Annotated in this window: 117 protein-coding genes (1 of these 117 only partly in view); 42 read left to right on the top strand and 75 right to left on the bottom strand. The window is 72.5% G+C overall.

Annotation, left to right across the window (positions count from 1 at the left end):
• The 6 genes from VFC33_04235 to VFC33_04210 all read right to left on the bottom strand — a co-directional run.
• Window positions 1-362 carry the 5' end (the start) of a M3 family oligoendopeptidase gene (locus tag VFC33_04235; protein ID HZR12438.1) on the bottom strand. 1,450 nt of this gene lie to the left of the window's left edge, so only the first 362 of its 1,812 coding nucleotides appear in the window; it begins with the start codon at window positions 360-362; its stop codon lies beyond the left edge, outside the window.
• Between the two features lie 4 nt (window positions 363-366).
• Window positions 367-2,748: a UvrD-helicase domain-containing protein gene (locus tag VFC33_04230; protein HZR12437.1), complete on the bottom strand. Its 2,382-nt coding sequence runs from the start codon at window positions 2,746-2,748 to the stop codon at window positions 367-369.
• A gap of 206 nt (window positions 2,749-2,954) precedes the next feature.
• Window positions 2,955-3,509: a TIGR03086 family metal-binding protein gene (locus VFC33_04225; protein HZR12436.1), complete on the bottom strand. Its 555-nt coding sequence runs from the start codon at window positions 3,507-3,509 to the stop codon at window positions 2,955-2,957.
• A 3-nt stretch (window positions 3,510-3,512) separates the two neighbouring features.
• The gene (locus tag VFC33_04220) at window positions 3,513-3,773 is read right to left on the bottom strand and encodes a hypothetical protein (GenBank protein HZR12435.1); all 261 of its coding nucleotides are present in this window, start codon (window positions 3,771-3,773) and stop codon (window positions 3,513-3,515) included.
• A gap of 37 nt (window positions 3,774-3,810) precedes the next feature.
• Window positions 3,811-7,329 carry a BTAD domain-containing putative transcriptional regulator gene (locus tag VFC33_04215; protein HZR12434.1) on the bottom strand — a complete coding sequence of 1,173 codons (3,519 nt, stop codon included), beginning with the start codon at window positions 7,327-7,329 and terminating at the stop codon, window positions 3,811-3,813.
• Window positions 7,330-7,471: 142 nt separating this feature from the next.
• Complete coding sequence (locus tag VFC33_04210; protein HZR12433.1) at window positions 7,472-7,816, bottom strand: hypothetical protein; 345 nt, start codon at window positions 7,814-7,816, stop codon at window positions 7,472-7,474.
• 130 nt (window positions 7,817-7,946) lie between these two features.
• Between VFC33_04210 and VFC33_04205 the strand changes: the two genes are divergently transcribed.
• Window positions 7,947-8,234, top strand: coding sequence for a hypothetical protein (locus VFC33_04205; GenBank protein ID HZR12432.1), 288 nt, complete (start codon window positions 7,947-7,949; stop codon window positions 8,232-8,234).
• Between the two features lie 86 nt (window positions 8,235-8,320).
• Here the strand turns inward: VFC33_04205 and VFC33_04200 are convergent, their stop codons facing one another.
• The 3 genes from VFC33_04200 to VFC33_04190 all read right to left on the bottom strand — a co-directional run bounded on the left by VFC33_04200 (window position 8,321) and on the right by VFC33_04190 (window position 10,777).
• Complete coding sequence (locus VFC33_04200; protein HZR12431.1) at window positions 8,321-8,938, bottom strand: histidine phosphatase family protein; 618 nt, start codon at window positions 8,936-8,938, stop codon at window positions 8,321-8,323.
• Between the two features lie 77 nt (window positions 8,939-9,015).
• Window positions 9,016-9,492: a hypothetical protein gene (locus tag VFC33_04195; GenBank protein HZR12430.1), complete on the bottom strand. Its 477-nt coding sequence runs from the start codon at window positions 9,490-9,492 to the stop codon at window positions 9,016-9,018.
• A 52-nt stretch (window positions 9,493-9,544) separates the two neighbouring features.
• Complete coding sequence (locus VFC33_04190) at window positions 9,545-10,777, bottom strand: cytochrome P450 (GenBank protein HZR12429.1); 1,233 nt, start codon at window positions 10,775-10,777, stop codon at window positions 9,545-9,547.
• A gap of 27 nt (window positions 10,778-10,804) precedes the next feature.
• Between VFC33_04190 and VFC33_04185 the strand changes: the two genes are divergently transcribed.
• Entirely contained in the window at window positions 10,805-11,176 is a 372-nt protein-coding gene (locus VFC33_04185) for an NYN domain-containing protein (protein ID HZR12428.1), read from the top strand.
• A gap of 56 nt (window positions 11,177-11,232) precedes the next feature.
• Here the strand turns inward: VFC33_04185 and ettA are convergent, their stop codons facing one another.
• Window positions 11,233-12,915, bottom strand: coding sequence for an energy-dependent translational throttle protein EttA (ettA, locus tag VFC33_04180; GenBank protein ID HZR12427.1), 1,683 nt, complete (start codon window positions 12,913-12,915; stop codon window positions 11,233-11,235).
• A gap of 94 nt (window positions 12,916-13,009) precedes the next feature.
• Here ettA and VFC33_04175 point away from each other — a divergent pair, with 94 nt between their 5' ends.
• Window positions 13,010-13,471 (top strand): PPOX class F420-dependent oxidoreductase, encoded by a 462-nt coding sequence (locus VFC33_04175; GenBank protein ID HZR12426.1) that lies wholly within the window; start codon window positions 13,010-13,012, stop codon window positions 13,469-13,471.
• 39 nt (window positions 13,472-13,510) lie between these two features.
• Here VFC33_04175 and VFC33_04170 read toward each other — a convergent pair whose 3' ends face one another.
• Together VFC33_04170 and VFC33_04165 are read right to left on the bottom strand one after the other, a co-directional pair.
• Window positions 13,511-14,023, bottom strand: a complete 513-nt coding sequence (locus VFC33_04170; protein ID HZR12425.1) for a methylated-DNA--[protein]-cysteine S-methyltransferase — start codon at window positions 14,021-14,023, stop codon at window positions 13,511-13,513.
• A complete protein-coding gene (locus VFC33_04165; protein HZR12424.1) occupies window positions 14,020-15,444 on the bottom strand; it encodes a DNA-3-methyladenine glycosylase 2 family protein in 1,425 nt (474 codons plus the stop codon). The genes VFC33_04170 and VFC33_04165 overlap by 4 nt, the downstream gene beginning before the upstream one ends.
• Window positions 15,445-15,578: 134 nt before the next feature.
• Here VFC33_04165 and VFC33_04160 point away from each other — a divergent pair, with 134 nt between their 5' ends.
• Window positions 15,579-16,655, top strand: coding sequence for a Zn-dependent alcohol dehydrogenase (locus VFC33_04160; protein ID HZR12423.1), 1,077 nt, complete (start codon window positions 15,579-15,581; stop codon window positions 16,653-16,655).
• 65 nt (window positions 16,656-16,720) lie between these two features.
• Here VFC33_04160 and VFC33_04155 read toward each other — a convergent pair whose 3' ends face one another.
• Window positions 16,721-17,446, bottom strand: a complete 726-nt coding sequence (locus VFC33_04155) for a PIG-L deacetylase family protein (GenBank protein HZR12422.1) — start codon at window positions 17,444-17,446, stop codon at window positions 16,721-16,723.
• A complete protein-coding gene (locus VFC33_04150) occupies window positions 17,443-18,882 on the bottom strand; it encodes an amidase (protein ID HZR12421.1) in 1,440 nt (479 codons plus the stop codon). The genes VFC33_04155 and VFC33_04150 overlap by 4 nt, the downstream gene beginning before the upstream one ends.
• Before the next feature lie 99 nt (window positions 18,883-18,981).
• Between VFC33_04150 and VFC33_04145 the strand changes: the two genes are divergently transcribed.
• Together VFC33_04145 and VFC33_04140 are read left to right on the top strand one after the other, a co-directional pair.
• A complete protein-coding gene (locus VFC33_04145; protein HZR12420.1) occupies window positions 18,982-19,830 on the top strand; it encodes a DUF3097 family protein in 849 nt (282 codons plus the stop codon).
• 64 nt (window positions 19,831-19,894) lie between these two features.
• Complete coding sequence (locus VFC33_04140) at window positions 19,895-20,857, top strand: S16 family serine protease (GenBank protein HZR12419.1); 963 nt, start codon at window positions 19,895-19,897, stop codon at window positions 20,855-20,857.
• Window positions 20,858-20,864: 7 nt separating this feature from the next.
• On the opposite strand, the gene VFC33_04135 is transcribed toward VFC33_04140, so the two are convergent.
• Entirely contained in the window at window positions 20,865-21,338 is a 474-nt protein-coding gene (locus VFC33_04135; protein ID HZR12418.1) for a hypothetical protein, read from the bottom strand.
• Window positions 21,339-21,504: 166 nt separating this feature from the next.
• On the opposite strand from VFC33_04135, the gene VFC33_04130 reads away from it, so the two are divergent.
• Both VFC33_04130 and VFC33_04125 read left to right on the top strand, forming a co-directional pair.
• On the top strand, window positions 21,505-22,332 hold the full coding sequence (locus VFC33_04130) for a hypothetical protein (GenBank protein HZR12417.1): 828 nt from the start codon (window positions 21,505-21,507) through the stop codon (window positions 22,330-22,332).
• Between the two features lie 2 nt (window positions 22,333-22,334).
• Window positions 22,335-22,829 (top strand): hypothetical protein, encoded by a 495-nt coding sequence (locus tag VFC33_04125; protein HZR12416.1) that lies wholly within the window; start codon window positions 22,335-22,337, stop codon window positions 22,827-22,829.
• A 13-nt stretch (window positions 22,830-22,842) separates the two neighbouring features.
• Here the strand turns inward: VFC33_04125 and VFC33_04120 are convergent, their stop codons facing one another.
• On the bottom strand, window positions 22,843-24,804 hold the full coding sequence (locus VFC33_04120; protein ID HZR12415.1) for an AarF/UbiB family protein: 1,962 nt from the start codon (window positions 24,802-24,804) through the stop codon (window positions 22,843-22,845).
• A gap of 122 nt (window positions 24,805-24,926) precedes the next feature.
• Here VFC33_04120 and VFC33_04115 point away from each other — a divergent pair, with 122 nt between their 5' ends.
• Complete coding sequence (locus tag VFC33_04115; protein ID HZR12414.1) at window positions 24,927-26,072, top strand: RDD family protein; 1,146 nt, start codon at window positions 24,927-24,929, stop codon at window positions 26,070-26,072.
• On the opposite strand, the gene VFC33_04110 is transcribed toward VFC33_04115, so the two are convergent.
• Complete coding sequence (locus VFC33_04110) at window positions 26,021-27,175, bottom strand: amidohydrolase family protein (protein HZR12413.1); 1,155 nt, start codon at window positions 27,173-27,175, stop codon at window positions 26,021-26,023. The genes VFC33_04115 and VFC33_04110 overlap by 52 nt on opposite strands.
• A 418-nt stretch (window positions 27,176-27,593) precedes the next feature.
• Here VFC33_04110 and VFC33_04105 point away from each other — a divergent pair, with 418 nt between their 5' ends.
• Window positions 27,594-28,181, top strand: coding sequence for a DUF308 domain-containing protein (locus VFC33_04105; protein HZR12412.1), 588 nt, complete (start codon window positions 27,594-27,596; stop codon window positions 28,179-28,181).
• A gap of 9 nt (window positions 28,182-28,190) precedes the next feature.
• Here VFC33_04105 and VFC33_04100 read toward each other — a convergent pair whose 3' ends face one another.
• From VFC33_04100 to VFC33_04085, 4 genes are all read right to left on the bottom strand, one after another.
• Window positions 28,191-29,093: a YbhN family protein gene (locus VFC33_04100; protein HZR12411.1), complete on the bottom strand. Its 903-nt coding sequence runs from the start codon at window positions 29,091-29,093 to the stop codon at window positions 28,191-28,193.
• Window positions 29,094-29,224: 131 nt separating this feature from the next.
• Window positions 29,225-29,848 carry a peptide-methionine (S)-S-oxide reductase MsrA gene (msrA, locus tag VFC33_04095; protein HZR12410.1) on the bottom strand — a complete coding sequence of 208 codons (624 nt, stop codon included), beginning with the start codon at window positions 29,846-29,848 and terminating at the stop codon, window positions 29,225-29,227.
• Between the two features lie 83 nt (window positions 29,849-29,931).
• Entirely contained in the window at window positions 29,932-30,600 is a 669-nt protein-coding gene (locus VFC33_04090; protein HZR12409.1) for a hypothetical protein, read from the bottom strand.
• A 41-nt stretch (window positions 30,601-30,641) separates the two neighbouring features.
• A complete protein-coding gene (locus tag VFC33_04085) occupies window positions 30,642-31,058 on the bottom strand; it encodes a DUF6027 family protein (GenBank protein ID HZR12408.1) in 417 nt (138 codons plus the stop codon).
• A 127-nt stretch (window positions 31,059-31,185) separates the two neighbouring features.
• On the opposite strand from VFC33_04085, the gene VFC33_04080 reads away from it, so the two are divergent.
• The 5 genes from VFC33_04080 to VFC33_04060 are packed head-to-tail and all read left to right on the top strand — an operon-like array spanning window position 31,186 to window position 36,586.
• Complete coding sequence (locus tag VFC33_04080; GenBank protein HZR12407.1) at window positions 31,186-32,445, top strand: sensor histidine kinase; 1,260 nt, start codon at window positions 31,186-31,188, stop codon at window positions 32,443-32,445.
• A complete protein-coding gene (locus VFC33_04075; protein HZR12406.1) occupies window positions 32,433-33,086 on the top strand; it encodes a response regulator transcription factor in 654 nt (217 codons plus the stop codon). The genes VFC33_04080 and VFC33_04075 overlap by 13 nt, the downstream gene beginning before the upstream one ends.
• Window positions 33,083-33,847 carry a DUF4097 family beta strand repeat-containing protein gene (locus VFC33_04070; GenBank protein HZR12405.1) on the top strand — a complete coding sequence of 255 codons (765 nt, stop codon included), beginning with the start codon at window positions 33,083-33,085 and terminating at the stop codon, window positions 33,845-33,847. Before VFC33_04075 ends, VFC33_04070 begins: the two co-directional genes overlap by 4 nt.
• Before the next feature lie 55 nt (window positions 33,848-33,902).
• On the top strand, window positions 33,903-34,394 hold the full coding sequence (locus VFC33_04065; GenBank protein HZR12404.1) for a MarR family transcriptional regulator: 492 nt from the start codon (window positions 33,903-33,905) through the stop codon (window positions 34,392-34,394).
• Window positions 34,394-36,586, top strand: coding sequence for an MMPL family transporter (locus VFC33_04060; GenBank protein HZR12403.1), 2,193 nt, complete (start codon window positions 34,394-34,396; stop codon window positions 36,584-36,586). The genes VFC33_04065 and VFC33_04060 overlap by 1 nt, the downstream gene beginning before the upstream one ends.
• 88 nt (window positions 36,587-36,674) lie before the next feature.
• On the opposite strand, the gene VFC33_04055 is transcribed toward VFC33_04060, so the two are convergent.
• The 6 genes from VFC33_04055 to VFC33_04030 form a co-directional block, all read right to left on the bottom strand.
• Window positions 36,675-38,216, bottom strand: coding sequence for an AMP-binding protein (locus VFC33_04055; protein HZR12402.1), 1,542 nt, complete (start codon window positions 38,214-38,216; stop codon window positions 36,675-36,677).
• A gap of 64 nt (window positions 38,217-38,280) precedes the next feature.
• A complete protein-coding gene (locus tag VFC33_04050) occupies window positions 38,281-39,639 on the bottom strand; it encodes an LCP family protein (GenBank protein HZR12401.1) in 1,359 nt (452 codons plus the stop codon).
• 78 nt (window positions 39,640-39,717) lie between these two features.
• Window positions 39,718-40,641, bottom strand: a complete 924-nt coding sequence (locus VFC33_04045; GenBank protein ID HZR12400.1) for a DMT family transporter — start codon at window positions 40,639-40,641, stop codon at window positions 39,718-39,720.
• A gap of 44 nt (window positions 40,642-40,685) precedes the next feature.
• Window positions 40,686-41,720 (bottom strand): glycosyltransferase, encoded by a 1,035-nt coding sequence (locus VFC33_04040; GenBank protein ID HZR12399.1) that lies wholly within the window; start codon window positions 41,718-41,720, stop codon window positions 40,686-40,688.
• Window positions 41,721-41,766: 46 nt separating this feature from the next.
• Window positions 41,767-42,981, bottom strand: a complete 1,215-nt coding sequence (locus tag VFC33_04035; protein HZR12398.1) for an ABC transporter ATP-binding protein — start codon at window positions 42,979-42,981, stop codon at window positions 41,767-41,769.
• Between the two features lie 5 nt (window positions 42,982-42,986).
• Entirely contained in the window at window positions 42,987-43,850 is an 864-nt protein-coding gene (locus VFC33_04030) for an ABC transporter permease (GenBank protein HZR12397.1), read from the bottom strand.
• 46 nt (window positions 43,851-43,896) lie between these two features.
• Between VFC33_04030 and VFC33_04025 the strand changes: the two genes are divergently transcribed.
• Genes VFC33_04025 through VFC33_04015 form a run of 3 tightly spaced genes read left to right on the top strand, consistent with a single transcriptional unit; the run spans window position 43,897 to window position 47,159 of the window.
• Complete coding sequence (locus tag VFC33_04025; GenBank protein HZR12396.1) at window positions 43,897-45,090, top strand: glycosyltransferase; 1,194 nt, start codon at window positions 43,897-43,899, stop codon at window positions 45,088-45,090.
• A complete protein-coding gene (locus VFC33_04020) occupies window positions 45,081-46,469 on the top strand; it encodes a glycosyltransferase family 4 protein (protein ID HZR12395.1) in 1,389 nt (462 codons plus the stop codon). Before VFC33_04025 ends, VFC33_04020 begins: the two co-directional genes overlap by 10 nt.
• A gap of 9 nt (window positions 46,470-46,478) precedes the next feature.
• A complete protein-coding gene (locus VFC33_04015) occupies window positions 46,479-47,159 on the top strand; it encodes a polysaccharide deacetylase family protein (GenBank protein HZR12394.1) in 681 nt (226 codons plus the stop codon).
• Here the strand turns inward: VFC33_04015 and VFC33_04010 are convergent.
• Window positions 47,140-47,793, bottom strand: coding sequence for a class I SAM-dependent methyltransferase (locus VFC33_04010; GenBank protein HZR12393.1), 654 nt, complete (start codon window positions 47,791-47,793; stop codon window positions 47,140-47,142). The genes VFC33_04015 and VFC33_04010 overlap by 20 nt on opposite strands.
• Window positions 47,794-47,815: 22 nt before the next feature.
• Between VFC33_04010 and VFC33_04005 the strand changes: the two genes are divergently transcribed.
• Complete coding sequence (locus tag VFC33_04005; protein ID HZR12392.1) at window positions 47,816-48,808, top strand: glycosyltransferase; 993 nt, start codon at window positions 47,816-47,818, stop codon at window positions 48,806-48,808.
• On the opposite strand, the gene VFC33_04000 is transcribed toward VFC33_04005, so the two are convergent.
• Window positions 48,766-49,725, bottom strand: coding sequence for a glycosyltransferase (locus VFC33_04000; GenBank protein HZR12391.1), 960 nt, complete (start codon window positions 49,723-49,725; stop codon window positions 48,766-48,768). The genes VFC33_04005 and VFC33_04000 overlap by 43 nt on opposite strands.
• A 45-nt stretch (window positions 49,726-49,770) precedes the next feature.
• On the opposite strand from VFC33_04000, the gene VFC33_03995 reads away from it, so the two are divergent.
• Both VFC33_03995 and VFC33_03990 read left to right on the top strand, forming a co-directional pair.
• Window positions 49,771-50,247, top strand: a complete 477-nt coding sequence (locus VFC33_03995; GenBank protein HZR12390.1) for a MauE/DoxX family redox-associated membrane protein — start codon at window positions 49,771-49,773, stop codon at window positions 50,245-50,247.
• A 43-nt stretch (window positions 50,248-50,290) separates the two neighbouring features.
• The gene (locus VFC33_03990) at window positions 50,291-52,669 is read left to right on the top strand and encodes a penicillin acylase family protein (protein HZR12389.1); all 2,379 of its coding nucleotides are present in this window, start codon (window positions 50,291-50,293) and stop codon (window positions 52,667-52,669) included.
• A 71-nt stretch (window positions 52,670-52,740) separates the two neighbouring features.
• On the opposite strand, the gene VFC33_03985 is transcribed toward VFC33_03990, so the two are convergent.
• The 3 genes from VFC33_03985 to VFC33_03975 form a co-directional block, all read right to left on the bottom strand.
• Window positions 52,741-53,694 (bottom strand): pirin family protein, encoded by a 954-nt coding sequence (locus tag VFC33_03985; protein HZR12388.1) that lies wholly within the window; start codon window positions 53,692-53,694, stop codon window positions 52,741-52,743.
• A 24-nt stretch (window positions 53,695-53,718) separates the two neighbouring features.
• A complete protein-coding gene (locus VFC33_03980) occupies window positions 53,719-54,333 on the bottom strand; it encodes a DUF2231 domain-containing protein (GenBank protein HZR12387.1) in 615 nt (204 codons plus the stop codon).
• A gap of 77 nt (window positions 54,334-54,410) precedes the next feature.
• Window positions 54,411-54,800 carry a phosphomannose isomerase type II C-terminal cupin domain gene (locus VFC33_03975; protein ID HZR12386.1) on the bottom strand — a complete coding sequence of 130 codons (390 nt, stop codon included), beginning with the start codon at window positions 54,798-54,800 and terminating at the stop codon, window positions 54,411-54,413.
• A gap of 48 nt (window positions 54,801-54,848) precedes the next feature.
• Between VFC33_03975 and VFC33_03970 the strand changes: the two genes are divergently transcribed.
• Window positions 54,849-56,060 carry a cytochrome P450 gene (locus VFC33_03970; protein HZR12385.1) on the top strand — a complete coding sequence of 404 codons (1,212 nt, stop codon included), beginning with the start codon at window positions 54,849-54,851 and terminating at the stop codon, window positions 56,058-56,060.
• Window positions 56,060-57,898: a DUF2207 domain-containing protein gene (locus VFC33_03965; GenBank protein ID HZR12384.1), complete on the top strand. Its 1,839-nt coding sequence runs from the start codon at window positions 56,060-56,062 to the stop codon at window positions 57,896-57,898. The genes VFC33_03970 and VFC33_03965 overlap by 1 nt, the downstream gene beginning before the upstream one ends.
• 51 nt (window positions 57,899-57,949) lie before the next feature.
• Here VFC33_03965 and VFC33_03960 read toward each other — a convergent pair whose 3' ends face one another.
• The 17 genes from VFC33_03960 to VFC33_03880 all read right to left on the bottom strand — a co-directional run bounded on the left by VFC33_03960 (window position 57,950) and on the right by VFC33_03880 (window position 73,295).
• Window positions 57,950-58,129 carry a hypothetical protein gene (locus VFC33_03960; protein HZR12383.1) on the bottom strand — a complete coding sequence of 60 codons (180 nt, stop codon included), beginning with the start codon at window positions 58,127-58,129 and terminating at the stop codon, window positions 57,950-57,952.
• Window positions 58,126-58,818 (bottom strand): DUF3618 domain-containing protein, encoded by a 693-nt coding sequence (locus tag VFC33_03955; protein HZR12382.1) that lies wholly within the window; start codon window positions 58,816-58,818, stop codon window positions 58,126-58,128. Before VFC33_03955 ends, VFC33_03960 begins: the two co-directional genes overlap by 4 nt.
• Window positions 58,794-59,183, bottom strand: coding sequence for a phage holin family protein (locus tag VFC33_03950; protein ID HZR12381.1), 390 nt, complete (start codon window positions 59,181-59,183; stop codon window positions 58,794-58,796). The genes VFC33_03955 and VFC33_03950 overlap by 25 nt, the downstream gene beginning before the upstream one ends.
• A gap of 26 nt (window positions 59,184-59,209) precedes the next feature.
• Window positions 59,210-59,905 carry a hypothetical protein gene (locus VFC33_03945; protein ID HZR12380.1) on the bottom strand — a complete coding sequence of 232 codons (696 nt, stop codon included), beginning with the start codon at window positions 59,903-59,905 and terminating at the stop codon, window positions 59,210-59,212.
• Between the two features lie 125 nt (window positions 59,906-60,030).
• Window positions 60,031-61,140, bottom strand: coding sequence for a hypothetical protein (locus tag VFC33_03940; protein HZR12379.1), 1,110 nt, complete (start codon window positions 61,138-61,140; stop codon window positions 60,031-60,033).
• A gap of 12 nt (window positions 61,141-61,152) precedes the next feature.
• On the bottom strand, window positions 61,153-62,028 hold the full coding sequence (locus VFC33_03935; protein HZR12378.1) for a TIGR03619 family F420-dependent LLM class oxidoreductase: 876 nt from the start codon (window positions 62,026-62,028) through the stop codon (window positions 61,153-61,155).
• 98 nt (window positions 62,029-62,126) lie between these two features.
• Complete coding sequence (locus VFC33_03930; GenBank protein ID HZR12377.1) at window positions 62,127-63,488, bottom strand: ABC transporter substrate-binding protein; 1,362 nt, start codon at window positions 63,486-63,488, stop codon at window positions 62,127-62,129.
• A 111-nt stretch (window positions 63,489-63,599) separates the two neighbouring features.
• Window positions 63,600-64,067 (bottom strand): hypothetical protein, encoded by a 468-nt coding sequence (locus VFC33_03925; protein HZR12376.1) that lies wholly within the window; start codon window positions 64,065-64,067, stop codon window positions 63,600-63,602.
• A gap of 17 nt (window positions 64,068-64,084) precedes the next feature.
• Window positions 64,085-65,218, bottom strand: a complete 1,134-nt coding sequence (locus VFC33_03920; protein ID HZR12375.1) for an amidohydrolase family protein — start codon at window positions 65,216-65,218, stop codon at window positions 64,085-64,087.
• Window positions 65,219-65,231: 13 nt separating this feature from the next.
• Entirely contained in the window at window positions 65,232-66,416 is a 1,185-nt protein-coding gene (locus VFC33_03915) for a CoA transferase (GenBank protein ID HZR12374.1), read from the bottom strand.
• Window positions 66,417-66,429: 13 nt separating this feature from the next.
• A complete protein-coding gene (locus tag VFC33_03910; protein HZR12373.1) occupies window positions 66,430-67,308 on the bottom strand; it encodes an LLM class flavin-dependent oxidoreductase in 879 nt (292 codons plus the stop codon).
• Window positions 67,309-67,338: 30 nt separating this feature from the next.
• Entirely contained in the window at window positions 67,339-68,553 is a 1,215-nt protein-coding gene (locus tag VFC33_03905) for a cytochrome P450 (GenBank protein ID HZR12372.1), read from the bottom strand.
• Window positions 68,554-68,560: 7 nt separating this feature from the next.
• Window positions 68,561-69,412 carry an SDR family NAD(P)-dependent oxidoreductase gene (locus VFC33_03900; protein HZR12371.1) on the bottom strand — a complete coding sequence of 284 codons (852 nt, stop codon included), beginning with the start codon at window positions 69,410-69,412 and terminating at the stop codon, window positions 68,561-68,563.
• 79 nt (window positions 69,413-69,491) lie between these two features.
• On the bottom strand, window positions 69,492-70,691 hold the full coding sequence (locus tag VFC33_03895; protein ID HZR12370.1) for an amidohydrolase family protein: 1,200 nt from the start codon (window positions 70,689-70,691) through the stop codon (window positions 69,492-69,494).
• On the bottom strand, window positions 70,688-71,896 hold the full coding sequence (locus VFC33_03890; protein ID HZR12369.1) for a DegT/DnrJ/EryC1/StrS family aminotransferase: 1,209 nt from the start codon (window positions 71,894-71,896) through the stop codon (window positions 70,688-70,690). Before VFC33_03890 ends, VFC33_03895 begins: the two co-directional genes overlap by 4 nt.
• Window positions 71,896-72,768 carry an amidohydrolase family protein gene (locus VFC33_03885; GenBank protein ID HZR12368.1) on the bottom strand — a complete coding sequence of 291 codons (873 nt, stop codon included), beginning with the start codon at window positions 72,766-72,768 and terminating at the stop codon, window positions 71,896-71,898. The genes VFC33_03890 and VFC33_03885 overlap by 1 nt, the downstream gene beginning before the upstream one ends.
• 17 nt (window positions 72,769-72,785) lie before the next feature.
• Window positions 72,786-73,295, bottom strand: coding sequence for a MarR family transcriptional regulator (locus tag VFC33_03880; protein HZR12367.1), 510 nt, complete (start codon window positions 73,293-73,295; stop codon window positions 72,786-72,788).
• 72 nt (window positions 73,296-73,367) lie between these two features.
• On the opposite strand from VFC33_03880, the gene VFC33_03875 reads away from it, so the two are divergent.
• Complete coding sequence (locus tag VFC33_03875) at window positions 73,368-74,111, top strand: class I SAM-dependent methyltransferase (GenBank protein HZR12366.1); 744 nt, start codon at window positions 73,368-73,370, stop codon at window positions 74,109-74,111.
• A gap of 18 nt (window positions 74,112-74,129) precedes the next feature.
• On the opposite strand, the gene VFC33_03870 is transcribed toward VFC33_03875, so the two are convergent.
• The 4 genes from VFC33_03870 to VFC33_03855 are packed head-to-tail and all read right to left on the bottom strand — an operon-like array spanning window position 74,130 to window position 78,288.
• On the bottom strand, window positions 74,130-74,699 hold the full coding sequence (locus VFC33_03870) for a heme-binding beta-barrel domain-containing protein (GenBank protein ID HZR12365.1): 570 nt from the start codon (window positions 74,697-74,699) through the stop codon (window positions 74,130-74,132).
• Between the two features lie 3 nt (window positions 74,700-74,702).
• Window positions 74,703-76,010: an aromatic ring-hydroxylating dioxygenase subunit alpha gene (locus VFC33_03865; protein HZR12364.1), complete on the bottom strand. Its 1,308-nt coding sequence runs from the start codon at window positions 76,008-76,010 to the stop codon at window positions 74,703-74,705.
• A gap of 44 nt (window positions 76,011-76,054) precedes the next feature.
• The gene (locus VFC33_03860) at window positions 76,055-76,570 is read right to left on the bottom strand and encodes a nuclear transport factor 2 family protein (GenBank protein ID HZR12363.1); all 516 of its coding nucleotides are present in this window, start codon (window positions 76,568-76,570) and stop codon (window positions 76,055-76,057) included.
• Window positions 76,567-78,288, bottom strand: a complete 1,722-nt coding sequence (locus VFC33_03855; protein HZR12362.1) for an amidohydrolase family protein — start codon at window positions 78,286-78,288, stop codon at window positions 76,567-76,569. Before VFC33_03855 ends, VFC33_03860 begins: the two co-directional genes overlap by 4 nt.
• A 148-nt stretch (window positions 78,289-78,436) precedes the next feature.
• On the opposite strand from VFC33_03855, the gene VFC33_03850 reads away from it, so the two are divergent.
• Together VFC33_03850 and VFC33_03845 are read left to right on the top strand one after the other, a co-directional pair.
• Complete coding sequence (locus VFC33_03850) at window positions 78,437-79,294, top strand: helix-turn-helix domain-containing protein (GenBank protein HZR12361.1); 858 nt, start codon at window positions 78,437-78,439, stop codon at window positions 79,292-79,294.
• A 34-nt stretch (window positions 79,295-79,328) separates the two neighbouring features.
• Entirely contained in the window at window positions 79,329-79,814 is a 486-nt protein-coding gene (locus VFC33_03845) for a hypothetical protein (protein HZR12360.1), read from the top strand.
• On the opposite strand, the gene VFC33_03840 is transcribed toward VFC33_03845, so the two are convergent.
• On the bottom strand, window positions 79,803-80,561 hold the full coding sequence (locus tag VFC33_03840) for an enoyl-CoA hydratase-related protein (protein ID HZR12359.1): 759 nt from the start codon (window positions 80,559-80,561) through the stop codon (window positions 79,803-79,805). The genes VFC33_03845 and VFC33_03840 overlap by 12 nt on opposite strands.
• Window positions 80,558-81,535: an LLM class flavin-dependent oxidoreductase gene (locus VFC33_03835; protein ID HZR12358.1), complete on the bottom strand. Its 978-nt coding sequence runs from the start codon at window positions 81,533-81,535 to the stop codon at window positions 80,558-80,560. The genes VFC33_03840 and VFC33_03835 overlap by 4 nt, the downstream gene beginning before the upstream one ends.
• Window positions 81,536-81,925: 390 nt before the next feature.
• Here VFC33_03835 and VFC33_03830 point away from each other — a divergent pair, with 390 nt between their 5' ends.
• Both VFC33_03830 and VFC33_03825 read left to right on the top strand, forming a co-directional pair.
• Window positions 81,926-82,750 carry a hypothetical protein gene (locus tag VFC33_03830; GenBank protein ID HZR12357.1) on the top strand — a complete coding sequence of 275 codons (825 nt, stop codon included), beginning with the start codon at window positions 81,926-81,928 and terminating at the stop codon, window positions 82,748-82,750.
• Between the two features lie 80 nt (window positions 82,751-82,830).
• Complete coding sequence (locus tag VFC33_03825) at window positions 82,831-84,054, top strand: amidohydrolase family protein (protein ID HZR12356.1); 1,224 nt, start codon at window positions 82,831-82,833, stop codon at window positions 84,052-84,054.
• A 62-nt stretch (window positions 84,055-84,116) separates the two neighbouring features.
• Here VFC33_03825 and VFC33_03820 read toward each other — a convergent pair whose 3' ends face one another.
• Together VFC33_03820 and VFC33_03815 are read right to left on the bottom strand one after the other, a co-directional pair.
• On the bottom strand, window positions 84,117-85,370 hold the full coding sequence (locus VFC33_03820) for an amidohydrolase family protein (GenBank protein HZR12355.1): 1,254 nt from the start codon (window positions 85,368-85,370) through the stop codon (window positions 84,117-84,119).
• 21 nt (window positions 85,371-85,391) lie between these two features.
• Window positions 85,392-86,174 (bottom strand): acetoacetate decarboxylase family protein, encoded by a 783-nt coding sequence (locus VFC33_03815; protein ID HZR12354.1) that lies wholly within the window; start codon window positions 86,172-86,174, stop codon window positions 85,392-85,394.
• 67 nt (window positions 86,175-86,241) lie between these two features.
• Between VFC33_03815 and VFC33_03810 the strand changes: the two genes are divergently transcribed.
• Window positions 86,242-86,904, top strand: coding sequence for a TetR family transcriptional regulator (locus tag VFC33_03810; GenBank protein ID HZR12353.1), 663 nt, complete (start codon window positions 86,242-86,244; stop codon window positions 86,902-86,904).
• A 1-nt stretch (window position 86,905) separates the two neighbouring features.
• On the opposite strand, the gene VFC33_03805 is transcribed toward VFC33_03810, so the two are convergent.
• Window positions 86,906-87,928, bottom strand: a complete 1,023-nt coding sequence (locus tag VFC33_03805) for a winged helix DNA-binding domain-containing protein (GenBank protein ID HZR12352.1) — start codon at window positions 87,926-87,928, stop codon at window positions 86,906-86,908.
• Window positions 87,929-87,999: 71 nt separating this feature from the next.
• Here VFC33_03805 and VFC33_03800 point away from each other — a divergent pair, with 71 nt between their 5' ends.
• The 3 genes from VFC33_03800 to VFC33_03790 all read left to right on the top strand — a co-directional run bounded on the left by VFC33_03800 (window position 88,000) and on the right by VFC33_03790 (window position 91,567).
• Window positions 88,000-88,323, top strand: coding sequence for a metalloregulator ArsR/SmtB family transcription factor (locus VFC33_03800; GenBank protein HZR12351.1), 324 nt, complete (start codon window positions 88,000-88,002; stop codon window positions 88,321-88,323).
• Entirely contained in the window at window positions 88,320-88,778 is a 459-nt protein-coding gene (locus VFC33_03795; GenBank protein HZR12350.1) for an SRPBCC family protein, read from the top strand. The genes VFC33_03800 and VFC33_03795 overlap by 4 nt, the downstream gene beginning before the upstream one ends.
• Window positions 88,779-88,909: 131 nt before the next feature.
• The gene (locus VFC33_03790) at window positions 88,910-91,567 is read left to right on the top strand and encodes an ATP-dependent DNA helicase UvrD2 (GenBank protein ID HZR12349.1); all 2,658 of its coding nucleotides are present in this window, start codon (window positions 88,910-88,912) and stop codon (window positions 91,565-91,567) included.
• An 8-nt stretch (window positions 91,568-91,575) separates the two neighbouring features.
• On the opposite strand, the gene VFC33_03785 is transcribed toward VFC33_03790, so the two are convergent.
• A complete protein-coding gene (locus VFC33_03785) occupies window positions 91,576-91,980 on the bottom strand; it encodes a PPOX class F420-dependent oxidoreductase (protein HZR12348.1) in 405 nt (134 codons plus the stop codon).
• 48 nt (window positions 91,981-92,028) lie between these two features.
• Window positions 92,029-92,541, bottom strand: a complete 513-nt coding sequence (locus VFC33_03780; GenBank protein ID HZR12347.1) for a DUF664 domain-containing protein — start codon at window positions 92,539-92,541, stop codon at window positions 92,029-92,031.
• A gap of 32 nt (window positions 92,542-92,573) precedes the next feature.
• Between VFC33_03780 and VFC33_03775 the strand changes: the two genes are divergently transcribed.
• Window positions 92,574-93,443, top strand: coding sequence for an NAD(P)-dependent oxidoreductase (locus tag VFC33_03775; protein ID HZR12346.1), 870 nt, complete (start codon window positions 92,574-92,576; stop codon window positions 93,441-93,443).
• Between the two features lie 15 nt (window positions 93,444-93,458).
• Here the strand turns inward: VFC33_03775 and VFC33_03770 are convergent, their stop codons facing one another.
• From VFC33_03770 to VFC33_03755, 4 genes are all read right to left on the bottom strand, one after another.
• Window positions 93,459-94,349, bottom strand: a complete 891-nt coding sequence (locus tag VFC33_03770) for a hypothetical protein (protein HZR12345.1) — start codon at window positions 94,347-94,349, stop codon at window positions 93,459-93,461.
• 1 nt (window position 94,350) lies between these two features.
• Window positions 94,351-95,223, bottom strand: coding sequence for an LLM class F420-dependent oxidoreductase (locus tag VFC33_03765; protein HZR12344.1), 873 nt, complete (start codon window positions 95,221-95,223; stop codon window positions 94,351-94,353).
• Window positions 95,224-95,278: 55 nt separating this feature from the next.
• On the bottom strand, window positions 95,279-96,730 hold the full coding sequence (locus VFC33_03760; GenBank protein HZR12343.1) for a cellulase family glycosylhydrolase: 1,452 nt from the start codon (window positions 96,728-96,730) through the stop codon (window positions 95,279-95,281).
• Window positions 96,731-96,808: 78 nt separating this feature from the next.
• Window positions 96,809-97,534: a hemerythrin domain-containing protein gene (locus VFC33_03755; protein HZR12342.1), complete on the bottom strand. Its 726-nt coding sequence runs from the start codon at window positions 97,532-97,534 to the stop codon at window positions 96,809-96,811.
• A 169-nt stretch (window positions 97,535-97,703) separates the two neighbouring features.
• Here VFC33_03755 and VFC33_03750 point away from each other — a divergent pair, with 169 nt between their 5' ends.
• Genes VFC33_03750 through VFC33_03740 form a run of 3 tightly spaced genes read left to right on the top strand, consistent with a single transcriptional unit; the run spans window position 97,704 to window position 99,561 of the window.
• The gene (locus VFC33_03750; GenBank protein HZR12341.1) at window positions 97,704-98,174 is read left to right on the top strand and encodes a pyridoxamine 5'-phosphate oxidase family protein; all 471 of its coding nucleotides are present in this window, start codon (window positions 97,704-97,706) and stop codon (window positions 98,172-98,174) included.
• Window positions 98,171-98,587 carry a pyridoxamine 5'-phosphate oxidase family protein gene (locus VFC33_03745; GenBank protein ID HZR12340.1) on the top strand — a complete coding sequence of 139 codons (417 nt, stop codon included), beginning with the start codon at window positions 98,171-98,173 and terminating at the stop codon, window positions 98,585-98,587. Before VFC33_03750 ends, VFC33_03745 begins: the two co-directional genes overlap by 4 nt.
• Window positions 98,584-99,561, top strand: a complete 978-nt coding sequence (locus VFC33_03740) for a GAF domain-containing protein (GenBank protein ID HZR12339.1) — start codon at window positions 98,584-98,586, stop codon at window positions 99,559-99,561. Before VFC33_03745 ends, VFC33_03740 begins: the two co-directional genes overlap by 4 nt.
• A 13-nt stretch (window positions 99,562-99,574) precedes the next feature.
• On the opposite strand, the gene VFC33_03735 is transcribed toward VFC33_03740, so the two are convergent.
• Together VFC33_03735 and VFC33_03730 are read right to left on the bottom strand one after the other, a co-directional pair.
• A complete protein-coding gene (locus tag VFC33_03735; GenBank protein ID HZR12338.1) occupies window positions 99,575-99,808 on the bottom strand; it encodes a hypothetical protein in 234 nt (77 codons plus the stop codon).
• A gap of 97 nt (window positions 99,809-99,905) precedes the next feature.
• Complete coding sequence (locus VFC33_03730; protein ID HZR12337.1) at window positions 99,906-100,706, bottom strand: enoyl-CoA hydratase/isomerase family protein; 801 nt, start codon at window positions 100,704-100,706, stop codon at window positions 99,906-99,908.
• A gap of 71 nt (window positions 100,707-100,777) precedes the next feature.
• Between VFC33_03730 and VFC33_03725 the strand changes: the two genes are divergently transcribed.
• Both VFC33_03725 and VFC33_03720 read left to right on the top strand, forming a co-directional pair.
• Complete coding sequence (locus VFC33_03725; protein ID HZR12336.1) at window positions 100,778-101,218, top strand: hypothetical protein; 441 nt, start codon at window positions 100,778-100,780, stop codon at window positions 101,216-101,218.
• Window positions 101,215-101,976, top strand: coding sequence for a class I SAM-dependent methyltransferase (locus tag VFC33_03720; protein HZR12335.1), 762 nt, complete (start codon window positions 101,215-101,217; stop codon window positions 101,974-101,976). Before VFC33_03725 ends, VFC33_03720 begins: the two co-directional genes overlap by 4 nt.
• A 9-nt stretch (window positions 101,977-101,985) precedes the next feature.
• Here VFC33_03720 and VFC33_03715 read toward each other — a convergent pair whose 3' ends face one another.
• Both VFC33_03715 and VFC33_03710 read right to left on the bottom strand, forming a co-directional pair.
• Window positions 101,986-102,474, bottom strand: coding sequence for an SRPBCC family protein (locus tag VFC33_03715; GenBank protein ID HZR12334.1), 489 nt, complete (start codon window positions 102,472-102,474; stop codon window positions 101,986-101,988).
• Window positions 102,475-102,483: 9 nt separating this feature from the next.
• On the bottom strand, window positions 102,484-104,046 hold the full coding sequence (locus tag VFC33_03710) for an amidohydrolase (protein ID HZR12333.1): 1,563 nt from the start codon (window positions 104,044-104,046) through the stop codon (window positions 102,484-102,486).
• 98 nt (window positions 104,047-104,144) lie between these two features.
• Here VFC33_03710 and VFC33_03705 point away from each other — a divergent pair, with 98 nt between their 5' ends.
• A complete protein-coding gene (locus VFC33_03705; protein HZR12332.1) occupies window positions 104,145-104,387 on the top strand; it encodes a hypothetical protein in 243 nt (80 codons plus the stop codon).
• 13 nt (window positions 104,388-104,400) lie between these two features.
• Here VFC33_03705 and VFC33_03700 read toward each other — a convergent pair whose 3' ends face one another.
• Window positions 104,401-106,353: an NAD(P)/FAD-dependent oxidoreductase gene (locus tag VFC33_03700; protein ID HZR12331.1), complete on the bottom strand. Its 1,953-nt coding sequence runs from the start codon at window positions 106,351-106,353 to the stop codon at window positions 104,401-104,403.
• A gap of 12 nt (window positions 106,354-106,365) precedes the next feature.
• Window positions 106,366-107,394 (bottom strand): zinc-binding dehydrogenase, encoded by a 1,029-nt coding sequence (locus VFC33_03695; GenBank protein ID HZR12330.1) that lies wholly within the window; start codon window positions 107,392-107,394, stop codon window positions 106,366-106,368.
• A 100-nt stretch (window positions 107,395-107,494) separates the two neighbouring features.
• On the opposite strand from VFC33_03695, the gene VFC33_03690 reads away from it, so the two are divergent.
• A complete protein-coding gene (locus tag VFC33_03690) occupies window positions 107,495-107,866 on the top strand; it encodes a PPOX class F420-dependent oxidoreductase (protein ID HZR12329.1) in 372 nt (123 codons plus the stop codon).
• 65 nt (window positions 107,867-107,931) lie between these two features.
• Window positions 107,932-108,318 (top strand): cupin domain-containing protein, encoded by a 387-nt coding sequence (locus tag VFC33_03685; GenBank protein HZR12328.1) that lies wholly within the window; start codon window positions 107,932-107,934, stop codon window positions 108,316-108,318.
• A gap of 16 nt (window positions 108,319-108,334) precedes the next feature.
• Here VFC33_03685 and VFC33_03680 read toward each other — a convergent pair whose 3' ends face one another.
• The 5 genes from VFC33_03680 to VFC33_03660 all read right to left on the bottom strand — a co-directional run bounded on the left by VFC33_03680 (window position 108,335) and on the right by VFC33_03660 (window position 111,411).
• A complete protein-coding gene (locus VFC33_03680; protein HZR12327.1) occupies window positions 108,335-109,033 on the bottom strand; it encodes a DUF4386 family protein in 699 nt (232 codons plus the stop codon).
• Window positions 109,034-109,100: 67 nt separating this feature from the next.
• Window positions 109,101-109,442: a PadR family transcriptional regulator gene (locus tag VFC33_03675; GenBank protein ID HZR12326.1), complete on the bottom strand. Its 342-nt coding sequence runs from the start codon at window positions 109,440-109,442 to the stop codon at window positions 109,101-109,103.
• Window positions 109,443-109,459: 17 nt separating this feature from the next.
• Window positions 109,460-109,831 carry a VOC family protein gene (locus VFC33_03670; GenBank protein HZR12325.1) on the bottom strand — a complete coding sequence of 124 codons (372 nt, stop codon included), beginning with the start codon at window positions 109,829-109,831 and terminating at the stop codon, window positions 109,460-109,462.
• A 97-nt stretch (window positions 109,832-109,928) separates the two neighbouring features.
• Complete coding sequence (locus tag VFC33_03665; protein HZR12324.1) at window positions 109,929-110,666, bottom strand: hypothetical protein; 738 nt, start codon at window positions 110,664-110,666, stop codon at window positions 109,929-109,931.
• Window positions 110,659-111,411 carry a class I SAM-dependent methyltransferase gene (locus tag VFC33_03660; GenBank protein HZR12323.1) on the bottom strand — a complete coding sequence of 251 codons (753 nt, stop codon included), beginning with the start codon at window positions 111,409-111,411 and terminating at the stop codon, window positions 110,659-110,661. Before VFC33_03660 ends, VFC33_03665 begins: the two co-directional genes overlap by 8 nt.
• Window positions 111,412-111,448: 37 nt before the next feature.
• Here VFC33_03660 and VFC33_03655 point away from each other — a divergent pair.
• A partial coding sequence (locus tag VFC33_03655; protein ID HZR12322.1) for a geranylgeranyl reductase family protein occupies window positions 111,449-112,626 on the top strand: 1,178 nt, incomplete at its 3' end.

Below are 112,626 nucleotides of genomic sequence, written 5' to 3'. Positions count from 1 at the left end.
GCCCACTCGAGCTCGAGGAAGAGCAGCTCGTTGCCGATCGCGGTGGCGCGCTCCTCGACGTGCTGCAACAGCGCGCCGCGCTCGGCGTCCGTCGTGTCGACCGCGAAGCGCAGCCCCGCGTACGAGCCGACTCGCTCGATGCGCTCCTGCACGAACGCGACCTCGTGCATGAGCTCCGCGAGCTCGTCGGCCTCGAGCGCGGCGACGCGACCGCGATAGCGCGTCAGCTCGGACGCCGCGCGCGCGGCGTCGTCGAGGAGCGCGTCGACGCCGTCCGTCCCCCGCCCTTCGAGCAGCGGCTCGAGATCCCACGCGACGTCGGAGGCGAGCAGGTCGGGCGAGGGAGACTGGGCAACCGCCATGCGCTCAGCCTACCGGGGCGGTCTCCAGCGCCTCGGGGAGCGGGTCGGCGTGCACGATCGCCAGGTCGCGCGTCGCGCGCGTCAGCGTGACGTAGAGCAGGCGCAACCCGGCCGGATCGGGTGTGACGAGGCGCGCGGGCTCGACGACGACGACGTGGTCGAACTCGAGGCCCTTCGCGTCGACGGCGTCGAGCACCGCGACGGGCGCGTCGATCGCCTCGGCACGGTCCGCGACCGCGCCGACGTCGGCGAGCGCGCTCGTGATCGCGCCGTGCACGTCGCGCGGCGCGACGACGGCCGTCGTGCCGCCATTCGCGACGGCCTCGCGCGCGACCGCGGCCGTCTCTCGTGCGAGCGCGCCGGGCTCGGCGCGGTCGACCGCGACGAACCTCGGATGCGTGCCCGTCGAGCGGACCGCGCGCGGCGGAGCGATGCCCGGTGACGCGACCGCGAGCACGCGGTTGGCGACGGTCATGAGCTCGGCGGGTGTCCGGTAGTTGACGTCGAGCGTGACGACGCGGGCCCGGCCCGGGCGCGAGACGACGCGGACGATCTCGTCCCAGCTCCCCGCCGCGCCGGCGCGGCTCGACTGGCCGAAGTCGCCGACGAGCGTCATCGACCGCGACGGGCAGCGGCGGGCGAGCATCCGCCACTCCATCGGCGTCAGGTCCTGCGCCTCGTCGACGAGGACGTGCCCGAACGTGCGCGGCTCGTCGCCCGCGGTGCCGTTGCGCGGGGCGGGGTCGGCGAACCGCTCCGCGAGGGACGCCGCGGTCGTGTAGCCGCCGAGGCCGAGCCCGTCGACGACACGGGTCGCGGTGTCGACCGAGTCCGCGCTCGGCCCGCGCCGGCGCGCGCGACGGGGGCGGGCCGCCTCGACCGGGCCGAGGAGCGCGTCGGCCTCGTCGACGAGCGCGACATCGGAGTCCGTCCACGCGACGTCGGTGACGCGGTGCGCACGCGGCCGGTGCAGCCCGACCTGCTCGTCGCGCTCGAGCACGCCGTCGGCCGCGGAGCGGATCAGCGCGGTGAAGCTGAACAGGTCGTGGACCAGCTCCGCGCCGCTCAGGACGGGCCACATCCGCTCGATCGCCTCGCGTACCTCGGGTCGCTGTCGCAGCCGCGCGCGCAGCTCGCGCTCCCAGTCCTCGGGCGGCGGCTCCCCGCGTGACAGCGCGCCGGCCACGGTCGGGTCGAGCGACACGTCGGGCTCGTCGAGCGGGAGACGGCCGGCCTCGGCGTCGTCCGTCGTGAGACGGTCGCGGTACGTGCGGACGAGCGCGCGGCGGTACCGGCCGACGAGGTGGTCGAGCAGCAGCCCGAGCACGAACGGACGCCGCGCGTTGTGCGACCCGCGGCGCCGCCGGGCGCGCTCGACGATCCCGCGCGTGTCGCGACGGGTGATCCGGATGCGCAGCCCGTCGACCGCGACGACGATGTCGCGCGGCAGCCCGCGCTCACGGTCCGCGACCGCGCGCGCGATCACGGTCGCCATGCGCACGTCGCCCTTGACGCGCGCGACGGCAGGTGGATCAGTCCGTTGCACGCGCAGACCGGGCTTCAGCGCGCGGATCGTCGACAGCTGGGCGTCCTCCTCGCCAAGCGACGGGAGGACCTGGTCGATGTAGCGGAGGAACACCGCGTTCGGTCCGACGAACAGCACGCCGTCGCCGGACAGCCGGCGGCGGTACGTGTACAGCAGGTACGCGGCGCGGTGCAGCGCGACCGCGGTCTTGCCGGTGCCGGGCCCTCCGGCCACGACGAGGACGCCGTCGAGGTCGCTGCGGATCGCCTCGTCCTGCTCGGCCTGGATCGTGGCGACGATGTCGTGCATCCGCCCGGTGCGTGCGCGTTCGAGCGCCGCGAGCAGCGCACCCTCCCCGACGATCGTCAGCCCCGCATCCTCACCCGCGTCGGCGTCGAAGACCCGGTCGTCGAGGCCGACCAGGCGGCGCCCGCCGCGCGTGATGAAGTGACGGCGGCGGACCACCCCCATCGGGTGCACCGCCGTCGCCCGGTAGAAGGGCTCGGCGACGGGCGCGCGCCAATCGACGACGAGCGGCCGGTGGTCGTCGTCGTCCACCGAGACGCGCCCGATGTAGTAGCGGCCGTCGGTCGGGCCGGCGCCGTCGGCCGCCTGGGGGGTGAGGTCGAGACGGCCGAAGCACAGCGGGGCGTCGCCGATGTCGAGCGCCGCGAGCCGGCGCTGGGTCGTCTCGACGGCGATGTCGCGCTCCAGCCGGGCCTGGTGCGTCCCACCCCGCCGGACCTCCGAGTACGCGTCGGCGACCCGGACCGCGGATCGGCGCATGTCGTCGAGGCGGGCGTAGGCGGCGTCGAGCACGCGCTGCTCGGCCGCCAGCTCGGCGTCGGGGACCTCGGGCAAGCGGACTCCGGATCGTCGGTGCACGCCCGACCGCCCTGCGCGCGGGGGTCGTTCGGGCGCGAATCGGGGAACGGGGACCGACGATCTTAGGCGAGCGACTGCGAGGCGGGAATCCCGCCTCGCAGCGAGCCGGGGCCCGAGCGGCCCGCCGCCGGAGGCGCCGAGAGCGGAAAGCAAGGCGAGCGGCGAGCGGCGAGCGCGGCGCTTCAGGGGCGGCGGCCGAGCAGGCCCATCAGGCGGTCGGAGACCGAGGCCGACGCGAGGACCGGCACCTCGGGGCCGAACGCGCCGTGGGCGCGGAACTCGTCGAGCGGGATCGACCGGCCCCAGTCGTAGACCATCTGCGCGATCGGTTCGTCGATCGTCAGGTCGAGCCCGCATGCCGTCGCGACGTCCCAGTTGTGGACGACGACCTCTTCGAGGTTGATCAGCGCGGCGAAGTCCGCGGGGAACGTGCCGAACGGGTACGTCCGGTCGCCGTCGAACGCGCCGGGCTGGCGCCAGCTGGCGAGGTTCTCCTTCGCAGCGGCGGCCACGGCCAGGCCCGGGTCGTCGCCGAGGACGTCGCCGGCGTCCTCGCCGGCCTCCCGCCCCTGGTTCACGAGCGTGAACATCCACGTCGCGCCGAGGAGGTGGTTCAACGTCGCGCGGACGTCCCACCCGGCACACGGGGACGGAGCACGGAGTCCGGTCTCATCGAGGTCCGCAACGAGCTTCGCGGTCTGGTCGTACGACCGTTCGAGAGCGAGCACGATGTCCATCCGTCAGCCCTCCACGAAGACTTGGATGGTCTCCGGACGCACGCCGTCGTACTTCATCGCGTCCGCGGCGCCCTCGGCCTGGAGCGCCTTCTCGAAGCTGTCGAGATCGGGGCACTCGACGATCAGACCGACGCGCTCGGGCGCGTCCCGATCGACGAACGTGCGCACGGAGAAGCCCATCGGGCCGAAGAACTCCGCGCGCTTCGGGGATGCGAGCCAGTGTTGGACGTCGTCGACCTCGTGGATGATCAGCAGTGTCGTCATGCGGGCATCGTGCGCTGCGGCGCGCGTCACCCGCGCGTCAGGCCCGTGTCGCCGTCTCGAGCCTGTCGATCGGGCCGATCCAGCTACGAAACCCGCGCGCGCGGCAGAGGTCGCCCGCCTCGGCGAGCCAGCCGTGTCCCTCCCCATCGAGCGTGCCGACGCGCCGGTACCGCGCCTGCGCGAGCGCGTAGAGCGTGGTGGCGCGGTGATACGTCCACCCGAACGCGGTTGCCGTCGCCAGCGCCGAATGGAGATGGTCGTCGGCCTCGTCGTGCCGGCCGAGCAGCGACGCGAGCTTGCCCGCGTACGCGGCGACGGGGCCTTGGCTGGTCACGCCGTTGAAGGCGACGTCACCCGCGAACGGCGCGATGACGGGCAGCAGCCTCGCGGCTGCGTCGACGTCCTCGAGCTCGATGGCGAGGACCGCGTAGCCGATCACCGAGGTCGTCCACATGTTGTCGACGGGGAGGTCCGCGAAGCGGTCGGCCATGCCGGTTCGCAAGATCCGGCGTGCTTCCTCGGTACGCCCGACGGCCTCGCAGATGATCCCGTACGCGACGCGGAACGGGACGACGCCGGGATTGTCACGTGCGGCCTGCTCGACGACCGGGAACAGCTCGTCGTGCTTGCCGGCGAACGTGCCGATCACGAAGAACTGTCCGGCGAACAGCGTGAACGCGTCGGGCGCGGCGATCTCGACGCCGAGGTCCAGGTTGCGCGCGGCGAGCGTCTCGGCCTCGGCGAGACGGCCGCTCATCGTCGCCTCGAACGTGTCGTAGAGGCCGGCGATCCACCGGAGTCGCGGCTCGCCGACGGTTCGCGCAGTCGACCGCACCCGGGCCAGGCTGTGCGCGGCGACGACGGGATCGGCGGATTCAACCGCCACGTTGTACGCCGCGACGTGCGCGCCGAACTGCAGTCGCGGATCTCCCGACGCTTCCGCCGCCGTCACCGCCCGCGCGGCGATGTCGCGGCGGAGCGCGCCACTCCCCGGCCCCCACAACGCCATCAGCACCGCGGGTGCGACGTGCGCGACGAGCGCCGGGTCGCCGCTCGCGTCGGCGAGTGCCCATGCCTCGTGACCCAGCGCGATCCGTCGCGCGGCGGCCGGCGTGTACACGAGACATTGCGCCAACAGGGCGAGCAGGCGCGTCCTGGTGGCCTCGTCGCGCGGATCGGCCGCCGCCACCGCCGCTTCGACGATCGCCAGGTGCTCCGGCGCACCGCTCGCCATGCGCGCGAAGCCGCGATCGGCCGCCAGCGCGGCGCGGACGAGCGCGTCGCGGTCGCCGCTGCGCCGCGCGAGCTCCGCGCCGCGTTCGAGCGTCGCGAACGCGTCGGGCTCGCCCGCGCGGTGTTGGGCGTCGCCGAGGCGAACCAGGAGATCGGCGCGCTCGGTGTCCGATCGATGCAGCGCGACCGCGGCGTCGAGCGCGACCCCGTAGTGCCGGGCGGCCTCGCTCGGCGCGAGGTGTGCGAGCGCGTGGTCTCCCGCGAGGACCGACCACTGCAACGCGTCGGCCGTCAGACCCGCGAGGGCGCAGTGCCGCGCGAGCTGGACGACCACGTCCGGAGCGACGGGCTCGACGTCCTTCACGAGCACCCGCGCGGCCCGCTCGTGCAGACGCGTACGGCTCGCGGCGCCGATGTCGGAGTACAGCGCGTTGGCGACGAGCGCGTGCACGAACCGCATGGCGCGCCGGACGGCGCGGACGTCGACGAGGATTCCCGCGAGTGCCGCGGCGTTCAGCGACGCGACGACGCTCCGCTCGTCGAGGTCGACCATGTCGACGAGCACGTCCTCGCGGAACTCGACGCCCAGGACGGACGCGGCCGCGAGCACCGTGGCGACGTCTTCGCCGAGCGCGTGCACGCGGCTCCAGACGACCTCGCGCAGGCTGGGCGGCACGCTGTCGGCCGTCACGATGCGCTGCCAGTCGCGCAGAGCAGCGTCGTCCGCGCGTTCGTCGCTGCCGAGCTCCATCCAGTGCCGCACGAGCTGTGACGCGTAGAGCGGATTGCCCGCGGTGTCCTCGCGGAGCTTCCCGGTGACCCGTCGCAGCTCGGCATCGGGCGCCGCGCGTGTCGCGGCGACGACGAGCTCGGCGAGCTCGGCCTCGTCGAGCCCGCTCAGCTCGATGGCGCGCACACCACCGCGCTCGACGTCGGCGAGCGCGGATCGGACGTCTTCGGGGGCGGCCTCGCCGCGATCGCGCCGTGTCAGCGCGAGCACGACCGGGGAGTCGGCGAGCGCGCCGGCGAGGTGACGGAGCAGGAGCAGGGCGGTGGCCTCGGCCCACTGCAGGTCGTCGATCATCAGCACCACCGGGCGGCGGGCGGCGACCCGGCGCACGAGGTCGGCGGCCGCATCGAAGGCCAGGAAGCGCTGCGTGACGTCGTCCGACGCGGTCGGGGCCGGTGCCGTCCCGACCCGCGCCAGCAGCCTCGGGCAGATGTGCGCCAGCTCGCCGCCGCAGCGCGCCACGTGCTCCGCGAGCAGGTCCGCAGGCGCGTGGTCGACGCACGCGCCGAGCAGCGTCCGGAACGGCTCCAGGGGCACACCGGCCTCGTCGCAGCGTCCGTACAGGACCGTCGCCGTGCCCGACGACGTCACCGACCACGCGAACTCGGCCAGCAACGTCGTCTTGCCGATCCCGGCCTCGCCTCCGACGACGACCGTGCGCAGACCGCTCGACGCCGCGGCCTCGAGCTCGGCGTGCAACGCGGCGTGCTCCGCCGCCCGGCCGACGAAGGCGACCCGGTGCGCGAGCGCGCCCGGCAACGGGATGTCGACGACCGCGGGCACGGCAGGCGCGTCAGGCGCGTCGGGTTCCGAGTCGATGCCGTCCCAGCCCGTCGCGACCCGCCGCTCGATCCGGACGACGTCGGGCGACGGCTCGGTGCCGACCTCCTCGACGAGCAGCGTCCGGTACACCTGGAAGGCCCGCAGCGCGTCCGCCTGGCGACCCGCGAGCGCGTGCGCGCGGATCAACAACCCGCGTGATCGATCGCGATACGGGTGCAGCGCGATCTGCCGCTCGAGCGACGCGACCGCGTCAGCCGCCCGGTGCGCCGCGATGAGCTCCTCCGCGTAGTCGTCGACAGCGCCAGCGTGGATCTCGGTCACGCGCGCGATCTCACCGCGCGCCCACTCCTCGCCCGCGAACTCCTCGAGCACGGGCCCACCCCACGACGCGAGCGCGTGCTCGAGTGCAACGAGTCGCGGGTTCGTCTCGCTGGCGGCCGTCACCGCGTCGCAGAACCCGGTGGCGTCGACGTCACACGCGAGCGAGTACCCGGTGCTCGTCGTCACGAGGACGTCCGAGCCGATCACGCCTCGGAGCCGCGCGACCGTCGTCCGCAGCGCGCCGGGCGAGACCATCAGGACGTCGGCGAGCCACTCGGCGCGCAGCCGCCGTGGAGCGTGGAGCGCCAGGAGCGCGAGCAGCCGCCGTTGACTCGCGCTGGGGACGTCGACGGTCGAGCCGTCGGACCTGACGGCGCTCACCCCGCCGAGGACGCGCACGCACGCGACCGGCGGTCGGGGGCCGCTCATGCGCGCGCGTCGTCGAGAACGAACCCCATGCCCGCCTGCCTGCTCCCGTGGCCTGCCCGCCGCCGCGCCCTGTCGAGCGACGCGGGACTCTAACCGGGCTGCGGGCGGGCGGCTCGGGGTCGGGATGTGACGGCGCCGGGCGTCAGCGTTCGAAGTCGAGGATCTGCTCCGGCGGCGGGAAACCGTCCTCCAGCGCGATCCCGTGCACGTCGCGCACGCGGTCACGGAACCAACGATCGAACGGATCGTCGGACGTTCCGAGCGTCTTGAACGCGGCGTCGAGATCGTCGGCTTCCATGTAGATCACCGCGACGTCGCCCGTCGGTGTGCTCTGGTGCCAGACGCGCTCGCGCGTGATGCCCGCGCGCGTGCGCGACCTCACGTACTCGGCGTGCCGGTCGCCACCGTGCGCGCACGACGCGATCGCGGCACGGTCGTCCTCGGTCTTGCCGGGAAGTATCGGTGCGACGAACCCAACGGACGGCATATGCGCCTCCTCTCGTGTGTTTCGGGGAGGCTGACGACCCACGCGCGTCACCCGCGCATCAGGTACGGGTGACGCGCGGGTGACGCGGCCGGGTCGGCACGCTCGACCGACACGACCGAAAGGACCCGACATGCCGTACGGAATCGTGCATCACTTCCCGGGTGGGACGAAGGAGAACTACGAGGCGTCGCTGCGCGCCGTGCATCCCGCCGACGGCAGCCTGCCCGACGGGCAGATCTTCCACGCGGCCGGCCCGTCCGAGGGCGGCTGGACGATCCTGGCCGTCCACGAGACGCAGGCGAGCTGGGAGCGCTTCCGCGACGACGTCCTGATGCCGCGGCTGCAGGCGGGCATCGAGGGCGGCTTCCCGACTCCGCCCCAGGAGATCGCCGTCGACATCTTCACCATCAGGCCCTGAGGCGCGGGTCTGGCACCCGGCCGCCATGTCCATGGTCGCACTCGCTGCGGGCGGGGATACCCCGCCCGCAGACGCTCGCCGCTCCGTCAGATCTGGTTGGGGACCGTGACGGTGACGTCGTCGCCGCCGGCCAGCAGGAGGGCCTCGCCCACCACAACGGTCGACGCGTCGCGGCGCACGTGCACGGCACGGCCGCCGAGGTTGGCGAGCGGCGGTCCCGTCGTCCCCAAGTGGCGCTCGACGGTCCGCACGACACCGCCGTGGGTGACGACGAGCACGCGCCCGCGCTCGTGGCGCGCCGCGAGGTCGACGAGCGCGGGGAGCACGCGCGCGAGCAGGGTCGCGTCGTCCTCGAAGCCGGGTGGCCGGCGATGGTCGGCGAGGTATCCCGGCCAGTCGCGTTCGATGTCGTCGCGTGTGAGCCCGGTCCACTCCCCCGCGTCGCGCTCGCGCACGCGCGTGTCGACGACCGGGTCGAGCCCGAGCGCCCCGGCGACGAGACGTGCCGTCTGGTGGGCGCGCCGCAGGTCGGACGTCACGACGGCGTCCACCCGGCCGTTGGACGCGAGCCGGGACCCGGCCTGGCGGGCCTGCTCCTCACCGAGGCGTGACAGCGGCGGGTCGGCGTGGCCCTGCCAGCGGCCGGCCGCGTTCCACGTCGACTGGCCGTGCCGGACGAGCAGCAGCGTCGTCGTCGCGCCCATGGCTCCCTCGGCGCCGGCCGTCGTGGGCATCGGCCCACGGCCGGCGTTCGTCCGCGCGGCGCGGTCGTCGCCCGCCGTCATTCGTCGGGGTCGTCCGCCGCGACGAGGTCGAACTCGCCGTTGCGGTAGACGAGCGCGGCGTCGAGGCCTTCGAGCGGCGGCCGGAGGCCACCGTGACCGCCCGGCTCGACGTACGCGCGGACGGTGCGCCGGCCGGCCGCGGTCGGCATCACGACCCGGTCGGACGACGGCCACCGCAGCGACGACGCGGGGAACACGAGCGACTGGTACTCGCTGAAGCGCTGGCGGCGCCCGGTCGGGCCCGAGAGCGACGCCTCGACGCGCCGGAACGCGGGCGTCGAGAACCCGGCGGGGAGCTTGAAGCGCTCGAGCGCCTCCCGGACGATCTCGCGCAGACCCGTCCCCGACGTCACCCCTTGCTCCAACGCCTTGGTGCGCGCCTCGTTGGACGCGCGGTTGACGCGCTGCAGCGTCGACAGGAGCACCTCCTGCTGCGACGCGTCGGGAATGAGGCGGACGGACCGGACGCTCACGGACCTCACCTTGCCCGATTCGGGACCCGGACTGCGAACGGGTTGCAGTCCGTCAGCCGGCGAGCGACACGCGCAGACGGTCGAGCCCGCGCAGCACGATGCGGCCGCCCCACACCGGCTGCTCGTCGAGCAGCGTGAGCTCGGGGAAGCGCCGCACGAGGCGCGGGATCGCGACCTGTCCCTCGAGGCGCGCGAGCGCGGCGCCCAGGCAGTAGTGGACGCCGCTGCCGAACGACACGTGCTGCGACGCGCCGTCGCGGCCGAGGTCGAGGTCGTCGGCGGTCGGACCCCACTTCGCCCGATCCCGGTTGGCGGACGCGAGGCAGGTCATCACGAACGTGCGGGCCGGGACGGGAACGCCCGCGATCTCGACGTCTCGCGTGGTGATGCGGCGCGAGAACTGCACCGGGCTGTCGTAGCGGAGCAGCTCCTCGACCGCGTTCGCGTCGAGCGAGGGGTCGTCGCGCAGGCGCGCGAGCTCGCCCGGGTGACGCAACAGCGCGAGCACGCCGTTGCCGATCAGGTTGACGGTCGTCTCGTGCCCGGCGATGTAGAGCAGCACGACCTGCGCGACGAGCTCGTCCTCCGAGAGCTGCTCGCCGGTGCGGTCGTCGGCGACGGACACGAGCGCGCTCAGCAGGTCGTCCGCCGGCTCGCGCCGCTTCCACGCGATCGCCGCGCGTACATGGGCGAGCATCGAGTCGGACGCGTGCAGCGCGGCCTCGACGTCGTCGTACGCGACGATCGGGTCGAGCATCTTCGTCATCGTGTGCGACCAGTCGCGCATGTGCGCGCCGTCGGCCTCCGGCATGCCGAGCATGTCGGAGATCACCTGGAAGGGCAGCGGGAACGCGAGCTGCGCGACGACGTCCATCTCGACGCCACTTGCGGCCGCGGCGTCGAGCGCGGCGTCGACGAGCTCCGTCACGCGCGGCCGCAGCTGCTCGATGCGCCGCGGCGTGAAGACGCGCGACACGAGACGGCGGAGCCGGTCGTGATCGGGCGGGTCGCGGTTGAGCATCGTCAGCTGCCCGAAGTCCTCGCGCCCCTCGACGAGCGCGGCGACGTCCTCGGGCACCGGGAACGGCTCCGCGTTGCGCTCGTCCACGCTCAGCGTCGGATCGCGCAGGAGGGTGAAGACGTCCTCGTAGCGGAACAGCGCGACGGGCCCGATCGGCGTGTGGTGGACGGGGTCGTGCGTGCGGAGCAGCGCGTACTGCGCGTACGGGTCGTCGAAGAAGCCCGGCTCGAAGGGGTTGAACGCGACGGTCGGCGTCGTGCTCACGCCCGGAGCGTAGGGCAGCATGCGGGGGTGGCGCGCCTCGTCGTCGACGGGATGAACGTGATCGGCTCCACGCCCGACGGCTGGTGGCGCGACCGCGACGGTGCGGTGCGCCGGCTGGTCGAGCGGTTGCAGCGGCTCGCGGTGGAGACGGGCGACGACATCGCGCTGGTGCTCGACGGCCGTCCACTCCCCGACCTGCCGGAGGGCGACCACGACGGGATCACGGTGCGGTACGCGCGCCGGGGCGGCCGTGACGCGGCGGACGACCGCATCGTCGAGCTCGTGAGCGACGACGCCGAGCCGTCGTCGCTGACCGTCATCACGTCCGACCGCGCCCTCGCGTCACGCGTCCGCGACCTCGGCGCATCCGTGGAGGGGGCCCGCTGGTTGTTTCATTGACAGATCTGCGTGGTCAGGCGGTACTCAGGTCTCAATGAAACATGAGCGCGCGCGAGTCAGGCGGTGCGCGTCAGCGGCTTGTAGCGGATGCGGTGGGGCTGGTCGGCCTCCGCGCCGAGACGCTTGTGACGGTCCGCCTCGTAGTCGCTGAAGTTGCCCTCGAACCACACGACCTGCGAGTCCCCCTCGAACGCGAGCACGTGCGTCGCGACGCGGTCGAGGAACCAGCGGTCGTGGCTGATGACGACCGCGCAGCCCGCGAACTCGAGGAGCGCGTCCTCGAGCGAGCGGAGGGTGTCGACGTCGAGGTCGTTGGTGGGCTCGTCGAGCAGCAGGACGTTGCCGCCGCTGCGGAGCACCTTCGCGAGATGCACACGGTTGCGCTCGCCGCCCGACAGGTCCCCGACCTTCTTCTGCTGGTCGGATCCCTTGAAGTTGAAGCTCGCGACGTACGCGCGACCGTGGATCTCGGCCCCGCCGACGACGAGGTGGTCCACGCCGCCGGTGATCTCCTCGTAGACGGTCTTGTCGGCGTCGAGCGTGTCCCGGGACTGGTCGACGTACGCGAGCTCGACCGTCGGCCCGACGCGCAACGTCCCGCCGTCGGGCTGTTCCTGGTGCGTGATCATGCGGAACAGCGTCGTCTTGCCCGCGCCGTTCGGGCCGATGACGCCGACGATCGCGGCGCGCGGCAGCGAGAACGTGAGGTCGTCGATCAGCAGCCGGTCGCCGAAGCCCTTCACGACGTGCTCCGTCTCGACGACCACGTCTCCGAGACGCGGGCCGGGCGGGATCGAGATCACGAGCTTGTCCGCGCGCTCCGGCGCGCGCTCGGACTCGGCGAGCAGCGCGTCATACGCGTTGAGGCGCGCCTTGCCCTTCGCCTGACGCGCGCGCGGCGACATGCGGATCCACTCGAGCTCGCGTTCGAGCGTGCGCTGGCGCGCCTTGTCCGCCTTCTCCTCCTGCGCGAGCCGCTGCTGCTTCTGCTCGAGCCACGACGAGTAGTTGCCCTCCCACGGGATGCCGCGACCGCGGTCGAGCTCGAGGATCCAGCCCGCGACGTTGTCGAGGAAGTAGCGGTCGTGGGTGACGGCGACCACGGTGCCCGGATACTCCTGCAGGTGCCGTTCGAGCCACGCGACGGACTCCGCGTCGAGATGGTTCGTCGGCTCATCGAGCAGCAGCAGGTCGGGGCGCGAGAGCAGGAGCCGGCACAGCGCGACGCGTCGCCGCTCGCCACCCGACAAGGTGGCGACGTCGGCGTCGCCCGGCGGCAGGCGCAGCGCGTCCATCGCGATGTCGAGCGTGCGCTCCAGGTCCCATGCGTTCGCGGCGTCGATCCTGTCCTGCAGCTCCGCCTGCTCGGCGAGCAGCTTGTCGAAGTCGGCGTCGGGCTCGCCCATCGCCGCGCACACCTCGTTGAAGCGGTCGAGGAGCGCCTTCGTCGCGGCGACGCCGTCCGTCACGTTGCCGAGCACGTCCTTCGACGGGTCGAGCTGCGGCTCCTGCGCGAGGTACCCGACGGTGAAGCCGGGCGTGAGCCGCGCCTCCCCGGTGTAGCCGTCGTCCTCGCCGGCCATGATCCGCAGCAACGTCGACTTGCCCGCGCCGTTCGAGCCGATCACGCCGATCTTGGCGCCCGGGTACATCGAGATGTTGATGTTCTCGAGCACCTGCCGGTCGGGCGGGTGGAAGCGCGACAAGCCGCGCATGGTGAAGATGAACTGCGGGGCCATGGATCCGAGGATACGTGCGGACGAAGCCGGGCCCTGGCCGGAGACGGGGAGGGCCCGGCCCGAGGGGGCCAGCGGCCCGACCGGAGGAGACGGCGTGAGCCCGAACATCGCGACGAACACGACCGTGACGCGCGAGGAGCTGCTCGACTTCGTCAGGCCGCGTCATCACGCCGTGCTCATCACCACACGCGCCGACGGCACACCGCAGGCGTCGCCGGTCACCTGCGGTGTGGACACCGCCGGGTGCATCGTCGTGTCGACGTATCCGGAGCGGGCCAAGACGCGCAACGCACGTCGCGACGCGCGCGTCAGCGTCGTCGTGCTCTCCGACGACTTCGGCGGTCCGTGGGTTCAGATCGACGGCCGCGCCGAGGTGGTGGACGGTACGGACGCGGTCGAGCCGCTCGTCGAGTACTACCGGTCGATCGCCGGCGAGCACCCCGACTGGGACGAGTACCGGGCTGCGATGGTGCGCCAGGGCAAGTCGCTGCTGCGCGTCACGCCGACGCGCTGGGGACCCGTCGCGACCGGCGGGTTCCCCGCCCGGCTCGCGTGACGCCGTCGGCAACGGCCGCGTCGGACCGTGCCGCGACGGTCACACGAGGAGCGGGAGCTCCGTCCGCCCCGCCTCGAGGCCGAGCAGGTAGCGCTTGCGCTCGAGACCGCCGCCGTACCCGGTGAGCGACCCGTCGGCACCGATCACGCGATGGCATGGCACGACGATCGCGACGGGGTTCTGCCCGTTCGCGAGCCCGACCGCGCGCTGCGCGCCTGGTCGGCCGATGCGCGTCGCGAGCTCGCCGTAGCTGACCGTCTCGCCGTACGGGATCGCCCGCAGCGCGTGCCACACCTCGCGCTGGAACGACGAGCCGTCGAGCGCGAGCGGCACGTCGAACTCCGTGCGCGAACCGTCGAAGTACTCGTCGAGTTGCGACGCGAGCGCGTCGAGGTGCGCGGCCGCATCGCGCGTCCCGTCGACACGCGCACGCGCCATGCGCGCGCCGTCGAGCGACAGCCCGGTGACGCCGTCCGCGGCCGCGTGCAGCATCAGCGGCCCGACCGGCGACTCGACGAGCAAGGTGCCGGGTTCGTTCGTCGTCTTCCTCATTGCATCCTCCAGACATGCTGTACCGCGTACGAGCGCCACGGGCGCCACGACGTGGGGTCGACCCGCCGTCCGAACCGGGCGAGCGCGCGCCGGACCCCGAGGTCGCGGGCGAGGAACACGTCGGGGTCGCCCGTGCCCCGCATCACGACGAGATCGGCGGTCCACTCCCCCACGCCGGGGAGCGCGAGCAACCGCTCGCGCAGCTCCGTGCGGTCCGCGCCCGCGTCGACGACGACGGTGCCGTCGGCGAGCGCGGTCGCCAGCCCGACGAGCGTCTTCGCACGCGCGCGCGGCATCGGCAGCGCGGCCGGGTCGACCGCCGCGATCGTCGCCGCGCTCGGGAACAGATGAGTGACGCCGTCGTCGTCCAGCGTGTCGCCGTGCTCGGCCGTGAGTCGCGCCGCCAGCGTGCGCGCACCCGCGACGCTCACCTGCTGTCCGAGCACGACGCGCATCGCGAGCTCGTCGCCGTCCACCGTCCCCGGCACGCGGATCCCCGGGGTCTTGCGGACCCACGGCCCGAGGACGGGGTCGGCCCCCAGCTGCTCGTCGACGGCGACGGGGTCGGCGTCGAGATCGAGCAGCGCGCGACTGCGCGAGACGGCGGTGGTGAGGTCACGCACGTCGTCGAGACGGAGCTCGCACACCACGTGCCCGTCGCCGGGGCGGAGCGCGACGACGCCCGCGCCGTGCGGCAGCCGGAGCGACCGCCGGTACACGTCGTCCGATGCGACCTCGACGCCGGGCACGGCGCGCGCCGCGAGGAACTCGAAGAGCTCGTGCGCGGCGAACGGCTCCCGGTACGGCAGTCGGACCACCACGACGCCGGGTGTGCGGACGTTCGCGGCGCGGCGGCGACGTCGGAGCTCGCCGGGCGACATCGCGAAGACCTCGCGCACGGTGTCGTTGAACTGGCGGATGCTGCCGAAGCCGGCGGCGAACGCGACGTGCGCGAACGGCAGGTCGGTCGTCTCGATCAGGACGCGCGCGGTCTGTGCGCGCTGTGCACGTGCGAGCGCGAGCAGGCCGACGCCCACCTCGGCGACGAGCTGCCGGTGGAGCTGTCGCTCGCTGTACCCGACCCGCCGCGCGACGCCACCCACGCCCTCGCGGTCGACGACGCCGTCGGCCACGAGGCGCACGGCCCGCGCGACGACGTCCGCGCGCGCGTTCCACTCGGGCGAGCCCGGCACCGCGTCGGGCCGGCACCGCTTGCACGCACGGAAGCCGGCATGGTGCGCGGCGGCGGCCGTCGAGAAGAAGCGGACGTTCTCGGGCAACGGCGTGCGGGCCGGGCAGCTCGGGCGGCAGTACACGCGGGTCGTCAGCACCGCGGTCACGAACCAGCCGTCGAAGCGGGCGTCGCGTGCCCGTACGGCGCGGTAGCAGCGATCGAAGTCCGAGGCGTTCACGGGGGTCACGACGACCAGTGTGCGTCACCGCGCGGGCGCGCGCTGGCGGGAATCGGACAGCGCGGTGAGCGCCGTGCGGCCCGCCACCGGCGGCGCTACGGTGCGGCGCACCCGACCGCCGCGCACACGGAACGGAGCGCACGATGCGAGCAGCGATCTTCGTCGGCCAGGACCAGCCCCTCGAGATCGAGGACGTCACGCCCGTCGCGCCCGGTCCCCGGGACGTCGTCGTCCACGTCGACGCGAGCGGCGTCTGCCACTCGGACCTCTCGGTCATGAACGGTGGGCTCCCGCTGCCGCCGCCGTGCATCCTCGGCCACGAGGGGACGGGGACCGTCGAGGCCGTCGGCAACGAGGTGTCGCGCGTGAAGGTCGGCGACCGCGTCGTCGCGTCGTTCACGCCCGCGTGCGGCGTGTGCTGGTACTGCCTGCACGATCAGTCGAACCTGTGCGAGCACATGGGTGCCGTCGCCACCGCGCCGCGCGTCACCCGCGGCGACGGCACGCCGATGATCACGATGACCGGGCTCGGCACGTTCGCCGACATGATGACCGTCGACGAGTCGTCGATCGTGAAGGTCGACACCGACCTGCCGGCCGAGCAGCTCGCGCTCATCGGCTGCGGCGTGACGACCGGTGTCGGCGCCGCGCTCAACACCGCGCAGGTCGAGCCCGGCGCGACCGTCGCGGTGATCGGCTGCGGTGGCGTCGGTCAGGCCGTCGTGCAGGGCGCGCGCATCGCGGGCGCGTCGCGCATCTTCGCGATCGACCCGGTCGAGCTGAAGCGGAAGTCGGCCGAGCAACTGGGCGCGACCGACCTGATCGACCCGGCCGCAGGTGACCCCGTCGAGCAGGTCAAGGCGGCCACCGGCGGGCGCGGCGCCGACTACGCGTTCGAGGTGATCGGCCTGCCGGAGACGATCGTGCAGGCGTACAACACGGCGCGCCGCGGCGGCACGGCCGTCGTCGTCGGCATGCCGCGGTGGGACGCGTCGGTCACGCTGCCCGCGTTCGGCATGTTCTTCGAGGAGAAGAAGCTGCTCGGCTCGGTGTACGGCTCCGCGCAGGTGCGTCGCGACTTCCCTCGCTTCGTGAGCCTCGTCGAGACCGGCCGTCTCGACCTCAACGCGATGGTGTCGCGCCGCATCAAGCTCGACGAGATCAACGACGCCTTCCGCGCGATGCAAGCGGGCGAGGTCATCCGCAGCGTCATCACCTGACCGCCGCCATACTGTGAAGCGTCAACCACAACATGTGTGTCTGAGGCTTCAGAGAATGCGGGCGGTCAGCGGGTGTCGACGGCCTGGAACGCCTCCGCCAGGCGCCCCTCGGGGAGGCCGGCCTCGGTCGCGTTCGCGGTGAGCCACCCGCGGATGCGCGTCTCGAGCCCGCCGTCGGCGTCGACGAGCTGGCTGACGTGGCAACGCAGCGCCTCGACCTTCTTGTCGAACGCGTCGGTGACGTCGACGAACACGTCACGCGCGCGCGTCGCCATCAACCACAGCTCGGGAACGGTGTGCGCGTCGAGGCCCTCCGCCGCGAGCTCGGGGTGCGCGAACGGGTTGCGCGCGTCCGGATAGACCGCGCACACGGTCGCCTCGCCGGCCGCGAGGTGGTCGGGGTGGCTCGCGTAGATGCGCTCCCAGTTCCGCTCGGGCGACTGGGCCACGACGCGGTCGGGACGGAAGCGCCGGATCACCCGCGAGATGTCGCGGCGCAGCGCGATGGACGACACCAGCCGCCCGTCGGGGTAGCCGAGGAACGTGACGTCCTCCACGCCGACGACGCGCGCCGCCGCGAGCTGTTCGGCGCGCCGGATGCCTGCGATGTCGGCACGCGGCACGTCGGGGTCGAAGCCGCCCGCGTCGCCGTCGGTCACGACGCAGTACGCGACCTCGATGCCGGCGGCCGTCCACGTCGCGACCGAGCCGGCGACACCGAAGTCGACGTCGTCGGGGTGCGCGGTGACGACGAGGATCCGCGCGATCCCGTCGTTCGTCGCCGTGCTCACGAGGCCGCGAACACCGCCGGCCTGCGGTCCGCCCACGGCGCGGCCTGCTCGAGCTGCGACGCGACGCGCAGGAGGAGGTCCTCGCGTCCGTACGCCGCGACGAGCTGCACGCCGACCGGCAGCCCGTCCGCGGTCCAGTGCAGCGGCAGGGAGACGGCGGGCTGGCCCGTCACGTCCCACGGCACCGTGAACTGCGCGAGCTCGCCCATCAGCGTGAGCGCCTCGCCCGGATCCGCGGTCGGCGCCATCAGCCCGAGCTTCGGCGGCGGCTGTGCGATCGTGGGCGTGACGAGCACGTCGAACCCGTCGTCGGCCCACCAGCTCGCGACGCGTCGCGTGTAGTCGTTCATCGCCTCGAGACCGGCCAGGTACTGCGCGCCGGTCACGGCCCGGCCGCCCTCGGCCATCGCCCAGTTGCCCGGCTCGACGTCGTCGGGACCGATGGGGTCACCGGTGCGCTCGCTCCACCGTTCGAGGTCGCGCGCGATGCCGGCCGCCATGACGACGGTGAAGCCGTGGAAGGCGCCGTCGAGCGCGGGCGACGACCACTCGACCGCGTGGCCGGCCCGCTCGAGCAGCCGCCCGGTCTGCTCGACGGCGGTCACGCACTCGGGGTGCGCGTCGCGTCCGAGGTTGGGGATGGTGACGTGCAAGCCGACGCGCAGGCGACCCGGGTTCGCGCCGACCTCGTGGCGGAACGGGCGCGTCGGTGGCGGCGCGGTGTACGGATCGCCGGGCGCGGCACCCGCGACGACGTCCAGGATCGCGGCGGCGTCGCGCACGGTGCGCACGACGACGAACTCGTGCGTCAGCGGTCCCCAGTACTCGCCGAAGTCGGGACCGAGCGTCGAGCGCGCGCGTGAAGGCTTCAGGCCGACGAGCCCGCACTCGCTCGCGGGCGCGCGGATCGATCCGCCCATGTCGTTCGCGTGCGCGGCGGGAACGATCCCCGACGCGACCGCGGCCGCGGATCCGCCGCTCGAACCGCCCGGTGAGCGCGTGACGTCCCACGGGTTGTGCGTCGCCCCGTACGCGAGCGGCTCCGTCGTGATCGACGTCGCGAGCTCCGGCGTGTTCGTCTTGCCGACGAACACGAACCCGGCGTCGCGGAAGCGGCGCGCGAGGTAGCTGTCCTCGGTCGCCCTCCACTCGCGCTCCTTCAGGAACCGCATGCCGACGTGGTACGGATCGCCCTCGGTGTGGCAGACGGCGTCCTTCACGCAGAACGGGACACCCCGGAACGGGCCGTCGGGCAGGCCGGGCGCGTCCGCCGCGGCGCGCGCCTTGTCGAACAGCGGGTGGATCACCGCGTTGAGCTCCGGGTTGACCTTCTCGACGCGCGCGATCGCGGCGTCGACGAGCTCGCGTGGCGTGCAGTCCTTGCGCCGGACCAGGTCCGCCTGGGCAGTCGCGTCCAGCGAGGCGAGATCGTCCATGGCGGCGCACGGTACCAACTCGTGTGGGCGGGGCTCCCGGACGCGTGGATCCCCGTGGATCCCCGTGCCCGCCGGCGCACGCCGGTACGTTCACGGCCCGTGACCCGACCACCGTCACGAGGCGGCATCCTCGGCGGGCCGGTCGACGGGCCCGCGCGCGCGGCGGCCGCGTACCCGTCGTTCGAGGCGACCACCGGGACGCGCGTCCGTCACCGCGCGAGCGGCTTCACGGGGACGATCGTCGCGGTCGAGCGGGACACCGCGCGCGTGCGTGGCGCGACGGGCGTCGAGCGCCTGTTCCCGCTCGAGTCGGGCGCGTTCGCGGTCGACGGCATCGCGGTGACGCTCGTCGCGCCGCGTCCCACCTCGCGCGCACGGACACCGGTGCGCACCGCTTCGGGGTCGCGCGCGGTCGACGGGCACCGCGCCCGTGTCGCGCGGCAAGCGCGGATCTACGTCGAGGGCGTGCACGACGCCGAGCTGGTCGAGGCGGTGTGGGGCGACGACCTGCGTATCGAAGGTGTCGTCGTGGAACGGCTCGACGGCATCGACCATCTCGCGGCCGCCGTCGACGCGTTCGGCCCCGAACCGGGACGGCGACTGGGCGTGCTCGTCGACCATCTCGTCCCCGGGTCGAAGGAGGCGCGCCTCGCGGCGGCCGTGCGCGGTCCGCACGTGCTCGTGACCGGGACGCCGTACGTCGACGTCTGGCAGGCGATCCGGCCCCACGTCGCGGGGATCGAGGCGTGGCCGGAGGTCCCGCGGGACCGCCCCTGGAAGGAGGGCGTCTGCGCCGCGCTCGGCGAGCGCGACCCCGCAGCGGCGTGGCGACGCCTGCGGACGTCCGTCCGGAGCTTTCGCGACCTCGAGGCGCCGTTCGTCGGCGCGGTGGAGCAGCTCGTCGACTTCGTGACCGGGGCCAGCGACCCGCACGCGTCGACGCCGTGACGCCCGGAGCCACTTGGCGCGGCCGCATGACAGGGGCGGCGCGACCGGGGTACAAAGCTTCGTCGTGGGGGAGGCAGTCGGGAGCGCGTGCGCGGGCGCGCGCTCCGAGCGTGGACGCGGCGGACACGGCGGGCGCGCCGGGCACGGCGCGGCCTCGACGGCCTGGCTCTGCGTCCGCGGTCTCGTCGCGGTCGCGCTCGTCTTCCTCGTCGCCGTCGTGGTGACGTCCCCCGCCGTGGTCTACGGCGAGGCGCAACCGCTCGAGCTCGGAACGCTGAGCACGAGCAGCAACCCGCCGGGCTCGGGAGCCCGCCACGGGGGCCGGATCTACTACCTCAGCGTCGTGCACGAACGCCGCGCGCCGTGGGACGTCGTCGCCGACCTCGTCGGCCGGAGCGACGCCAGCGCGCCGCGGGTCGCGGCGTCACCCGGGCCGGAGAGCTCCTCGGGCGACGATCTGAGCCGGCAGGCCGCGACGGACGCGTGGCGCACGGCGCAGCGCGACGTGCTCGGCGACGTCCAGAGCCTGACGCCGCCGTTGTGGCCCGCCGTCGGTCACCTGCACGGCGACTCGGCCGGGCTCGCGTACCTGCTCCGCTACCTCGACGTGCTCCTGCCCGGCGACGTCACCGGCGGCACCGACGTCGCCGCGACCGGTGTCATCGCGAACGGTGGCACGATCGAGCCGATCGGCGGGCTCGAGGAGAAGCTCGCGGCGGCGCGCTCGGCGGGCGTCCGGGTCGCGTTCGTCCCCGCGCTGAACGACCTCGACGCCGTCCCGAACGCGTCCGGTGCCGTCCCGGTGTTCGACGCCGCGGTCGCACGCGCCGGGTTGTGGGCGTGGCAGCCGGCGGTCGTCACGACCGCGCCGTACGCGACCGCGGGCGCACGGGCCCGGGGCACGACCGGCACGGCCGTCGTCGCGGTGAGCGTCCCCGCCGACGCGCTCGCGTGGCTCTGCGGGTACACGGGTCGCGCCGCGCCGTGCCAGGCGGCCGCGGTGCTCATCGCCCACGAGGCGAGCTGACCGCGCGCTACGAGGACTGCAACACGCGCAGCACGCCGTCGCCGGTCCCCCACGGCGAGCTCGCGATCGCCTGCGCGACCGCCTCGGCGCTGTCACCGCGCCGCAGCGCGGCGAGGATGTTCGGGTAGCGACCGTTCGTCAGCGCCTCGGCGTTGGCCTCGATGCCGTCCTGGTACGACGCGAAGTTCTTCACGCCGACGCTGTTGAAGTTGCTCGCGCCGGGCATCGAGCGCGTCGTGGCGAGCGGGTTGAACTGCGCCTTGGTCCCCTCGGCCTTCTCCCACGCGACGATCGCGCGCACGTTCTCGGACGTCACCGGCATGCCGAGGCGCGTCAGGAAGTCGTTCGCCCACTGCGTCTGGCCGGGTGTGCCCTGCACGTTCCCGAGCGTCGTCGCGAAGGTGCTCCCGGTGGCGCCGACGGCCGACGTCGGGTCCGTACCGCCGCCCGCCAGCGACGTCGAGGAGCCCGCGGCGGCCACGGGCGCGCCGCTGAACTGCGCGGCCAGCGCCTGGATCTGCGCGATCCGGCTCTGGACCTCCTGGATGCCGTCGATCGGGCGCCCCTCCTCGCGTCAGCCCACTGATGGACCGGTCTCCCATCGGCAGCCGCGCCGCGGACATGAGCGAGATGCCAGACTCGCCCGCATGTCGGAGGAGAGTCCCTATTCCGTGCTGCCGGCGTCGGGCCCCTACGAGACCCGGATCGGAGCCGCGCTCATCACGCTGGTCGAGCCGCACGAGGGCCACGACCACGCGTACAACCGGTGGTACGAGGACGACCACTTCTACTCGGGCGCGATGGCGATGCCCTGGATGTTCTCGGGCCGCCGGTGGGTCGCGACGCGTGAGCTGCAGGAGCTGCGGTACCCGGTCGACTCGCCGATCGCGCAACCGCTCGACGCGGGGAAGTACCTCGCGACGTACTGGATCACGGCGGGGCGCTACGACGACCACCTCCGCTGGACCGTCGCGACCAACCAACGTCTGCTGCCCGACGGCCGGATCTACCTCGACCGGACGCACGTGTACACGTCGTTCCAGGACTACGTCGGACCCGTCTACCGCGACGCGACCGGTCCGCGCGACATCCACTCGCTCGACCACCCGTACGCGGGTCTGGTGATGGAGGTCGTCGACGGCGCCGCCGATGTCGAGCGCGCGGCGCTGTGGGCCTGGCTACGCGACGAGCACGTGCCGTCGGTGCTCGCGGGCTCGCCCGTCGCGATGTGCCTCGCGTTCGCGCCGATGCCGTTGCCCGAGGACAAGATGGCCTACGTCGAGGACGTGCCCGGCCTCGAGCGGCGGCTGACGTTGCTGTGGTTCACCGAGGTGCCCGCGTCGGAGTGCTGGGACGGGTGCTTCGCGCGTGACGGTGAGGCGATCGACGCGTCCGGTCTCGGGCGCGTGCAGCTCGCGGCGCCGTTCCTGCCGACCGTCCCCGGCACCGACCGCTACGTCGACGACTTGAGGTAGCGATGCGCGAGGTCCGTCTTCGCTCGCCGCGAACTGGCTTCCTCCGCCGGAACACGGCGGCCGCGATCTACGGGACCATCGTCACCGCCGCGCTCATCGCGGGCGACAGCCTGTCGACGACGAACATGACCGACATCGCCGTCAGCGTCGCGGTCGTCGTTCCTCTCTACTGGCTCGCGCACGCGTACGCCGAGTTCATCGCGCAGGGCATTCACGAGCACATCCGGCCGCGGCTCGTGGCGACGCTGCGTCAGGAGCTCCCGACCGTGCAGGCCGCGGTCCCGCTCGTCGGCATCATGCTCGTGCTCGGAACGGTCGGCGTCGGCGAGAACGCGGCCGTGTACGCCGCGCTGTGGCTCGCGGTCGCCGAGCTGCTGGCGTTCGCCTTCGTCGCGGCACGGCACAACCGGTTGCGCGGCCTGGCGCTGCTCGGCGCGGCCGGTACGAGCGCGCTGTTCGGTGTCGCGATCGTGGTCCTCAAGGCGGTGTTGCACTGAGCGACGTCGCGACTCAGTTCAGGCCGTCGTGGAGCACCGCGACGATCACGCGCAGGGTCAGGACGGTCGCGCAGAAGAGCCCGAAGTAGCCGAAGAACTGGAACAGCGACGTCGTACCCGCGAACGGCGGGCCGCCGCGCGTCCCGAGCAGCATCGCGGACAGGATCCCGACGACGCCGCCGAGGAATGCCAGCACGACCCGGTTCAGCAGGCGCGTGACCGTGAGGACGTCGTCCGGCTCGGACATCCATGCGACGCGCAGGCGCAGGTCGCCGCGCGTCGCGAGCGTCGCGAGGCGGTCGACGTGGCGCGGGAGGCGCCGCAACGTCGGCAGCGCGCGCAGCAGCTCGTCACGGGCGGCGTCCTCGACGGTCGCGACGGACATCCGGTCCTTGACCCATTCGGCCGCGACCCGTTGGACCGCGTCGAGCGCGACGTAGCCCGGCGCGAGCGTCGTGAGCGTCCCGTCGAGCGTCACGAGCGCGCGGAAGAACGTGCTGAGCTCGACGGGGACCCGGATCCGGAACGACACGAGCAACGCCAGCAGGTCGTTGAACATCGCCGCGTCGGGCGACGTGCCGGCCGCGAGGTGCCGGGCCATGAACCGCGCCAGGGCCCGGTCGAGCTGGTCCTCGTCGAGACGCCCGCGGACGGTCGCGATCGAGAGCACCGCCGCGCGGAGCTGCTCGGTGTCGCGACGCGCGACGGCCGACATCAGGTCGCGCAACGACGCCTGCTGCAGCGGGTCGATGCGCGCGACCGCGCCGAAGTCGATCAGCCCGAGCCGGCCGTCGCGCAGCAGCATGACGTTCCCGGGATGCGGGTCCGCGTGGTACACGCCGTCCACGAGCATCTGCTGGAGCGCGCAGCGCAGCAGGGTGTCCGCCAGCGCGTCGCGATCGACGTGCAACGAGTCCGCCCAACGCCGGTCGCGGACGCTCGCGCCGTCGAACTGCTCCAGCACGAGGACGCGGGGCGAGCTCAGCTCGTCGTGCACGGCCGGGATGCGGACGGGCGATCCGTCCGCAGCGGCGTTCGCGAGCTCGCGCGCGTTGCGGGCCTCGACGGTGAAGTCGAGCTCCTCGCGCAGGCGTCCCGCGAACTCGCCGGCGAGGTCGACGACGCCGTACTCGGCGCCCCAGGCGGTGCGGGCCTCGACGGCGCGCGCGAGCTCCTCGAGCACCTCGAGATCGCGACGTACCGACTCCGCGACGCCGGGCCGTTGGACCTTCACGATGACGGGCTCACCGGTGCGCAGGCAGGCGCGGTAGGCCTGCCCGATCGAGGCCGCGGCGACGGGCTCCCAGTCGAAGTCGGCGAAGACGTCGTCGACGGGGACGCCGAGCTCCTCCTCGATGAGCGCGCGCATCGCCGCGGGGTCCTCCGGGACGACGTGGTCCTGCAGGCGCGCGAGCTCCGCCGCGTACGCCGGCGGGACGAGATCGCTGCGCGTCGACAGGATCTGCCCGAGCTTGACGAACATCCCGCCGCAGTCCTCGAGCGCGCGGCGAAGGCGAACGGGCGCGGGCAGGCGTCCCTCGCCGTCGACACCGTCGTCGCGCCCGCGAGGCACGAGACCGATCGACGGACCGAGCCCGTGACGGACGGCGATGCGCGTGATCTGCGCGTACCGGCTCACGCGCCGGCCGCGCCGCTGCAGCGATCGGAGCGGGCGGGGGATCGACGCGAGGCCGCCCTGGGCGCGCGCGATCGCGCCCGGACGGGCGAGGAGCTCGAGCCACACGGTCGCGGACATCGTGAAGACGATCGAGAACACCCAGACGTTGCGGCCGAACCCGGCGTTGCGATGCACGTGGTTCTGCGCGATGGCGAGCGACAGTCCGACGCCCGCGGCCCAGCCGACGACGCCCGACAGCACCGTGACGCCGACGGAGCGGCGGGCATCGAGCAGGCGCGCGGCGAGGAACGCGACGACGAGGATCCCCGGGAGCGACAGCGCGATCACGGCGCCCACGAGCGGTATTCGGCGCGTGGGGACCGCGCGGGTCACTTCGGGCCGCCCGGCTGACGCTGTTGGCGCGCCGCCCTACGCTGCGCGCGCGGCCGCCGACGCCCCGAGACGGACGCGGAGGTGCCATGAGCGCGTCACGACCGACGGACAGGAAGCCGAACGGCGTCACCCGGATCGTCGGCTCGATCCTCGACCCGATGATCAACGCCGTCGACGTCGACGCGGTGCTCGAGCGGATCGACCTCGACGAGCTCCTCGCGAGCGTCGACCTGGACCGCGTCCTCGCCCGGATCGATCCGAACACGCTCCTCGACCGCGTCGACGTCGACCGGATGCTCGCACGCGTCGACCTGGACGTCGTCCTGCGACGCATCGACGTCGCCGGGATCGTCGACCGCGTCGACATCGATCGCATCGTCCGGCGGGTCGACATCGGGAAGGTCGTCGACCGGGTCGACATCGATCGCGTCGTCGACCGCGTCGACATCGATCGCATCGTCCAGCGCGTCGACGTCGGCAAGATCGTCGACCGGGTCGACATCGATCGGATCGTCGACCGGGTCGACATCGGGAGGATCGTCGACCGCGTCGACATCGACCAGGTCCTCGACCGGGTCGACGTCGCGCGGATCGTCGAGCGGGTCAACGTCGCGCGCGTCGCGACGACCACCGCGACGACGATGACGAGCTCCGCGCTCGACCTCGTGCGGCGTCAGCTCGCCCGCCTCGACATCCTCCTCGCCTCGTTCGTCAGGCGCGTCCTCCGGCGGCGACCCCCGACGACGCGGACGGTGCCCGGCGAACCGGTCGGCTCTCCCGCCGGCGCGTTCACGCGCCTCCTCGCCTACGTCGTCGACACGTTCCTCGTCTCGGGGATGCTCGCGGCCGGGTTCGCGCTGTTCACGTACCTGGCCGACCTCTTCGTGTCGCCCGACATTCACCCGACCCAGGGTGGGAGCGACTGGTGGGCGATCGTCGCGGGAGTGTTCACGTTCGCGTACTTCTGGCTGTCGACGGCTGCGACGGGCCGCACGCCGGGCAAGGCCCTCCTCGGACTGCGCGTCGTGCGCCGCGAGGGCGGCGCGGTCGGAGGCGGCAGGGCGTTCGTGCGCGCGCTCGTGTTCCCGTTCAGCTTCGTGTTCGGCCTGGGCTTCGTCGGTGTCGTCGGTGGCCGCTCACGACGCGCGCTCCACGATGTCGCGGCGCGCACGGTCGTCGTCTACGACCGCGACGAGCTCGTCCCCATCAGCTCGGCGAAGTTGCGGGAGTAGAAGCGTTCGCGCGCGGTCTCGTCGACGTCGGCCATCGACGCCTCGAACCGCGCGAGCGGGTCGTGCCCGCCCTCCGGGTGCGGGAAGTCGGACGAGAACAGGAACAGGTCGTCGCCGGCCTGCTCGATCATCCAGCCGACGGGCTCGGTCGGGAACGGTGTGAAGCGGAGCTGGCGGTGCACGTACTCGGACGCGCGCAGCGGGAGCTTCAACGCGGGCTCCGTGCGCGCGAACGTCGTCTGCGCGATGTCGAGACGCCGCAGCCACGGCACGACCCACATCGCGCCCTGCTCGATGCACCCGCCGCGCAGGTTCGGGAACCGGTCGAGCACGCCGTCGAGCACCATGACGGACAGGAACATCTCGGGCGCGGCGTGGATCGCCATGAAGTCCTTCGAGCGGATGTTCTCGCCCCCGCCGAGGAAGTCGGTCGTCGGCGGCTTCCCGTTCACGTGGAACGCGGGACGCACGAGCCGTCCGCCGCCGCCGACGTGCAGCACGAACGGCACGTCCGCGTCGGCGAGGCGCGCCCACACACCGTCGTAGTCGGGGTGCGTGGGGGAACGGTCGGGCGGCGGGACGGACGGGACGAGGATCGCGGCGGCGTCGAGTGCGAGCGCTTCGTCGACGGCGCGCTCAGCGAGCTCGGGCACGTCGAGCGGCACGAACGCGACCGGCAGCATTCGCGCGTCGTCCGCGCAGAACGCGGCCATGGCCCGATTGTGCGCGCGCGTCCCGCCGTAGAGCAGCTCGACGTCGCGCCCGAGGAACTGCGTGGCCGCGAACGTCGAGAACACGAGCTGACGTTCGAAGCCGAGGACGTCGAGCGCGCGACTTCGTTCGGCAGGGTCGGTTGCGCCGTACGCGGCCCAACCCTTCGGGCCCATCACCTCGGTCGGGCTCGGAAGCGCGTCGGCGCCGGCGTCGTGCGCGCGCGCGTCCGCGTCCGCGACGGCCTCGTCGGCATTCGCCCCCGCCCCCGCGAGCTGCAACGGACGTATCCGATCCCGGACGTCGGGATCGGCGTGGGCGACGAGCCAGTCCGACGTCTCCATCAGGTGGCTGTCGGCGTCGTAGAACACGCGGCCTTCGGCGTAGGGCATCGCGCTCCCCCTTCGCGTGACCGAAGCGTCGTTGCAAACGTAGTGCAGGAAGACGCGCACCGCCGCCGCGGGCGGACGGCCGGCTCGCACGCTTCACCCCCGCGGGTGATGCCTCCTCACCCCGCGGGCGGTCACCATGCGCCGGTGAGCTCGCACTCGCTGCTCGCGATCGGGGCCCTGCTCGGTCTCGTCGGCTTGGTGCTCGTCGCGACTGGGCTGGCGATGCAGCGCCACGAGCGCGTGCTCGCCCGTCGACGGCAACGGCGGCACCGACGCGCGGTCGCACGTCCGGCGCACCTCGATCACCCGGATCGGGTGACGCACGCGGTCAGTGAGGCGCCGATGATGCCGGGCGTGAGACGTGCGAGGCCGGCGCCGGCGGGCGAACGGTGAGCGCCGGCGCGCCGACGGGCAAACGGTGAGCGCCGGACCCGCCGGCGCGGACGCGGTCTCGGCGCGCACGCTGTGGCGCGCCGCGATCGTCGGCGGGGCCGGTCTGCTCGTCGTCGGTGTGGTCCTGATCGCGTGGCCACACGCGACCGGGGTCGTGCTCGCCGTCCTCGCCGGGTCCGGGATGCTGTGGTTCGGGTGCCTCGACATGATCGGCGCGCTCCTCGACCGTCCCGACCGCGGGTGGGCGCTGCGGTTCGCCCGCGGGCTGCTCGGTGTCGTCGCAGGCGCGGTGGTGCTCGCGTGGCCGCACCAGACCGTCCTCGTCGTGGCGGTCGTGCTCGGGTTGTGGATGCTCACGCAGGGCGCGTTCGCGGTCGTCGGACGCCTGATGCACCCACCGCGCTACCCGCGTGGTGCGGGGACCGTCGGCATCCTCGGGATGGTCGCGGGTCTCTTCCTCGTCGGCCAGCCGGCGCGCTCGCTCCACGCCGGCGCGATCGTGCTCGGCTCGGTCCTGGTGTGCCTCGGCGTGATCGAGCTCGTCGCCGGGCTCGTCGCATGGACGAGGGACCGCCGCCACCGTGCCGACGGCAGTGTCGCCGTCACGGCGTGACGCGTCCGTTCACGAGCTCGACCCGTGTCGTCGCGCGAAGAGCGTCGACGCCAGCGCACCCGCCGGGAGCGGGACCCAGTACGCGAAGACGCGGTAGAGCAGCGTCGCGAGCACGGCGTGCGCGGCGGACGCGCCCGCGAGGGTGAGCGTGCCCGTCAGGCCCGCCTCGACGAACCCGAGCCCGCCCGGCGTGAGCGGGATCATCGCGAGCACGCTCGCGACGACGAACGCGAGGAGCACCGGCGCAGGGTCGACGCGCGCGCCGACCGCGAACAGGCTCATGGTGAGCGCGCCGTAGTCGAACAGCTGGTTGCCGAACGCGGCGGGAACGGCGCGCTGCCAGGAGTCGGCGAGCGAGCTCCGCACGAAGTCGCGCGCCTCGAGGATCTCCGTCGTGAAGTGCGCGGTGACGCGACGGCGACGAACCTTCGCGACGGTCCAGTCGATCGCGCGACCGAACCCGCGCACGACGCGGTCGGACAGCAGCAGCGCGGACGCGCCGGACAACAGGAACACGGCGACGATCGCGGCCACGATCCCACCCCGCACGAGACGTGAGTCGATCGCGAGGCCGAACAGCAACGCGGGCACGGCGAGCAACGGCAGGACGAACAGCGTCGCGGTCGACAGCAGGCCGACGGCGGTGAGCGCGGTCGTGGTCGTCGTCGGATCGAACCCCGCCCGCCGGAGCATGCCGAGCTGCGTGGCGCCGCCCGTCGCTACGCCGCCCGGAAGCGCGCGGCTCAGCGCGTTCCCGGCGAGCTGCGCGCACGCGACGTCGAACCACGCCTTCGTGCCCAGCGCGACGCGCATCAGCTCCCACATCGAGACGAACGCGGCCGCCTCGAACAGGAAGATCGGCAAAAACCACAGCGGGAAGACCGACCGCAGCCGCGGCAGGTCGTGGAACAGCGCGATGAGGCCCGGCAGGACGACGTAGAGCGAGATCCCGCTGACCGCGAAGACCAGGACCCGAACAACGGTCCTGCGTCGCGAGCGGCGCGTGTGGTGTTCGGTTCCCGTCCGAGGATGTTCGCGCAGGACTACGTGCCGGTGAGGCCCGTCGGGCAGCTCACACCCGTTCCGCCCAGCCCGCAGTAGCCGAACGGGTTCTTCGCCAGGTACTGCTGGTGGTACGGCTCGGCGTAGTAGAACGCGGGTGCGTCCTCGATCGAGGTCGTGATGTCGCCGTAGCCGGCGTCGTGCAGCACCTTCTGGTACGCGTCGCGTGACGCCTCGGCGGCCTTCCGCTGCATCTCGCCGTACGTGTAGACGGCGCTGCGGTACTGCGTGCCGACGTCGTTGCCCTGGCGCATGCCCTGCGTCGGGTCGTGCGACTCCCAGAAGACCTTCAGCAGCTCCTCGTAGGAGACGCGCGCGGGGTCGAACACGACGAGCACGACCTCGGCATGGCCGGTGAGACCGCTGCACACCTCCTCGTACGTCGGGTTCGGGGTGAGCCCGCCCGCGTACCCGACGGCGGTGACGACCACGCCGGGCGTCTCCCAGAACTTGCGCTCGGCACCCCAGAAGCAGCCCATCGCGAACAGGGCCTGCTCGGTCCCGTCGGGGAACGGCGGGCGCAGCGAGCTGCCGTTCACGGCGTGGTGCTCGGGAACCGGCATCGTCTCGTCACGACCGGGCAGCGCCTCGTCGGCGGTCGGCATGCGCGTCTTGTGTCGTCCGAACACGGCGTCTCCTCTCGACACGGCGGGCAACGCCTCGCGACCACGGTACGTTCCCGCTCGCCTCACGCCGGCGAGAGCGTGCGCTCCGGAGCCCGATCGACGACGAGCGCGACCGCGATCAGCCACACGTTCTCGAGCGCCAGGACGACGGGGTTCACGTCCGCGAACGCGACGGCGCTGAACAGTCCCGCGAGCCCGAGCACCTGGCTGAGCGCGCCGAACGCGAGCGCGGTCACGCCGTACGCCCGTGGCAGCAGCTGCGTCTGCAGCAGCACGAACCCGAGCGGCAGGAGGATCGCCGGGGCGAGGAGGAACGATCGGCCGATCGCGTCGTTGCCCGGACCGCCGACGAGATCGAAGCTCACACGGAGCGTCTCGGCGTGACCGTGCGCCGCGGCCTGCACCGTCGCGACGATCAGCGCGGAGTCGAGCAGCGCGACCGCGACGAGGACCGCGCCGGCCAGCGCCACGATCCGCCCCGCGAACCGCTCGCCCGCGCCGGCAAGGTGCACGACGGCGAGCACGAAGACCACGTAGAGGATCGCACCGGTCGCCTGGAGCCACGCCGAGAGACGGATCGCGTTCGCGTGTGCGCGAGCGAACGCCGCGATCCGGACGAGGCCCGCGCTGTCGGGCGGCACACCCGCGGGGATCAGGAAGTGCGCGGTCAGCATGACCACGCCGGCGATGCCACACCCGGCCGCCAGCGCGCGCGTTGCCCGCTCCGACACGTCGAACCCCTCCCTCTCCACACCCGCCGCGGTCCCTCTTCCTACGTGCGGGCCCCGTCCTCGGATGGACCGTCGCCGCCGTCGTACCCCGCGCGCTCGTGGAGCGGGAGCCGGAGCCAGGCGACCATCTGGCGCAGCTGCGCGTACGCGGCGAGGCGGGCGTCGTCGGTCCCCGCGCGCTCGGCGTCGGCGAACACCGACCACAGACGTTCGACCATGTGCGGGCCCAGCTCGAGCAACCCGCCGCTGCCCTCGGTGGCCCACCGCGCGAGCACGTACCGGCAGACGGCCCCGGTCGGCACGCCCACGTTGCCCGCGAGGTTCCGGATGGTGCGAAGCGGGTCGACGTTCGCGTAGAGCGCGACGTCGCTCTTGAAGTTGGCGTCCGGGTCGTCGTCGGGCCACGGGCCCGTCCAGCGCTCGAGCGTCACGGTCGGTTCGTCGTCGACGTCGTCCACGCCGACACGATCGCGCAGGGTTCGACGCGCCGACGTCGGCTCGCTCGCGCACGTCGGGTTTTCCCCACCTCGAAGACGCCCGGTCGCACCATCGGCGGAGCGAACGACCTCCCGTAGGGTGACCGCCATGAGCGCCGTCCTCGCCCCCTGGCGCACGTCGCGCACGTGGTGGGCGCTCGTCGACGGCGTGCTCGATCTCGTCGTCGGCACGATCTCGTTCGCGGTCATGGTCGCGTTGCTCGCGACGTCCGCGTCGCTGCTCGTCGTGCTGCCCGCCGCGATCCCGGTCGCATGGCTGCTGTTCGCCACCGCGCGCGCACTCGGACGAGTCGAGCGCGCCCGGCGGGCCGCGGTGCTCGACCTCGCGATCGCGGATCCGCACCCACCGCTCGTCGCGCCGTCGTGGTGGCGGCGCCTGCTGGAACGCGTCCGCACGCCGAGCCGCTGGCGCGAGATCGTGTACCTGCTCGTGCTGCTGCCGTCGGGCGTCGTCGGCGTGGTCGTCGTCGCGCTGTGGTGCGGCTCCGCGGCGTTGCTCGGGCTCCCCGCGTACGTCGACGCGCTGCCGCGCGGCGTCGCCGACTTCGGCCCCGTCGCGGCCGGCCAGGGTCTCGCGTCGGTGGTCACCGCGGCCGTCGGCGCGCTCGGCCTCCTCGTCGTCGCGCCCTGGGCGACGCGGGGACATGCCGCGCTCGACACGCTCGCGGCGCGCCGGCTGCTCGGGCCGAGTCGCCGCGACGCGCTCCGGGCCGAGCTCGCCGAGGCGCAGCGCGAGCGCTCCGCGGCCGTCGACACCGCGGAGTCGGAACGGTCGCGGATCGAGCGCGATCTGCACGACGGCGCGCAGCAACGGCTCGTCGCGCTCGCGATGGACCTCGGGATGGCGCGCGAGAAGCTCGACTCCGACCTGCACGCCGCGCGCGAGCTCGTCGGCGAGGCGCACGACGAGGCGAAGCGCGCGCTCACCGAGCTCCGCGCGCTCGTTCGTGGCATCCACCCCGCGGTGCTGACGGAGCGCGGGCTCGACGCCGCGCTGTCGTCCGTCGTCGCCCGGGCGTCGGTACCGGTGCAGCTCGTCGTCGACGTCGACGACCGCCCCTCGCCCGCGGTCGAGAGCGCGGCGTACTTCGTCGTGAGCGAGGCGTTGACGAACGTCGACCGCCACGCGCGCGCGACCCGCGCGCGTGTCGAGGTCGTGCGGCGCGGTGACCGTCTCGTCGTCGAGGTGACCGACGACGGCGTCGGCGGCGCGACCGACGATGACGGCGCGGGCACGGGCCTGCGCGGCCTCGCGGGACGGGTCGAGGCACTCGGAGGCTGGATGCGCGTCATGAGCCCCGCCGGCGGTCCGACCACGATCCTGGTGGAGCTCCCGTGCGCATCGTGATCGGCGAGGACTCCGCGCTCCTGCGGGCGGGCCTGACGCGCCTGCTGACCGACGCGGGCGAGGAGGTCGTCGCCGCGGTGGGCGACGCGGGCGCGCTCGTCGACGCCGTGGAGCGTCACAATCCGGACCTCGCCGTCGTCGATATCCGTATGCCGCCGGACCTGACCGACGACGGGCTGCGGGCCGCGATCGCGATCCGCGAGCGCCACCCCGAGACCGGGATCCTCGTGCTCTCGCAGTACGTCGAGGAGCGGTACGCCGCCGAGCTCCTCGGACGCGAGAGCGCCGGCGTCGGCTACCTGCTGAAGGACCGCGTCGCCGACGTCGCGGACTTCGTCGAGGCCGTCCGGCGCGTGAACGCGGGCGGGACCGCGCTCGATCCCGAGGTCGTCGGCCAGCTCATGGCCCGCCGGCGCCGGGATCCGCTCGAGGGGCTCACGCCACGCGAGCGCGACGTGCTCGGCCTCATGGCGGAGGGCCGCAGCAACGCGGCGATCGCGCGCGAGCTCGTCGTCAGCGAGGGCGCGGTCGAGAAGCACGTCAACAGCATCTTCACGAAGCTGGACCTCGCGCCGACCGCGACCGACAACCGGCGCGTGCTCGCGGTCCTGCGCTGGCTCGGAGTGGGGGACGCGACATGACACGCGCGCTCTGGCGGATCGGTGGGAGCGTCCTCACGATTTCGCTGCTCGCGTTCGGCACGCTGCAGGTCGTGTCGCAGGTCGCGTACGACCGTCACCGCGCGGCCTACGCGGTCGGGCCCGTGCGCGTCGTGGACGTGCGGATCGACCACGGCTCGATCGACGTCGTCGGCGACCCCGGGACCACGACCGTGCAGGTCCACCGCGACGTCGAGCGCGGACTCGTCCACACCAGCGTGAGCGAGCGCGTCGACGGCGACACGCTCGTGATCCGTGCGTCGTGCCCGTTCCTGTCCGCTCACTGCAACGCCCACTACCGCCTCGACGTCCCACCGGCGGTGCGCGTGGTCGCGCACGCGGAGGGCGACGTCCGCGTCTCGGGCGTGCAGGGCGACGTCGACGCGCGCGCCGGCCAGGGCGGCGTCACGCTCGCGGGCGTCGGCGGGCGGGTTGACGCGCACGCGTCGCAGGGCAGCGTCCGGGCGACCGGGCTCCGGTCGACCGCCGTCGACGCGTCGGCGAGCCAGGGCAGCGTCACCCTCGTGTTCGCGAACGACCCGTCGCGCGTCGTCGCCCGCTCGAGCCAGGGCAGCGTGCACGTCGTGGTCCCCCGTGACCACGTCCCGTACCGCGTGGACGCCCGCGCGTCGCAGGGCTCGACCGACGTCGGCGTCCCGACCGACCCCGCGAGCACCCGCCGCGTCACCGCCCGGTCCAGCCAGGGCGGGGTGACGGTGACGGCGGCCACCGGATCGCCGTGACCCCGGGCACATCATGTTGACTTCGAACGGTATTACGTCGAATACTTCGATCTCTATGGTTTCCCCCGACTGGGACATCGACGACGACGGGCAGGTCGTCGGGCGGGCGCTGGCCTTCACCGGGAAGGTCGTCGCGGCCCGCTTCGAGGAGACGATGGCCCGGGCGGGCGGATCCCTGCCGACCTGGATGGTCCTCCTCACGCTGGACCGCGCCGGACCGGTGAGTCAGCGCGAGCTCGCTCGTCGGATCCACGTGGAGGACGCCACCGTCACCTACCACGTGGACCGGCTGGAGAGCGCCGGCCTCGTGAGCCGCACGCGCGACCCGGCCGACCGCCGCGTGTGGCGGGTGGAGCTCACGCCCGACGGCACCGAGACCTTCACCCGGATGAAGCAGGCGGCGTTGCGCTTCGAGACGGCGTTGCGCCGCGGGCTCGGCCGGGACGAGCTCGCGCAGTTCTTCACCACGCTGGAGCGCCTGAACGCGAACGCCGAGGCGTTCGTGCCGGGCACCGTACCCCCCGACGGTTCAGGAAGGAGCGAGTGATGGGACTCGAGCGACTGACCCACTGGTGCTACCGGCGCCGATGGGCCGTGCTGGTGACGTGGATCGTCGCCCTCGTGGCGATGAGCGTCATCGGCCAGGCCGCGAAGGGCGCGTACGACAAGAGCTTCAGCGGCCAGAACACCGAGTCGCAGCGCGCGTACGACCTCCTGAAGGAGCGCTTCCCGACGCAGTCGGGTGACACGTTCGACGTCGTCATCCACGCGCCCGGCGGTGTGCGGACGCCCGCGGTGCAACAGCAGACCGCGCAGCTGCTGCAGCAGCTCCAGGCGACGCGCCACGTCACGAGTGCGCGCTCGCCGTTCGCACCCGACGTGACCGCCGCCCGGCAGGTCTCGCAGGACGGGACGATCGCGTACGCGACCGTGCAGCTCGACGTGCGCACCGACAAGGTGACGAAGTCGGAGGCGTCGCACTGGATCGACCAGGCGAAGGCCGCGAGCCGCGACGGCGTGCAGTTCGAGCTGGGCGGCTGGCCGGTCGAGCAGGGCGTCCAGAACAACGGGGGCGGCGCGACGGAGCTCGTCGGCATCCTCGCCGCGATCGTGATCCTGCTCATCGCGTTCGGGTCGTTGCTCGCGATGGGCCTGCCGATCCTCACCGCGCTGTCCGGGATCGGCATCGGGCTCGCCATCGTCGAGCTGCTCGCGCACGTCATGAAGGTGCCGGAGTTCGCGCCGCAGGTCGCGTCGATGATCGGCATCGGTGTCGGCATCGACTACGCGCTGTTCATCGTCACGCGCTACCGCCAGGCGCTCGCCGCGGGCCGCGACCCTCAGGCGTCCGTGCTCGAGGCGGCGACGACCGCCGGTCGGGCCGTGCTGTTCGCCGGCACGACCGTCGTCATCTCGCTGCTCGGCATGTTCCTGATGCGGTTCTCGTTCCTGAACGGCCTCGCGCTCGGCGCGTCGGCGGCGGTCGCGATGGTGATGCTCGCGTCGATCACGCTGCTGCCCGCGGTGCTCGGCTTCGCGGGGACGAACATCGACAAGTTCTCGATCCCGTTCCTGCACCGCAAGGAGGACGACCACCGCACGACACTCGCGTGGCGGTGGAGCCGCGAGGTGCAGCGCTACCCGTGGCCGACCGCGCTCGTGTCGCTCGCGGTGCTCGTCGTGCTCGCGCTCCCGCTGTTCTCGATCCACCTCGGCAGCGCGGACGCCGGCAACGACCTGCCGTCCACGACGACGCGCAAGGCGTACGACCTCCTGGCCAAGGGCTTCGGGCCCGGTCACAACGGCCCGTTGGTCCTCGCGGCCGACCTGTCGAAGCCCGGCTCGGTGAAGGTGCTGGGCCCGCTCGAGCAGCAGCTGCGGACCGTGCCCGGCATCGCGGCCGTCGCACCGCCGCAGGTCAACCCGCAGGGCAACGCGGCGATCGTGTCGGTGATCCCGACGACCTCGCCGCAGGACGTCAAGACCGAGAAGCTCGTCCATCACCTCCGCGACGACGTCATCCCCGGGGTGGTGAAGGGAACGGGCGCGACGGTCGACGTCGGCGGGACGACCGCGGTCGTGATCGACATGAGCGCGACGATCGGCGCGCGGCTGCCGTGGTTCATCGGTGCCGTCATCGCGCTGTCGTTCCTCTTGCTGATGTGCGTGTTCCGCTCGGTGGTCGTCGCGCTCAAGGCGGCCGTGATGAACGTGCTGTCGATCGGCGCCGCGTACGGCCTCGTCGTCGCGGTGTTCCAGTGGGGCTGGGCGAAGTCGCTGTTCGGCATCGAGAAGGGCCCGATCGAGGCGTGGGTCCCGATGATGCTGTTCGCGATCCTCTTCGGTCTCTCGATGGACTACGAGGTGTTCCTCATCTCGCGCATCCGTGAGGAGTGGCTGCGGACGGGCGACAACGCGCAGTCCGTCGTCGACGGGCTCGCGATGACGGCCCGCGTGATCACCGCGGCCGCGGCGATCATGATCGCGGTGTTCCTGTCGTTCGTCCTCGGCGACCTGCGCGTGCTGAAGATGGTCGGCTTCGGCCTGGCCGCGGCGGTGTTCATCGACGCGACGATCGTCCGGATGGTGCTCGTGCCCGCCACGATGGAGCTGCTCGGCAACGCGAACTGGTGGCTCCCCCGCTGGCTCGACCGGCTCCTCCCCCGCGTGGCCGTCGAGGCCGCGCCCGAGCCGCCGCACGACGAGCTCGAGCCCCGCGAGCCGGCGACGGTCGGCTGATCCCCGTTCCCCCCGACGTCCGTTGGGACGTTTTGTCGGCGCTACGCCGACAAAACGTCCCAACCGGGCGTTGCTGCGGGGGTGCGCGTCAGTTGACCTGGCGGTCGCGACCGGTCCAGTAGTCCGAGCGCAGCTTGAACTTCTGGAGCTTGCCGGTCGCGGTGCGCGGGAGCGCGTCGCGGAACTCGATCGACGTCGGGCACTTGAAGTGGGCGAGCCGCTCACGGCAGTGGGCGACGAGCTCGACCTCGGTGACGCGCGCGCCGTCGCGCAGCACGACGAGCGCCTTGACCGTCTCGCCCCACTTCTCGTCGGGCACGCCGATGACACCGCACTCCGCGACCGCGGGATGCTGGTACAGGCAGTCCTCGACCTCGATCGACGACACGTTCTCGCCGCCGGTGATGATCACGTCCTTCTTGCGGTCGGAGATCGTGAGGTACGCGCCGTCGAGCTCACCGCCGTCGCCGGTGTGGAACCACCCGCCGGCGAGCGCCTTCGCGCTCTCGTCGGGCTGGTCCCAGTAGCCCTCGAACACGTTGTTCGAGCGGGCCAGCACCTCGCCCTCGTCGTCGACGTCGAGCCGGACGCCGAGCGCCGGTGCACCGGCGCGCGACAGCAGGCGGGCGCGCTCCGCCGGCGACAGGTCGTCCCACTCGGCGCGCCGGCGGTTGATCGTCAGCAACGGTGACGTCTCGGTGAGGCCGTAGATCTGGAGGAACTCCCAGCCGAGCTCGGTCTCGACGCGCTCGATCACCTTCGACGGCGGCGGCGCACCGGCGACGACCATCCGCACCCGGTCACGCCCGGGGACCTCCGTTCCCCGCGAGCGACGCGCCGACGCGGCGTCGAGGATCGCAGCGACGACCGCGGGCGCGCCCGCGAGGAACGTCACGCCCTCCTCCTCGACGCGCCGCAGGATCTCCTCGCCGTCGATCTTGCGGATGACGACCTGGCGCGCGCCCATCCCGGTGAGCGCGTACGGCAGGCCCCAGCCGTTGCAGTGGAACATCGGCAGCGTGTGGAGGTACACGTCGCGGTCGCTCACACCCGCGTGCCATCCGAAGGTCGTCGCGTTCAGCCAGAGACTGCGGTGCGAGAGCTGCACGCCCTTGGGTCGGGCGGTCGTCCCCGACGTGTAGTTGATCGACGCCGTCGCGCGCTCGTCGTCCGTGACGAACGCGGGCGTGCCGGTGCGCCGGAACAGCTCGTCGTCGGTCGACGTGCCCAGCACGTACCGGTGCTTGACGTCGACGTCCGCGAACGTGTCCGCGTACTCGGGGTCGACGAGGAGCACTGCCGCGCGCGAGTGCTCGACGATGTACCCGACCTCGTCCGCGTTCAGCCGGAAGTTGATCGGCACCAGCGCGCGGCCGTACGCGCTCACGCCGAACAGGGTGATCAGGAACCGAGCCGCGTTCGGCGACACGATCGCGACGCGCTCGCCGGCGTCGAGCCCGAGCTCGTCGAGCGCGACCGCGAGGCTGCGGGCCGACGCCGCGAGCTCACCGTACGTGAGCCGGCCGAGCGACCCGCCGGGCGGCTCGGGCTCGTCGACGACGGCGACACGCTCGCCGTAGACGAGCTCGGCACGCTCCAGGAAGTCGAGGATCGTGAGCGGCACGAACACGGGGCACCTCCTCGTGACGCGTGTCGCGGCACCGTACCCACGCGCCGCACGGGGCGCCAGGGTGTCAGCAGGTGGCGGCGGAGGTCACGGACGTCGCCGACGACGTCGCTGACGACGTCGCCGGTGTCCCGCCCGCGGCCGTCGGCGGCGCCGCACGGTGGGTGCCCGCGTCCGCGCCGAGCACCACGAGCACGTCGACGTCGCCGCCGAGCGAGCTGTCCTCGGTGAGCACGCCGGCGCCGTTGAGCTTGGCCTGCACGAGCGACGCCTTCGTCACCGCGCCGGGCGCGTACCGGATGCGCGTCGTGGTGTCCGAGGGCGCGTTCCCGGTGCCGGCGCCGGTGAACCCGTCGTGCTCGAGCTGCGCGAGCGTCCGCCCCGCGAGACCGTTCACGCCCGACGCGTTGCGCACCTCGACGCGCACCTCGCTCGGCTTCACGCCGGTCGTGTCGTGCTCGCCACCGCGGCCGTCATCGCGCAGGCGCGTGAGCAGCGCGTCCGCGTCGGGCTCCTTCAGTGCGAGCGTGCCGCCCTGTGCGGGCACGTTCGGGAGCGTGGTCATCTCGAGCGCGCCGGGAGCGTTGGGGTCGACGGTGCGGAACGCGTTGACGAGCCCGAGGATGTTGCCGCGGCTCATCCGGTCGTCGACGACGAGCTTCCCGACGATGCTGTCGACGATGCGACTCGCCGTGAGCGGGTTGCGGATGCCCGCGTGGACCGCGGCCTGCGCGAGCTGGCGGAGGAACTGGTGCTGGCGGTCGATGCGGTCGAGGTCCGCGCGCGGGCTCGCGTCGCGCCACTGCCCGTCGACGAGGTACTCGAGCGATCGCGAGCGCACGTACGCGAGGGCCTGCTGGCCGTCGAGGGCCTGGCAGCCGGCGCCGACCGACAGGCCCGACTTCTTGTCCCGGGCCGGGTACGGAAACGCGACGGGCACGCGCCCGATCGCGTCGACGATCCCCTGGAACGCGAGGAAGTTGATCTCGACGTAGTGGTTGATCGCGACGCCGAAGTCCGCCTTGATCGTGTCGATGACGCGCTGCGGGCCGTCGTTGAACGCCGCGTTGATGCGCTCGGTGCCGTGGCCCGGGACGTCGACCACGAGATCGCGCGGGATCGACACGACGAGGTTGCGGTGCCGGTGCGGGTCGACGTGGACGATCATCATCGTGTCCGAGCGCTGCCCGCCCTGACTCGCGGCGGTGCCGAACGCGCGCGCTTCCTGCGAGTTGTCCACGAACGCGCGTGAGTCGGACCCGATCACGAGGTAGTTCGCGACGCTCGTCGCGGGTGTCGACTCGACCAGGCTGATCCGCTTGATGTGCGCGAGCTTCAGGTCGACGGCGACGTTCGCGCCCACGATGCCGGTCGCGATGCACGCGATGCACAGCACGAGCGCGGTGACGTAACGACGGCGCCACAACTGCGCGGCGGGTCCGGGACGACGAGCGATCGATCGAGTGTAACGACGCGCTTCGACGACTTCGCGGACCGCACGTCGTCAGGCCGGTGACGGTGACGCGGTTCCCGCGTCGTCCGCCTCGCTGACCGCCGCGGCGCGCGCCTCCTCGCGACGCGCCTGCGACCGCGCGAGCAGCACCGCGCACACGAGCATCGTCGCGATCGTCGCGGCGATGATCGCCCGGTCGACGTTGGTCGCCGCGTGCAGCCGCTCACCGAGCAGCGCGACACCGATGATCGACGCGACCACGGGCTCCGCCGTCTCGAGGAACGGCACCGACGCCTCGAGCTCGCCGGCCTGGAACGCGCTCTGCATGACGATGAAGCCGCCGATCGAGAACACGGCCAGCCCGTACGGCTCCCAGTTGGTGAGCACCGTGACGGGACCGCCGCCGAGCAGGTGGACGAACGCCTTCGTGAGCGGCGCGGTGATCCCGAACATCGTGCCCGCCGCGAACGCGAGCAGCGACGCGCGCACCGCGCCCGTCGACCGGCGTCCGAGCGCGATCGCGACGAGCACGACCGCCGAGATCACCGCGAGCGGCAACACCCAGTCGGGCCACGGCGCGCGGGCGCTGCCGCCGCCGGGCGACGACTCGGAGAGGAACAGGCCGAGCGCGGCCGCGAGCAGCGCGGCGACGCCCCACTCCCACGCGCGCAGTCGCCGGCGCGACGTCGCGACGTCCAGCGCGAGCGAGAAGAGGAGGCCCGTCGCGAGGATCGGCTGGACGACGACGAGCAGGCCGATCCCGAGCGCGGCTGCCTGGCAGATGTAGCCGCTCACGTCGGCGACGATGCCGAGCAGCCAGCGCCGCTGGCGGGCCAGGTGCACGACGAGCCCCGGCTTCAGCGCCTGCTCCTCGGGGGCCTCCCGCGCGGAGCGCTGCTCGAGCACGTTGCTCGTCGCGAAGAACAGCGCGGCGGCGACCGCGAGGACGACGACCTCGATGTCGTGGACGCCCACCGGACGGACCTACCCGCGCGCCCGTCCCGGCCGCACGTCCGCCGTCATGACGTGCCGGTTGCACACTCCGGGGTACCGCCCAACAGCCACGGGTCTCCTGCTCGCTCGCGGTCCTGCAATGGTGCCAGCCAACGCATCGTCGCCGCGCGCCATTCCGGCTCGATCGCGCTCGCGGCGCGCCGGTCCCGCCACCGCTGGACGTTCGGGAAGGCCAGGCCGACGGCGGCCAGGAGCCAGGCACGGGGGACGCCGTGGCGGCGGGCGAGCCGCGCGTGGACCCGGGCCGCATCCAGACGGTCTCCCGCGCGCAGGTACATCCCCCCCAGGTACGCGAGCCATGCGCGCGAGTCGTCGTCGCCGTGCCCGTGCGCAGCGCGCTCGGCCGCGTACTTCCGGTTGATCGCGTCGCGCTCGACCGCCGAGCGGTGGACGTCGTGCGCCATGCCGTGGTCGTGGATCACGTACCCGACGAGCGGCCGCTGCGCCGACGCCGCCGGCGCGGCGAGCGCGAGCCGGATCCACAGGTCGCGGTCGGCGAGGTTCGAGTAGTCGGGGTCGAAGCCGCCGAGCTCGCGCACGAGCTCGGCGCGTGCGAGGACGCCGGACCCGCCACCCGGCACGACGTTGAACGCGAGCAGCTGGCGCGCGACGTCGTCGACGTCGGGCACGGGTTGCTCGCCGATCAGCCGCAGGTCGTCGCCGACCGCGGTCGCGCCCGCCATGACCCAGCCCACACCCGGCGCGTCGCGCGCCGCGCCGAGCTGCGTCGCGAGCTTGTCCGGCGCCCACACGTCGTCGTCGTCGAGGAACGCGAGCCACTCGCCGCGCGCGCACGCGATCCCCGCGTTCCGTGCCCGGCTGACGCCGAGCGCGCAGTCGTGCTCCACGATCGTGATCGGCCCGTCGATCCGGCGCAGCGCGTCCGCCGTCCCGTCCGGCGACCCGTCGACGACCACGACGATCTCGAGGTCGACCTCACGTTGCTGCAGGACCGTCGTCAGCGCCCGGCCGACCAGCCGCCGCCGATTGCGGGTCGGAACGACGACGCTGACGAGACCCATGGGTGGGCGCGCCGTCACGCGGCGAGTCTAGCCCGCACAGCGGTGCATTTCGGACGTCTCGCCCTCAATCCGCCGGATCGAGCGGGTGGCGGGCCACCTTCCACGGCAGCGAGAGCTGTAGCACGCGGTCGGGCCGGGTCTGGTCGTCGCCCTCGAGGCGGAACCCGAGCACGCCCTCCTCCCACACGAACGTCTCGTGCGCGGTGCCGACGAACACCGACACGCGGTAGTCGCCGGGGTTGAGGACGGGCGGGATCACGACGCGCGCGACGTGGTGACCGCGCTCGCCGCGCGGCCCGCCGTCCCCCTCCGACCATGCCTCGGACAGCACGCGCACGCCGCGGACGGTGTCGACGTTGACGGTCGCGTCGAGCCCGGGAACGCGCTCGTTGACGTCGAAGCGGAGCTCGACGGTGAAGGGCTCGTCGCGGCGCAACACCGCGGTACGCCGACCGGACGCGTCGACGATCGCGACCTCGCGCAACGTTGCCGGCGCGTCGCCGCGCGCGGGAAACGCCGCGACGTCGGTCGGACCGGCCGCCGACGCGAGGTACGCGCCGACCACGTCGTCGGTCGCGCCGATCGCCGCGATGCGGCCACCCTCCAGCCAGATCGCGCGCGAGCACAGCCGCGACACCGCTTCGAGGTTGTGGCTGACGAACACGACCGTGCGGCCGCTGCGGCCGACCTCGTCCATCTTGCCGAGGCACTTGCGTTGGAACTCGACGTCGCCGACCGCGAGCACCTCGTCGATGAGCAGGATCTCGGCCGCGAGGTGCGCAGCGACCGAGAACGCGAGCCGCAGACCCATGCCGGACGAGTAGCGCTTGACCGGCGTGTCGAGGAACCGTCCGACACCGGAGAAGTCGGCGATCTCCCCGAAGCGCGCGTCGATCTCGCGGCGCGTCATGCCGAGGATCGCACCGTTCAGGTAGACGTTCTCCCGGCCGGTCAGCTCGGGGTGGAACCCCGTCCCGACCTCCAGCAACGCGCCGACGCGACCCCGGGTGCGCGACACGCCGGACGTCGGCTCGGTGATGCGCGTCAGCACCTTCAGCAGCGTGCTCTTCCCCGCGCCGTTCCGCCCGATGACACCGAGGCGCTCCCCGCGCTCGACCGCGAAGGACACGTCGCGCAGCGACCAGATCTCCTCGCGTGGACCACGGTGCCTCCGCAGCGCGGCGACGACGGCCTCGCGCAGCGTGCGGCCGGGCCCGTACTCCTCGCCGAGCACGTACCGCTTGCTGAGGTCGCGGACCTCCACGACGGTGTCGCTCATGTCCGTCAGATCACGTCCGCGAAGCGGCGCTCGTTCGCCTGGAAGGCGCGCACGCTCACGAAGCACAGGAGGAGCCCCGTCGCGAGCGAGACGAGCGCGGGCCAGCCGGGTCCCGGCCCCGCGAGGAGGCACCAGCGGAACCCCTCGAGGACCGCGGCCATCGGGTTGAGGTAGTAGAGGTACCGGACGTTGCCGTGGACGAGCGACGCGGGGTACGCGACCGGGCTCGCGAAGATCCACACCTGCACGAGCAGTCCCGTGATGTGGTGGACGTCGCGGTAGCGCACGTTGAGCGTCGCGAGCAGCAGACCCGCGCCGAGCGCGGTCAGTACGAGCGCGGCGAGCCACAACGGCAGCGTGACGATCGCGATGCCCGGCACGATCGCGTAGTACGCCATGAACCCGATCAGCACGACGAGCGCGACCGCGAGGTCGACGAGACCGGGGAGCGCGCCCGCGAGCGGAACCGCGAGACGCGGGAAGTACACCTTCGTCACGAGCGGCGCGTTCTCGACGAGGCTGTCGGTCATGGTCGTGAGCGACGACGAGAAGTACGACCACACCGAGTACCCGAGGTACGCGAACGCCGGGTAGGGGATGCCACCCGTCTTGACGCCCGCGAGCCGGCTGAACACGACGGTCAGCACCGCCGCACCGACGACCGGTTGCAGCACCGCCCACGTGATCCCGAAGACGGCCTGCTTGTAGCGGACCTGGAGGTCGCGCAGCGCGAGGAACCAGACGAGCTCGCGTGATCGCCACACCTCGTCGAGGCGGAGCGCGCGGCGTCCGCGCGTCGAGCGGTTCTCCACCCATGCCGGCCCGTCGGCCGTGGCCGCGACGTCGGGTCGCGCGCCGGTCGTCGTCACGCGGCGCAACTCTAGGGCCGGTCGGGCCGCCTACCCTGCGCCGTCGATGGGGTACGCGCTCGTGGAGGTCGACGTCGCGACCGGCGCCGCGCGGCCCGAGATCCGTCTCCGCGACGACCAGGACGGCATCGCGGTCGTCGCGCGCGACCGCGGGCGCGTCGTCGGCTTCGCGATCGAGCCGAGGCCGGCGGGGTCCGTCGTCGGGCCCGCCGCGCTGCTGGCCATGCTCGGGGCGCGCGGGGTCCCGGCCTCGGTGCGCGACGACCCGCCGCCTGGCCCCGCCGGCTCCACCGTGTCGATCACGGTCGCCGTGTGCACCCGGGACCGGACCGAGCGTCTCGGGCGCTGTCTCGACTCGATCGTCGTCGCGCGCGATCCGGACACGAAGGTGCTCGTGGTCGACAACGCGCCGTCCGACTCGCGCACCGAGCGGCTCGTCGCGTCGCGTGACGACGTGACGTACACGTGCGAGCCGCGCCCCGGCCTCGACATCGCCCGCAACCGTGCCCTCCACGAGGCGGGAACGGACGTCGTCGCGTTCGTGGACGACGACGTGGTCGTCGACCGCGACTTCGTGCACGCGCTGCAGCGGGCGTGGTCGCGCGACGCGGACGCGGCCGCGGTCACGGGTCTCATCCTGCCGTCCGCGCTGGACACCGAGGCCCAGGTGACGTTCGAGCGCAGCGGCGGGTTCCGGGAGGGCTTCACGCGACTGCGCTACGACGGCGCGCACGATCCCGCCGATCCGCTGCACCCGTGGGGCCCGAAGTTCGGGTCGGGGGCGAACATGGCGCTGCGGCGGGACATCGCGCTCGCGCTCGGCGGGTTCGACGACGCGCTCGACACCGGTCCCCCGCTGCCGGGCGGCGGCGATCTCGACATGCTGACGCGCCTGCTGCGCGACGGCCGCGTCCTCGTGTACGACCCCGCGGTCGTGGTGTTCCACGAGCACCGGCGCACGATGCGCGAGCTGCGCCGCCAGTACTGGTCGTGGGGCGAGTCGTACCTCGCGTTCCTGTCGAAGTGGTGGTGGACCGACCCGGACGCGCGGCCCGCGCTGCGCCGGGTGCTGCGGTGGTGGCTCGCGTACGAGGTCGCCGCGCTGCGCGACGCCGGGCGTGGCGACGGCGCGCGACCGCCCGCGCTCGCGGCCGCCGAGCTCGCCGGCGGCCTCGTCGGGCTGGCGGGCAGCTACCAACGGTCGGCGCGTCGCATCGCGCGGACCCGGGCGTGCCGGTGACGGACGCGAGCGACCTCACGGTCGCGCTCCTCCCGTGGGGAGACGTGATCGAGGACTACCTCGATGAGCTCGACATGACGGTGGACGGCTTCCTCGACGAGATGTCGGGCGGCTGGATGTTCGGCTACGTCGACGCGCTCGCGTCCGCCCGCGTACGGACCGTCCTCGCGATCGTGTCACGCGCCGTCACGCGACCCGAGCGTCGGGTGCACCGCGCGACGGGGGCGACGGCCTGGCTGCTCCCGTCGCCGCGGGCGTACCGGGCCGTCCGCTCGCGGCTCGCGTCGTCGTGGGCCGCGGACCGCTTCGAGGCGAGCGGCGGTCGCCGCGGCGTCGCCACGATCGCGCCCGAGGTCGCGCGCAACCTCGCGCCCTGGTGCTCGACGCCGGTTCGGGCGCTCGCACGCGTGGTGCGCGACGAACGGTGCGACGCGCTGCTCGTGCAGGAGTACGAGGAGGCGCGTTTCGACGTGTGCGTCGCGCTCGGGCGCGTCCTGCGACGGCCCGTCTTCGCGACGTTCCAGGGCGGGTCGGTGGCGCGCACGCGTTTCGAGCGCTTCACGCGGCCGCTCGCGATCGGCCGGTGCGCGGGCCTCGTCGTCGCGTCGAGCGACGAGATCCGCCGTCTCCACGACGAGCGGGGCGTACCGGACGACCGCATCGCGCGGATCGTCAACCCGATCGACGTCGACCGGTGGCGGCCGGAACCGAAGGACGCCGCGCGGCGCGAGCTCGGCATCGGGCCCGACGCGCGCGTCGTCGCGTGGCACGGCCGCGTCGACCTCACCCGCAAGGGTCTCGACACGCTCGTCGCCGCCTGGCGCGAGGTCCTCGACCGCCACCGGCCCGCGCCGCCGCGCCTGCGTCTCGTCGGCTCGGGGCGTGACGCCGTCGCGCTGCACGCGCTCCTCGACGATCTCGGCGACGGAGCCGAGACGGTCACGTGGCGCGACGAGTACGTGAACGACCGCGCCGTCGTGCGGAGGGAGCTGTCGGCCGCGGACGTCTACGTGCTGCCCTCGCGTCACGAGGGCTTCGCGGTCGCGCCCGTCGAGGCGATGGCGTGCGAGCTGCCCGTCGTGGCGACGGCCGCGCACGGCATCCGCGACCTCGTGACCGGCGGACCGGAGCCGTGCGGCGCCGTCGTGCCGGTCGGGGACGCGCACGCGCTTGCGGGCGCGCTCTGCGCGCTCCTCGACGACCCCGCGCGGGCGCGCGCGCTCGGGACCGCCGCACGCGCGCGGGTGGAGGCGTCGTTCTCGGTCCCCGCGGTTGGCGCCGCGTTGCGCGCCTTCCTCGTCCCCCGCATCCGTTCTGTGAAGCGTCAAGCACATGATGTGTGTCTGACGCTTCACGGAACGGAGGGGGAAGATCCGTAGCATACGCCGGTGCTCGACCGTCTCCGGCGTGTGCCCGCCGTCGACCGGCGCCTCGAAGCGCTCGCGCCCCGGCTCGCCGGCGTGCGCACGGGTCTCGACGCCGGTTCGCGCGCGGTCGCCCTGACGTTCGACGACGGGCCCGACCCGGAGCACACGCCCGCGCTCCTCGACCGTCTCGCGGACCTCGGCGTCGTCGCGACGTTCTTCGTCGTCGGCGTCCACGCACGCGCCCACCCGGAGCTCGTCCGCCGCACCGTGGAGGCGGGCCATGCGATCGGGTCGCACTCGTGGTCGCACCCCGAGCCGTGGACCGTCGAGCTGTCGACGCTGCGGCGCGAGTACCGCGACGGGCGCCGTGCGCTCGAGGACGTCCTCGGCCGCGACGTTCCGCTGTTCCGCCCCCCGAAGGGCTACGTCAGCGTGAAGGGCGCGTGCGCGATGCGCGCGGCGAGGCTGCGGCCGTGGTTGTGGACCGTCGACCCCCGCGACTGGGAGCCCGGTGTGACCTCGGCCGCGCTGCAGGACCGGCTCGCGGCGCTCGACGCGGGCGCGGTCGTCCTGCTGCACGACGCGCTCGTGGGCGCGCTCACACGCGACGTCGTCGACCGGTCGCCGACCATCGGCGCGCTCGAACGCGTCGTGTCGTGCGCGCACAAACGCGGCCTGCGGTTCACGACCCTCCCCGGTTGACGTGACACGCGACGCGCCACCCGTGGGGTGACAGCGTGTTGCGCTCGGACCGGACGTGCACCCGGTCGACGAGCTCGAACCGCTCGTCGACGATCCGCCACAGCTGCGCGTCACCGGGATGGCGCCACATCGACGTGAGCACGCGCCCGCCGGGACGCAGCCACCCGGCGACGCGCGTGAGGAACGCGTCGGCGTCGTCGAGGTAGTAGAGCACCTCGTTGAGCACGACGACGTCGGCGTGCGGGAGGTCGAGCGTGCGAGCGTCGCCGTGCACGAACCGGGTGCGCCCGTCCTCGAGCGCGCGCGCCGCGTCGATCGCCGCGCCCGCGAAGTCCACGCCCACGTAGCTGCGGAAGGCGTCCTCGGGGAGCCGGATCCGCAGCAGGCCGCGCCCGCACCCGATGTCGAGCACGTCGGGAACGTCGCCGAAGTACGTCACGTACCCGAGCAGCACGCCGTAGCGCGGCATCTCGTCGAGCTGCGCGTAGTACTCGAAGTCGCCGGTGCGGTAGCCGGCCTCGAACCGCTCCGGCGGATGACGCTCGGGACGGTACGGGAGGAGACCGCGGTCCAGCGCCCGGTCACGCACCCATGCCGCGGCGCGGCGCCACCGCGGCCGGTCCCGTTCTGCCATCCCGCTACATTGCCGTATTTCCATGCGGACGATGACGGTCGCGATCGCGTCGTACCAGCGGCGCGCGCCGCTGCTGCGCCTGCTGCACGCGCTCGACGACGAGATCGCCCGCGACGGGGCGACGGGTGCGGGCGTCGACGTCGTGGTCGTGCTGGACGGGTCCGACGACGGCTCGCGCGAAGCGGTCGACTCGGGACCGTGGCGGATGCCGGTACGGGTCCACTGGCAGCCGAACCGCGGGCTGGCCGCGGCGCGCAACGCGGGGCTCGCGCGCGCGACCGGTGAGATCGTCTGGTTCCTCGACGACGACGTCGTCCCGACCCCCGGCCTGCTCGCGCGCCACCGCGCCGCGCACGAGGGCGAGGCGGGTGACGACGTCGTCGTGGGCCTGTGCGTCATCCCCGACGACAGCGACGTCCCCGACGACGCACGCGAGTGGTGGGCCGCGCACCACGCCGAGCTCCACGACCGTGCCGTGATCGACCGGTTCGACCTGTTCACCGCGGCCAACGCGAGCGGTCCGGTCGCGTGCTTCCGTGACGTCGGCGGCTTCGACGAGCGGTTCGTCGAGTACGGCTGTGAGGACTTCGAGCTCGCCGCGCGCCTGCTCGACGCCGGTGTGCGCATCCGCTTCGATCCCGAGGCGGTGGCACTGCACCCGGAGCACGCGACGTTCACGGAGATGGTCCGCCGGCAGCGCAGCATCGGACGCAACTGCGTGCTGATCGCGCGGGACCACCCGCACACGGCCGAGACGCTGTTCCCGATGAACCCTGCCGGTCGGACGACGACGTTCCTCCGCCGGCTCCCGACCCGCGCGCCGCGCGTCTACGCCGCGATCGCGACGGTCGCGGAGTCCGTCGCGCGACACGGGCGTCCGGTGCTCGGTACGCGCCCGACGCGGCAGCTGCAGCACATCGCGCTCGCGGCGTCGTTCGCGTCCGGCGTCGCGGACGCCGACTGCGACGGTCGCTACCTGGCTCGTGTGCTGGGCGACGTCGGCACCGCGCGCTGACGGGCCGCGCGGCGCCGCTCGGCGACGAGGCCGCGCGCGAGCGCGCCGAGGAGCGGGAAGAGCATCTCTCGGCGCTCGTCCTGCCAGCGCGGGCGATGCTTCACGAGCGCGCCGACGCGTGCCCGCACCGCGGTGCGCAGCTCCCACCACAGGAACGGCAGCACGCGCCAGTCACGCGCGTACAGGTGCTTCGCGTAGAGCGCGCCCTCGCTGCGCGCGTACGCGAGGTGTGTCTGCACGATCTGCTCGGGCGTGCGCCAGTCGTGGTGCCACACGACCATGTCGGGCTCGTAGCGAAGGCCGCGGCCGTCGTCCAGCCACCGGTAGCACAGGTCGTTGTCCTCGGCCGAGCGCATCTCGTCACGTTCGTCGAACCCACCGAACGCCAGCATCACGTCGCGCCCGAACGCCATGCACGCGGGGTACAGGACCCCCATGGCGCGCTCGCCCGTGAAGTCGTGCGGCTCGGGGTCGTCCTTCGTCGACGGCACGTACACCGTGCCCGGCGGGGGCTTGACCCGGCCCGTGAAGAGCACGTCGGGCTGCTGCTGCAGGTGGCGGAACCCGGCCCCGACCCAGTCCGGCGCGACCGTGCAGTCGTCGTGCGTGACGAGGACCGCCCCGTTGCGCGCCTCACGGACACCGAGGTTCGTCGCGCGCGCGACGCCCCGCCCGTCACAGTGCACGACACGCGCGGCGTTGCCGCCCGCCTCGCGCACGGCGTCGCGGACCGCGGGCTCGCCGCTCTGGTCGACGACGACGATCTCGTCCGCAGCGGGGTCGCACGCGGCGACCGACGCGACGCACGCGCGTACGAGGTCGGCGCGACCCACCGTCGGCACGACGACACTCGCCGGCAACCGGCTCCGCGTCCCGTCCGGCCGGTGCGGCACCCGCCCGTCCGTCCCGTCCGTCACGCCCGGCGACGCTAGTGCGGCGTGCGAGCGCGGGAGACTGGACGGGTGCGCCGCGCCGACGAGCTGCCCACGTCTGCACTCCCCCGTCCGGCGGGCGCGACGGCACTGCGCGCGCTGCTCGGCGCGGTGCTCGTCTGGGCGGGCGCCACCGGCCTCGCGCACCACGGCAGGTGGTCACGCACATGGCGCGCGGCGGACCTCGGCACGCTCGGGACTGTCCTCGCGACCGCGCTACCGGTCGTCGCCCTCCTCGCCGCCGTCCTCCTCGCGTCGCGACGGAGCGCGTTCGTCGGCGCGGTTGCCGGTGCCGCCGTTGCGTGCGTCGCTTTGTTCACGACCGTCGTGACGTGGACGCACGGCGTACCGGTCGCGTGCACGTGCGTCGATTCGGCGGTGCGCGACGGCACACGGGCGAACGTCGAGGCCGTCATTGGCGACGCGCTCCTGCTCGCGCTGGCGTGCGCGACCGCGTGGGCGACGCGCGCGGTCGCGCCGGACGGGCGCCCGCCGCCGGCGTCCTGACAGAATGCGCGGCGCCCGGGACGCGCACGCAGGGGGGATCGGCATGGCACGACGGTGGTTCGCGACGCTGCTCGGCGTCGTCCTCGTGGTCACGATGGTGGCTGCGATCCCCGCCGCGGCGGACGACCGGCCGCCGCTCGTGCGCAACGTCCTCGTGCCCGGCGAGTCCGGCGCGGTGCCACCCGACGCGCACTCCACCGACCAGATCCCGCTGTACGACGGGCTGACGTCGAAGTTCGACCAGGTCTCGCCGGACGACGTCCAGCGCTACTTCAAGGACGAGAAGCTCGGCGACACGTCCGGGACACCGGAGGCGTCGCCCCTCGCCGGCCTGAAGATCCTGCGCGACTCGTACGACGTCCCCCACATCTTCGGCCAGACCCGCTACGACACCGAGTTCGGCGCGGGCTGGGTCACCGCGGAGGACCGCGGCCTGCTGCTCGAGACGCTGCGCGGGCCCGCGCGCATCGCCGCGCTCGACGTGCCGGGCCTCGACGCGTTCGCGCTCGCGCAGAGCCTCCGCAAGTTCGACCCGTCCCCCGCGACCGAGGCGTTCCTCGCGGCGCAGGAGCAACAGGCGCTCGCGCAGGCCGGACCCGAGGGCCGGCAGGTCGAGGCCGACGTCGACGCGTACGTCGCGGGCATCAACGCCTACTACGCGAAGACGCACAACCCCGCCGCGCCCTGGACACGCAACGACGTGATCGCGGCGACGTCGCTCATCGGCGCGGTGTTCGGACGCGGCGGCGGCAACGAGGTCGCCAACTCGGACGTCCTCGCCCGGCTGCGCGCGCAGTTCGGCGACACCGCCGGCACCGCGATCTTCCGCGACCTGCGCGAGGCGCAGGACCCCGAGGCACCGACGACGATCACGCGCCGCTTCGACTACGAGCCCGTCCCCACCGGGCCGACGCCGGGCTCCGCGGTGATCGACCCGGGCTCGATCCAGGCCGTCTCGGCGCTCACGCCGAAGCAGCACATGTCGAACGCGCTGCTCACGAAGGCGCGCCGCACCGTCGGCGGCGACCCCGCCGCGGTCATGGGTCCCCAGGTCGGCTACTACTACCCCGAGATCCTCATGGAGATGGACCTCAACGGCGGCGGGATCAACGCGCGCGGCGCGTCGTTCCCGGGCACGTCGGTCTACGTCGAGCTCGGCCGCGGCAAGAGGTACGCGTGGAGCGCGACGTCGGCGGAGTCCGACAACATCGACCAGTTCGTCGAGCAGCTCTGCAACCCGGACGGCTCCGCGCCGACGCGCGCGAGCGACCACTACGTCTTCGACGGCAAGTGCGTCGCGATGACGACGTTCGACGCCGGCGTGCTGCGCGGCAGCGGCACGACGCCCGACCAGGAGGTCGTGTTCCACCAGACCGTGCACGGGCCGGTCAGCGGAACGGTGACGATCGGCGGCAAGCCGTACGCGATCACCACGCAGCGTTCGACGCGCGGGCGCGAGGCGATGAGCGCGCTCGGCTTCCTCGAGCTGAACGAGAACGTCCCGCACGGGCCGACGAGCTTCCAGCGCAGCGCCAGCAAGATCGAGTACACGTTCAACTGGTTCTACGTCGACGGCGACCACGTCTCGTACTTCTCGTCGGGGCGGCTGCCGGTGCGCGCGGCCGGTACCGACCCGAGTCTCCCGACCTACGGGACCGGGCAGTGGGAGTGGCGCGGGTTCCTGTCCCCGGACGATCACCCGCACGCGAGCGATCCCGACAACGGCGTGTTCGTCAACTGGAACAACAAGCAGGCGCCCGGGTGGGGCGCGGCCGACGACAACTGGGGCTACGGCCCGGTGCAGCACGTCCAGCTGTTCACCGGGTTCAAGGACCGCAACACGCCGTCCGACCTCGTCGCGATCATGAACAAGGCCGCGACCCAGGACGACCGCGCGGTGCTCGTCTGGCCCGTGATCGCGCGCGTGCTGGCGACGGGTCACGCGCCGAACGCGCTCGCGCAACAGGCCGTCGACCTGGTGAACACCTGGGTGCAGCAGGGCGCGAGCCGTCTCGACCGCAACGCCGACGGCAAGGTCGACGCGCCCGGCGCCGCGGTGCTCGACGCGGCGTGGCCGCTCCTGACGAACGCGGTGCTGCGCCCGGTGCTCGGCTCGATCCTCGACGAGATCCCGACGACCGGCATCCCCGGCTACGTGCAGAAGGACCTGCGCACGATCCTCGGTGAGCCGGTCACCGGCCGCTACAGCCGCGTCTACTGCGGCAAGGGTGACCTGACGACGTGCCGGACCGATCTCTGGAACGCGGTGTCACAGGCCGCGGCGACGCTCGCCGCGCAGCAGGGCCCGGACGCGAGCGCGTGGCGCGCCCGGGCACGGCGCATCACGTTCGTGCCGGGCCTGCTCCCCGACACGATCCAGTCCGTCAACCGCCCGACCTTCCAGCAAGTCGTCCAGTTCTAAGACCGCGCGAGATGCGGCACTGACGTACGCCTTCCGTACGTCAGTGCCGCATCTTCACGCCGGCGTCAGCGTCACGCGCCCGCGGGGATCTGACCCATCCGGCCGGACTCGAAGTCCTCGAGCGCCTGGACGATCTCGGCCTTCGTGTTCATCACGAACGGTCCGTACCAGACGACCGGCTCGCGGATCGGCCGACCACCGAGCACGAGCACGTCGAGGTTCGGCGCGTGCGCGTCCTGCGCCTCGTCCGCCGCGAGCTCCAGCGTGTCGCCGTCACCGAACACGGCGAGGCGGCCCGTCTCGACGGGCGCGTGCTCGTCGCCGACCGACCCGCGCCCCGACAGCACGTACGCCAGCCCGTTGAAGTCGCGCGGCCACGGGATCGTGACGCGCGCGCCCGGCGCGAGCGTGACGTGCGCGAGCGCGATCGGCGTGTGCGTCGAGCCGGGACCGCGGTGACCGTCGACGTCGCCCGCGATGACGCGGATGAGCGCGCCGCCGTCGGGCGAGCGCAGCAGCGTGACGTGATCGGGCTCGATGCCCTGGTACGCGGGCGGCACGAGCTTCTCCGCCTTCGGCAGGTTGACCCACAGCTGGACGCCGTGGAACACGCCACCCGTCGCGACGAGCTCCTCGGGTGGCGTCTCGATGTGCAGGATCCCCGACCCCGCGGTCATCCACTGCGTGGCACCGTCGGTGATGAGACCCCCGCCACCGGTCGAGTCGTGGTGCTCGAACGTCCCGTCGATCATGTAGGTGACGGTCTCGAACCCCCGGTGCGGATGCCACGGCGTGCCCTTGGGCTCGCCCGGCGCGTACTCGACCTCTCCCATCTGGTCCATGTGGACGAACGGGTCGAGGTACCGGGCGTCGACGCCGGCGAACGCGCGCCGCACGGGGAAGCCCAGACCCTCCGTGCCGGTCGGTGCGGTCGTCACCGCGAGCACGGGGCGGGCGTGCGAGCCCGGCCCGGGCGGCGCGATCGCGGGGACGGTCAGGATGTCGTCGACGGTGACTGCAGGCATGCCGTCGTCAACGTGGTTGCACGTTCAAATATGCCCGACGGTCGGCGCACCCGGCCCGTCGTCGGTGGGCGCGGTCGGCTTCTGTCCGGGCAGGACGTCGACCTCCGAGCGGTGCCACACCGGGCTGTCGCCCGCCGTCTCCACGTTGAACCCGTAGTCGTAGGCCAGGGACCCGCCGAGCGTCCCGCCGACGAACGTCAGCAACGCCGCGGCGACGCTCAACGCCACGATGAGCGGCGGCGTGTGCGGCCGGTCCCAGTACACGGCGATCCGCACGACGACGTCGACGAGGACGATCACCGTCACGGTCACCATCGTCAGCATGTGCGCGTTCGCGGTCCGACGCGCCTGCGTCCCGGGCTCGGTGGAGCGCAGCCAGTCCCAGAACCCGGTGAGCGCGGCGAGCAGCGACACGCCGGCGCCGGCGATGATCGTGAAGCTCGCCGCCCGGTAGAAGTCACGGGCCCAGTGCTGATGACGGCCCGCGAGCGAGATGACGTCGAACGCCGCCGCGAGGACGTAGGCGCCGACGGGAACGTCGGTGAGCGGCGGGTGGAACGGCTTGCCCGCGAAGCCCCGCAGCCCCTTGAACTTCCGGCCCGTCAGCGTGAGTGCCGGACGGAACGAGAACCGTCGCATCGCCGCCTCCCTCAGTTCTAAGATGTATCGGAGTTGTTTTTACACTCCGACGGCCCCCGAGGCAACCACCGCGTCGGTCAGGTCCTCCCGTAGTCGTCGTCGAGGCGCTCGATGTCGTCCTCGCCGAAGTAGTCGCCCACCTGGACCTCGACGAAGACGAGGGGCTCGTGGCCGCGGTTGGCGATGCGGTGCGCGGCGCCGCGCGGGATGTCGATCGCGTCGCCGGGACCGAGCCGACGCTCGTCGCCGTCGAGCGTGACCGTCGCCCTGCCGCCCACGACGAACCAGTGCTCGGCGCGGCGGGCGTGGCGCTGGTAGCTCAGGCGCTTCCCGGGCCGCACGGTGATCCGCTTCACCTTGTGGGTCGGCTCGTCCTCCAGCACGAGGTAGCCACCCCAGGGACGCTCGTCCTGCTCGCGCTCGTCCTGGTCACGTTCCGTCTCGGGCATCCGGAGAATCTCGCGCACGGTGTGGCCCGCGATCGAGAGCCGGTGAGCACCTACGATCCGCGGCACATGACGGAACCGGCGACGACCTTCGACCCCTTCGACCCGGGCCAGGCCCACGACGCGTGGGCGCTGCTCGCGGAGCTGCGCGCCGAGGCACCGGTCGTCGAGATCGCGGGCGGGATGCACTACGTGACCCGTCACGAGGAGTGCCGGGCGATGCTGCGCGCGACCGACGCGTTCTCGAACGCGTCGGGCTTCAAGGCGCCGGGTGTCGAGATCCCGCTCCCGGACCGTCTGCTCGGGGAGCTCGACCCGCCGTTGCACACGCCCGTGCGGCGGGTGATGGTCACCGCGATGTCGCCGCGGCTCGTCCACGCCGCGGAGCCGTTCATCCGCGACACCGCGCACGCGCTCCTCGACGCGCTCGGCACGGGCGACGCCGACCTCGTCGCGGGGTTCACGGTGCTGCTGCCGAACCGCGTGACGGTGCACCTGCTCGGTCTCCCATCCGCGGACGCCGACGCGCTCGCGGCGTGGGCGAAGGAGCTCATGGAGAGCCCGTTCCCGCGGACGAACGCGACCGAGCGCGGCGTCGGCTTCGCCGCCGCGTTCCCCGAGTTCGCCGGCTATATCGACGGCAAGATCGACGAAGCCGAGGCCCAGCTCGCGCGCGGCGAGGAGCGTGACGACGTGCTGGCGCGCCTCGTCACGCTCGAGGTCGAGGGCTCGCGTCTCCCGCGTCGACAGGTCCGTGCGCTCGTCCGCAACCTCATCACCGGCGGGCTCACGACGACGAGCCAGCTGCTCGGGAACCTGCTCTACGAGATCTTCACCGTCCCCGGCCTCGAGGCGGCCGTGCGCGCCGACGACGACGCGCTCGCGCGCGCGGTCGAGGAGAGCCTCCGCATCGCGCCTCCGGTCCTGTTCGTCCCGCGCGGCTGCACGCACGACACGACCGTCGCGGGCGTGGAGGTGCACGAGGGCGAGCGCATCATCGCCGGGACCGCGTGCGCGAACCGCGACGAGCGGATGTTCGAGGCACCCGACGAGTTCCGCGTCGACCGGCCCAACGCGGACCAGCACCTGACGTTCGGATACGGGCCGCACGTCTGCCCGGGCGCGTCACTCGCCCGCACCGTCGCGCGCGTCGGCATCCGCGCGTTCCTCGACCACTTCCGGCCCGGCACGGTACGCCTCGCCGACGGCTACGAGTTCGAGAACGTGCCGACGTTCTTCGAGGAAGGCCCGCGCCGTCTGCCGGTCGTCGTGACGGGTTGATGCGCCGCGCCGGCCCGTTCGTCGCGGTCGCCGCCCTCGCACTCGTGGCCCTCGCCGCCCCCGCCGGCGCGGCAAGGGCGCCGCGACCCGGTGCGGACATCGACACCGGGATGGAGCGTGTCGTGCGGTTCGACGCCGTGTACGACGTCGCACGCGACTCGTCCGTCACGGTCACGGAGACCATCGACTACGACTTCGCGTCCACCGCGCACCACGGCATCGAGCGCGACCTCGTGGTCAAGCAGCGCAAGGACAGCCGCAACGACCGCGTCTACCCGCTGGACGTGCTCGCGGTGTCCGCCTCGCCGGGCACGCCGGCGGGCTCCAAGGTGCTCGACGAGCCCGGCGGCGTGAAGCGGATCCGCATCGGCGATCCGAACCGCGAGATCACCGGCCGCCACCGCTACGTCATCCGGTACCGGCTGCGCGGCGTGCTGAACGGCTTCCCCGACCACAACGAGCTCTACTGGAACGTCACCGGTGACCAATGGCTCGTCCCGATCGAGGCGACGTCGCTACGCGTCAACACGCCCACGCCGCTGACGCGCGTCGCGTGCTACGTGGGCCCGCGCGGGTCGACGCTCGCGTGCGACGGCGCGACCGGCGTCGCCGGCGCGTCGAGCGCGACGTTCACGAACGCGCGCCTCGCACCCGGATCGGGGCTGACAATCGTGGTCGGGATGCAGCCGCTCACGTCCGTCGGCGCGCCCGCGCCCAAGCCGATCCTGCAGGAGCGGTGGTCGTTCACCCGCGCGTTCGCGGCGACGCTCGTCACCGTGCCCGTCGCAGTGCTGCTGTTCCTCGCGGGCGTGGCCGGTGTCGTCGCGCTCGTCTGGCGCCGCGGTCGCGACCGGCGTGCGGTCGGATCCGCGATCGACATGGCGTTCCCGGACGCGGGCGCGCCCGACGAGGCGCGGCCCGTCTTCGAGCACACCGAGACCCCCGTGCAGTACGAGCCACCCGACCGCCTCCGCCCCGGGCAGCTCGGCACACTCGTCGACGAGGAGGCGAACCCGCTCGACGTGACCGCGACGATCGTCGACCTCGCGGCTCGCGGCTACCTGACCATCACCGAGATCCCGAAGCACGGGCTGTTCGGCAAGCAGGACTGGACGCTCAGGCGCACCGGTCACGACGCGGACGGGCTCCTCCCGTACGAGACGACGGTGCTGGGCGGGTTGTTCCGCGAGAAGACGTCGGTCCAGCTGTCCGAGCTGCGCAACAAGTTCGCGTCGAGGATGCACGAGGTCCAGGACGCGCTGTACGACGACGTCGTGGCAGAGGGATGGTTCGTGCGTCGCCCCGACCGTGTGCGCGGGTTCTGGCGCGCGGTCGGTGTCGTCGCGCTCGTCGTGACGGGCGGCGTCACGTTCCTGCTCGCCAAGTACACGCACCTCGGGTTGCTCGGCGTGCCGCTCGTCGTGGCCGCGCTCGTGCTCCTCCTCTGCGCGCGCTGGATGCCGAGTCGCACCGCGAAGGGCACCGGCATCCTCGTGCGCGCGATGGGGTTCCGCCGGTTCATGGTCGAGTCCGAGAAGGAGCGCGCCCGGTTCGCCGAGCGCGCCAACCTCTTCTCGGAGTACCTGCCGTACGCGGTGATGTTCGGCGTGACCGAGAGGTGGGCCCGCGCGTTCGCGGGCCTCGACGGTCAGGTGCCCGCACCGTCGTGGTACGTCTCCGACCACCCGTTCGAGGTCGCCGGGTTCGCGCACGCGGTCGACGGCTTCAGCGTCGCCTCGTCGGGAACCCTGACGTCCACACCCGGGAGCTCGGGTGGCAGCGGGTTCGGGGGCTCCGCGGGTGGCGGTGGCGGCGGGGGCGGCGGCGGCGGCTGGTGACCACACCGTTGTGACAGCCGTCGCCGCGGCCCCGGCCGCGAACTCGCCCCGTTACAGCAGGCCCTTCACCTTCCCGAGCAGCTTCTGGGGGTCGATCCCGTACTGCTGCAGCAGGTTCGACTGCTGCTCGTGGTCGACCTGGTCCGGCAGCTGCTGCTGCGCCTGCTGCGCCTTGTCGTGCTGTCCCTGTTCCTTGAGGAAGTTGACGATCGTGTCCTTGTCGATGTTCATCGCACCGTTCCCTTGACGTCCTGGGCCGCGCCCTTCGCGTCGTCGCGCACGTCGCTCGCCGCGTCCTTCGTCTGCGCCGCGACGTCGCGCGCCGCGTCCGTGGCCGTGCCCTTGACCTCCTGCACGGCGCCCTGTGCCGACTCCTTGAGGTTGCCGGCGAGCTCGCGGCCCGTCTCCGTCGCGCGCTCCTCGAGCGGCTCGAGCCGGTCCTGCACCGCGCTCGCCGCCTGACGCTCGGGCTCGGTCGCCGGGAACAGTGACGCGATCAGGAGACCGGTGCCGAACGCGATGATCCCGGCCGCGATCGGATTGCCCTGCGTCGCGCGCCGCACCTCCTGCGGCGCCTCACGCGTCTGCTCGGCGAGCGTCGATGCCGCGCTCGACATCCGGTCGCCCGCGCTCGACGCCATGTCGGACACACGATCGCTCGCGCTCCACGCCATGTCGGAGACACGATCGCCCGCGCTCGACATGCCGCTCTGCATCCGTGCACTCGTGCCGGTCGCACCGTCGGACGCGCTGCCCATGACCGTCTCCCTGATCCTGACCATCCCGTGCCGCAGGCGCGACGTGCGCCTGCGCACCATCTGCTTCGGGCTGAGCCGGTCACCGATGGCGTCGACCGTGACCGTCAGGTCGCCGCGCACGTTCTCGATGTCGCGCCTCAGCTCGTCCGTGCTCTCGCCCACTGGACGTCCTCCTTCAACGTCTGGATCGTCTGCTCCGGCGCACCGACCCGCTTCATCTGGTCCCGACCGCGCAACGCGACGACCGCCGCGACCACGCCGTAGATCACCCCGATCACGAGGAACGCCCAACCGGTCGGGATGACGACCGCCAGCCCCCATGCCGCCGCGAACGACACGAGCAGCAGCGCGAGCATCCCGGCGACCGCGGCCGCGCCGAACATGGCCGCGCCCCGGCCGGCGCGCGTGAGCTCCTCCTTGGTCTCCGTCTTCGCGAGCTCGATCTCCTTGCGCACCAGGAGACCGAGGTCCGACGTCATCTCGGAGAACAGCTCTCCGAGCGACGCCTCGTCCGGGTTCGCCGCCATCTCGTCCCCTCCCGTGTCCGTGCCCGTCAGTACGTGCCGCGGGTGCCGCGACCCGGAAGGGTCACGTCGCGCTCACGCACGTCGATGTCGTCAGGCGACGCGAGGTAACCGGTCGCACCGGTTGAGGTCCCGACCGACGGCTCGGGGTACGGCGTCGGGTACTCGTGGCCGTACCCGCCGTACGACGCGCCGGTTCGCGACGCCTGCTGCAGCTGCTGCGACTGCGTCGAGCCGTCGCCGCTCGTGGCGCCACGCAGCAACCGCCCGACGAGGAACCCAGCGCCCGCGGCGCACACGAGGAACGCGCCCGGACGGCGGCGTGCGAACGACTCGACGTCGTTCACGATCCCGTCGAAGCCGCGCGACTGCAACCGGTCGGCGAAGTCGGACACCTTGCCGGCGGCCTGGCGCGCGTAGTCGCGCACCTGGCCCGCGTCGTCGACGCGGCCCTCCGAGAGGGCGCGCGCCTGGTCGCTGATGCGACGCAGCGCCGAGGCAGCCTCGCCGGTCTGCGACCGGGCCTGCTGGTGGAGCTGGTCCTTGGCCTGCTGTGCGACGTTCGCGGTCTGCGTGCGGACCTCGTCGGCGACGTCTCCCGCGCGCTCCTTGGCGCTCTGCGCGACGTCCGTTGCCCGGTCACCGGCGTGCTGCGCGACGTCCTGCGTGCGCTGCGTCGCGGTGCCCGTAGGCGACGACGACGGATTCGTGTCGTTGCGTTCCATCCCGATCCTCCCCGGCACGTTGCGATGCCTACGTCTGTTCACCGGGGTGACGGACGAAACCTCGGCCGCCGCAATGAACGCGTTCGCCGGGGTGCGCGACGTGGCGCGCTGTCCTGTCTACGCAGTCACGGCGCCACCGACGACAGGTCGGCGAAGCCCGACGGGTCGTGGCGTCCGATCGACGCGTGCTCGAAGATCCCGTAGCCCTCCGCACCGTCGAACGTCGCTCGCGCGACATGGTCGACGACACCGAACGGCGCGCGTGCCGCGACGTCGGGCGCGTCGAGGTCGTACACCTGCGCGTCGACCCAGCCCTCGCCCATCCACCGGCCGTGCGACCAGTCGGGGTCACCGCCGTACCCGGCACCGATGTTGAGCGCGATCGAGCCCCGCGTCTCGACGTCGAGCGTCAGCGGCTTGCCACCCCGTTGCGTGAGATGGATCGTCGCCCGTTCCGGGTAGCGGGTGCCGGAGCGGTAGCCGATCTCGAGCTCGGGCCAGCCGAGCTGCTCGGGCGGGCGGCCGCTGTCGGCGGGCCAGATGCGCACCGCGTCGCTCATCGTGCGGTACCCGTCGGCGCGCTCCTGCGCGAGGACCATCACCGCGAAGTCGTCGAAGCGCAGCGGCGCCCAGATCCACCAGAACCCGCCGCCCTCGTCGACCGGTCGGCCGGGCGGCTCCGCCTCGCCGACGGGACGGATGCCCCACGAGCGGTCGCGTGTGCCCGTCCACTCGCGGTCGTCGACGGTGAGCTCCTCGCCGTCGACGAGCACGACGCCGCTCCAGGCGCCGAGCTGCGCGAACCGGCACCCGTCGAGGATGATCTTGTTGCCGGAGCGTTGGACGTGACGCGGCTCGTCGATCGCGGGGAACGCGGCGTCCCACGTGAGGTCGAACGCGAGACCGTGCGCGTCGCCGTCGCAGACCGTCCGGATGCGCTGGAGCGGTTCGACGACCTCGAACCGGATCGGACCGACGCGCTGCTCCATCCGGTCGTCGCGGAGCGCGTCCGACGTGCGCACCGCCCACTGCCGGCGACCGCGGCGCACCGTCGCGTACGCGTCCATCACCCCGAGGTGCGGGTACACGCCGAGACCGGTGATGAGCTCCACCTCGCCGTCGCGGCGGAAGCAGTGCATGATGCAGCGGTCGTAGACGTTGCGGTCGCTCGTGTCGAAGTACCGCATCGAGACGGGTGCCTGGTGGATCGGGTACTCGTCGAGGGGATGGGCCACCGGGTCTGCCTCCTACTGAGTCTTCGTGATGATCTCGTCCGCGTACCAGCGCAGCGCGTCGAGCTTCTCCTGGAGCGTCTGCGTGTCGGGCCCCGCGACGTACGGGTCGCGGAAGCCGACGATGACGTCGGTGACACCGAGCTCCTCGAGCCGTCGGATGCCGTCGACCGAGAACCCGTCGATCGACCCCGCGTACACCGAGAACGGGACGTCGGCTCGGCCGTACTCGTCGCGGAGCGCGTCGAGGCGTTCGAGCATGCGCGCGAGGTCGTCGGTCGCGCCGCCGGCGAACATCCACCCGTCGCCGAGACGAGCCGCGCGCTTCAGCGCCGCGTCGCCGTGACCGCCGACGAGCAGCGGGAGGGGTTCGGTCGGCGTCGGACAGAGCTTGATGCGGGGGATGTCGTACACGTCGCCGTGGTACTCGAAGAACCCGCCCGCGGCGAGCCCGCGGATGATCTCCATCGACTCGTCCATGCGCTTGCCGCGGCCCTCCCACGGCACGTCGCACACCGCGTAGTCCTCCGCCCACGGGCTCGTGCCGACGCCGAAGTCGAACCGGTTGCCGGTCATCACGGCCACGGTCGTCGCCTGCTTCGCGACGAGCACCGGATGCCGGATGGGCAGCTTGACGACGAACGTCGCGAAGCGCAGCGTCGTCGTCACCGCACCGAGCGCGGGGATCATCGCGAACGGCTCGAGGAACGGCTTGTCGTCGAGGAACTCGCGCGTGCCGTCCGCGTTGTACGGGTACCGCGAGTCCGCCTCGGCCGGGTAGCAGATGCTGTCGGGGACGACGAACGTGTCGTACCCCGCGTCCTCGGCGGCCTGCGCGAGCGGGACGTAGAAGGACGGGTCGGTCATCGACTCGGCGTACGCGAACCGCATCCACGCATCATGGTCGATGCACGACGCGCTCGTCAGATGACGCGAGATGCGGCACTGACGTACGGAATCCGTACGTCAGTGCCGCATCTCGGCCGCGGTCAGCTCTTCGCGAAGCCGGGGAGGTCGAAGGCGTTCCCGGGGCTGCAGTTGAAGATGCCGTTGTTGGGCTTCGTCAGCTGCTCGTCGACCTGGAAGCCCGACGGGGTGGCCCGGATGAGCACGAAGCACTGGTTCGCGGGGCTCGTCCCGTTCCCGGGCGTCGACGGCGCGTGCAGGCCGCCTGCGGTCCAGTCGGTGACGGCAGCTGCCTTCTTCATCACACAGTCACGCGTGACGTCGTTGCCGCATGCCTTGACGCTCTTCGCCCACAGCAGCCACGCCGACCACGAGTTGATCCCGAGTGCCTTGGGCTTCGCGCCGTTGGCGTACTGGGCGAGGATGTCGACGTACTGCTTCGTCGCGGGATGCGAGCTGGCGAGCTCGAACGGCACGATCCCGGTCGTGACGAGCACGTTGCCCGTCAGAGCGGCACCGCCGTTCTGGATGAGCTTCTGGTCGTACATGTTGCCGGCGAACAAGCCGTACTTCGGCGTGTAGCCGAGGTCCTTCAGCGACCGGTACAGCGCGGCGAGGTTGTCGGGCGCGTTGACGTACTCGAAGATCTGCACGCCCTTGCTCTGCAGGTTCTGCGCGTACGGCCGGTAGTTGTCGACGAGGATCGGTGCCTCGTCGTAGTACACCTCGTTGAAGCCGACGACCTTGGCCGCGGCCCGGTCGCGGTCGCCGGCGTCCTTGACCGACTGCAGCTGGCTGCTCAGCAGACCCCAGTGCTTGGTCGCCTCGGGGTCGGCCTGCTTGATCGCCTTCATCGCGCCGCCGAGCGTGCTCTGGTAGATCGACGTGGGGATCGGCTGCAGCGACATCGGCGCGGTGCCCGCCTGCTTCGACACGGCGTACGCGGGGATCTCGGCGAGCTTGCACTTCACGCGCTGGTCGACGCCCGAGGAGTCGAACGCCTCGCCGTTGCCGACGAGCATGAAGTCGCTCTGGCACGCCTGGATCATGCGCGCCGCGACCTCCGTCAGCTTCGAGTCCCACTTGTCGAGCTGCAGCTTGCGCCCGTGGATCCCACCTGCCGCGTTGCACCACCCGACGAACGCGTCCGCGGTGTCGAACAGCTCCTGGTCGAGACCGGGCTGCACCTGCGCGCCCGGATCGGCCATCGTGCCGACACGGATGGACGTGTCCGTCACGCCCTGCTCGGTCGCGCCCTTGGCGTTGCCCGACCCGCACACGCCCTTCACGTCGCCGAAGTCACCGGCCGCCGCGCCGCCGCTCGACCCCGACGTCGCGGACGTGTTCGAGCCGTTGCTCTTGCTCGACTTGCTGCTCGACCGGCTGCAGCCCGTGGCAACGAGCGCGAGCGTGACGAGCGGAACGCACCACAGGGCCTTCTTCACGACCGCTCCCCCCGGATGTCGTGCGCGGCTACGAGGTGACGAGGATGCGTCATTCTGGTGAAGAGCGCGCGCGAAGGCAAGCACGCCCCTCGGCGACGCGTCGCGTGTCGTTCACGCGCCGACGTCGGAGTCCGTGCGCGCACCGAACCACGCGGGTGCCTCGAAGGGCGGGTTCGGCAACGCGACGACGCCACGCTCGGCGAGCAGTCGCTCGAAGCCTTCGGGATCCGCGGGCACCGCGCGCGGGTCACCCATCATCACCTCGAGCAGCAATGCGCCTTGCGGACCGGCCTCGATCGGGCCGAACACCGCACCCTGATCCAACACGATGTTCGTCCCCGGACCGCACACGACGTCACCGACCGTGATCTCGCCCTCGATCACGTACACGATGTGGTCGCTGCGATGGCCGTGCCGTTCGACGAGCATGCCCGGGTCGTAGCGCGCGTAGAGGACCATCAGGTCGGGCGTCCACTCCAGGTACTTCTCGTGGATCGACACGCGCCGGTCACCGTGCTGCTGCGCCTTCACCTCCTGCCACGGCACGTCGTCGATGGTGGTGATCTTCAGCTCGGGCATGTCGCGGCGACCCTCCTTCACGCAACGGGCGCGGGATACGGGAGCGCGTAGAGACGGGCCGCGCACGCGCCGAGCACCGACGCGCGCGTGGCGGCGTCGAGGTCGGCGCGCCCGTGCACGATGCAAACGGTGTGGGGGAACGCGCAGTCCCAGTGGCAATAGTCCGACGCGTAGCAGACGACGTCACCGACGGTCTCGCGTACGTACGTGATCATCCGCTCGTCGGGCTCCGCGGTCACGAAGCAGTTGCCGGCGCGGAAGTACTCGGACGGCGGACGGTCGATCAGCGGCGCCTGGTCGGGTACGTGCTCCCAGTGCTCGTCGAGCCGTTCGAGCCAGAACGGCACCCATCCGACGCCGGCTTCCATGAAGCCCACTCGCAGCCGCGGGAAGCGCGCGAGCACGCCGCCCACGGTGAAGCACGAGACCGCGAGCATCGCGCCGAACGGATGCGTGAACGCATGCACGGTGAGCGTGGTGTCCAGTCGTTCGATCACCCACGGCACCTGGCCGGGCGCCTGCCCGCCCCCGTGCACGCACACCGCGACACCGAGATCCTGCGCGGTCCGCCAGACGACGTCGAACGCGGGGTGGTCGAGGTTGCGGTCGAGGACGTGCTGCGCCGTCACCATCCCGACCATGCCGTGCTCGCGGACGCAGCGTTCGAGCTCCGCGGCGGCGGCGTCCGGGTCGATCATCGGGAGCTTGGCGACGAGCTTGAGACGGTCGGGCGCGTGCGCGGCGTACTCGGCGCGCGCGTCGTTCAGCGTCCGGCACAGCGCGACGGAGAACTCGGGGTCGTGGAGCGCGAACTCCTCTCCTGCGCCCGGCGGGTACAGCACCGCGACGTCGATGCCCTCGAGATCCATGTCGTCGAGTCGCGCGACGGGGTCGTACATCCCGGCCCGCATCGCGGCCGCGGGCGTCAGCTCCCAGTCGTCGTCGGACCAACGCGTGTCGCGCGGGTTGGCCTCGTTGACCTGCATCCCGCCGCCCGGCACGGACCTCCCGCCCGACGTGTACTGCTCCTTGCAGGCGCGCACGTAGCGCACCATCCGGTCGCGGAAGCGGTCGGGGATCCGCCGGCGCCAGTCGAGCGGCTCGCCGCCGTGCCCGTCGGCGTCGATGACGTGCTCCCCGTACCGTCCCACGTGGCCGATGCTGTCACACGACGCCGGCGTCGCGGAGCCGCGCGAGGTCGCGTGCGTCGAGCCCGAGCAGGGTGCCGTACACGTCCTCGTTGTGCTCGCCGCGGGCGGGCCCCGCGTCGCGGATGTCGCCGGGCGTGCGCGACAGGCGGGGCACCGGCGCGACGAGCGTCGGCGCGCCCCCCTGGAGCGTGACGAGGTCGCCGCGCGCACGCACGTGCGGGTCGTCGCGCACCGCGCGCAGGTCGTTGACGGGCGCGGCGCCGACACGAGCGTCGCCGAGCTCGGCGAGGGCGTCGTGGCGCGCCCGCGACCCCACCCACGCCGCCACGAGCGCGTCGAGCTCGTCCGCGACCGCGAGGCGCGCGGCGGCCGTGCCGAAGCGGGCGCGTGACGCGTCGTCGTCGAGCCCGAGCAGCGGCAGCAGGCGCGCGACCTGCGCGTCGGTCGTTCCCGACACCGCGATCCACGCGCCGTCGGCGGTGCGGTACACGTTGCGCGGCACGCCGTTCGGGACGCGGCTGCCCGTGCGGCGAGGCGGCTGCTCCTCGGGAACCCATCCCGCGACGGTGCTGCCGAGCAGCGCCAGCACCGGCTCGTACATCGAGACGTCGACGTGCTGGCCCTCGCCCGTCGCGCGCTGGTGGAACGCCGCGACGACGGTGCCGAGCGCGCCGACGATCCCGGTGAGCATGTCGCCGATCGGCACCGACGAGAGCATCGGCGGGCCGTCGGCCTCACCCGTCAGGTCGGTGAGCCCGGCGAAGGCCTCGGCCAGGGTGCCCGCACCCGGGCGCGACGCGTACGGGCCGTCGGTGCCGTAGCAGGTGACGCTCACGACGACGAGCGACGGATGGAGCGCGCGCAGCTCGTCGTCGGTGCAGTGCCACCGCGCGCGGAGGTCGGCCGTGAGGTTCTCGACGACGACGTCGAAGTGCGGGACGAGCCGGCGGAGGACACGCTGCCCGTCCTCGCAGCCGAGGTCGAGCGTGACGCCGCGCTTGTTGCGGTTGGCGAACGCCCACGTCAGCGCGCGTCCGTCCCGCTGCGCACCCATGCGGCGAAGCGGATCGCCGCCCGGCGGCTCGACCTTCACGACGTCGGCACCGAAGTCGGCCAGGATCGCGGAGACGACCGGCGCGGCGAGCAGGTTCGACAGGTCGAGCACGCGCAGGCCGTCGAGCGCGCCCGGCTGCGTCACGGCGTCGACCCGGTCAGATGCCGAGCGCGTCGCGCGTGCGCGCGAGCTCGTCGGGATCGGCGGTCGTCGGCACGAGGAACAGTTCGTCGGCACCGGCGTCGGTGACGCTCTCGACCACGCGGCGGAGCGCCTCGGGCGTGTGACACGTCACGTTGTCGGCCGCCCACCTCCCCACCGGCTCACCGAACACCTTCATGTACCCGTACGCGTAGCCGCGGAGCCGCTCCTGCGCGCCGGGACCGAGCGCGTACCAGATGCTCGTCGACAGGTGAGGAGGCTGGTCGCGCTGCGCGTCGCGCCACGCGGCGCGCACGCCGTCGAACGCCGCCGCGATCACGTCGCGGTCGCCGTCGAGCGTGAACGCGCCGTCGACGCCGCTCGCCCACCGCGCCGCGCGCGCGATCGCCTTCGGGCCCATCACACCGGCGATCAACGGCGGACCGCCCGGCTGGACGGGTGGCGGTCCCACCGGGTCGGCACCGTCGAACGGCGGCTCCTGCGCCCAGATCCGCCGCATCGTCGCGATCTGCTGGTCCATGCGCGCCCAGCGCCGCTCCATCGACGCCGAGATCGCGCGGTAGTCGTGCTCGCGTCCGCCGACGCCGACCCCGACCGTCAGCCGGCCGTCGCTCAGCACGTCCGCCGACGCCATCTGCTTCGCGACGGTGACGGCGTCGTGCGCGGGCAGGATCACGATCGTCGTCCACAGCCGCACGCGCTCCGTGAGCGCGGCCGCGGCGGCGAGCTGCACGGTGACGTCGTGGCTCGTGAACGTGATCCGCTCGGGGACCGCGAGGCTCGCCCACGGCCCGCCGTCCACGGCGCGGCACCACGCGAGCACCTCGGTGCGCCCGTGCGGGAGCATCGTCGGCAACGTCATCGAGAGCTGCACGGCGCGCCGTCCGGTTGCGCGGTCAGGCCGTCACGCCACGAGGCGGACGGGCAGCGACTTGAGCGCGTTGTTGAGGTTCGACCGCGTGCGTCGCGGTGTGCCGGTGAGCTCGATCGACGGGAACGTCGCGAGCAGCTCCTCGAAGAACACCTTGCCCTCGAGGCGCGCGAGGTGGACGCCGAGGCAGAAGTGCTCGGCGATGCCGAACGACAGGTGCGGGTTCGGGTTGCGATGGATGTCGAAGCGCTGCGCGTCGTCGCCGAACACGTCCTCGTCGCGGTTCGCGGACGTGTAGTACATCGCGACCTTGTCACCGGCTTTGATCGTGACGTCGCGCAGTTGCGCGTCGGCCGTCGCCGTGCGGCGGAAGTAGTGCAGCGGGTTCGCCCACCGGAGGATCTCCTCGACCGCCCCGGGGATCAGCGATGCATCGGCGCGCAACTCCGCGAGCTGGTCCGGGTGCTGGAGGAGCGCGAGGAGCCCGGACGACAGCATCGTCTTGGTCGTGTCGTTGCCCGCGGTGACGAGCTGCACGAAGAAGCTGCCGAAGTCGATGTCCGTCATCTGCCGGCCACCGAAGTCGGCGTCGAGGATCAGCGTCGTGAGGTCCTCGTGCGGCGGCTCCGTGCGGCGGCGACCGGCGAACGCGATCGCGTACATCGCCATCTCGATCGAGCCGTTGCCGGTGTCGCCGTTCTCGCCGGCGAGGTCGGGGTCCTGCGCGCTCGTGTTGCGCTCCGCGAGCGTGTTGATCAGACCCCAGTCCTCCTTCGGGATGCCCATCAGCTCCCCGATGACGCGCGATGGCAGGAACGCGGTCACCTCGTGCACGAACTCGACGTCGCGCTTCTCGCGCGCGTCGCGCATGATCTCGCGGCAGATCTCGCGGATGCGCGCCTCGAGGCCGGCGATCACCTTGCGCTTGAAGCTCGGCGCGACCGGGCGTCGGTACGTCGTGTGCCGCGGCGGGTCCATGGCCAGCAGCATGTCGCGCATCATCGCGAGACGTTCCGCGTCGAGGTTCTCCAGCACGACGCCACCCTCGCTCGCGCTGAACAGGTTCGCCTCGCGCGCGACGTGCACGATGTCGGCGTGCTTCAGCACCGCCCAGTAGCCCGGCTCGCCCGGCATGTCCTGCCAGAACACCGGCTGCGTGCGGCGCAGCTCGGTGAACAGCTCGTGGGGCGGGCCGTCGACGTAGGCGTCGGGGTCGTAGATGTCGATCGCGGTCGTGTGCGTCGTCATACGAGGATCACTCTCGCGCGCCTCCTCCGCCGAGCGCGGCGGGCGCTTCGCCGTCCAGGTCCATCACGGTCAGGCCGAGCTCGTCGATGAGGGCGAGGCTCACGTCGATGCGTCCGGTGTGGTCGGGCGGGCAGTCGCAGAGGGCGACCGTCGCCTCGACCATCTCTTCCATGGACTCGATCTGGTCGGGTCGCAGCTTGTCGCCGACCAGCTTGTCCGCACCCTCGCTGAGGACCGCTGCGCGCGGCTCGATCGTGTTCACGCGCACGCCCGTCCCGTACAACTCGGCGGCGAGCCCGTTCGTCAGACGGTTGAGCGCGGCCTTCGACGCGCCGTAGATCGTGATCGTCGTGGACAGCACGCCGTCGTCCTCGGGCGGCATCCGGAACAGCCGGGCGGAGCCGCTCGACAGGTTCACGATCCAGCCCTCGCCCCGCTCCACCATCGACGGGATGACGGCCTGCGCGAGGTCGAGCGGCCCGTGCACGTTCACCTCGAACGTCAGCAGCCGCCGGCGCAGCGGGTAGTCACGCAGCGGCTGGTAGATCGCGGCTGCGGCATTGTTGACGAGCACGTCGATCGGCCCACCGAGCGCGTCGACGGCTTCGGGGACGATGCGGGCGCGTTCCTGCGCGTCGGCCATGTCGGCGACGATCACGGCGACCTTCCCGCCGTGGCGCTCGAGGTGCTTCGCCGTCTCCTGCAGCGAGCCGGGCAGCGTCGGGTGCGCATCGAGCGTGCGCGCGGTGATCGCCACATTCGCCCCCTCGGCCGCGAGCCGGCGCGCGATGGCCGCCCCGATCCCCCGGCTCGCGCCCGTGACGAGCGCCCGCCGCCCCGCGAACCGCCGCCGGCTCACCGCCCCCCTCCCTCGGTTGGTACACAAGTCGCGGTCATAGGCGCGACTTGTGTACCAACGCGGCGTGAGGTGGGAGTGCTCACGCGCGCGTGAAGGCCGGGGAGCGGTTGCCTTCGGGGATCCCCTCGTACGGTTCCATGAGCTCCTCGACGGTCGGGCCGACGCGCTGCGCGACGGGCGCGAGCGCGTCGAGGTCGAACCCGTAGACGTCCGCCGCGTTCGCGCCGAGGACGCGGCGCAGCTCGTCGGCGGGCGTGCCCGCGAACGCGCGCCGCAGGCCCTCGCGCGTGTTCGGGTACGTGCTCTCGTCGTGCGGGTAGTCGCTGCCCCACAGGAACCGGTCGACGCCGATCGCGTGCCGCACGTCCGCCTCGACCGGGCTCGGGAAGCTCACGCCGACCCAGCAGTTGCGCGCGAAGTACTCGCTCGGCCTCATCGGTGGGACGTCGTCGGGGTCGTACTTGAGCTCGCCGATCCGGCCCGTCCTGCGCATCTGCGCATGGAAGCCGTCGAGCTGCGCGAGCACCGGCGGGATCCACGACGCGCCCTGCTCGGTCAGCACGAACTTCAAGCCCGGGAACCGCTCGAACACGCCGCTCAGGAGCATCTGCGTGAGCGGCCGGCGCGAGAAGAACGTCGTCTCCGCGATCCACAGCAGTCCCGCTGCAGGGTACGGCCCGTAGTCGGGCATCCCCGCGCCGCCCGAGTGCGTGTTGACGACCACGCCGAGCTCCTCGCACACGCGCCACAGCGGGTCGTAGTCGGGCGCGTACAGCGGCTTGATGTGCTTCATGTCGTCGGGGACGGGCTGCAGCAGGACCCCGCCCCGCAGACCGTGCGCGTGGCACCAGCGCACGTCGGCGATCGCGTCATCGACGTCGTTGAGGAAGATCTGCCCGATCCCGGCGCGCCGCTGCGGGAAGCGCGCGCACCAGTCGGCGAGCCAGCGGTTGTGCGCGCGGATGCCGGCAAGGCGCAGCTCGTACTCCTCGGGCATCGGCGGGCGCGCGATGACCGCGCCCGTCGGGAAGAACGGCGGGATCGTGTTGGGGAACGTCACCTCCGCGACGACGCCGTCGGCCTCCTGCTCCGCGATCCGCCGTTCGTCGTCCCAGTTCTGCGTGCGCCGGCCCGCCTGCAGGTCCTTGAACGGGTTGCTGTAAGCGCCGCGCCAGCGGTCGAAGTCGTCGAGGTACCGCTCCTCGAGGTACGAGCGGTACATCTCGTGGTTGCCGCCGGCGTGGCAGTCGGCGGAGATCAGGGTCAGACGCTCGCTCACGGGAGAAACGCCTCCGCGGTGTGCCAGATGTAGTCGACGTCGTCGTCGGTGAGCGCGTGGTTCGAGGGCAGGATCACGCCCTGCTCCATCACCCGATCCGCGTTCGGCAATCCGCCCGCGGGCGCGCGGTGCGCGACGCCCTTGAACGCGGGCTGACGCAGCGCGTTGCCGGTCCACACCATGCGGGTGTCGACGCCGTGCGACTCCATGTGCTGCTGGAACGCGGCCCGGCTGACACCGGACTCGGGACGGATCAGCAGCGGGAACATGTGCCAGGCGGTGTCGACCTCCGCGGTCGTCCGCGGCAGCACGAACACGTCCGGACGCGTCGCGAAGTGCTCGGACAACCGCGCGAAGTTCCGCTGCCGCGCGGCGAGGTTGGCGGGGAGCTTGTCGAGCTGGACGAGACCGAACGCGGCGCTCAGCTCGCTGGGCTCGAAATTCCAACCGAGCTCGTCGAAGATGAAGAGGTTGTCGTACTCGAGACCGTCGTCGATGCGGCTGAAGAAACGCTGCTCGACACCCTTGCGCGACCCGAACAGCTGCACCTCGGATCGGCGTCCCCACCGCCGGAGCAGCAGGCACCGGTCGACGAGATCGGGATCGTCGAGGCACACCATCCCGCCCATCCCTGCCGCGGTGATGATGTGGCTCAAGGCGAAGCTCGTGACCGAGATGTCCGAGCGCGTCCCGGTCGGAGTGCCGCGCAGGCGCGCCCCGAGCGCGTCGCACGAGTCCTCGACGACCTTCAGATGATGACGGTCCGCGATCGCGCGGATCTCGTCCCAGTCGGGCACGTTCCCGATGAGGTTCGGCACGAGGATCGCCTTCGTCGCGGGCGAGATCATCGCCTCGATCGCGGCGACCTCGACGTTGTACGTGTCGGGCTCGACGTCGACGAACACCGGCACGAGCCCGGCCCGGACGATCGGGGCGACGTCGGTCGAGAACGTCACCGCCGACGTGATCACCTCGTCGCCCGGCTGCAACCCGAGCAGCTCCACCGCGAGGTACAGCGCGGACGACCCGGAGTTGCACATCACGCCGCGTGCCTTGCCGAACAGCTCCGCGACGCGGCGCTCGAACTCGCGTGTCCGCTTGCCGATCCGCAGGCCGGTCGCACCCGAGCGCAGCACGTCGACGACGGCGTCGATCTCGCGCTCGTCGTGGACGCTGCCCGCGTAGTCGATCTTGCGCGCCGCCATCACTCCGAGCTCTCCAGCTTGAAGACGCGCATGGCGTTCTCGCGCAGGAACTTCGGCCACACGTGGTCGCGGAACGGCACGTCGGGGAGCTCGGCGAAGATGCGCTCGAGGCTGAGACCCATCGGGTAGTAGCCCGCGTACATGATCTTGTCGGCGCCGCGGGTGTTCGCGTAGTCGACGATCGCCTTCGGGTAGTACTTGGGCGCGAACGCGCTCGTCATGTACGACAGCCCGGGCCACTTGAGCATGAGCTTCACCGCGAGCGCCTCCCACGGCTCGGCGCCGTGGCGCATCACGATGCGCAGCTCGGGGAAGTCGTAGCAGACCCGGTCGAAGTGCATGACGTCCTGGCACGCCGACGGCAGGCGCGGTCCGGCGATCCCGGCGTTGGCCACGATCGGCACGTCGAGGTCGATGCACGTCTGGTAGATCGGGTAGTAGCGACGGTCGCTGACGGGCACCTGCGGGCTGCAGCCCGCGGGAAACGTCGTCACCGCCTTGATGCCGTGCTCGTCGTACGCGGCGCGGATCCTGCGGACGGCGCCGGTGATGTCGTTCGGGTCGATCTCGACGCTCGCCTTGAAGCGGTCCGGGTGGTCCTTGAGCGCGCGCGCGGCCTGCTTGCTCCCGAGGCCCACGAGCCCGATCGCGATCCCGAAGCGGTCCATCTGCTCGAGCGTGACGTCCACCGGGTCCTTGCCCTCGTCGAGGCGGTTCGGCACGTCCTTGAACATGTACTCCGCGGGGAACTCCATGTCCTTGCTCCCGGCGTCCTTCAGCTGCGACTGCATGAAGTCGTAGTGGGCGCGCGCGTTCGCGCTCGGGAAGCCGATCATGAGGTCGACGACGCCGACGTCGGTGGGCATGGGCATGGGTGCTCTCCCTCGGGTCATCCCGCTCGTTCGTCGACGACGTCGCGGTAGCGCTCGGCGCGCAGGTCGTCGACGAAGCGCGCCAGCAGACGCGCCAGCTCTGCACGGTCGCGCGACGACCACTGGGTGAGCACGTCGGCCATGTGCTGGTCGCGCACGCGGGTGATGCGCCGCGAGACGGCGCGCCCCCGCGGCGTGAGCTCGACGACGGTGACGCGCCCGTCCGCCGCGCTCGGGGACCGGCGGACGAGCCCCTCCTCCTCCAGCTGGCGGACCTGCCGGCCGGCCGCGGCCGGGTCCATGTGGGTGAGCCGGGCGAGCTCGCCGAGCGACGACGGGCCGGCGTCGTCGATCCGCCGCAGGAGCGTGACACCCGGTTGCGACACCACGACCCCGGCGGCGGCGGCCTGGCGGGCGTGGACCTTGCGGCTCGCGTTCAGCCGGAACAGGGTCTCGAGCGCGCGCTGCACGGTGTCGAGGTCGTCCATCACCGTCGGAGCGTACGAGTACTTGTAGGACTCAGTCAAGTTTCCCACCTTCGTTCCGTGAAGCGAAACGGCAACGATGTGGCCGCCGCGCTTCACAGAAGGAGGGGGCGGATGTTCTACGGGCCGGACCAGGCGCGGATTCACCACGACGCGTTCGGGTCGCTCGCGCGCGAGGCGGCCGGCGCGCTCGTCGGGCTGCTCCACGCGGCCGGCCTGACCCGCGGGACCGTCGTGGACCTGGGGTGCGGCTCCGGGATCCTCGCGGCCGCGATGTGCGACGCGGGGTACGACGTCACCGGCGTCGACATCTCTCCCGCGATGGTCGAGCTCGCGCGCGCGACGGCGCCGCGCGCGACGTTCCGGGTCGGATCGCTGCTCGACGCGCCGCTCCCCCGCTGCGTCGCGGTCACGGCGATCGGCGAGGCGCTCAACTACGCGACCGACGAGCGGGCCGGGCGCGAGGCGGTCCGCTCGCTCGCAGCACGCGTCTACGACGCGCTCGAGCCGGGCGGCGTGTTCCTGTTCGACGTCGCGACACCCGGTCGCCATGGTCCCGACCGGCGGCGGGCCGTGTTCCACCGGCACGACACCTGGTGCCTCGGGATGCACGCGGAGGAGAGCGAGGACGGGACGACGCTCGACCGGCGCATCACCATCTTTACGAGGGCCGACGGCGGCACGTATCGCCGGACCGACGAGCACCACGTGCTGCGGCTCTACGAACCCGACCCGCTGGCCGCGCTCCTGCGCGACGCCGGCTTCGACGTCGCCGTGCGCGACCGCTACGTCGACGACCCCGCGCCCACGACCCCGCCGGGCGGCTGGCACGTGTTCGTCGCGCGCAAGCCCACGTAGCTGCGTGGCGTCCGAGCGTCAGCCGTCGACGCGGTGCATGACGTTGCGATCGGTGTGGTCGAGCGGCGCCGGGAGACGCGAGATCTCGACGACCGTCCGCTCCTCGTACGCGAACGTGTCCGCGTCGCGTACCTCGATCGTCACCTGGTACAGGGTCGTGCGCGCCGCCGTCGCGAGGTACTGGTTCGACAGGATGCCGTACGTCTCCGAGCCGACCTCGGCCTGCATTGTCCACGTCGTCGAGTCCACGTGGGCCGGACCGCCCGCGAGCACGGTGCAGCCGCGCGGGACCATGAAGCAACGCATCACCTGCCGGGCGTCGCCGTCCCACAGCCAGTACCCGACCTCGGTGTGGAACGGGTCGTCCTCGCCGAGACGCCATGCCGCGGTCCGGTAGTCGAGCCCGAACAGCGACTGCTTGCCGTTGAGCACGGGCCCGAACGGGTTGAACACGGCGCGCTCGCGGTAGCGCGTCTCGGCGACCTCACCCGTCGTGTTGGCGAAGGCGACATCGACGCCCTCGTCGCCCTCCCACGTGCCCGCGAGCGCGGCGAGCGGTCCGAGGTCGGTAGGTTCGGGTGCGGGCATCTCTCACTCCTGAGGGTCGGACGGGCCGATGCCGAGGTAGCGCTCGAGGTTGCGGTGCGTGTTGAGGACGCGGCACTCCTCGCCCGACAGCGTGAGGTGCGTCATGCCCGGTTGGTGGAGGCCGCGCTGCACACCTTCCGCGACGGACGTGTCCGCGTTCAACACCAGCCCCAGGTCCGCCTGTTCCGCCGGCAACGTCACGTCGACGGGCTTCGTGCGCGGCGCGTCCGCGGACGCCGCCCGCGTGTAGTGGTACGCGACGAACTGCGCTTCATCGGGCGTCGCGCCCGGACGCGCGGACAGCACCGACAGCAGGTCGGGCGTGACGAGCACCGTCGTGTTCGGGAACAGGTTGTACTGGTGCATCCGCAGCATCCGGTCGGTGTCGAGGTGCGACAGGTCGACGCCGTTGGCCGCCTGCGTCTCACGGATGCGCTGCGCGATGAGGTCCTGGACCGTCTGGCCCGGCGCGAGCGGCGGCACCGGGCACGGCTCGGTGACACCCATGCGCGCGCCCTGCGTCGCGACGAACGAGTCCCACACCTCCTGGTCCGGGAGCCCGCCGCGAAAGCGTGGGCTGGGCACGCCGTAGATCTGCTCGGACTTGCTCGTGTGACCCCACACCTGCTGCGGCGCGTCGATGTCGTCGATCGACCCGAGCATCTCGCGGTGCAGACCCTGGATGTGGTACGTCTCGCTGAACCCGTCGACGACGACCTTCCAGTTCGCGGCGAGCGGGATCGTGACGACGGCCGCGCAACGGAACTCGTCGAGCCCGGCCCACGCGGCGTCGTCCGGGACGGCTTCGAGGTACTCGCGCAGCGGGATCGCGTCCGGATCGAGGTTGACGAACACGAGGGGGCCCCACGTGTCGACCCGCACGGGGAACAGCGGGTAGTCGTCGTTGCGCAGCACGCCGAACCCCTTGCGCGACGGGACCTCGCGCAGCCGCCCCTGCAGGTCCCACGCCCAGCGGTGGTAGCCGCAGCGCAGCTCGCCCAGCCCGGAGCCGGACCCGGTGCACAGGACGTTCCCTCGGTGGCGGCAGACGTTCTGGAAGGCGCGCAGCTCGCCGTCGTCGCCCCGCACGACGAGCACGGAGTACGGGCCGAGGCGGTGCTCGAAGAAGTCACCCGGGTGGGCGACGTGATCGGGTGTGCACGCGACGTGCCAGACGCGCGGCCACATGCGCTCGAGCTCGAGCGCGGCGAACGCCGGCGACGTGTAGCGCGCGGCGGGGACGAGCGTCGGCCGTGGGCGGTCCCCCGCGACGGTGGTGATCGCAGCACCCACGGGCGCGTCCTCGCTCATGTAGCCGACCTGCGATCCGGTCGTCGCCATCGTCCGCCTCCCCGTCACACGCCGGAGTACGCGATGTCGCTGCGGTCCCGCGCGCCGATGGTCCATCCTTCCGCGAACGCGAACCGCTGCGCCGCCGGCGTCGTCACCGTCGTCGACCAGTCGAACGCGCAGACCCGCCGCGCGATCAGCCACCGGCCGTCGCGACGTTCGAAGCGGTCGACGTAGCGCAGCCCGAGCACCATGTCGGTCTGGTCACCGGCGTCGTCGGGGTGCGAGACGTGGTGCGCGACGCAATACGTGTCCACGTGGGCGACGTCGCCGTCGAGACGGACGAACGGCGGCCCGACGAAGTGCATCGTCGCCGCGAAGTGCGGGAGTGTCTCGACGACCCACCGCGCGAACGCGCGTCCGTCGCCCCGGAACACGTTGTGGTCGTCGACGCCGTCGTCGTGGTAGCAGGTCGCGATCAGCTCCTCGTCGAGCCGGTCCGTCCCACGAGCGAGACGCTTGACGACGTCGGTGATCTCCTCGCGCGCGAGGAGCTCCTCGACGGTGACGCCTGCGCTCACGCTGCCCCGCGCACCAGACGGCCGGGACGCGCGCCGGTGTCCTCGCCGCGCTCGATCGTCACCTCGCCCGACACGACCGTCGCGACGTAGCCGTCGGCGCGCTGCACCAGCCGACGCGCGCCACCCGGGAGGTCGAACACCATCTCGGGGAGCTGCAGGTTGAGGTTCTCGAAGTCGATCACGTTGAGGTCACCCTTGTAGCCGGGCGACACGAGCCCCCGGTCGGCCATGCCGTAGAGGCGCGCGGTGTCGCGCGTGATCTTGCGCACCACGCTCTCGAGCGGGATCTTCTCGCCGCGGTCGCGGTCCCGGGCCCAGTGACTCAGCATGAACGTCGGCATGCTCGCGTCGCAGATCACCCCGCAGTGCGCGCCGCCGTCCGAGAGGCCGAGCGCGGCCATCGGGTGCACGAGCATCTCGCGCAGGTCGTCGAGGTTGCCGTAGCTGTAGCCGAGCAACGCGAACATCAGCAGCTCGCGCCCGTCGTGACGGAGCATCACGTCGTAGAGGACCTCGTCCTCCGAACGGCCCTCGCGCCGCGCGATCGCGGCGATGCTCGTCGCGGGGTCGGGCTCGTAGTTCGGCGGCTCACCCATCGGGAAGATGCGGTCGAGGCTCGCGTTCACGTACTGCAGGAGCGGGTCCTCGCCTTCGGGCTGCTCGGACAGGATCGCGGCGCGCACCTCGGGCTTGCGGAGCTCCGCGATGCGCTCGCGGAACGGCAGACGCTCGAGCTTCTTGTACGTCGGGCGCGACCGCAGCGGGTGGAAGGTCTGGAACCCGACGAGCATGTTGAGCGGGCGGCCGGCGACCTGCGGCCGGAGATCGGCGCCCTCCGCGTTGGCGTCCTCGGCGCGCTTCAACAGCTCGCGCCACTGATCGGGCGCGAGGTTGTGCTGCTCGAGGATGAAGCTGACGGGACGGCGGATCGCGGTCGACAGCCGGCGCATCCACTCGACCTCGCGCTCGGGTGCGAGCAGGTCCTCGCCCATGACACCCGCGGGCGCGAGCTCGAACACGCCGCGACCCAGCTCACCGAGCGCCCGCCCGATGCCGAACAGCTCGTCCTCCGCGGCGAACGTGCCGGGGACGGGCTCGCCGTCGACGGCACGGTGCATGATCGTGCGCGACGTCGAGAAGCCGAGCGCGCCGGCCGCGATGCCCTCCTTCACGATCGCGGCCATCTGCGCGATGTCCTCGGGCGTCGCGGGCTCGTTGCGCGCGCCGCGCTCGCCCATCACGTACGCGCGCACCGCGCCGTGCGGGACCTGCGTGCCGACGTCGACCGCGCGCGGCATGCGGTCGAGCGCGTCGAGGTACTCGGGGAAGCTCTCCCAGCCCCACGTGATGCCCTCGGCGAGCGCGGTGCCGGGGATGTCCTCGACGCCCTCCATCAACTGGATCAGCCAGTCCTCGGTGCCGGGCCTCACGGGCGCGAAGCCGACCCCGCAGTTGCCCATGACGACGCTCGTGACGCCGTGCCAGCACGACGGCGACAGCAGCGGGTCCCAGGTGACCTGGCCGTCGTAGTGCGTGTGGATGTCGACGAAGCCCGGCGTCACGAGGAGACCGTCGGCGTCGATCGTCCGGCGCGCCGACGAGTCCTCCAGCGTGCCGACCTCGGTGACGACGCCGTCGTCGACGGCCACGTCCGCGGTGCGCGGCGGTTCGCCACTCCCGTCGACGAGCGTGCCGGCACGGATGACCAGGTCGTGCATGGGATCGACCTCCGGGATGGGCGACATGCGGCACTGACCGTCGGAAAGCGACGGTCAGTGCCGCATCTCTGTCGCCGCAGTCTCGCATGGACGCGATGCGCGCCGCAATGGTTGCAATGTGCGACCGGCATCCGCGATCCTCGCGGGCGTGGCCCGCCCGTCTCCGCAGACCGACCGTGTCGTCGCGCTCGTGGAGCTGCTGTCCTCGCACCCCTCCGAGACGTTCACGCTGGCCGACGTCACACGCCGTCTCGGGGTCAACAAGTCGACGTGCCACTCGATGCTCACCGCGCTGGCCGGCGCGGGCTGGCTGCTGCGCGACCCGTTCCGCAAGACGTACCGCCTCGGTCCCGCGCTCGTGCCCGTCGGCCGCGCCGCAGCGTCGTCGCTGCCCGCGCTCGACATCGCGCACGCGGCGATGGTCGACGTGAGCGTCGCGACCCACGCGCACTGCGCGGCGCTCGCGGTCGCGGGTGACGCGGTCACGGTGGTCGACAGCGTGCGCGACATGCGCGCGTCGGGCGGTGCGCTGCGGGTCGGCGCGCAGCTCCCGTTGCGACCGCCGTTCGGCTCCGCGGTCGTCGCGTGGGCAGGCGACGAGACCGTCGACGCCTGGCTCGCGCAAGTATCGGGCGATGGCCGTGCGACCGCGCGCGCTGCGCTCGACGCGACGCGTGCCCGCGGGTACGCGATCGAGCTGTTGACCGTCCCGGAGGCGCGCCTGCGCGCGATGGTCGAGCACGTCGCGCTCGCGGACCTGCTCGACGTGCTGTCGCGTGAGCTCGCGACGCGCGACGACGTGTTGCCGGTCGACGTCGACCCGTCCGCCCGGTACGCGGTCAGCGCCGTGAACGCACCCGTGTTCGACCGTGACGGCACGGTGACGCTCCTCCTGTCGCTGACCGGCTTCGCCCGCGAGCTCGACGGCCGCGAGCTGCTCGAGACGGGCCGGACGCTGAAGGCGGCGACCGACGCACTCACCGCCGCCGTCAAGGGGCGCCCGTAGCGCGATCGCCCGCCACGCACCATCATCTGGGACCGTGCTGAAGGACTTCTACATCGCGTTCGGCACGGTGTGCTTCACGTTGCTCGGCCTCTGGATCATCGTCGTCCAGACCCGGCACGCCGAGTGGCGCCACTCCTCGATGCACCGGCGGCGCGCGTACGGCGTCTCGCTCCACTTCGCGCTCCCCGGTCTGATGAGCCTCCTCGCGCTCGTCGACCCTGCGAGCACCGGGCTGTGGCGCGCCTCGTTCGCGGTCGTCGCGATCGGCGGCGTGCTCGTGCTCGGTGCCGTACGCGGTCCGGCACCCGGCCCGCTGGGGACGGTCGCATACGCCGCCGCCGCGCTGCTCTACGCGTTGATCGCGCTGATCGCGATCGCGCCGTCGATCGTGAGCGGCCTCGGCATCTCGATGCGCGCACTGCGCATCGAGGCCATCCTGCAGACCGTGCTCGTGTTCCTCGGCGCGAACGTCGCGTGGCTCCTGCTCTTCGCCGACGTCGACGACCTCTCAGCCGCTTGACCCCGCGCCGCGCGCGTTGAACTCGTCGAGCGCGGCGCGACTCGCCGTGCTCGAGAGCAGCTCCGCGAAGGCAACGTCCTCGCGGCGACGAGCCGCGGCGATCGCGTCAACGTGCGCGGCGATCATCGTCTGCTTGATCGCGCGGAGCGATCCGAGCGGCGCGCTCGCGATCCGAGCCGCGAGCGTGTGCGCCGCGGGGAGCAGGTCCGCGGCCGGGACGACCCGGAGCGCGATGCCGGACTCGACCGCTGCGTGCGCGTCGATCCAGTCGCCGGTGAGCAGCACCTCGGCGGCGCGCTGCCAGCCCATCCGGAGCGGGAACAGGTAGCTGCTCGCGGCCTCGGGCGCGACGCCGAGCGGTGCGAACGGGGCCCGGAACCGGGCCTCGTCGGCGACGAGCACGAGGTCGCAGTGCGCGAGCATCGTGAACCCCACGCCGACCGCGACGCCGTTCACCGCGGCGAGCAGCGGCTTGTCGAAGCGGCCGAGCGCGTCGAGCAGCGCGGGAAAGCCCGACGTGCCGCCCTCCCCCGCCGCCAGCTTGGCCATCTCGTCGAGGTCCTGGCCGGCCGAGAACGCGCGTCCCGCACCGGTGAGCACGACGACGTGCACGCGGTCGTCGTCGCGCGCCGCGTCGAGCGCGTCCGCGGTCGCGCGGTACAGCGCGGTGTCGAACGCGTTGAGCACGCGCGGCCGGTCGAACGTGATCGTGCGGACCCGCCCGTCGTCCGCGACCTGCACAGTCATGCGATCGCGTCCCGGAAGGCGCGCAGCTCGCGCTCGACGTCGGGACCCATCGGCGCGTACAGCAGCTCGGTCGCGCCTCCCGCCGCGGCTGCCTCGGCGCGCGCGCGGATCTCCTCGGCGGTGCCCGTCCACGTGAAGGACGGGATCAGCGACGGGTCGAGCGCCTCGCGGTCGCGCGCGGTGAGCGCGACGAGATGCTGATCGTGGACCGCGAGGTGACGCGCGGCCGCGGGGACCTTCTCCACCGACGCGCGCCACGTCGAGCCGCCCGGGATCCCGTCGACAGCCTCGGGCGCCGACTCGTAGATGCCGTGGAACACGACCGCCGCCGCGGGACCGGCCGCCGCGAGGACGCGCTCGTCGTCGAGCGCCTCGCCCTCGTCCAGGACCGTGCCGAACGTCAGCAACCCGCAGCGCTCGAAGCCCGGTTGCGGCGCGCCGACGCACATGATCCCGTCACCGATGTCGCGCGCGATCGCGGTGCCCTTCGGCCCCGACGCCGCGACGATCAGCGGCGTCCGGATCGGGCGCGGTGGCGCGTACCCGTCGGGATGGATCATCTGCACGAGCTTCCCGTCCACCTCGACCTGCTCGCCGTGCAGCAACGACCGCAGGTCGCGGACGTACCGCTCGACGAACCGCCACGGCAGCGGCTTCTGACCGAGCACCATGCGTCCGGTGAAGCCGGTCCCGATCGCGACCTCGACGCGACCGGGTGCGAGCTCCTCGAGCGTCGCGATCGCGGACGCGGTCACGAGCACGTGCCGCAGGTCCGGGACGAGCACTGCGGGACCGAGCCCCACCCGTGACGTGCGCCGCGCCGCGAGCGCGAGGACCATCCACACGTCCTCGTAGAGCGCCGGCGAGTCGTAGAACCAGACCCGCTCGTACCCGAGCGACTCCGCCAGCGCGGCGTGCTCGACGTGGCGCACTGCCGCCGGGAACGCGCACGACAGCTCGATCGACGCAGCCATGGGACCTCCTCGGGCGGCGCGGCGGGCAGCAGTCAACACGACGGGCGAACGGCGCGCGCAATCCCGTGTGAACCAGGGCCCGTACAGGGTTCGTCGGCCACAGCGGGCGGTACAACAAGACCGCGAGCGAGACAGGGGTTGTCGTCATCGGCGGCGGGCGGCACGCTGGTCTCGACGCAACGAGAGGAGGCGCCGATGTCGAATTGCCTCTCGCGGTCTGCCGGGCAAGGGCCGGAGCCGGCACGTGCCGGCCAGATCGGTCCGATCCGCCGGGAGATCGAGTTCGAACCCCTGCCCCAGCCCGGTCAGCGGCCCGAGCCCGTCCGTGAGCCCGCACCCGAGCCGGAGAAGCCGATCCCGGTCCCCGTGCCCGCAGGGACGTAGACGATCATGAGCCGGATCTCGGATCACTGCGGTGGCGGTGACGCCGGGCGTCCGCTCGTCGCCGGAACGCTCCGGGGCTATCGCACGTGGCGGCCACTGACGCGGTGGGCGCACATCCCCGACGGCGCGCTCCCGCTCGCCGCCGTCACCCAACGTCACGTGGTCTGGGGCACGACGTTGAGCGCGCGCTGCACGCTGCCCGCGGGAGTGCCGGAGCCCCCGATCGGCTTCGACCACCCCGCGCCGTCGGCCGGGTGCACGTGCGGCATCTACGCGTGGTACGAGCCCGACGACACCGGCATCCTCACCGCGCGCGTGTTCGGCGTGATCCAGGCGTCGGGCGTCGTGCTGATGGGCGACCGCGGCTTCCGCGCGCAGCATGCCGAGATCGTCGCGATCGTGACGCGCAACCGGCGACTCGCGTTGGCCTGCGAGGAGGCGGGCATCCGCGTCTACCGGCGGCGCAGCGAGCTGCTCGACGACTTCCCGCCCGAAGACGTCTCCGGTCTGATCGGCGACACGGACGACGACCGCGCCGGTGCCGATCCGGGCACCGAGCACGCTGACGGCGACGCGCCCCGCACCGGCGACGGCGACGTCGAGATCGAGGTGTCCGGAGCGGGTGGCCACACCGACAGCGAGGCGCACGACCAGTCCGCCGCGCCGCGAGGACGGACCGTCCTCGAGAACCGCATGCTCGTCGCGAGCATCTGCGCGCGCAGTGCGATCATCGCGGCCGCGGCCGTCCTGCTCCCGGGAATCGCCGCGCTGCTCGCGATCCTGTGCGTCGAGTCGTTGCTCATCGGCTATCTCGTCGCCCGGGTGCGCTGACCCGCCCCGGTCGCGCGCGTGCCCCGAGCGGCCCACGATCTTCGTCCGCACTCTCTGTAACACCGTGTTAGAGTCCGCGCATGGGCATGTCCGACCGGTATCTCGTGATCTCCGCCGACGGGCACGCCGGCGCAGACCTGCTCGACTACAAGCCGTACCTGGCGTCGCGCTGGCACGACGAGTTCGACGCGTGGGCGGCGTCGTACGTCAACCCCTGGGGCGATCTCGTCGACCCGGACGCGAACCGGAACTGGGACACCGAGCGGCGCCTGCGCGAGCTCGACGGTGACGGCGTCGTCGCCGAGGTCCTGTTCCCGAACACGATCCCGCCGTTCTTCCCGTCCGGGAACCTCCTCGCGCCGCTGCCGACGCGCGCGGAGTACGAGCGGCGGTGGGCCGGCATCCAGGCGCACAACCGCTGGCTCGCCGACTTCTGCGCGGAAGCACCCGGACGCCGCGCGGGCATCGCGCAGATCCTGATCCACGAGGTGGACGACGCGGTCGCCGAGACGCGCTGGGCCGCGGAGCACGGCCTCACGGGCGGGATCATGCTGCCGGGCGTGCCGCCGGGTCATCCCGACATCGAGCCGCTCTGGTCCGACGTCTACGAGCCGCTGTGGCAGACGTGCGAAGAGCTCGACGTCACCATGAACCACCACGCCGGCGGCGGCATCCCGCCGTTCGGGATGGACGCCGCGTCACGCGCCATCCTCCTGATCGAGCTGCCGATCTACGGGCACCGCGCGCTCTGGGCGCTGATCTTCGCCGGAGTGTTCGAGCGGCACCCGCGCCTGCGCTTCGTGCTCACCGAGCAGGGGACGGGGTGGGTGCCGGGGGGGCTCGCGAGCCTCGACTGGTTCTACGGGCGCATGGCGAAGGAGGACCATCCCGAGCACCTCTTCGGCGGCGAGGCCGTCGCGAAGATGTCGATGACGCCGAGCGAGTACTTCGCGCGCAACTGCTGGATCGGGGCCAGCTTCCTGCGTCCCGCGGAGTGCGACGTGCGCCATCTCATCGGCATCGACCGCATCATGTGGGGCGCGGACTACCCGCACAACGAGGGGTCGGTGCCGCACACGCTCGAGGCGTTGCAGGTGTCGTTCGCGAACGTGCCGGTCGAGGAGTGCCGTCAGATGTTCGGCCTCAACGCGGCCGACGTGTACCACTTCGACCTGTCGCTGCTGACACCGCTCGCGGAGCAGTACGGGCCGCGGGTGGACGACGTGCACAAGCCGTTGCAGCAGTGGCCCGCGGACTCGACGTGCGGTGCCTTCGACGACAACCCGATCGTCCGCTCCTGGTGACCCTCGCGAAGACGCGGCACTGACAGACGCATTGCGTACGTGAGTGCCGCATCTCGCGTCAGTTACGGCGACGTGAGGCCGTACTCCGCCTTCCACCAGCGCGCCTTGCGGACCTCCTCGGGGTCCGTGCGCACTGTCGGGTCCTGGCCGAAGTCCTCGGGCGTCGGGCCGATGCGCTGCGCGATCGGCGCGAGCGCGTCGAGGTCGAAGCCGTAGCAGCGCGCGGCGGTCAGGCCGAGCATGGCGCGCGCGTCGTCGACGGGGACGTCGCCGAAGTCGCTGCGCAGCCGCGCGACGGTGTTCGGCCAGGTGCCCTCGGGGTGCGGGTAGTCCGTGCCCCACATCGCGACGTCGGTGCCGATGACGTGCCGCCGGCGGATCTCCTCCTTCGACATCGTCGACGCGCCGATGAAGATGTTGGTGCCGAAGTAGTCCGACGGGAGCTTCGACACGATGCCCTTCATCATGGCGAGCATCTTCTTCGTCGTGTGGCCACCGCCGAAGTAGAAGTCCCACTTCCACATGTAGTCGGGCGCCCAGTACGCGGCCGCCTCGGTGACCGTGAACCTGAGATCGGGGTAGCGCTCGAACACGCCCGAGAAGAGCAGGTGCCACAGCGGGCGGATGGCCCACCAGACGACCTCGGCCAGATAGATGCCGATGTGGTCGTTGTACTCCTCCTGCGGCGCCTCGCCCGAGTGCGTGTGGACGACGAAGCCGGCCTCCTGGCACGCGGCCCAGAACGGGTCGTACGCGGCGTGGTTGTACGGCAGCCGGTCGTGCCACATCGTCGGGATCATCACGCCGCGGATGCCCGGTGTCCCCGCGAGCCGCTGGACCTCCTGAACGCCGCGCTCGATGTCGTGGGTGACGGGAACGAGCGCGACACCGCCGCGACGTTCCGGCGAGTGGCTGCACAGCTCCTCGAGGAACCGGTTGTGTGCGCGCGCACCCGCGAAGGCGAGCTCGGGGTCCTCGATCGTCCCGGCCGACAACCCGGCGCCGAACGGCGGCGACGCCATCCCGGTGATCGCGTCGGCGTCCGCGAAGATCACCTCGGCGGACACGCCGTCGGCGTCGAGCTCCTTGTCGCGCTGCTGCGCGTCGAACGCGCCGCGGAGACCCTCCTCGTGCTCGGTCTCCCAGCCCATGATGTAGTCGTAGTTCATGCGCATCGCCTCTTCGCGACGCGCGTTGCGCTCGGCGAGGAACTCGTCGAAGGCGGCGTGGTACCTCGACTCAAGGTAGGGCCGGTAGTTCTCGCACGACAGGCCGGCGTGGCAGTCGGACGAGATGATCGTGTAGCGATCGCTCATGGCTCGCAGTCCTTCGGTCGCTCAGTCGCGTGAGCCGAGCACGGACAGGTCGTCGTAGCGCTGGTGCAGGAACGGCTCGAGATCGGAGCGCGGGACCGGACCGATGATCCGGCCGACCTGCGTGCTCGCCCGCTCCGTCCAGTTGAGGTCCACGACGCGCCGCACGACGAGGTCGGCGACGGGGTCGAGCGGCGAGTCCTTCAGGATGAGGTCGCCGTCGATCCCCTGGTGGACGCGCGCCGTCTCGGTCTTCTCGCCGTACACGAGCAACGGGTCCTGGTCGAGCTCGCCCGGGCGCTCGGCCGACGGCGACACCTTGAACCAGAAGTCGGTCTTGCGCTTCTCGTACGGCTCACGCGTCTCGCTGATGCGGCCGCGGACCTCGCAGATCGTGAAGCCCATGCGCGCGATCGAGCCCTCGACCCGGTCGCCGTCGCGCGTCGCGCGCACGTCGCCGATCTTCTTCGGTTCGCCGTACGTGTCGCGCCCGCCGACGACCGACTGCTCCGTCGTCATCGGCATGAACACGGGGTACTCGCCGAGCACTTCGGCGTGTCGGGCCTGCACGCCGATCCAGCCGGCGCCGAACGCGGGTCCGACCGGCATCTGCACCGTCGTGATCGTGATCCGCACGAGCGGCTCGGGCCCCGGTGCGAGCGGCTTCGGGAGGATCGCGGCGATCAGGTCCGGGTCGGTCTCGTAGACCGCGGTGATCGCCTCCGACCAGATCTGCGCGGACGTCGCCTCGTGCTCCCTGCTGCGACGTTCGTCCGCGGTGCGAGCGCCGTAACGGATCTGCGCCATGGAGGTCCTCCCGGTCGGGTCTGTGGAACAGCGTTACATACCGGGTGCGTCGTGTAAAGATGAGCCGATGACCACTCGCCCCGACGCGGGCGTCGACGTGCGCGCGTCACGCCGCCGGGCGGGCGTCACGAAGGAACGCATCGTCGACGAAGCGCTGGCGATCGTCGAGCGCGACGGCGTCGACCAGCTCTCGATGCGCAAGCTCGCCGCGCAGCTCGGTGTGCAGCCGACGAGCATCTACTGGCACGTCGGCGGACGCGAGCAGCTGCTCGACGCGATCGTCGAGCGCTACAGCGGCCGGCTCGTCACCGTCGCGATCCGCGGCCGGACGCCCGCCGCGCGCATCCTCTCGGTCGCGCACCAGATCCGCGACATGGCGCGCGGCCACCCGAACCTCACGGCGGTCGCCTACGAGCGCGGGCTCACACCCGTCCTCGCGCTGCCGTTGCAGATCGCGCTCGCACGCGAGGTGACCGCCGCCGGGCTGCGCGGGAAGCGCGCCGCGCGCGCGACGCGTTCGATCCTGTACGTCGTCGGCGGGTTCATCGTGCTCGAGCCGTCGATGGCGCCCGTCCTGCCGGTCAAGCGGCGGTCCGAGGAGCTCTGGCAGTCGGTCGACGACCCGGCGCTCGACCGCGGCCTCGTCGAGGAGCTCCGCAAGCCGGTCGACGTCGACGCCGTGTTCGACGACACGCTCGCCACGCTCGTCGCGAAGCTGCTCGAGGGCTGAGTCATCCCTCGAAGGTGATCGGCGTGTCGCGTGGGAGGTCCAGGTAGCGGAGGACGTCCCGCGCGTCTCGTCGCAACGCGTCGATCGCGTCGGCGGCAACGGGCTCGAGCAGGTGGACCGTCAGCGCGTCGCGCGTGAGACCCCACGTCGCGACGGCTCGCCCGTCGACGAGTGCGAACGGGCGGAACAGGCCGTTGACCGTCACGAGACGGTGCTCCCCGACGAACTCGGCACGCGATGCCCACCCGAGGAGCAACGGGTCGTACGGGCCGAGGAGACGCGGACGCGGGACGCGCGTCGCACGTGACGGCGCGGCGGCGGCCTGCTGGAGCGCGAGACGCGCGTCGGTCAACGTGATCCCGGCCCACTTCGCGAGATCCCGCGCGTCGGCGGGCGCGTGAGCGACGAGGTACCGACGGCCGAGGCGCGCGAGCGCGGCGTGTCGTGACGTTGGGCCGGGCGCCGGTCCGAGCCAGTCGCGCGCGCTGACGAACGCGTGCTCGCCGTCGACCAACGGGCCGCGCACGAGATCGGCGCGCAGCGACGCCGCGAGCAGGACGTGGACGAGCGCTTGGCGCGCCGTCGGCACGCCCGCGTCGTCGAGCCGGGCGCGCAGCTGCGCACGCGTCTGCGGACCGTCGCATGCGACAGCGTCCATGACGACGCCGACACCGCGGTCCGCCTGCGCGCGGCTCACACCCTCCACGCCGAGCCGGCGACGGCTCTCGGTCGCGAGCTGTGGCGTGGTCAGCGGATGGAGCCACCAGTAGTCCTCGGACGCGACGAGATGCAGCGTGCCGCGGTTGAGCCACGTGACGACGAGTGAGCGCCGCCGGGTGAGCGCGTCGTCGACGTCGGCCGCGCGCAGACCCGTCGACCGGGCCCGGATCGCGAGGCGCGCGCCACGCGGGTCCTGGGCCTGGACCGCGAGGAGCCTCGTCACGACCTCCTCGGGCGTGCGCGCCGGCGGCCCGGTCAGGCGCTGGGAGCGGAGACGGGCGAGGCGCGGCGACGAGTGGTCCACGGCGGGGAGTCTGCGCGATCGGAGGCTGCGATGGGTTGACATGTGACCGATCGGTCACGTATTCTGCTCGCGTGACGGCCGACGACGACGACCGCGTGTTCAAGGCGCTCGCGGATCCGACCCGCCGGCTCCTCCTCGACCGGCTCTTCGAGCGCGACGGCCGCACGCTCACCGAGCTCGAGTCCGAGGTGGACATGACGCGCTTCGGCGTCGCCAAGCACCTGCGGGTACTCGAGGACGCGGGGCTCGTCGTCACGCGTCGGTCGGGGCGGGAGAAGTTGCACTTCTTGAACCCCGTCCCGATCCGGCTGATCCACGACCGGTGGATCGACAAGTACACGGAGCACCAGGTCTCCGCGCTCGCGGAGCTGAAGCAGCGATTGGAGCGGGAATGAGCATGACGACGTCGGTCGAGACCACGCAGGTCTACCGCGTGTTCATCAAGGCGAGCGCGCAGCAGATCTGGGACGCGATCACCAAGCCCGAGTTCACGACGCGCTACTTCCACGGCGCGCGCGTCGACACCACCGCGAAGGCGGGGTCGCCGCTGCGCTACTACGGCCCCGACGACTCGCTGTGGGGCGACGACGTCATCATCGAAGCCGACCCGCCGCGCAAGCTCGTCGCGACGTGGACCGCGCTGTGGGACCCCGACACCGCCACGGAGGAGCCGAGCCGGGTCACGTGGGAGATCGACGAGCGCGACGGCGGCATGTGCCTCCTCACGGTCGTGCACGACCGGCTCGAGGGCGCGCCCAACACGGCGGCCAAGGTGAGCGGCGAGGGCTGGATGATGGTCCTGTCCGGCCTGAAGACGCTGCTCGAGACGGGCGAGCCGCTCACTGGCTGACGTCGGCCAGAGCCATGCGCACGCGCGCACGCGGCCGGCCACGCGAGATGCGGCACTCACGTACGGGTTCCGTACGTGAGTGCCGCATGTTGGTAGCTGCTCCCTGTCATACCCGGTGCGACAATGTCGGCATGCCGTCTCCGGGACCGCGCGCGCTCGGCCGGGGCGTGGTCGTCGGGGTCGGCGACCCGCCGCCGCGGCCGTGGCAGGACGCGCCCGTCGTCACGATCGACGACGCGGTGCTCGACGCGCCGGGCGATGCCGTGCGCGCGCTGCACGACGCGTGGGCGGCGCGCCGGCCGGTCGTCGTCGCGCTCGCGGTCGATCCGGCCCGGTTCCGCGAGCCGCGCTCGTGGTCGATCGAGCCGTGGACGCTCCAGCCCGAGTTCGAACCGTGGCTCGACCGGCTCCACTTCCTCGTCTGGGCCAACAACTACGACGCTCGCGCCGGCGCGCCGATCTGGTGGTGGTCCCGGAAGGCGGCCCGTCTCGGGGCGACGGAGTCCGACGGCACGCAACCCGGCGACGTCCTGCTCCCGTCGGGCGAACCCGCGTGGATCGACGGCGGGCCGCGCGGCCCGCAGCCCGGGATCGCCGAAGCGGTCGTCCACCGCGAGACGGTCGAGCTCGGCCGGCTCACGCCCGTGCCCGCGCCGCGCGCGCCGAGCGCCGAGCTCGCACCCGACCAGCTCGCGGCAGTCGAGCACGGCGCGGGCCCGGCACGCGTCGTCGCGCCCGCGGGCTCGGGCAAGACGCGCGTGCTCACCGAACGGTTGCGCCATCTCGTCGTGGACCGCGGCGTCGAACGCGAGACGGTCCTCGCGGTCGCGTACAACAAGCAGGCCCAGCGGGAGCTCGAGTCGCGCACCAGCGACTTCTCGCCGCGCGCCCGCACGCTGAACTCGCTCGGCTACGAGATCGTCGCCCGCGCGCGTGGCGCGACGCCCCGTGTCCTCGACGAGCGCGAGGTCCGCACGATCGTCGACGGGCTCGCGCCGCCCGGTGTCCCGCGCCTCAACACCGATCGCATCGCGCCGTACCTGGAGGCCCTGTCCGAGGTCCGGCTCGCACTGCGCGATCCGGCACGTGTGGAGGCAGAGCGCGACGACGTCCCGGGCCTCGCCGGGATGTTCGACGGGTACCGCGCTGCCTTGCGCGCCCGCGACGCGGTCGACTTCGACGAGCAGGTGTACGGCGCGATCGAGGCCTTGCTCCACGACGGCCGGCTGCGCCGCGCGATGCAGGCCGCGTGCCGGCACCTGCTGGTGGACGAGTTCCAGGACCTGACGCCCGCGCACGTGCTGATGCTCCGGCTGCTCGCGGCGCCGGGGCTCGACGTCTTCGGCGTCGGCGACGACGACCAGGTGATCTACGGGCACGCGGGCGCCGACCCGCGGTTCCTCGTCAACTTCTCGGATCTGTTCCCCGGCGGCGGCGACCACCCGCTCGAGGTCAACTACCGCTGCCCCGTCGCCGTCGTCGACGCGGCCCGCCATCTCCTGTCGTACAACCGGCGTCGCGTGCCGAAGGTGTTGCGCCCCGGTCCCGGCGCGGTCGCACGCGACGACGCGCTCACGGTGCGCGTGCACGAGCACGACGCCGGCGCGTCGGCCGTCGTCGACGTCGTGCGCGGCTGGCTCGACGACGGGCGCGCCTCCCCGCGTGACGTCGCCGTCCTCGCGCGCGTGAACTCGCTCCTCCTCGCGCCGCACGTCGCGCTCATCGAAGCCGGCGTGCCCATCCGGTCGAACCTCGGTCCCGAGGTGCTCGAGCGCACCGGCGTGCGCGCCGCGCTCGCGTACCTCCGGATCGGCGCGCGTCCCGGCTCGTGCACGAAGGCAGACCTCGTCGAGGTGTACCGCCGCCCGTCGCGTGGGCTTCCCCGCTGGATCGAGAAGTGGTTCCGCAACGGCATGGGCGTCGACGGCGTGCGCGCGATCGCCTCGAGGATCGACGACACGAAGGTCGTGGGCAAGGTCGAGTCGCTCGCGGACGACCTTGCGCTCGTCGCCGACGCGGTCGGTGTCGCGTCGACGGCCGAGGCACTCTCGGTCGTGCGTGACACGATCGGCCTCGGCGACGCGATGAGTCTCCTCGACTCGAACGCGGCCGAGGGATCCAGCCACCTCGACGACCTCGAGGCGCTCGCGCAGGTGGCCGCGCTCCATCCCGACGCGGCGACGTTCGAGCCGTGGCTCCGGTCGGTGTTCCACCGCGAGACGTCGGAGGACGGCGTGACGCTGTCGAGCGTGCATCGCGTCAAGGGACGCGAGTGGGACCGCGTCGCGGTCTTCGGCGTGACCGCGGGGATCGTCCCCCACCGCCTCGCGGAGGACGTCGAGGAGGAGCGGCGCGTGCTCCACGTGGCGATCACGCGGGCGCGTGACGCCGCGGTGGTGCTCGCGGACGCGTCGCGCCCGTCGCGCTTCCTCGACGAGTTCACGGGCGCGGCGCCGCACGATGCGGACGAGCCCGCGCAGTCACGACGCCGCGACGGCACGAGCGTGACCGCCACGCCGGCAACGCCGCCACCCCCTCGTGACCACTCCCCCGAGGCCACCGCCGCGGAGGTCGCGCTGCGGCACTGGCGGACCCAGCGCGCGAAGCGCGACGGCGTGCCCGCGTTCGTCGTGTTCCACGACGCCACGCTCGTCGCGCTCGCGGCGAAGCGCCCGAAGACGCTGACGGCGCTGCGCACCGTGACCGGGATCGGGCCCACCAAGCTCGACCGCTACGGCGACGAGATCCTCGCCGTCCTCGACGAAGCAGCACCCAGCGCGGAGCTTTGAGCACGCGGTCAGTGGCGTCGCGACCTCGGCGTGTTGACCTTGTCGGCCGCGATGCGGAGGATGACCCGGCCGTGGGGACCGATCGGGTTCGCGTAGTCCTTCCCGAGATACTTGCGTGACAGCTCGTCGATGTGGGCACGCGCCTCGTCTCCGTCGACGGTGTCGACGACGTGACCGCGCACCTCGGCCCAGTCCCAGGGGTCGCTCTCGGAACGGATGAGCACGGTGACACGCGGGTCGCGCGCGACGTTGCGGGCGCGCTGGCGTTGGGGCTCGGTGTTCACGAGCAGGTGCTCGCCGTCGGTGTCGACCCAGGTCAGGAGCGCCTGGGGCTGACCGTTGGGCATGAGCGTGACGACGGTCGCGAAGTTCTTGCCCTTCGCGAGACGGACGGCGTCTTCGTCGAGCGGCACGGGGCCCTCCTCGTGGTCGTGCTGTGTGTCGCCGGTGCGCGTCGCGCATCAGCGCGCCGCGCGCTCGATCATGCCGCGAACGAACGCGGCCTGACCGGCGTGCTGGAGGTTGTCCGAGACGACGCTGACGAGCCGCACGCCGAGCGTGACCGGCGGGTCCCACGCGCGGTCGACGACGCGGTCGAGGTCGGCGTCGGTGATCCCTGCCACGAATCGCAGCGTGGCTGCGTGGACGTCGTCGTAGTAGCCGACGAGCATTTCCGCCGGAAGCCGGACGCGGCCGACCTCGTCGCGCGAGTGCCCGTAGCCGGTCGCGTGCGTGTCGAACGGGAGGCCGCAGCGCTGGGCCCACCCCCTCGCCGTCCACGCCTGCTCGTTGCCCGCCACGGTCGCGACGTGGTCGTCCTGGATCCGGGTGAGATGCCACACGAGCCACGCGATCGTGTTCGCGTCGCGGTCGACCCGGCGCGCGAGCTGGTCGTCCGTGAGGCCGTCGACGACGTGGTGGACGACCTCGCGCACGCGACCGAAGGCGTCCGCGAGGAGCTCCGCGCTGGTCACGGGCGCGGTTGTACCGCGTCGGCGGACCGGGTATGCAGCCGGCCGTGGAGGTCGCGCTGCTCGGGACGGGAACGATGGGGACGGGCATGGTGCACGCGCTGCTGCGCGCCGGTCACGACGTGACCGTGTGGAACCGGTCGCGCGAGCGGGCCGAGCCGCTGGCCGGGGAGGGTGCGCGCGTCGCGGCCTCGCCGGCCGAAGCCGTCGGGGCGGGCGACGTCGTCGTGACGATGCTGACGGACGGCGACGCGACGCGCGACGTGATGTGGGATGCGCTGGGCGACGTGCGCGCCGACGCGGTGTGGGCGCAGATGGGCACGGTGGGGATCGCGGCGACGGACGAGCTGGCCGGCCTCGCGCGCGACGCCGGCGTCGTGTTCGTCGACGCACCGGTCTCGGGGACCAAGGCACCGGCGGAGCGGGGCGAGCTGCTCGTGCTCGCCGCGGGCGCCGCCGACGCCCGCGCTCGCTGCGCGCCGGTGTTCGACGCGGTCGGGAAGTCGACGGTGTGGGTGAGCGAGCGTCCCGGCGACGCGACCCGACTGAAGCTCGTCGTCAACGACTGGCTGCTCGGGGTCCTCCTCGCGCTCGGTGAGGCACTCGCGTTCGCGGAGGCGCTCGGACTCGACGGCGCGCTCTTCCTCGACGCGATCCGCGGCGGACCGCTCGACACGCCGTACGCGCAGTTGAAGGGCACGGCGATGCTCGCGCACGAGTATCCGACGAGCTTCGCGGCACGGCACGCGCTGAAGGACGCCGGCCTGATGCACGACGCGGCCCGCGACCGCGGGCTCACGCTGCGGGCGACCGGGGCGGCCGCCGAGCTCCTGCGTGCCGCGGTCCACGACGGCCGCGGGGACGAGGACTTCGCGGTGCTGCACGAGGAGCAGCGGGCGCGATAGGCGCGGTCGACGCGGTCAGGCAGGTCCGAAGAGCTGGTCGCGCAGCGGGAACAGGTAGCGGTCGGTCACGAAGTTCAGGACGCGCCGCGCGGGCCGGAAGCGATCGGCGACGGACTGGATCACCTGCATCGTCGCGGTCAGCGGCGCACGCGCGGTCGTCGCGGCGAGGCGGTACCAGCGCGCGCCGAGCTCCTCGAGCAGCGCGACCGCGCCGAGGCTCTCGTCGTCGGGCACGACGTCCGACGCCTCGCGCGCACCCGTCACGCGCAGGAGACGCGTCCGCTGCACGGGCGCGAGGAAGCGCGTCGCGGTGTGATCCGGGAAGACGCCCGTCAGGAACAGCGCGAGGTCACCGAGGCGGCGGTACACGCCGGGTCGGTCGGCCTCGGGCACGACGTCGAGGAGCGTGGCCAGCTGCGCGGGGTCCAGCTCGCTGAACTTCCGTCGTCGCCATCCGCGCGCGGTGCGCTCCCACGTGGCACCGCTCGTGATGTGCGTGTACGACGCGAGGAGCTCGACCAGGAACAGCCGCCGCAGCGGGTCGTCGAGGAAGTCGCGCAGCACGCCGACGTCGAACACCGGGAGCCGTCGTCGCGGGCCGACCCACTCAGTCGTGAAGTTGAGCGATGCGAGCTCCTTCGCGGCGTGGTGCACCGCGACGGCGAACGCGAGGAACGGCGACACCGGCGACGCGCCGAACACGACGGGCGCGTCCGGCGTGCCGAAGACGGCGTCGTGTGTCAGCGGGTGCTCGAGCAGCGCGACCGCGCGATCGGGCTCGGCGACGATCCGTTCGACGGTCGTGTCGGTGGGGTCCGCGCCGACGCGTCGTGCCACGTCGGCGAGGAGGCGGAGGTCGTCCGGACCGAGCCGTTCGAGGTACAGGAAGCCCGCGGTGCCGGTCATCTCAGAACGACGCCACCGCGGGAATCACGTCGCGGCCGATGACGTCGAGCGGCTCGATCCGCGAGACGTTCCTCACCGAGCCGTGCGCGACCGTGAAGCCGAGCTCGGCGAGCCCGCGGAGGCGCTCGACGATCTCGCCGGCGTGCTCCCCGTGCTCGCCGACGTCGAAGTTGAACAACACCGTCTTCTCGATGTCGTCGTAGTCGCGGCCCTCGCGATCGCAGTGCGCGCGCAGCACGTCGAGCTTGCGCGCGAGGTCGGGCCCGGGGAACAGGTTGCAAGCCTGCGCATACTTCGCGACGAGGCGCAACGTCTTCCGCTCGCCCGACCCACCGATGAGGATCGGCGGATGGGGCCGTCGGAGCGCGGGCGGCGAGTTCAGCGTCCGCTTCAGGGTCGCGTGCCGGCCCTGGTACGGCGCGTCCTCGCCGCTCCACATCTGGAGACAGATCTGCAGCGCCTCCTCGAGACGCTCGAAGCGCTCCGCGGTGGGCGGGAAGGGAAGCCCGAGACCGAGCGCCTCCTCCTCGTTCCACGCGGCGCCGACGCCGAGCCACGCGCGGCCGCCCGAGAGCACGTCGAGCGTCGTGACGAGCTTGGCGAGCAAGCCGGGCGGCCGGTACACCACGCCGGTGACGAGCGTCATCAGGTCGATGCGGTCGGTGACGCCCGCGACGAACCCGAGCGTCGTGTACGCCTCGAGCATCTCGTGCTCGGGCGGCCCGATGACGCCGATCTGCCAGACGTGGTCCATCACGCTCAGCCGGTCGAAGCCGGCGTCCTCGGCGGCCCGCGCGATGCGCGTCAGATCGACGCGCATCTGCGGCGGTCCTCCGGGCCAGGTGAAGTCCGAGACGTGCACGCCGAGCTTCATGCGTCACCTCGCTGTCTCGCGATGCCGTCCGTCCCAGCATCGCGTGCCCCGGAGGTCAAGCGGGTCGGATCGTCACGGTGACGTCCGCGACCCCGGGCAGGCTGAGGACGCGTACGACGGGCGTGCCCGGTCGGGACACCACGAGCCCGCCGGTCACGGTGACGCGGTAGCCCGTCGGGTACGTCCGGGCGGGCGCGTCGAGGTCGGTGATGCCGGGGAGGCCGGGCGGTACGTCCACGCCGGGGACACGCGTGGTCGAGTACGTGAAGCGCATCGTCCGCGTCGTAGGGTCGTACGCGAGCGCTTCCGGGGTCCCCGCGACCGCGGTCGGGTGGGGACGGACCAGTGCGTCGACGACGTTCGTCACCAGGTTCGCCTCGGTCGGCGGCTTCGAGAGATCGCGCACGATCTCCTCGTTGTACGCCCACCAGATCCAGGGCACGAGCGCGCCGTCGAGCTCCGCGACCTGACGGTCGATCGCGGCAGTGTCGGTCGTCGCGCCGAACTCGGTGTTCAGGACGGCACCGCCGGTGCGCGCCGACCACTGCAGCGCGAACGACTGGACCGCGGGCTCGTTCGCGACGTTTGTCGCGTAGAGGTGGTAGCTGAGGCCGCTCGCGGGGCTGCCACCCGGCCGCGCGATGTTCGTGCCCGCGTCGCCGAAGTTGAACAGCACGTACGGCTCGCCGAACACGAGGTGCGACGCGTCGACGGCACGGATCGCGCCCGTCACGCGCGCGTAGTACCCGTCGAGCTTCGCGTCCTGGGCGGGGCAACCGGACGGCGGTGCGATGCACGGTTGCCACACGGTGCCCGGCCACGGCTCGTTCAGCAGGTCGTAGCCGAGCACCATCGGACGCGTCCGGACGCGGGCGGCCAGCGCACGGAAGATCGCCGCGACACGGTCCTGCAACCCCACGCCGCCGGGACCGGCCGCGTTCGCCCACAGGCTGTCGAACGCAGCCTGGATCGCGGGATTGGTGACGTAGTACAGGGGGAACGGCGTGCCCGTGTTCGGCGCGCCGCTCGTGATCGTCATCCAGCCGGGGAACCCGTCGCTGCCCAGCGTCGGACCCCAGCCGTCCTGGTGCAGGTCGACGAGCACGTAGACACCCTGCGCGGTCAGCTCGTCGACGGTCCGGAAGAACGAGTCGAGGTACGCCTCGTCGATCACGCCCGGGCTCGGCATGACGGACGCTGCCGTGAGGCCGAGGCGGACGACGTCGAACCCGTTCTGCGCGAGCCAGGCGGCGTCGTCGGAGCCGAAGCCCATCGCCGCGGGCGTGACGCCGTCGGTCTTCGCGACGAGGTTCACGCCGTGCAGCATCAGGACGCGACCGCGCGCGTCCGTGAGCCAGCGGCCGGCGTGCCCGACGCGCGCACGAGCCGGCGGCGGTCCTCCACTGAGCCGGATGGGCACGCACGCGGCGCCGACGACGGCGGCGAGGAGGACGACCACGACGGCGACGAGCCGTCGACCCGGGAAGGGATGACGCGGTGGGTGCACGCACGGGAGCGTACGGGGGTCGCTCCCGTGCGTGCATCCACGGTTACGTCACGGGTGCATCCGCGGATTGCCGCGACATCAGCCGAGCGCGCTCAGCCTCCGCGTGACCTGCGCGTACGCGTCCGGCGTGAGGACGGACTGCGCCAGGCCGAGCACGCCGGTGAAGACCTCTGCCGGCGCGCCCGCGCGGACACCGGCGAGCACCTCGACGCGCTCGTCCACGTTGATCGCGGGCAGCATCATCGACAGCGACATCGCCATCTCGTCCGGTGGGATGCTCGCGAGGATCGCTTCGTGCACCGAGCGCAGCTCGTCGGCGGTGACCCGCGCGGCGAGCGCGGGCATCACGACGAGCTCCTCGAACTCCTCGTGCTGCAGGTACGTCGCGGTGAACGACGCGAGCGCCAGGTGCAGGCGATGGACGGGAAGCCGGCGCGCCTCGCGCCGCTCGCCGAGCGCGTCGTCGGCGAGCGCGCCCACCTCGGCCATGATCGCGTCGATCGACGCGTGCGCCGCGGTCACCGCGGTGACGAGATCGCGGTCGACGTGCTCGAGCACCGGTCCGACAAACGTGTCCTCGTGGGCCGCGTGCGACACCAGTAGGCCGGCGAGCGTGGTCCAGCGCCCGACCACGGCCTCGAGGGCGGCGTCGTGGGACGGGTCGACGTTGCCCGCCGCGTACGTGACGGCGAACAGCTCGCCCCGGATCGCCTTGTGGATGTTGCCGTAGAGGTCGACCTCGACGGTCTCGAGCGGCGCGGTCGTGGCGGCGAGCTGCGGGACGTCGGTGACGGTGGCGGTCATGAGGGCTCCTCCCCTGCCGGGTACCGTCCGGGTGGACGGCGGGTCGAATCGGTCGAGGACGATCGTGAACGAACGCCGCCGCGCCCGCTCCTGAAAGCCGCGTGAGCGGGTGCTACCGATCGCTAAGAATTCGCTACTCCGCCGGCCGGACCACGTTGGGGGCACGTTCGTGATCGACGACGACAGGCGCGCGCTGCTCGAGTCACCGTGCTCGCTCGTCGTCGGCACGGTCGCGCCCGACCTGCTCCCCGACGCCACCCGGGGCTGGGCCGTGGTCGTCGACGCGCGCGAGGGCACGCTCCGCCTCCTGCTGTCCGCGAGCGCGGCGACGAGCATCGAGAACCTGCGCGCGACCGGGGTCGTCGCGGTGACGGCGACCGAGTTCCAGACGCTCGAGTCGGTCCAGGTCAAGGGGCGTGTCGACGGGATCGAGGACCCGTCCCGCGACGACCGCGCACGCTTCGACGCGTTCTGCGACGGGATGGTCGCCGCGGTGAGCGCGATCGACGGCGTGCCGCCCGAGATCGTGCGGCGCGCGCTCCCCGACGACGTCGTCGCGTGCGTCGTCAGGATCGAGGAGCTGTTCGACCAGACGCCGGGGCCGTCCGCGGGCGCGCGACTCGCTCGCGTGGAGGCGTGACCGTGGAGGACGCGTCCACCGTCACGCTGTCGGAGATCACCGCGTGCTTCGAGGGCATCGTCCCGGCGGTGATCGCGACGGCGTCGGCCGACGGCGTGCCGAACGTCACCCATCTCTCGCGCGTCCACTTCGTGGACGACGAGCACGTGGCGCTGTCGAACCAGTTCTTCTCGAAGACCGTACGCAACCTCAGCGAGAACCCGCAGGCATGCGTCACCGTGTTCGACCCGCGGACGTACGACAGCTACAAGCTCGTCCTGCGGTACGAACGCACGGAGCGTCGGGGCCCGATCTTCGATCGTCTCCGCCGTGACGTCGACGCCATCGCCGCGCTCACCGGGATGCACGACGTGTTCAAGCTGCGCAGCGCGGACGTCTACCGCGTGGTCGAGCTCGAGCGGATCACGCCGTGACGCGCTGCGGGCCGGCCGACGGGGACGTCCACCACCTCGCCGAGCTCGGGCGCCGCCTCACGCGATGCCCCGACCTCGACACGCTCGTCGGGGCCGCGCTCAGCGGCCTCGCCGACCTCTTCGGGTACGAGCACTCGTTGCTGCTGCTGCTCGACGAGACGGGCACTCGGCTCTACACGATCGCGAGTCACGGGTACCGGACCCAGGGCATCGGCTCCGAGGTCCGGCTCGGCGAAGGGATCATCGGGATGGCCGGCGCGCGCGTCGAGGCGATGCGCGTCGGCAACCTGGGCCGGATGCTGGCGTACGCGCGGACGGTGCGCCGCGCGTACGAGGCCGAGGGCGGCGAGGCACCCGGCACCGAGATCGCGCTCCCTGGCCTCCCCGACGCCGAGAGTCAGCTCGCCGTGCCCGCGGTCGTGCTCGGTCAGCTCGTCGGCGTGCTGGCCGTCGAGAGCCGCGACCGGATCGCGTTCGACGCGCGTGACGAGGACGTCCTCGCCGTCGTCGCCGCGCTCGTGGCGAGCGCGATCGAGATCGATCTCGCGGGCGAGCGGGAGAGCGACGGAGGCGTCGTCGACGCGCGGATCGCGCGCGACGACGTGTCGCCCGCCTCCGCGCCGTCGGCGCCGGCGACGCGTGTCCGGTTCTTCGCGGTCGACGGCAGCACGTTCCTCGACGACGAGTACCTCATCAAGGGGGTGGCCGGGCGGATCCTGTTCGCGCTGCTCTCGCACCACGAGCGCGACGGCCGGCTCGAGTTCACGAACAAGGAGCTGCGCCTCGACCCGTCGCTGGAGCTCCCCGAGCTCCGGGACAACCTCGAGAGCCGCCTGATCCTGCTCAAGCGGCGACTCGACGAGCGCGCCGCGCCGGTACGGATCGAGAAGGCGGGGCGGGGTCGTGTGCGGCTCCTCGTCGGCGCGCCCGTCCGCCTGGAGTGCATCGGCGCCGCGGCCGACGAAGACCGCTGACGCGGGCGACCGGTCAGGCGACGTCGCGCCAGCGACGCGGGCCGTCGCCGCCCCAGCGGGGGAACCGGCGGCGGAGTGCCGCCCGGCGCCGCTGCACGGTGACGAGCAGCGCGACGTTGGCGATCGCGAGCGCTGCGAACAACACGCCACCGACGGTCCGCCCGGCGGCGAAGCTCGTGACCGCCAGCGCGGCGAAGAGCGCCGCGATCAGGCACCGGATGACGATCACACCGTCGATCTTCTTCATCTTGTCTCCCTCTCTCCGCGATCGATGCTGCGCCGCACGGGCCAACGGCACGCGAGCGGATCGTGAAGATCGTGTGAGAGCGGTCGCCGCGGCGGGCCTACGGCGCGACGCGGTCGCTCGCGTCGTCCGGCGGCACCCAGCTCGGCAGACGCTTCTCGACGAACGCGCGGAACCCTTCGATCACCTCGTCGCTCACGATCGAGTCGTCGAAGGTGAGACGGTCGACGACGCCGTAGCGCGCGTTGATGATCCGCTTCAGCGCGAGACGAGCGCGTGGTGCGGCTTGCAGGACGTCGTGGACGACGCTCGCGGTCGCGCCCTCGAGCTCGTCGTGGGGAACGACCCGTGCGACCAGCCCGTGCCGCTCCGCCTCCCACGCGTCCAGCCGCCGCCCGCTGAACAACATGTCACGCGCGATCGCGACGCCGACCTGCTCCGGGAGGATCGCGGCGTGATAGGTGTCGGCGACGCCGCGCAGCAGCTCCGGCGCGCCGAACGTCGCGCGCTCGCTCGCGATCGTGATATCCGACAGCATCGCGATGAGCAGCCCGCCGCCCATGCACAGGCCGTTGACCGCGGCGACGACGGGCTTGCGCGACTCACGGATCGCGTCGAACGGCAGCACGCCCGTGCCCAGCAGCGCGCCGTAGTTCGTACCGCCGTCGTCGAACTGACCGCCCATCTCGCCACCGGGCGCGAAGACGTCACCGGTGCCGGTGATGACGAGCGCGTGCAGCGACGGATCCCCGTTGACCCGCTCCACCGCGCGGCGGATGCCGAAGTACATGTTGGGCGTGAGCGCGTTGCGACGCTCCGGACGGTCGATCGTGACGCGTGCGACAGGCCCGCGGCGCTCCCAGTGCAGGAACCGCGTGCCGAGGTCGGAGTCGTCAGGCATCTGCATACAGTATGCAGACGGGCCTCAGCGGCGCCGAGGGGCGCGGCGCGGCGACGGTCTACGGTCGCGGCATGGGCATCGTCGACGAGCTGCTCGCGCACGCCGGGACCTACGTCGGCGTCGACACGAGTCCCGGCGTGGACGATCGCGGAGCAGCCCGCATGGTCGTGTCGCCGCTCCCGGGCGGGTCCGGCGTCACGCTCGACTACGAGGTGCTGAACCCGGCGTCGCTCGACCGCGTGCGCGTGCACATCGAGCACACGATCCTCGCCCGCACCCACGACGGCGGCTCGATCATGGTGATCGGACACGACCACGCCGACTCCGTGGCGGTGCTGCGGGAGACCGATCCCGGGACGTTCGAGCTCGGCTCCGAGCCGGCACCGTTCCCGATGAAGGTCGTGGTGTCGATCCCCGAGCCGGGCCGGCTGCGTCATGTCTGGTGGTACGGGAGACCCGGCGGCGACGCCGAGGAACGCGACGTCGCGGAGCTGCGACGGATCGACGGATGACCGGATCGCACGAGGACACGGTTCGCTCGTCGTTCCGCCGGCAGGTCGGCCTGTTCAGCGGCGACGAGTCGTTGTTCGCGTCGCGTGGCAACCCGAACCTCGCGTGGCTCGAGCCGTTGCACGAGGACTCGCTCGCGCTCGAGATCGCGTGCGGCGCGGCACACGTCGCCGAGGAGGTCGCCCCGCACGTGCGTGCCGTTGTCGGCGTCGACCTGACGCGTGAGCTGCTCGCGCTCGGCGGCAGCCGATTGCAACAGGCCGGCGTCACGAACGTCGTCCTGCAGGAGGCGAACGCCGAGGCGCTCCCGTTCCTCGACGACTCGTTCGACCTCGTCTACTGCCGCGCGTCGCTGCACCACTTCGCCGATCCCCGCCGCGCCGTCGACGAGATGGCCCGCGTCTGCCGGCCGGGTGGCCGCCTCGCGGTGTCCGACCTCGTCGCGCCCGTCCCCGACGTCCGCGAGACGTTCGACGCGGTGCACCGCCTGCTCGATCCGTCGCACGTGCGCGCGTTCGTCGCCGACGAGCTGCCCACGCTGTTCCCGACCGGCTTCGCGGTCTCACCGGGCGTGCCGGCGACGATCCGCCTGCCCCTCGACGTCGTGCTCACCGAGCAGTCGGATCGCGACCGCGCCTGCACCATGCTGCGCGCCGAGACCGAGGGCGGCGCCGCGACCGGGCTCGCGCCGGCATGGCAGGACGGCGCGCTCACGGTCGAGTTCGCCGCGGTGTCGTTGCAGGCGGTCAAGCCTGCGTGACGCGCGTCCTCAGCCCTCCGCGACGCGCTTGAGGTTGGCGAGGGTGTCGCGGATCCCGTCGCGAGCCATCTGCGCCATCCCGTCGATGCGCGCCGCGACGTCCGCGTCCGGGTTCCCGCTCGTCACGAAGTCGGGATACGCGGGCAGCACCTGCCACGACTCCGTCACGCGGGTGCCGCCGCTCACCGGTTCGAACGTGTAACCCCAACGGACGAGCTCGACCTCACCGTCGGGGCCGTGGTTCACGAACGTGAACTCGCGGCCGGGCTCCGCGACGACGACCCGGCAGTGCGTGTCCCACGTGTACTCGCCGATCGCGTTGTGACCCGTGAACCACGCGCCCTGCTTCCCGGCCTGCGCGGGATCGTTCCACGTCCCGCTCGTGCAGACGGGGCTCAGCTCACCCATGCGGGTGACGTCACTGACGATCGCGTACACCTCCTCGGGCGCGCGGTCGATCGTGATCGAGTCGGAGTGGCGGTACCGAGAGACATCCATGGGCGGAGGCTATGTCGCGCGGAACACACGCTGCCCCGCCACCCAGGTCTCCGACACGCGCGGCGGGTGCTCCGCGTCGAGGGGGCCGTCCAGGACGACGAGATCCGCGCGGAGCCCGGGCGCGAGCCGTCCGCGCTCGTGCTCCTGGCCGCCGGCGTACGCCGCGCCCGCGGTGTACGCGCGGAGCCAGTCCTCGTAGGGGACCGACTGGTCGGGACGGAGCACGGTGTCGCGCGACGTGCGACGCGTGACGCCACGGGCCGAGGTCAGGAGCGGCTGCGCGAACGCGCACGGACTGTCGGACGAGCCGGCCAGCGGCACACCCGCGCGCGCCAGGTCGCCGAACGGCATCCACGTGGTGTCGTCGAGCTCGAAGCCGTCGACCGCACCGCCCATGTGGTGCACGAACCCGGGTTGCACGACGGCGACCGCCCCGAGCGCGGCCATGCGGCGGACCTGTGCCCGGGTCGCAAGCGTCGCGTGCTCGACGCGGAAGCGGTGGTCGCCACCCGGTGCGGCTCTCGCGGCGTCCTCGAACGCGTCGAGCGTGGTGTCGAGCCCACCGTTGCCGATCGCGTGCACCGCGACGCGGAAGCCACGCTCGACGACGCGCCGAGCCTGGGCCGCGAGCCCGTCGAACACGATCCCCATCGAGAGCGGGTGCCCACCGAACGTCCCCCGGATCGCGGGGAGCACGCCGCCGTCGGCGAAGAGCTTGACCGCGCCCACGCGCAGCCACTCGTCACCCTCACCCGTCGGGGGACCGTCGAGTCGCGCGTCGTCGAGCGGGCTGAGCAACGCCTCGTCGTGCGGCATCGTGACCACGCTGACGGGTAGCCGGCGCTCGCGGGCGAGCCGCGCGTACTCGCGCTCCGCGGAAGGTGGGCACGCGGCATCGTGGACGCACGTGATGCCGTCGGCGAGGAGCGCACGTGCGGCGTCCGCGATGTGATCGGCCCAGCGGTCGGGGTCGCGGTAGGGCTCCATCGACCGCGCGTGCGCGACCGAGAAGGCCCGTTCGACGAGCAGCCCCGTCGGCTCACCGTCCGGTGCGCGCTCGACGACACCGCCGTCGGGGTCCGGCGTGCCGCGCCCGATCCCGAGCGCGTCGAGTCCCGCCGACGAGACGACGCACTGGTGGTAGCTGTAGTGCACGACCACCACGGGACGGTCGAGCCCGAGCGCGTCGAGATCCGCGCGTGTGGGCGCGAACCCGTTCTCGAGATCCGACCAGCCGACGGCGCGCACCCACTCGGCGTGCGGCTCCGCAGCCGCGTGCGCGAGCAGTCGCTCGCGCAGCGCGTCACCGTCCGTCACACCGGTCAGATCGGCCCACCGCGGGTGGAGCGCCGCGATGCACAGATGCGTGTGCGCGTCGATGAAGCCGGGCAGCAGGGAGCGGCCGTGGAGGTCGACGTACGTCGCGTCCGGGTGTCGGGCGGCGAGCGCGGCGTCGCCGACCTCGGTGATCCGGTCGCCTTCGACGACGAGCACGTCGGCACGCGTACGAGCCGCGTCCATGGTGAGGATCGGCCCGCCGGTGAACACCGTCGTCGTCTTCTTCGTCGTCATCGGATCTCCGCCCGACTCGCACGTGTCGGGTCGAGACGGTCGGCGTGCCTAGTGTGTCCGGGATCCGCCACCCCGCGACACCCGAGGAGAGGGACGGCTTGAGCGACTACGAGATCCCGGAGCCGGAACCGAAGGAAGAGGACGAGAAGCTCGCGATCCAGTTGCGCCATCTCGCCGACAACGCGGTGCTGAAGGCCCGGCCGCAGGGCGACGAGCAGTGCGACAACTGCCGCTACTACCTCGAGCCGTCGCGCGAGATCTCGTACTGCTGGCACCCGAAGGTGCGCATCCTGGTCGGCGACCAGTGGTGGTGCCAGTGGTGGGAGGCGAACCCGGAGTAGCGCGACCGCTGCGTCAGCGGATGACGTAGTCGTCGAGCGCGAGGGTGCGCGTCATCTCCCAGTAGTGGTCGATCGACCACGGCGACAGCGTGTACACCCTGCCGGCCGGGTTCTTGTAGTGGCTGTGCGCGATCGACGGGTGCGCCCACACGAGCTGGCTGATCTCGCGTTGGTGCCACTCGGCGTACGCGTCGTGGACGTCCGGCCGGACCTCGATCGTGCGCGCGCCGCTGCGCAGCACGGCGCGGATCGCCTGGAGCGCGTAGCTCGTCTGGTACTCCGAGTGGAAGAACAGGCTCGCGCTGTGCGCGAGGTTGGTCCCCGGGCCGTACACGCAGAACAGGTTGGGGAAGTTCGGGATCGTGATGCCGAGATGGGCGGTCGGCTCGTCGCCCCACTGGTCGCGCAGCGAGACGCCATCGCGGCCGGTGACGTCCATCGACGCGAGGAAGTCGTTGTGGCGGAACCCCGTCGCGTAGCAGATGACGTCGGCACGCCGGAGCGTCCCGTCGACCGTGACGACGCCGTCCGGCACGATGCGCTCGATCGCGGTGCGCACCAGCTCGACGTTCGGCTTGCACAGGGTGTCGAGCCAGAACCCGTCGTCCTGCAGGATCCGCTTCCCCGACGCCGGGTAGTCGGGGATCGACTTCTCGATCAGGTCGGCGCGGTCGCCGAGGCGTGACCTGATCCAGCCTTCGAGCTGCTCGCGGCGCAGCGCGTTGCCCTCGTTGATCGCGAGCCCGTCGCCGTCGGGGTAGTCGGGATCGATGCGGTAGGGCCCGACGCCGGTCGCGATGCCCGCGTAGCCCATGAGGAACCGGAGCCACCGCGCGTAGAACGGGAGGTGGCGCAGCGCCCATCGCTCCCCCGCCGGGACGGCTGTCCGGTAGACGGGATTCGGGAACATCCACTGCGCGGTCCGCTGGTAGATCGTGAGCTGCGCGACGTCGTCCGCGATGGACGGCGCGATCTGGAACCCGCTCGCGCCGGCGCCGACGAGCGCGAACCGCGACCCGCTGATGCCGAGGTCCTGCGGCCAGCGCGCGGAGTGGAACGCCGGGCCGGTGAACGTCTCCATCCCGGGGATGTCGGGCAGCTTCGGGATGTTCAGCGACCCGACCGCGCTGATGACGAACCGCGCGTGCAGCACGTCGCGCGCGCCGTCCGCGCCCTCGATGTCGACGCGCCACTCGTCGTTCGCGTCGTCCCATGTGAGCGCGGTGACCGTGGTCCCGAACCGGCACCGCGGCGCGAGCTCGTACTTGTCGACGACGCGCGCGAAGTAGTCGCGCAGCTCGGGTTGGCGGCAGTAGTACTCGCTCCAGTGGTCGCCGGGCTCGAAGGCGTAGCAGTACTGGTGACTGCCGACGTCGACGCGGGCACCCGGGTAACGGTTCTCCCACCACGTCCCGCCCGGACCCTCGTTCTTGTCGACGATCGTGAACGGCAGTCCGGCCTGCGCGAGGCGGATTCCCGCGAGGATGCCGGACTCACCGCATCCGACGACGACGACCGGCGAGCCCGCCTTGACGTCGTCCGGGATCTCGTCACCCCACGTGATCGCGCGGCGGTCGACGCCGTCGAACTGCATGTCCTCGAAGAGCATGTCGACCAGGCGCCCGTCGAGCGGCCGGCACGCGAGGAACGACATCATCTCGAGCAGGAGCTCCTGCGAGAGCGGGTGGGCGACGCAGCCGTGATCGCGGTACGCCGCGATCGCGGGCACGGCGCGGCGGCGCACGTCGTCGCGATCGTCCGGAGACAGTCCGCACTGGAAGTTGGCGGACGAGCCGAGCGCGGGCAGGGGGCGCCCGCGGATCCACGACGGGTCGCCGGTCATGTGGACGAGGGAGCAGAGGAGCACGGGGATGCTCACGTCCTCGAGCGCGCGGGCGATGTGCGCGTCGTCGTCGGTGAACGGCTCGCCGGCGTGCCGGTTCGTGACTGGTTCGGTGCGCGTCATCTGCGGCGGTTCCTAGCTCGCGAGGTCGGTGACGAGGGCGCGGCCGAGGTAGCGGCTCGCCTCGAGGTCGTCGAAGATCGCCGGGAGGTCCGACAGGCGGCCGCGACGGGACACGTGGCTCCTCACCTTGCCGGCGGCGGCGAGCGCGACGAGCTCGCGCATGTCCTGGACCGTGCCGACCGCCGAGTACACGAGGGTGATGTCCTTGAAGAAGAACTCGAAGGGGTTGATCGAGATGTTGCCCTCGCTCGTCGGCGGCAGCCCGACCCCGACGAACAGGCCAGTCTTGCGCAGCAGTTGGAGGCCGAGCTCGAACCCCGCCATGCGTGCCGAGAACACGAGCGACGCGTCGACGCCGCCCGTCTCGCGTCGCACGGCGTCGAGCGCGTCGGCCGCGTCGACCGCGATGCTCGCCCCGAGCGAGCGCACGAACGCGAGACGCTCCTCGCCGACGTCGACGCCGATCACGTCGTAGCCGAACTCGCGCGCGAGTTGGACGGCGTAGTGGCCGAGCCCGCCGGCCGCGCCGACGATCGCGACGGGCCGGCCGGGCAGCACGCCGTGCTGCTGCAGCTTCTTGACCGCGCCGTACGCCGTCAGGCCGCCGCACGCGAGCGGTGCCTCGTCGTCACCGACGCTGTCGGGCAGCGTGACGAGTGACGGCGCCCAGACCGTGAACTGCTCCGCGAACGTGCCGAGGATCCCCTTGCTCTGCGCGCAGTGGCGCGGGCGGCCGCTCAGGCAGAACTCGCACGCCCCGCACCAGTAGCCGCCGCCGGTGCCGCCGAGCCCGAGGATCACGCGGTCACCGGTGTTCACGAACCGCTCGGCACCCGGGCCGAGCGCCTCCACGATCCCGATCGCCTCGTGCCCGACCACGCCCGACCGCGGGATGCCGGCCCAGTCGCCGCGCACGAGGTGCAGGTCGGAGTGACAGACACCGGCCGTCGTGATCCGCACCCGCGCCTCGTCGTGGCGCGGCTCGGGTGTCGGGAGGTCGCGGAGGTGCAGCTCACCGTCCTCCAGGCGCATGGCCTTCATCGGTTCCCCTCCCACCGGCGTCGCGGACCGCCACATGTTGGCGCGAACCGGCGGGACCGCGGGCGGGAGTACCGCGGACGTCCGGCGTGTTGACCCCCGCATGACCGAGTTGACCGCGGCACAGATCGAGTACCTCGACAGCCAGCGACTGGGACGGATCGCGACGGCCGGCGCCGACGGCCGGCCGCACGTGGTCCCCACGTCGTTCCGCTACAACCGGGAGCTCGGGACGATCGACATGGGTGGGCTCCACGTCGCGACGACGAAGAAGTACCGCGACGTCCGGGCCAACGGCTGGGCCGCGATCGTCGTCGACGATCTCGTGTCCACAGACCCGTGGACGCCGCGGATGCTGGAGATCCGTGGCCGCGCGGAAGCCGTGCCCACGGGCGGCGCCGGCTTCGGACCCGGGTTCGGCGACGCGTTCATCCGCCTGTACCCCGAGAGGGTCAACAGCTTCGGAATCGACTGACGACGTGCTGCGCCGGGGAGGCTACGAGCCGGGCGCGTGACCTCGCGACACGGGAAGGAGCAGCCATGGACGTCCAGCCGAGCAGACCGACCGCCAAGGGTCCCGACGAGTGGTTCACCGGCGCGGTGTGGATCGACGCCATCGCGACCGGCCGCGCCGACACAGCCCTGAGCGTCGCCTTCGTGCGCTTCACGCCGGGCGCGCGCACGGCATGGCACTCCCACGCGATCGGTCAGACGCTCTCCGTCACGGAAGGCGAGGGACGCGTGCAGTCGCGCGGCGAACCCGTCGTCACGATCCGTCCCGGGGACGTCGTGTTCACGCCGGGTCACGAGTGGCACTGGCACGGCGCCGCTCCCGACCACTTCATGACGCACCTCGCGGTCTCGGAGGGCGACGCGGAATGGGGCGAGCACGTCACGGACGCGGAGTACGGCGCGCCGAGCGACTGAGCAGCGCGTCGCGCGGTCAGGCCGCCGTTGTTCGCGGAGCCGTCTCGCGGCGCATCAGGATCACGCTGCTCGCGAGCACGAAGACCAGGAACAGCGCGAAGCCGATGAGGTCGAGCACCAGACCGAACGTCGCGATCAGGCCGCCGAGGCCGAAGGCCTGGAGGAAGAGCGTCACCGCGGCGACGATCGCCACCCACGCGATCCACCGTGGCAGCAGCGCGCCGCGGAGTGTCAACAGACCTGCCGCGGCGAGGAAGATGCTGCCGAAGACGTCGCCCACGCTGTCGATCGCGAACGTCAGGAGGTAGAGCGTGTAGGAGATGCCGTGATCGTGGTGCGCGCTGTATGACGCGAGCTTCCCTCCGAGGAGGCCGGTGATCCCCAGGTCACTCACCGCGTGGAGCGCGATCATCAGCACACCGCCGACGAGCACCAGCACGGCGACACGCCTGGTCCGTTCGCTTCCTGAGAGGAAGTCGTAGAGCTTCCAGACGTAGATCGAGAACGCGACGGAGTAGACGGCTGACAGCCCGGCGATCACGAGCAGCTGCGTGCGGTGCGCATCGAGCGCGGTCGCGATCTTCGCCGCCGAATCGTTGTGGTTGATCGGAATGCTGCCGCCGATCACGGACTCGGCGACGAGCGCGACGACGAAGACGATGCCCGCCGCCCAGGCGTACCGGTCCCACGTCCCCGCGTTGTGCGTCGTGCTCACCACGCGACCACCCCCGCCGCCTCGGGCGCGACGCACGGACCTCGTCGCCGCGCGCCACGCGCGGACTCTAGGTGCTGCCGGACGACCGCACGCTGCGCCGAGCGGCCGCGCGAGGAACCACGGCAACCTCCTCGACGAGCTCCCCGATCGAACGGCGCAGCTCGGTGAGCGCTCGCCGACCCGCGCGTGTCGCGCGGTAGCACCGGAGCACGCGACCGTTCACGACCTCTTCGTGGTCGGTCAGGAGCCCCGCGTCGACCATCCGGTGCAGCAGCGGGTACAGCGTGCCGGGTGAGATGCGATGGCCGTGTCGCGCGAGCTCCTCGCTGAGCCACGCTCCGTGCACGTAGTCCTCTGCCGCATGGTGGAGCACGTGCACCGCGACCGCACCCCTGCGGAAGTCGCGCACGAGATCCATTCGCGCGCTCAGCCGGCCGGCTGGAACAGCTCGACGAGGTTCCCGGAGGGATCGGGGAACAGGATCTGTGAACCACCGGGGCCGGTGACGACAGGGTTGCGCGGCTGGAGCCCGGCTCGCGTGAGCCGGTCGATCTCGGCGTCGAGGTCCTCGACGACGAAGTGGATCCGGTTCCACCCGCCCGGCGCCGGACGTGTGCCGTCGGCCATCGCCCTTCCCGCCGAGCTGTTCGGCCCGCTCAGCAGCAGTCGCAGGTCACCGCGAGCGACATCCGCGAACGCGGGGCCCGCCTGCGACAGCACCTCGAAGCCGAAGTGCTCGGTGTAGAACGCGACGGCGACGTCGACGTCGTCGACGATGTAGCGGACGTTGACGACCATGACCCCTCACAACCTGATATCGGAGCACGATAACGTATCGCGATATCGTACGCCGAGTCGATGGCACGGACGTCGACGGCACGGACGTCACGATGCGCTACCGGGTCTTGACGAGCACGAGCGCCACCGCCAACGCGACGACGCTCCACGACAAGGTCCCGAGCGCGCGTTCGAGCGGGCGGAGCAGGGTTCGCGCGTCGAGCGCACGGACGGTGCCGTCGTCGGCCCGCACCTCACCGGAGACGCGCTCGACGTGACGGCGCAGGAAGCGTGCCGGTGTGCTGAGGCTCCGCTGCGCGAGCGACAGCCCGAACGCGGCGCCGGCCGCGACGACGGCGACCGCGTCGACTCGCGCGCTCTGCACGAAGTAGCTCGTGAGCACCGGGAACGCGCCCCACGCGGCCGCGAAGCCGACATCGTTGTGCAGGCGTCCGCCGAAGAGCTCGAGGTTGTACCCGAAGAGCAGCACGGTGCCGACCGCGATGAACGCGCCGAGTGCCGGGCCGACCCGGCCGAGCCCCGCGATGCCGAGCGCGACCGCGGCGGCGGTCCCGACGCCGGCCGCGAACCAGAGCGTGTGGTCCGAGAGCCGCGTGTGCAACGGATGGCCGTGCACCTCGTCGAGCGCGTGCGCGGCGACGCCGACCGCGCAGAAGAACGCGAACAGCGTCGCGATCAGCCGGACGCCGTCGAGATGCGGGGCGAGGGTCGCACCGATGACGACGTACGACAGGTGCCACGCGGTGTAGGGCGGATGCAGGATCGTCCACCAGTCGCGCCAACCGCCCACGCGTGCTGCGTAGAACGCGGGGCGAGGTCGGTCGGTGTCAGTCACGCCTGGTTCCCCACATGACGACGCCGCCGCCCAGGCTCATCAACCGCGCGTCGACGCCCTCCATGCCGGCGTCGCGCCAGGCGGCGAGCGTCGCCGCGACCGGATGGGCGCGGTAGTGCGCAGAGATGTTCGGGCCCAGGAACCGTCCGACGTCGAACCACGCGCGTCCGGCGAGGGCACCCGCGGCGGGCAGCACGCCGCGCGTGTACACCCACCACCAGAACCGCCAGAACGGGTTCGGCGGGACGTGGAACTCCAGGCTCGCCATCGGCGCACCGGGCTTCAGCACGCGTGCGAGCTCGCGGAGCGTGTCCCGCGGATCCGAGACGTAACGCAGCAGGTAGGTGAACGTCAGGGCGTCGAACGTCGCGTCCGGGAACGGCAGCCGCTCCGCGGTGCCGAGCACGAGCTGGACGCGATCGGGCGCGTCCGCCCGTGCGACGTTCACCTGACCGCGGCGCAGCATCGCGTCGGTCACGTCCACACCGACGACGCGTCCGGCGGTCTGCGCGACGAGCTCGAGCGCGACGCCGGCCGTGCCGGTCGCGACGTCGAGGATCTGCGCGGGATCGGCGGGGACGACGTGGTCGAGCATCTCGCGCCGCCAGCGGCGGTTCTGACCGAGCGAGAGGACGTCCTCGAGCACGTCGTAGCGCCGCGGCAGGCCGGTGAAGAGGCGCTGCGCGAAGTCGTGCGGTTCGCGGCCGCGCTCCCGTTCTCGCCGGGCATCCCGGACCGACGGCACGCCCGTAGAGTAGGGCGCTTCCCGAGAGGAGGACCGGGTGGCCGAGCACCGGTTCGACGCCCTCGTCGTCGGTTCGGGTCCCGCGGGAAGCGTCGCCGCGCTGGTGCTCGCGCGCGGCGGCGCGCGCGTCGCGCTCGTCGACAAGGCGCCGTTCCCGCGCGACAAGGCGTGCGGTGACCTCGTCGGGCCGCGGGGGGTGCAGCTGCTGCGGGAGGTCGGGATCGACACGACCGGTGCACGGCAGGCGGGTGACATGGTCGTCGCGGGGCCGACCGGGCGTTCGGTGCGGCTGCCGTGCTTCCCCGGCACGAGCTATCCCGGCCACGCGATCGTGTCGCCGCGCACCGAGCTCGACGCGCGGCTCCACGACGCCGCGGTGTCGGCCGGCGCCCGTCCGTACGTCGCGCGAGCGGAGCGCCCCGTCTGTGCGGACGGGCTGGCGGGGTTCGAGCTGTCGAGCGGCGACGTCGTGACGGGCGACGTCGTGCTGGGTGCGGACGGCGCGACGAGTCGCGTCGCGGCGGCTGCCGGACTGGTCGACGACCGGCGTGTGCTCTGGGGGTTCGCGCTGCGCGCCTACGTCGACGCCGAGATCACCGCGCCGCGCATCCACCTGTGGGAACCGGAGCCGTGGCGCGCACTCCCCGGCTACGGGTGGGCGTTCCCGGGCGACGTCGAGGGTCGCGCCAATGTCGGGCTCGGGATCGGCGTGCTCGCCGACCGCGCCGCCGCGGCCCCGGTCACGCGCGACTTCGACGCGTTCCTCGCACATCTCGATCGCACGGGCATCGTCGACCACGCACGGGCGCGCGTCGCGCGCCGCCTCGGAGGTTGGCTCAAGCTGGGGATGGTCGGCACCGTGCCGGCGCGTGGTCGGGTCCTGCTCGTCGGCGATGCCGCGGGCCTCGTCAACCCGCTTCAGGGCGAGGGGATCTCACAGGCGATGGCGAGTGGGCGCGCGGCCGCCGAGCTCGTGCTCCAAGGGCCCGGGGTCGCGGCAGCCCGCTATCGCCGGTTCCTCGCCGCGACGTTCCTGCCGTATCAGTCCGTCGCGGCGCCGTTCCATGCCGCGCTGCTGCCGCACCCGCGCGCCGTCGCGGCGACGGGACGTCTCCTCACCGCACCGGGGATCGGTCGCGCCATCGCCGGCGGATGGTCGGTCTTCTGGAACGACCTGCTCGACGGCGCGCGACCGGGGCCGGCGCGCACTGTCGC

Source organism: Acidimicrobiia bacterium, assembly GCA_035651955.1.
In the GTDB taxonomy this organism is placed as follows: domain Bacteria; phylum Actinomycetota; class Acidimicrobiia; order IMCC26256; family JAMXLJ01; genus JAMXLJ01.
Note: the sequence above shows the minus strand (reverse complement) of the source record. Positions and strands in the feature narration are given on the sequence as shown.

What these genes read in the sequence shown, in the direction of transcription:
- VFC33_03670 (HZR12325.1), bottom strand. Translation starts at nt 109,831, where the DNA reads ATGGTCGTCAACGTCCGCTACATCGTCGACGACGTCGACGTCGCCGTC.
- VFC33_04225 (HZR12436.1), bottom strand. Translation starts at nt 3,509, where the DNA reads ATGGACATCGTGCTCGCTCTCGAACGGTCGTACGACCAGACCGCGAAG.
- VFC33_03710 (HZR12333.1), bottom strand. Translation starts at nt 104,046, where the DNA reads ATGACGACGAAGAAGACGACGACGGTGTTCACCGGCGGGCCGATCCTC.
- VFC33_03885 (HZR12368.1), bottom strand. Translation starts at nt 72,768, where the DNA reads ATGCCCATGCCCACCGACGTCGGCGTCGTCGACCTCATGATCGGCTTC.
- VFC33_04115 (HZR12414.1), top strand. Translation starts at nt 24,927, where the DNA reads ATGAGCGCGTCACGACCGACGGACAGGAAGCCGAACGGCGTCACCCGG.
- VFC33_04005 (HZR12392.1), top strand. Translation starts at nt 47,816, where the DNA reads ATGCGGACGATGACGGTCGCGATCGCGTCGTACCAGCGGCGCGCGCCG.
- VFC33_03965 (HZR12384.1), top strand. Translation starts at nt 56,060, where the DNA reads ATGCGCCGCGCCGGCCCGTTCGTCGCGGTCGCCGCCCTCGCACTCGTG.
- VFC33_03775 (HZR12346.1), top strand. Translation starts at nt 92,574, where the DNA reads ATGCAGCCGGCCGTGGAGGTCGCGCTGCTCGGGACGGGAACGATGGGG.
- VFC33_04130 (HZR12417.1), top strand. Translation starts at nt 21,505, where the DNA reads ATGTCGGAGGAGAGTCCCTATTCCGTGCTGCCGGCGTCGGGCCCCTAC.
- VFC33_04065 (HZR12404.1), top strand. Translation starts at nt 33,903, where the DNA reads ATGGTTTCCCCCGACTGGGACATCGACGACGACGGGCAGGTCGTCGGG.
- VFC33_03720 (HZR12335.1), top strand. Translation starts at nt 101,215, where the DNA reads ATGACCGGATCGCACGAGGACACGGTTCGCTCGTCGTTCCGCCGGCAG.
- VFC33_04035 (HZR12398.1), bottom strand. Translation starts at nt 42,981, where the DNA reads ATGAGCGACACCGTCGTGGAGGTCCGCGACCTCAGCAAGCGGTACGTG.
- VFC33_04010 (HZR12393.1), bottom strand. Translation starts at nt 47,793, where the DNA reads ATGGCAGAACGGGACCGGCCGCGGTGGCGCCGCGCCGCGGCATGGGTG.
- msrA (HZR12410.1), bottom strand. Translation starts at nt 29,848, where the DNA reads ATGCCGACCGCCGACGAGGCGCTGCCCGGTCGTGACGAGACGATGCCG.
- VFC33_04070 (HZR12405.1), top strand. Translation starts at nt 33,083, where the DNA reads ATGACACGCGCGCTCTGGCGGATCGGTGGGAGCGTCCTCACGATTTCG.
- VFC33_04160 (HZR12423.1), top strand. Translation starts at nt 15,579, where the DNA reads ATGCGAGCAGCGATCTTCGTCGGCCAGGACCAGCCCCTCGAGATCGAG.
- VFC33_03935 (HZR12378.1), bottom strand. Translation starts at nt 62,028, where the DNA reads ATGCGGTTCGCGTACGCCGAGTCGATGACCGACCCGTCCTTCTACGTC.
- VFC33_03865 (HZR12364.1), bottom strand. Translation starts at nt 76,010, where the DNA reads ATGAGCGAGGACGCGCCCGTGGGTGCTGCGATCACCACCGTCGCGGGG.
- VFC33_03725 (HZR12336.1), top strand. Translation starts at nt 100,778, where the DNA reads ATGGGCATCGTCGACGAGCTGCTCGCGCACGCCGGGACCTACGTCGGC.
- VFC33_04060 (HZR12403.1), top strand. Translation starts at nt 34,394, where the DNA reads ATGGGACTCGAGCGACTGACCCACTGGTGCTACCGGCGCCGATGGGCC.
- VFC33_03890 (HZR12369.1), bottom strand. Translation starts at nt 71,896, where the DNA reads ATGGCGGCGCGCAAGATCGACTACGCGGGCAGCGTCCACGACGAGCGC.
- VFC33_03985 (HZR12388.1), bottom strand. Translation starts at nt 53,694, where the DNA reads ATGCCTGCAGTCACCGTCGACGACATCCTGACCGTCCCCGCGATCGCG.
- ettA (HZR12427.1), bottom strand. Translation starts at nt 12,915, where the DNA reads ATGGCCCCGCAGTTCATCTTCACCATGCGCGGCTTGTCGCGCTTCCAC.
- VFC33_03690 (HZR12329.1), top strand. Translation starts at nt 107,495, where the DNA reads ATGACCGAGTTGACCGCGGCACAGATCGAGTACCTCGACAGCCAGCGA.
- VFC33_04205 (HZR12432.1), top strand. Translation starts at nt 7,947, where the DNA reads ATGCCGTACGGAATCGTGCATCACTTCCCGGGTGGGACGAAGGAGAAC.
- VFC33_03770 (HZR12345.1), bottom strand. Translation starts at nt 94,349, where the DNA reads ATGACCGGCACCGCGGGCTTCCTGTACCTCGAACGGCTCGGTCCGGAC.
- VFC33_03715 (HZR12334.1), bottom strand. Translation starts at nt 102,474, where the DNA reads ATGGATGTCTCTCGGTACCGCCACTCCGACTCGATCACGATCGACCGC.
- VFC33_03820 (HZR12355.1), bottom strand. Translation starts at nt 85,370, where the DNA reads ATGAGCGATCGCTACACGATCATCTCGTCCGACTGCCACGCCGGCCTG.
- VFC33_04170 (HZR12425.1), bottom strand. Translation starts at nt 14,023, where the DNA reads ATGAGGAAGACGACGAACGAACCCGGCACCTTGCTCGTCGAGTCGCCG.
- VFC33_04125 (HZR12416.1), top strand. Translation starts at nt 22,335, where the DNA reads ATGCGCGAGGTCCGTCTTCGCTCGCCGCGAACTGGCTTCCTCCGCCGG.
- VFC33_03795 (HZR12350.1), top strand. Translation starts at nt 88,320, where the DNA reads ATGAGCATGACGACGTCGGTCGAGACCACGCAGGTCTACCGCGTGTTC.
- VFC33_04200 (HZR12431.1), bottom strand. Translation starts at nt 8,938, where the DNA reads ATGGGCGCGACGACGACGCTGCTGCTCGTCCGGCACGGCCAGTCGACG.
- VFC33_03840 (HZR12359.1), bottom strand. Translation starts at nt 80,561, where the DNA reads ATGACTGTGCAGGTCGCGGACGACGGGCGGGTCCGCACGATCACGTTC.
- VFC33_03695 (HZR12330.1), bottom strand. Translation starts at nt 107,394, where the DNA reads ATGAAGGCCATGCGCCTGGAGGACGGTGAGCTGCACCTCCGCGACCTC.
- VFC33_03765 (HZR12344.1), bottom strand. Translation starts at nt 95,223, where the DNA reads ATGAAGCTCGGCGTGCACGTCTCGGACTTCACCTGGCCCGGAGGACCG.
- VFC33_03815 (HZR12354.1), bottom strand. Translation starts at nt 86,174, where the DNA reads ATGGCGCAGATCCGTTACGGCGCTCGCACCGCGGACGAACGTCGCAGC.
- VFC33_03730 (HZR12337.1), bottom strand. Translation starts at nt 100,706, where the DNA reads ATGCCTGACGACTCCGACCTCGGCACGCGGTTCCTGCACTGGGAGCGC.
- VFC33_03790 (HZR12349.1), top strand. Translation starts at nt 88,910, where the DNA reads ATGCCGTCTCCGGGACCGCGCGCGCTCGGCCGGGGCGTGGTCGTCGGG.
- VFC33_03735 (HZR12338.1), bottom strand. Translation starts at nt 99,808, where the DNA reads ATGAAGAAGATCGACGGTGTGATCGTCATCCGGTGCCTGATCGCGGCG.
- VFC33_03875 (HZR12366.1), top strand. Translation starts at nt 73,368, where the DNA reads ATGTTCTACGGGCCGGACCAGGCGCGGATTCACCACGACGCGTTCGGG.
- VFC33_03810 (HZR12353.1), top strand. Translation starts at nt 86,242, where the DNA reads ATGACCACTCGCCCCGACGCGGGCGTCGACGTGCGCGCGTCACGCCGC.
- VFC33_04080 (HZR12407.1), top strand. Translation starts at nt 31,186, where the DNA reads ATGAGCGCCGTCCTCGCCCCCTGGCGCACGTCGCGCACGTGGTGGGCG.
- VFC33_03685 (HZR12328.1), top strand. Translation starts at nt 107,932, where the DNA reads ATGGACGTCCAGCCGAGCAGACCGACCGCCAAGGGTCCCGACGAGTGG.
- VFC33_03945 (HZR12380.1), bottom strand. Translation starts at nt 59,905, where the DNA reads ATGGAACGCAACGACACGAATCCGTCGTCGTCGCCTACGGGCACCGCG.
- VFC33_03830 (HZR12357.1), top strand. Translation starts at nt 81,926, where the DNA reads ATGAGCCGGATCTCGGATCACTGCGGTGGCGGTGACGCCGGGCGTCCG.
- VFC33_03905 (HZR12372.1), bottom strand. Translation starts at nt 68,553, where the DNA reads ATGACGACGCACACGACCGCGATCGACATCTACGACCCCGACGCCTAC.
- VFC33_04110 (HZR12413.1), bottom strand. Translation starts at nt 27,175, where the DNA reads ATGCCCTACGCCGAAGGCCGCGTGTTCTACGACGCCGACAGCCACCTG.
- VFC33_03870 (HZR12365.1), bottom strand. Translation starts at nt 74,699, where the DNA reads ATGCCCGCACCCGAACCTACCGACCTCGGACCGCTCGCCGCGCTCGCG.
- VFC33_03855 (HZR12362.1), bottom strand. Translation starts at nt 78,288, where the DNA reads ATGCACGACCTGGTCATCCGTGCCGGCACGCTCGTCGACGGGAGTGGC.
- VFC33_04215 (HZR12434.1), bottom strand. Translation starts at nt 7,329, where the DNA reads ATGAGCGGCCCCCGACCGCCGGTCGCGTGCGTGCGCGTCCTCGGCGGG.
- VFC33_03960 (HZR12383.1), bottom strand. Translation starts at nt 58,129, where the DNA reads ATGAACATCGACAAGGACACGATCGTCAACTTCCTCAAGGAACAGGGA.
- VFC33_04210 (HZR12433.1), bottom strand. Translation starts at nt 7,816, where the DNA reads ATGCCGTCCGTTGGGTTCGTCGCACCGATACTTCCCGGCAAGACCGAG.
- VFC33_03700 (HZR12331.1), bottom strand. Translation starts at nt 106,353, where the DNA reads ATGACGCGCACCGAACCAGTCACGAACCGGCACGCCGGCGAGCCGTTC.
- VFC33_03970 (HZR12385.1), top strand. Translation starts at nt 54,849, where the DNA reads ATGACGGAACCGGCGACGACCTTCGACCCCTTCGACCCGGGCCAGGCC.
- VFC33_03835 (HZR12358.1), bottom strand. Translation starts at nt 81,535, where the DNA reads ATGGCTGCGTCGATCGAGCTGTCGTGCGCGTTCCCGGCGGCAGTGCGC.
- VFC33_04025 (HZR12396.1), top strand. Translation starts at nt 43,897, where the DNA reads ATGGGGTACGCGCTCGTGGAGGTCGACGTCGCGACCGGCGCCGCGCGG.
- VFC33_03755 (HZR12342.1), bottom strand. Translation starts at nt 97,534, where the DNA reads ATGACCGCCACCGTCACCGACGTCCCGCAGCTCGCCGCCACGACCGCG.
- VFC33_03950 (HZR12381.1), bottom strand. Translation starts at nt 59,183, where the DNA reads ATGGCGGCGAACCCGGACGAGGCGTCGCTCGGAGAGCTGTTCTCCGAG.
- VFC33_03825 (HZR12356.1), top strand. Translation starts at nt 82,831, where the DNA reads ATGGGCATGTCCGACCGGTATCTCGTGATCTCCGCCGACGGGCACGCC.
- VFC33_03990 (HZR12389.1), top strand. Translation starts at nt 50,291, where the DNA reads ATGGCACGACGGTGGTTCGCGACGCTGCTCGGCGTCGTCCTCGTGGTC.
- VFC33_04220 (HZR12435.1), bottom strand. Translation starts at nt 3,773, where the DNA reads ATGACGACACTGCTGATCATCCACGAGGTCGACGACGTCCAACACTGG.
- VFC33_03980 (HZR12387.1), bottom strand. Translation starts at nt 54,333, where the DNA reads ATGCGACGGTTCTCGTTCCGTCCGGCACTCACGCTGACGGGCCGGAAG.
- VFC33_03925 (HZR12376.1), bottom strand. Translation starts at nt 64,067, where the DNA reads ATGCCCGAGCTGAAGATCACCACCATCGACGACGTGCCGTGGCAGGAG.
- VFC33_04150 (HZR12421.1), bottom strand. Translation starts at nt 18,882, where the DNA reads ATGGACGATCTCGCCTCGCTGGACGCGACTGCCCAGGCGGACCTGGTC.